General features: G+C 69.1%; 95 protein-coding genes, 1 tRNA gene and 7 pseudogenes (1 of these 103 cut by a window edge). 49 read left to right on the forward strand and 54 right to left on the reverse strand.

Annotated elements, in window-relative coordinates:
* Nucleotides 1–119: 119 nt before the first annotated feature.
* From ABS361_15070 to ABS361_15120, 11 genes and pseudogenes are all read left to right on the forward strand, one after another.
* A complete protein-coding gene (locus ABS361_15070) occupies nt 120–1,655 on the forward strand; it encodes a cellulose biosynthesis cyclic di-GMP-binding regulatory protein BcsB (protein ID XBY43408.1) in 1,536 nt (511 codons plus the stop codon).
* A 2-nt stretch (nt 1,656–1,657) separates the two neighbouring features.
* On the forward strand, nt 1,658–2,542 hold the full coding sequence (locus tag ABS361_15075) for a hypothetical protein (protein ID XBY43409.1): 885 nt from the start codon (nt 1,658–1,660) through the stop codon (nt 2,540–2,542).
* A gap of 664 nt (nt 2,543–3,206) precedes the next feature.
* The gene (locus tag ABS361_15080) at nt 3,207–3,671 is read left to right on the forward strand and encodes a hypothetical protein (protein ID XBY43410.1); all 465 of its coding nucleotides are present in this window, start codon (nt 3,207–3,209) and stop codon (nt 3,669–3,671) included.
* Between the two features lie 166 nt (nt 3,672–3,837).
* Nucleotides 3,838–4,413 carry a type 1 glutamine amidotransferase family protein gene (locus tag ABS361_15085; protein ID XBY43411.1) on the forward strand — a complete coding sequence of 192 codons (576 nt, stop codon included), beginning with the start codon at nt 3,838–3,840 and terminating at the stop codon, nt 4,411–4,413.
* A 133-nt stretch (nt 4,414–4,546) separates the two neighbouring features.
* On the forward strand, nt 4,547–6,826 hold the full coding sequence (locus tag ABS361_15090) for a 4Fe-4S binding protein (protein XBY43412.1): 2,280 nt from the start codon (nt 4,547–4,549) through the stop codon (nt 6,824–6,826).
* Between the two features lie 19 nt (nt 6,827–6,845).
* Nucleotides 6,846–8,765 carry a TAT-dependent nitrous-oxide reductase gene (gene nosZ, locus ABS361_15095; GenBank protein XBY43413.1) on the forward strand — a complete coding sequence of 640 codons (1,920 nt, stop codon included), beginning with the start codon at nt 6,846–6,848 and terminating at the stop codon, nt 8,763–8,765.
* Nucleotides 8,710–9,933: pseudogene (locus ABS361_15100) on the forward strand (nitrous oxide reductase family maturation protein NosD). Before nosZ ends, ABS361_15100 begins: the two are co-directional and overlap by 56 nt.
* A gap of 187 nt (nt 9,934–10,120) precedes the next feature.
* Complete coding sequence (locus ABS361_15105; protein XBY43414.1) at nt 10,121–11,047, forward strand: ABC transporter ATP-binding protein; 927 nt, start codon at nt 10,121–10,123, stop codon at nt 11,045–11,047.
* On the forward strand, nt 11,044–11,880 hold the full coding sequence (locus ABS361_15110) for an ABC transporter permease subunit (GenBank protein XBY43415.1): 837 nt from the start codon (nt 11,044–11,046) through the stop codon (nt 11,878–11,880). Before ABS361_15105 ends, ABS361_15110 begins: the two co-directional genes overlap by 4 nt.
* A 119-nt stretch (nt 11,881–11,999) precedes the next feature.
* Nucleotides 12,000–12,374 (forward strand): annotated as a pseudogene (locus tag ABS361_15115) (nitrous oxide reductase accessory protein NosL).
* Nucleotides 12,375–12,519: 145 nt separating this feature from the next.
* Nucleotides 12,520–13,482, forward strand: a complete 963-nt coding sequence (locus tag ABS361_15120) for an FAD:protein FMN transferase (GenBank protein ID XBY43416.1) — start codon at nt 12,520–12,522, stop codon at nt 13,480–13,482.
* Nucleotides 13,483–13,511: 29 nt separating this feature from the next.
* Here the strand turns inward: ABS361_15120 and ABS361_15125 are convergent, their stop codons facing one another.
* The 10 genes from ABS361_15125 to ABS361_15170 form a co-directional block, all read right to left on the reverse strand.
* Complete coding sequence (locus tag ABS361_15125; protein ID XBY43417.1) at nt 13,512–14,330, reverse strand: ATP-binding cassette domain-containing protein; 819 nt, start codon at nt 14,328–14,330, stop codon at nt 13,512–13,514.
* A gap of 11 nt (nt 14,331–14,341) precedes the next feature.
* Entirely contained in the window at nt 14,342–15,595 is a 1,254-nt protein-coding gene (locus tag ABS361_15130; GenBank protein ID XBY43418.1) for a sugar ABC transporter permease, read from the reverse strand.
* Nucleotides 15,596–15,742: 147 nt separating this feature from the next.
* A complete protein-coding gene (gene xylF, locus ABS361_15135; protein XBY43419.1) occupies nt 15,743–16,786 on the reverse strand; it encodes a D-xylose ABC transporter substrate-binding protein in 1,044 nt (347 codons plus the stop codon).
* A 133-nt stretch (nt 16,787–16,919) separates the two neighbouring features.
* Nucleotides 16,920–18,242: a xylose isomerase gene (gene xylA, locus ABS361_15140; GenBank protein ID XBY43420.1), complete on the reverse strand. Its 1,323-nt coding sequence runs from the start codon at nt 18,240–18,242 to the stop codon at nt 16,920–16,922.
* Nucleotides 18,243–18,513: 271 nt separating this feature from the next.
* Entirely contained in the window at nt 18,514–19,557 is a 1,044-nt protein-coding gene (locus tag ABS361_15145; GenBank protein ID XBY43421.1) for a LacI family DNA-binding transcriptional regulator, read from the reverse strand.
* A gap of 196 nt (nt 19,558–19,753) precedes the next feature.
* The gene (locus ABS361_15150) at nt 19,754–20,908 is read right to left on the reverse strand and encodes a fumarylacetoacetate hydrolase family protein (GenBank protein XBY43422.1); all 1,155 of its coding nucleotides are present in this window, start codon (nt 20,906–20,908) and stop codon (nt 19,754–19,756) included.
* A gap of 37 nt (nt 20,909–20,945) precedes the next feature.
* On the reverse strand, nt 20,946–21,929 hold the full coding sequence (locus ABS361_15155; GenBank protein XBY43423.1) for an ABC transporter permease: 984 nt from the start codon (nt 21,927–21,929) through the stop codon (nt 20,946–20,948).
* Entirely contained in the window at nt 21,926–22,936 is a 1,011-nt protein-coding gene (locus tag ABS361_15160) for an ABC transporter permease (GenBank protein XBY43424.1), read from the reverse strand. Before ABS361_15160 ends, ABS361_15155 begins: the two co-directional genes overlap by 4 nt.
* Nucleotides 22,933–24,441 (reverse strand): sugar ABC transporter ATP-binding protein, encoded by a 1,509-nt coding sequence (locus ABS361_15165; GenBank protein ID XBY46905.1) that lies wholly within the window; start codon nt 24,439–24,441, stop codon nt 22,933–22,935. The genes ABS361_15160 and ABS361_15165 overlap by 4 nt, the downstream gene beginning before the upstream one ends.
* A 220-nt stretch (nt 24,442–24,661) precedes the next feature.
* Nucleotides 24,662–25,756, reverse strand: a complete 1,095-nt coding sequence (locus ABS361_15170) for a sugar ABC transporter substrate-binding protein (protein XBY46906.1) — start codon at nt 25,754–25,756, stop codon at nt 24,662–24,664.
* 241 nt (nt 25,757–25,997) lie between these two features.
* On the opposite strand from ABS361_15170, the gene ABS361_15175 reads away from it, so the two are divergent.
* Nucleotides 25,998–26,990, forward strand: a complete 993-nt coding sequence (locus tag ABS361_15175) for a LacI family DNA-binding transcriptional regulator (protein XBY43425.1) — start codon at nt 25,998–26,000, stop codon at nt 26,988–26,990.
* A 28-nt stretch (nt 26,991–27,018) separates the two neighbouring features.
* On the opposite strand, the gene ABS361_15180 is transcribed toward ABS361_15175, so the two are convergent.
* A complete protein-coding gene (locus tag ABS361_15180; GenBank protein ID XBY43426.1) occupies nt 27,019–28,026 on the reverse strand; it encodes an AraC family transcriptional regulator in 1,008 nt (335 codons plus the stop codon).
* 167 nt (nt 28,027–28,193) lie between these two features.
* Between ABS361_15180 and ABS361_15185 the strand changes: the two genes are divergently transcribed.
* On the forward strand, nt 28,194–29,693 hold the full coding sequence (locus tag ABS361_15185) for an NAD(P)/FAD-dependent oxidoreductase (GenBank protein XBY43427.1): 1,500 nt from the start codon (nt 28,194–28,196) through the stop codon (nt 29,691–29,693).
* Between the two features lie 102 nt (nt 29,694–29,795).
* Nucleotides 29,796–30,245: a cupin domain-containing protein gene (locus ABS361_15190; GenBank protein XBY43428.1), complete on the forward strand. Its 450-nt coding sequence runs from the start codon at nt 29,796–29,798 to the stop codon at nt 30,243–30,245.
* A gap of 61 nt (nt 30,246–30,306) precedes the next feature.
* On the opposite strand, the pseudogene ABS361_15195 reads toward ABS361_15190, so the two are convergent.
* A pseudogene (locus tag ABS361_15195) lies at nt 30,307–31,205 on the reverse strand (LysR family transcriptional regulator).
* 261 nt (nt 31,206–31,466) lie between these two features.
* On the opposite strand from ABS361_15195, the gene ABS361_15200 reads away from it, so the two are divergent.
* Nucleotides 31,467–32,843: an MFS transporter gene (locus ABS361_15200; GenBank protein ID XBY43429.1), complete on the forward strand. Its 1,377-nt coding sequence runs from the start codon at nt 31,467–31,469 to the stop codon at nt 32,841–32,843.
* A gap of 22 nt (nt 32,844–32,865) precedes the next feature.
* The gene (locus ABS361_15205) at nt 32,866–33,633 is read left to right on the forward strand and encodes a siderophore-interacting protein (GenBank protein XBY43430.1); all 768 of its coding nucleotides are present in this window, start codon (nt 32,866–32,868) and stop codon (nt 33,631–33,633) included.
* Nucleotides 33,634–33,807: 174 nt separating this feature from the next.
* Here ABS361_15205 and ABS361_15210 read toward each other — a convergent pair whose 3' ends face one another.
* Complete coding sequence (locus ABS361_15210; protein ID XBY43431.1) at nt 33,808–34,350, reverse strand: MerR family transcriptional regulator; 543 nt, start codon at nt 34,348–34,350, stop codon at nt 33,808–33,810.
* Between ABS361_15210 and ABS361_15215 the strand changes: the two genes are divergently transcribed.
* Nucleotides 34,321–35,364 (forward strand): SDR family oxidoreductase, encoded by a 1,044-nt coding sequence (locus tag ABS361_15215; GenBank protein XBY43432.1) that lies wholly within the window; start codon nt 34,321–34,323, stop codon nt 35,362–35,364. The two genes, ABS361_15210 and ABS361_15215, sit on opposite strands and share 30 nt — an antisense overlap.
* 141 nt (nt 35,365–35,505) lie before the next feature.
* Here the strand turns inward: ABS361_15215 and ABS361_15220 are convergent.
* A tRNA-Arg gene (locus tag ABS361_15220) sits at nt 35,506–35,582 on the reverse strand.
* 190 nt (nt 35,583–35,772) lie between these two features.
* The gene (locus ABS361_15225) at nt 35,773–37,302 is read right to left on the reverse strand and encodes a HAMP domain-containing sensor histidine kinase (GenBank protein ID XBY43433.1); all 1,530 of its coding nucleotides are present in this window, start codon (nt 37,300–37,302) and stop codon (nt 35,773–35,775) included.
* A gap of 532 nt (nt 37,303–37,834) precedes the next feature.
* Here ABS361_15225 and rpmH point away from each other — a divergent pair.
* The 13 genes from rpmH (at nt 37,835) to ABS361_15290 (ending at nt 49,501) form a co-directional block, all read left to right on the forward strand.
* Entirely contained in the window at nt 37,835–37,969 is a 135-nt protein-coding gene (gene rpmH / locus ABS361_15230) for a 50S ribosomal protein L34 (protein XBY43434.1), read from the forward strand.
* 35 nt (nt 37,970–38,004) lie between these two features.
* Nucleotides 38,005–38,637, forward strand: coding sequence for a ribonuclease P protein component (gene rnpA / locus ABS361_15235; GenBank protein ID XBY43435.1), 633 nt, complete (start codon nt 38,005–38,007; stop codon nt 38,635–38,637).
* A 32-nt stretch (nt 38,638–38,669) separates the two neighbouring features.
* The gene (gene yidC / locus ABS361_15240) at nt 38,670–40,487 is read left to right on the forward strand and encodes a membrane protein insertase YidC (GenBank protein XBY43436.1); all 1,818 of its coding nucleotides are present in this window, start codon (nt 38,670–38,672) and stop codon (nt 40,485–40,487) included.
* Between the two features lie 103 nt (nt 40,488–40,590).
* Nucleotides 40,591–41,373, forward strand: coding sequence for a GTP-binding protein (locus tag ABS361_15245; protein XBY43437.1), 783 nt, complete (start codon nt 40,591–40,593; stop codon nt 41,371–41,373).
* A 153-nt stretch (nt 41,374–41,526) separates the two neighbouring features.
* Nucleotides 41,527–42,429 (forward strand): acetylglutamate kinase, encoded by a 903-nt coding sequence (gene argB, locus ABS361_15250; GenBank protein ID XBY43438.1) that lies wholly within the window; start codon nt 41,527–41,529, stop codon nt 42,427–42,429.
* A 142-nt stretch (nt 42,430–42,571) separates the two neighbouring features.
* Nucleotides 42,572–43,330, forward strand: coding sequence for a pyrimidine 5'-nucleotidase (locus tag ABS361_15255; protein XBY43439.1), 759 nt, complete (start codon nt 42,572–42,574; stop codon nt 43,328–43,330).
* 123 nt (nt 43,331–43,453) lie between these two features.
* The gene (locus ABS361_15260) at nt 43,454–44,257 is read left to right on the forward strand and encodes a hypothetical protein (protein XBY43440.1); all 804 of its coding nucleotides are present in this window, start codon (nt 43,454–43,456) and stop codon (nt 44,255–44,257) included.
* Nucleotides 44,258–44,605: 348 nt separating this feature from the next.
* Nucleotides 44,606–44,878 carry a (2Fe-2S)-binding protein gene (locus ABS361_15265; GenBank protein XBY43441.1) on the forward strand — a complete coding sequence of 91 codons (273 nt, stop codon included), beginning with the start codon at nt 44,606–44,608 and terminating at the stop codon, nt 44,876–44,878.
* Between the two features lie 234 nt (nt 44,879–45,112).
* Entirely contained in the window at nt 45,113–45,598 is a 486-nt protein-coding gene (gene bfr, locus ABS361_15270; GenBank protein ID XBY43442.1) for a bacterioferritin, read from the forward strand.
* A gap of 224 nt (nt 45,599–45,822) precedes the next feature.
* Nucleotides 45,823–46,674 (forward strand): 2,3,4,5-tetrahydropyridine-2,6-dicarboxylate N-succinyltransferase, encoded by an 852-nt coding sequence (gene dapD, locus ABS361_15275; protein XBY43443.1) that lies wholly within the window; start codon nt 45,823–45,825, stop codon nt 46,672–46,674.
* A gap of 87 nt (nt 46,675–46,761) precedes the next feature.
* Nucleotides 46,762–47,940, forward strand: a complete 1,179-nt coding sequence (dapE, locus tag ABS361_15280) for a succinyl-diaminopimelate desuccinylase (protein XBY43444.1) — start codon at nt 46,762–46,764, stop codon at nt 47,938–47,940.
* A 76-nt stretch (nt 47,941–48,016) separates the two neighbouring features.
* Complete coding sequence (locus ABS361_15285; GenBank protein XBY43445.1) at nt 48,017–48,607, forward strand: hypothetical protein; 591 nt, start codon at nt 48,017–48,019, stop codon at nt 48,605–48,607.
* Nucleotides 48,608–48,640: 33 nt separating this feature from the next.
* Nucleotides 48,641–49,501, forward strand: coding sequence for an NlpC/P60 family protein (locus tag ABS361_15290; protein XBY43446.1), 861 nt, complete (start codon nt 48,641–48,643; stop codon nt 49,499–49,501).
* Between the two features lie 36 nt (nt 49,502–49,537).
* Here the strand turns inward: ABS361_15290 and ABS361_15295 are convergent, their stop codons facing one another.
* Nucleotides 49,538–50,485, reverse strand: coding sequence for a glyoxylate/hydroxypyruvate reductase A (locus ABS361_15295; protein ID XBY43447.1), 948 nt, complete (start codon nt 50,483–50,485; stop codon nt 49,538–49,540).
* A 136-nt stretch (nt 50,486–50,621) separates the two neighbouring features.
* On the reverse strand, nt 50,622–51,809 hold the full coding sequence (gene rmuC / locus ABS361_15300) for a DNA recombination protein RmuC (GenBank protein XBY43448.1): 1,188 nt from the start codon (nt 51,807–51,809) through the stop codon (nt 50,622–50,624).
* Between the two features lie 110 nt (nt 51,810–51,919).
* On the opposite strand from rmuC, the gene def reads away from it, so the two are divergent.
* The 4 genes from def to truA all read left to right on the forward strand — a co-directional run bounded on the left by def (nt 51,920) and on the right by truA (nt 55,255).
* Nucleotides 51,920–52,465 (forward strand): peptide deformylase, encoded by a 546-nt coding sequence (def, locus tag ABS361_15305; GenBank protein XBY43449.1) that lies wholly within the window; start codon nt 51,920–51,922, stop codon nt 52,463–52,465.
* Nucleotides 52,466–52,775: 310 nt separating this feature from the next.
* Nucleotides 52,776–53,420, forward strand: a complete 645-nt coding sequence (locus ABS361_15310) for a pentapeptide repeat-containing protein (GenBank protein ID XBY43450.1) — start codon at nt 52,776–52,778, stop codon at nt 53,418–53,420.
* A 108-nt stretch (nt 53,421–53,528) separates the two neighbouring features.
* Nucleotides 53,529–54,476 carry a methionyl-tRNA formyltransferase gene (fmt, locus tag ABS361_15315; GenBank protein ID XBY43451.1) on the forward strand — a complete coding sequence of 316 codons (948 nt, stop codon included), beginning with the start codon at nt 53,529–53,531 and terminating at the stop codon, nt 54,474–54,476.
* Entirely contained in the window at nt 54,476–55,255 is a 780-nt protein-coding gene (gene truA / locus ABS361_15320; GenBank protein ID XBY43452.1) for a tRNA pseudouridine(38-40) synthase TruA, read from the forward strand. The genes fmt and truA overlap by 1 nt, the downstream gene beginning before the upstream one ends.
* Before the next feature lie 10 nt (nt 55,256–55,265).
* Here the strand turns inward: truA and ABS361_15325 are convergent, their stop codons facing one another.
* Nucleotides 55,266–55,616: a MarR family transcriptional regulator gene (locus ABS361_15325; protein XBY43453.1), complete on the reverse strand. Its 351-nt coding sequence runs from the start codon at nt 55,614–55,616 to the stop codon at nt 55,266–55,268.
* A 171-nt stretch (nt 55,617–55,787) separates the two neighbouring features.
* Nucleotides 55,788–57,179, reverse strand: coding sequence for a leucyl aminopeptidase family protein (locus tag ABS361_15330; protein XBY43454.1), 1,392 nt, complete (start codon nt 57,177–57,179; stop codon nt 55,788–55,790).
* Nucleotides 57,180–57,452: 273 nt separating this feature from the next.
* Here ABS361_15330 and ABS361_15335 point away from each other — a divergent pair, with 273 nt between their 5' ends.
* Nucleotides 57,453–58,232, forward strand: coding sequence for a tetratricopeptide repeat protein (locus tag ABS361_15335; protein XBY43455.1), 780 nt, complete (start codon nt 57,453–57,455; stop codon nt 58,230–58,232).
* 105 nt (nt 58,233–58,337) lie between these two features.
* Here ABS361_15335 and ABS361_15340 read toward each other — a convergent pair whose 3' ends face one another.
* The 9 genes from ABS361_15340 to ABS361_15380 form a co-directional block, all read right to left on the reverse strand.
* On the reverse strand, nt 58,338–59,303 hold the full coding sequence (locus ABS361_15340) for a type II secretion system F family protein (GenBank protein ID XBY46907.1): 966 nt from the start codon (nt 59,301–59,303) through the stop codon (nt 58,338–58,340).
* Nucleotides 59,304–59,342: 39 nt separating this feature from the next.
* On the reverse strand, nt 59,343–60,338 hold the full coding sequence (locus ABS361_15345) for a type II secretion system F family protein (protein ID XBY43456.1): 996 nt from the start codon (nt 60,336–60,338) through the stop codon (nt 59,343–59,345).
* Between the two features lie 41 nt (nt 60,339–60,379).
* On the reverse strand, nt 60,380–61,837 hold the full coding sequence (locus ABS361_15350; GenBank protein XBY43457.1) for a CpaF family protein: 1,458 nt from the start codon (nt 61,835–61,837) through the stop codon (nt 60,380–60,382).
* A 60-nt stretch (nt 61,838–61,897) separates the two neighbouring features.
* On the reverse strand, nt 61,898–63,154 hold the full coding sequence (locus ABS361_15355; protein XBY43458.1) for a CpaE family protein: 1,257 nt from the start codon (nt 63,152–63,154) through the stop codon (nt 61,898–61,900).
* Nucleotides 63,154–63,900: a CpaD family pilus assembly protein gene (locus tag ABS361_15360; GenBank protein ID XBY43459.1), complete on the reverse strand. Its 747-nt coding sequence runs from the start codon at nt 63,898–63,900 to the stop codon at nt 63,154–63,156. Before ABS361_15360 ends, ABS361_15355 begins: the two co-directional genes overlap by 1 nt.
* Before the next feature lie 14 nt (nt 63,901–63,914).
* The gene (locus ABS361_15365) at nt 63,915–65,420 is read right to left on the reverse strand and encodes a type II and III secretion system protein family protein (protein ID XBY43460.1); all 1,506 of its coding nucleotides are present in this window, start codon (nt 65,418–65,420) and stop codon (nt 63,915–63,917) included.
* Between the two features lie 78 nt (nt 65,421–65,498).
* Nucleotides 65,499–66,296 carry a Flp pilus assembly protein CpaB gene (gene cpaB, locus ABS361_15370; GenBank protein XBY43461.1) on the reverse strand — a complete coding sequence of 266 codons (798 nt, stop codon included), beginning with the start codon at nt 66,294–66,296 and terminating at the stop codon, nt 65,499–65,501.
* A 191-nt stretch (nt 66,297–66,487) separates the two neighbouring features.
* Entirely contained in the window at nt 66,488–66,985 is a 498-nt protein-coding gene (locus ABS361_15375; protein ID XBY43462.1) for a prepilin peptidase, read from the reverse strand.
* 171 nt (nt 66,986–67,156) lie between these two features.
* Nucleotides 67,157–67,321: a Flp family type IVb pilin gene (locus tag ABS361_15380; GenBank protein ID XBY46908.1), complete on the reverse strand. Its 165-nt coding sequence runs from the start codon at nt 67,319–67,321 to the stop codon at nt 67,157–67,159.
* 207 nt (nt 67,322–67,528) lie between these two features.
* Between ABS361_15380 and ABS361_15385 the strand changes: the two genes are divergently transcribed.
* The 4 genes from ABS361_15385 to ABS361_15400 all read left to right on the forward strand — a co-directional run bounded on the left by ABS361_15385 (nt 67,529) and on the right by ABS361_15400 (nt 71,169).
* Nucleotides 67,529–68,305 (forward strand): pilus assembly protein N-terminal domain-containing protein, encoded by a 777-nt coding sequence (locus ABS361_15385; protein ID XBY43463.1) that lies wholly within the window; start codon nt 67,529–67,531, stop codon nt 68,303–68,305.
* 206 nt (nt 68,306–68,511) lie between these two features.
* Nucleotides 68,512–69,024 (forward strand): TadE/TadG family type IV pilus assembly protein, encoded by a 513-nt coding sequence (locus tag ABS361_15390; protein ID XBY43464.1) that lies wholly within the window; start codon nt 68,512–68,514, stop codon nt 69,022–69,024.
* Nucleotides 69,018–69,635: a TadE/TadG family type IV pilus assembly protein gene (locus ABS361_15395; protein XBY43465.1), complete on the forward strand. Its 618-nt coding sequence runs from the start codon at nt 69,018–69,020 to the stop codon at nt 69,633–69,635. The genes ABS361_15390 and ABS361_15395 overlap by 7 nt, the downstream gene beginning before the upstream one ends.
* A gap of 121 nt (nt 69,636–69,756) precedes the next feature.
* Nucleotides 69,757–71,169 (forward strand): bifunctional enoyl-CoA hydratase/phosphate acetyltransferase, encoded by a 1,413-nt coding sequence (locus tag ABS361_15400; protein ID XBY43466.1) that lies wholly within the window; start codon nt 69,757–69,759, stop codon nt 71,167–71,169.
* Nucleotides 71,170–71,179: 10 nt separating this feature from the next.
* Here ABS361_15400 and ABS361_15405 read toward each other — a convergent pair.
* The 4 genes and pseudogenes from ABS361_15405 to upp form a co-directional block, all read right to left on the reverse strand.
* Nucleotides 71,180–71,890: pseudogene (locus tag ABS361_15405) on the reverse strand (PhnD/SsuA/transferrin family substrate-binding protein).
* Nucleotides 71,891–72,288: 398 nt separating this feature from the next.
* Nucleotides 72,289–72,840 carry a TIGR02281 family clan AA aspartic protease gene (locus tag ABS361_15410; GenBank protein ID XBY43467.1) on the reverse strand — a complete coding sequence of 184 codons (552 nt, stop codon included), beginning with the start codon at nt 72,838–72,840 and terminating at the stop codon, nt 72,289–72,291.
* 173 nt (nt 72,841–73,013) lie between these two features.
* A complete protein-coding gene (locus ABS361_15415; protein XBY43468.1) occupies nt 73,014–73,928 on the reverse strand; it encodes a ribokinase in 915 nt (304 codons plus the stop codon).
* Between the two features lie 41 nt (nt 73,929–73,969).
* Nucleotides 73,970–74,604 (reverse strand): annotated as a pseudogene (gene upp / locus ABS361_15420) (uracil phosphoribosyltransferase).
* A gap of 305 nt (nt 74,605–74,909) precedes the next feature.
* On the opposite strand from upp, the gene ABS361_15425 reads away from it, so the two are divergent.
* Nucleotides 74,910–76,160 carry a DUF1688 family protein gene (locus ABS361_15425; protein XBY43469.1) on the forward strand — a complete coding sequence of 417 codons (1,251 nt, stop codon included), beginning with the start codon at nt 74,910–74,912 and terminating at the stop codon, nt 76,158–76,160.
* A gap of 14 nt (nt 76,161–76,174) precedes the next feature.
* Here the strand turns inward: ABS361_15425 and ABS361_15430 are convergent, their stop codons facing one another.
* The 10 genes from ABS361_15430 to ABS361_15475 form a co-directional block, all read right to left on the reverse strand.
* Entirely contained in the window at nt 76,175–77,035 is an 861-nt protein-coding gene (locus tag ABS361_15430) for a DUF1989 domain-containing protein (protein XBY43470.1), read from the reverse strand.
* Nucleotides 77,036–77,093: 58 nt separating this feature from the next.
* A complete protein-coding gene (locus ABS361_15435; protein ID XBY43471.1) occupies nt 77,094–78,308 on the reverse strand; it encodes a phosphopentomutase in 1,215 nt (404 codons plus the stop codon).
* 25 nt (nt 78,309–78,333) lie between these two features.
* Nucleotides 78,334–79,644, reverse strand: a complete 1,311-nt coding sequence (gene deoA / locus ABS361_15440) for a thymidine phosphorylase (GenBank protein ID XBY43472.1) — start codon at nt 79,642–79,644, stop codon at nt 78,334–78,336.
* A gap of 10 nt (nt 79,645–79,654) precedes the next feature.
* Nucleotides 79,655–80,416, reverse strand: coding sequence for a deoxyribose-phosphate aldolase (gene deoC / locus ABS361_15445; GenBank protein ID XBY43473.1), 762 nt, complete (start codon nt 80,414–80,416; stop codon nt 79,655–79,657).
* Between the two features lie 59 nt (nt 80,417–80,475).
* Nucleotides 80,476–81,288 (reverse strand): purine-nucleoside phosphorylase, encoded by an 813-nt coding sequence (locus ABS361_15450; GenBank protein ID XBY43474.1) that lies wholly within the window; start codon nt 81,286–81,288, stop codon nt 80,476–80,478.
* Nucleotides 81,285–81,752, reverse strand: coding sequence for a cytidine deaminase (locus tag ABS361_15455; GenBank protein XBY43475.1), 468 nt, complete (start codon nt 81,750–81,752; stop codon nt 81,285–81,287). The genes ABS361_15450 and ABS361_15455 overlap by 4 nt, the downstream gene beginning before the upstream one ends.
* Nucleotides 81,752–82,726 carry an ABC transporter permease gene (locus ABS361_15460; GenBank protein XBY43476.1) on the reverse strand — a complete coding sequence of 325 codons (975 nt, stop codon included), beginning with the start codon at nt 82,724–82,726 and terminating at the stop codon, nt 81,752–81,754. The genes ABS361_15455 and ABS361_15460 overlap by 1 nt, the downstream gene beginning before the upstream one ends.
* Nucleotides 82,723–83,829: an ABC transporter permease gene (locus ABS361_15465; protein XBY43477.1), complete on the reverse strand. Its 1,107-nt coding sequence runs from the start codon at nt 83,827–83,829 to the stop codon at nt 82,723–82,725. The genes ABS361_15460 and ABS361_15465 overlap by 4 nt, the downstream gene beginning before the upstream one ends.
* The gene (locus tag ABS361_15470) at nt 83,826–85,388 is read right to left on the reverse strand and encodes an ABC transporter ATP-binding protein (GenBank protein XBY43478.1); all 1,563 of its coding nucleotides are present in this window, start codon (nt 85,386–85,388) and stop codon (nt 83,826–83,828) included. Before ABS361_15470 ends, ABS361_15465 begins: the two co-directional genes overlap by 4 nt.
* Before the next feature lie 177 nt (nt 85,389–85,565).
* A complete protein-coding gene (locus tag ABS361_15475; protein ID XBY43479.1) occupies nt 85,566–86,537 on the reverse strand; it encodes a BMP family ABC transporter substrate-binding protein in 972 nt (323 codons plus the stop codon).
* A gap of 576 nt (nt 86,538–87,113) precedes the next feature.
* Here ABS361_15475 and ABS361_15480 point away from each other — a divergent pair.
* The 3 genes from ABS361_15480 (at nt 87,114) to glk (ending at nt 90,136) form a co-directional block, all read left to right on the forward strand.
* Entirely contained in the window at nt 87,114–87,947 is an 834-nt protein-coding gene (locus tag ABS361_15480) for a DUF1194 domain-containing protein (protein ID XBY43480.1), read from the forward strand.
* A gap of 150 nt (nt 87,948–88,097) precedes the next feature.
* Nucleotides 88,098–88,934, forward strand: a complete 837-nt coding sequence (locus ABS361_15485; GenBank protein ID XBY43481.1) for a DUF1194 domain-containing protein — start codon at nt 88,098–88,100, stop codon at nt 88,932–88,934.
* A gap of 200 nt (nt 88,935–89,134) precedes the next feature.
* A complete protein-coding gene (gene glk, locus ABS361_15490) occupies nt 89,135–90,136 on the forward strand; it encodes a glucokinase (GenBank protein XBY43482.1) in 1,002 nt (333 codons plus the stop codon).
* Nucleotides 90,137–90,154: 18 nt separating this feature from the next.
* Here glk and hrpB read toward each other — a convergent pair.
* Nucleotides 90,155–92,649, reverse strand: a pseudogene (gene hrpB, locus ABS361_15495) (ATP-dependent helicase HrpB).
* Between the two features lie 62 nt (nt 92,650–92,711).
* Nucleotides 92,712–95,858: a bifunctional proline dehydrogenase/L-glutamate gamma-semialdehyde dehydrogenase PutA gene (gene putA / locus ABS361_15500; protein XBY43483.1), complete on the reverse strand. Its 3,147-nt coding sequence runs from the start codon at nt 95,856–95,858 to the stop codon at nt 92,712–92,714.
* Nucleotides 95,859–95,979: 121 nt separating this feature from the next.
* On the opposite strand from putA, the gene ABS361_15505 reads away from it, so the two are divergent.
* Both ABS361_15505 and ABS361_15510 read left to right on the forward strand, forming a co-directional pair.
* The gene (locus ABS361_15505; protein ID XBY43484.1) at nt 95,980–96,453 is read left to right on the forward strand and encodes an Lrp/AsnC ligand binding domain-containing protein; all 474 of its coding nucleotides are present in this window, start codon (nt 95,980–95,982) and stop codon (nt 96,451–96,453) included.
* A gap of 437 nt (nt 96,454–96,890) precedes the next feature.
* Nucleotides 96,891–97,655 carry an SDR family oxidoreductase gene (locus ABS361_15510; GenBank protein XBY43485.1) on the forward strand — a complete coding sequence of 255 codons (765 nt, stop codon included), beginning with the start codon at nt 96,891–96,893 and terminating at the stop codon, nt 97,653–97,655.
* Between the two features lie 121 nt (nt 97,656–97,776).
* On the opposite strand, the gene grpE is transcribed toward ABS361_15510, so the two are convergent.
* From grpE to ABS361_15540, 6 genes and pseudogenes are all read right to left on the reverse strand, one after another.
* Entirely contained in the window at nt 97,777–98,442 is a 666-nt protein-coding gene (gene grpE, locus ABS361_15515) for a nucleotide exchange factor GrpE (GenBank protein ID XBY43486.1), read from the reverse strand.
* 177 nt (nt 98,443–98,619) lie between these two features.
* The gene (trxA, locus tag ABS361_15520) at nt 98,620–98,940 is read right to left on the reverse strand and encodes a thioredoxin TrxA (protein ID XBY43487.1); all 321 of its coding nucleotides are present in this window, start codon (nt 98,938–98,940) and stop codon (nt 98,620–98,622) included.
* A 274-nt stretch (nt 98,941–99,214) separates the two neighbouring features.
* Nucleotides 99,215–102,733: a double-strand break repair helicase AddA gene (gene addA / locus ABS361_15525; GenBank protein ID XBY43488.1), complete on the reverse strand. Its 3,519-nt coding sequence runs from the start codon at nt 102,731–102,733 to the stop codon at nt 99,215–99,217.
* 82 nt (nt 102,734–102,815) lie between these two features.
* A pseudogene (gene addB / locus ABS361_15530) lies at nt 102,816–104,309 on the reverse strand (double-strand break repair protein AddB).
* Complete coding sequence (addB, locus tag ABS361_15535; protein XBY43489.1) at nt 104,228–105,913, reverse strand: double-strand break repair protein AddB; 1,686 nt, start codon at nt 105,911–105,913, stop codon at nt 104,228–104,230. The pseudogene addB (ABS361_15530) and the gene addB (ABS361_15535) overlap by 82 nt, the downstream one beginning before the upstream one ends.
* A 174-nt stretch (nt 105,914–106,087) precedes the next feature.
* Complete coding sequence (locus ABS361_15540) at nt 106,088–106,837, reverse strand: nucleotidyltransferase family protein (GenBank protein ID XBY43490.1); 750 nt, start codon at nt 106,835–106,837, stop codon at nt 106,088–106,090.
* Nucleotides 106,838–107,097: 260 nt separating this feature from the next.
* Between ABS361_15540 and ABS361_15545 the strand changes: the two genes are divergently transcribed.
* A complete protein-coding gene (locus ABS361_15545) occupies nt 107,098–107,436 on the forward strand; it encodes a hypothetical protein (GenBank protein XBY43491.1) in 339 nt (112 codons plus the stop codon).
* A gap of 60 nt (nt 107,437–107,496) precedes the next feature.
* Here ABS361_15545 and ABS361_15550 read toward each other — a convergent pair whose 3' ends face one another.
* The 4 genes from ABS361_15550 to ahcY form a co-directional block, all read right to left on the reverse strand.
* On the reverse strand, nt 107,497–108,456 hold the full coding sequence (locus ABS361_15550) for a phosphotransferase (GenBank protein XBY43492.1): 960 nt from the start codon (nt 108,454–108,456) through the stop codon (nt 107,497–107,499).
* On the reverse strand, nt 108,456–109,163 hold the full coding sequence (gene tsaE / locus ABS361_15555) for a tRNA (adenosine(37)-N6)-threonylcarbamoyltransferase complex ATPase subunit type 1 TsaE (protein XBY43493.1): 708 nt from the start codon (nt 109,161–109,163) through the stop codon (nt 108,456–108,458). The genes ABS361_15550 and tsaE overlap by 1 nt, the downstream gene beginning before the upstream one ends.
* 7 nt (nt 109,164–109,170) lie before the next feature.
* Nucleotides 109,171–111,567, reverse strand: coding sequence for an ATP-binding protein (locus ABS361_15560; protein XBY43494.1), 2,397 nt, complete (start codon nt 111,565–111,567; stop codon nt 109,171–109,173).
* A 503-nt stretch (nt 111,568–112,070) separates the two neighbouring features.
* Nucleotides 112,071–113,468, reverse strand: coding sequence for an adenosylhomocysteinase (gene ahcY, locus ABS361_15565; protein XBY43495.1), 1,398 nt, complete (start codon nt 113,466–113,468; stop codon nt 112,071–112,073).
* 291 nt (nt 113,469–113,759) lie between these two features.
* Between ahcY and ABS361_15570 the strand changes: the two genes are divergently transcribed.
* The 3 genes from ABS361_15570 to ABS361_15580 all read left to right on the forward strand — a co-directional run.
* Nucleotides 113,760–114,335, forward strand: a complete 576-nt coding sequence (locus tag ABS361_15570) for a DUF4337 domain-containing protein (GenBank protein XBY43496.1) — start codon at nt 113,760–113,762, stop codon at nt 114,333–114,335.
* A gap of 144 nt (nt 114,336–114,479) precedes the next feature.
* The gene (locus ABS361_15575; GenBank protein XBY43497.1) at nt 114,480–115,124 is read left to right on the forward strand and encodes an FMN-binding negative transcriptional regulator; all 645 of its coding nucleotides are present in this window, start codon (nt 114,480–114,482) and stop codon (nt 115,122–115,124) included.
* Nucleotides 115,121–115,343 carry the beginning of a DMT family transporter gene (locus tag ABS361_15580; GenBank protein XBY43498.1) on the forward strand. It continues 713 nt past the right edge of the window, so 223 of the gene's 936 nt are visible here — the first part of the coding sequence; its start codon is at nt 115,121–115,123; its stop codon lies off the right edge, out of view. The genes ABS361_15575 and ABS361_15580 overlap by 4 nt, the downstream gene beginning before the upstream one ends.

Here is a 115,343-nt window from a genome sequence, read left to right on the forward strand (position 1 = left end):
GGGACGGACCCGGCATCGACGTCCATGTCGGCACGCCGCTGCAACTGGCGCCCGCGGCTGGTGCCGCCGCGCCCGAACTCGGCACCGCCACGCTCTACAGCGGCACGGCCGAGGGGCGTTTGCGCCTGCTCGTCGCCGGGCGGACGCGCGCGGACTTCGAACGCGCCTTCGCCACGCTCGACCGGCTCGCCGAGACGGTCGCCGGGCGCGGGCAGCCGGCCGCGATCCCGGCCGCGGCGCGCGCCGGCGGCCTCAGGGTCGAACCGGAGCGCCGCTATCGGCTGAAGGACTTCGGCCTTCGCTCGACGGTCTTCGACGGTCGGCTCTACCGGGTGGCGTTCGACATGCAGCTGCCGGCCGACTTCTACCCGGCCGACACCGACAAGGTGCGGATCGGCCTCGAAGGCGGTTACGCGGCGGGCCTCTCGCCCGACGCCCGGATCGCCGTGCTGGTCAACGGCCTCACCGTCTCGGTGCTGCCGATGCCGGATCCACGCGGCCAGATCTTTGCCGATCGTCCGCTGCTCCTGCCACTCGGCGCGTTCCGGCCGGGGCTCAACCGCATCGAGATCACGGCCGCCGTGCCGGCGCCCGCCGACAAGACCTGCGACACGGTCGCCGATCGCGGCCGGGATCGGTTCCTGAGCCTCGCGGAAACCAGCATCACCATTCCGCCGTTGCCCCGGATCGGCCAGGTGCCCGAACTCGCCGGGCTGTCCGGCATTTCGGCGACCGGCACCGGCGCGACGATCCATGTCCCGCATCCGGACCTCGATACGCTCTCGGCGGCGGCGACGCTGGTCGCCCGCCTGACGGTCACGGCCGGCCGACCGGCGAGCTGGCCGCTCCGGTTCGGCAACCCGGACGAGGAGGCCGGAGCTTCGATCCTGATCGGGGCGGCGCCGGACATCGGCCCCGGCATCGCGGCACCCTATGGCGCCCTCGTCGGCGAGACGCTCGCCCGGTGGGCGAGCCAGCCGCCAGCGCCGGCGCCGAACGTCTCGGGCGGCACCATGCGACCGACGCCGCTCGATCGCCGCATCGCCGCGCTCGCCTCGGGCGGACGGGCCGGCACGGACCCGATGACGACCGGCAGCATCCTTTCGCGCGCGATCGGCACGGCCGGCAGCGACGATCCCGAACGCTCCTCCGAAAGCCTGCGCGAGCGCTGGCGCGCCACGGCGACCCGCTCCGGCCTCATCGATGGCTGGATCGCCTCGGCCGCGCGCCTGCTCGGCGGCATCGGCGCCAGCGACGGTCAGCGCGCCGCCGACGTCCGACCGCCCGCGACCGCGACCCTGATCGTGGCGCAGACCGCCGCGCCGGATCGGTCCGCCGGCTGGACGCTGGTGACGGCACCGACCGCCGCCGGACTGTTCGATGCCATCGCCGACGCGACGGCGCCGGACGCCTGGCTGCAATGGCACGGCGCGGCCCTCGTCGTCGACGGCGCGGACGCATCGCTGACCGCGGTGCCGGCCGCGCGCCCGACCCTGATCGCCTCCGGGCCGTGGAGTGCCGGTAACGCCCGGCTCGTGCTGGCGGCCTGGCTCTCCCGCAATCCGCTCGCCTACGCACTGGCCGGGCTCGTCGCCGCGATCGCGGCCGGGCTGGGCATCGCCGGCGCGCTCGCCCGCTCCGGACAAAGGGCCTGATCATGCGCGCTTCCCTCGCCACCACCGCTGCGACCCTTGCTCTCGTGGTCTTTGCCGCCCCGGCGCTCGCCGCGGGCGAGCGGGGCACGTCCCCGCCGCGCCGCATCGCCGGGCTCGACCCGGCCGCCGCCCCGGAGGCCGCGCGCGCCAGTGCGGCCGGCGGCGCGCCGACGATCGATACCAGCGCACTCGCCTATTACCTGCAGCAGAACAATCAGACCCGTGCGCAGGCGGAGATCCGCCGCCTGCGCCTGCTGCATCCCGGCTGGGAGCCACCGGCGGATCTCGCCTCGCTCGCCGATCCCTCGGGCGACGTACAGCCGCTCTGGCAGATGTACGGCGCCGGCCGCATCGACGAGTTGCGCGCCGAGATCGCGCGGCGCATCGAGCGGGGCTGGCAGCCGCCGCCGGAGCTCGTCGCCAAGCTCCGGCTGCGCGAGACGCGTCGCAGCCTGATCGAGGCCTCGGACGCGCGGGCCTGGGCCACCGTGATCGACCTCGCCGCGCGCAATCCGGACCTGGTGACGACCGACGATCTCGATCTCACATGGCGGGTCGCCGAGGCCGCGGCGCGCACCGGCGACAGCCGGCGCGCCGCCGAACTCTATCGTCTGATCCTGACCAACGAGACCCGCGCACCGGAGCGCCTCGCGACCGTGCAGAAGGCCGGCGAGGTGCTGTCGGACGCCGATCTCGAACCGCTGATCGCGCTCGGCAATCGCCGCGCCGACGGCAGCGGCGAGTTCGACGATATCCGCCTCGACCGCCTGCGGCGGCGTATCGGGGTGGCGCTCGGCGGGGAGCGGTCGAGCGGCCCTCCGAGACCGAGCTGGCGCCGCTCGAGGCGGCGACGCGCCGGCGCCGCAGCGCGGGCGATGCCGCGCTGATCGGCTGGTATCGGTTCGGACAACAGTCGTTCGATGCCGCGGAACGCTGGTTCGCGCTGGCACTCGACGTCGGCACCGCGCCGGATGCCGTGGTCGGCCGCATTCTCGCGCTCGGCCGTCTCGGTCGGCGGGAGGATGCTCGCGCACTCGCCGAGGCCCGGCAGGGCGACGACGATACGATCGCCGCCCTGTTCGTCGATCTCCTCGCCGGCGACATCACCGCGCGACCGCCGATCGCGCCGGCGCCGGCCCGGCTCGCCGCGCTCGGCGACACGGTGCGCCGGCTCCGCTCGGCCAATGGCGCTCAGGCGCTCGGCTGGTACGGCTACGGCACCGGCCGGTTCGACGAGGCGGCCGCGTGGTTCGACCTCGCCATGACCTGGAAGCCGGACGCGACCACGGCGCGCGGCCACCTGCTCGCGGCGGCACGCGGCACCGACAAGGGACTGCGGCGTACGCTCGAACAGCGCTATGCGGCGAGCTTTCCCGAGGCTGTCCGGGACGCCGGCAAGGGGGTGCCGAGACCGCCAAGGGCGCATCGGCACCACGCCGGGAGGCGGGTTTCGACCGTGCCATCGCCGCCCACAAGGCGAAGAACGCCGCGCTCTGCCTCGCCGAGCTGGCGGATATCAGGCGCGCCGCCCCGCTCGGGCAGCCGGCGCGGATGCTCGAGGGCTGGTGCCTGCTCGACGCCGATCGGCCGGCCGAGGCCGCCGGCGCCTTCGCGGCGCTGGCCGCCCAGCCGGGCAAGGCCGGCGAGGAGGCCGCCTACGGCCTCGCACTCGCTCGGCTTCGGACCGGAGAGCCGGCGCGCGCCTCCGAGGCGGCCGCCGCCCTCGGCGCCGATCGGCGCAAGGAGATCGACGCGGCCGTTCTGGCCCAGCAGGCGAGCGCCGCCTTCGACCGCGGCGATTACGCGGCGACGCTCGACAGCCTCGATCGCCGGTCGCGGCTCGTCACGCCCTCGCGCGATCTCGAAGTGCTCGGCGCCTGGGCGCTGCTCAAGGCAGGCCGCACGCGCGAGTCGATGGCCCTGTTCGGTCGGCTCGATCGCGAGCAGTCGACCCGGGACACGCGCATCGGCTTCGCCGAGGCATCGAAGCTGACCTACATGCCGCGCGAACGGTGACAGCCGGAGCGCGTGGTGTCGCGCAGCACCCAGACCGCACATCAAGGCATGGCGGCCACGCCATCGCCGGCCGGCTGATCCTGCCGGGGCCTGTGCTAGGGTCCGGCGCGAATGGATCCAGGCGGGTCCGGTCACGCGCGGGCCCCGCCGCTTCGGGAGATCGTCCATGCCCCGCATCGCCCTCGCGTTGACCCCTTCCTTCGCCGATTGGGAATGCGCGCTCGTCACCGCCGTGGCGCGGAGCTATCTCGGCGCCGAAGTGGTGACGGCCACGCCGGACGGCGCGCCCGTCGTCTCGATGGGGGGATTGAAGGTCATGCCCGACATCGGGTTCGAAGCGCTCGACCCCGGCGCCTTCGACGCGCTGCTGGTTCCCGGCGGGCTCGCCTGGGAACAGGATATCGCACCGGACATCGCGCCGATGGTGCGCGCCTTCCGGGCGCAAGGCCGTGTCGTCGGCGGCATCTGCGCGGCGGCGAGCGCGCTCGCCGGCACCGGCGCGCTCGACGCGGTCGCCCATACCGGCAATGCGCTCCAGGCGCACGCACAGCATGCCGGCTATCACGGCGCGGCCCGTTACATCGACCAGCCGCAGGCGGTCTCGGAGAACGGGGTCATCACCGCGCCGGGCTCCGCGCCTTTCACCTTCGCCGTCGAAGTGCTGAAAGCGCTCGGGCTCTGGACCCCGGAGGCCGAGGCCGAGCTTGCGGTCTTCGCCGCCGAGCACACACGAACCGCCTGACGCCATAGCCCACTCATCGGGACGGCCCGCACGCCGTCCCCGGGTTCCGGCAATCCGTTTGCTCCGCGACAAAGAGCCGAGCCCTCACCTCGCCTAGATCGAACCGCCAGCCTGTATTTGCCGGACGGTTCGCATGTCGCCGCTTTCTACGATCCCGCTCCGTCTCCGCCGCGCGGCCCGCGTGGCTCTGGCGCTCGTCGCTCTGGCCCTGCCCGCGATCGAGCATGCCGAAGCCGCGCCGCTCGTGCGCGAATTCCTCGGTGCGGTCGCTCCCGCCGATCTCGTGCCCGGCGCCGACGCCTTCGGCAGCGCCGACGAGAAACCCGGGGTCGTGCCGGCGCTCAAGGCCGGCCAGCCGATCGGCTGGGTGTTCCTGACCTCGGACTTCGTGCCGACCGCCGGCTATTCCGGCAAGCCGATCCACGTCCTTGCCGGCCTGTCGCCGGACGCGGTCGTCACCGGCGTGCGCCTGATCAAGCATTCCGAGCCGATCGTGCTGGTCGGCATCCCGGACGCCAAGATCAAGGCCGTGACCGAGAAATACGCCGGGCTCGACCTCAAGCGCCGCGAGGTGCAGGAGGGCGGCGGGCACGACCTCGACATCGTCTCGGGCGCGACCGTCACCATCATGGTGATCGACGACTCGATCCTGCATGCGAGCCTCAAGGTCGCACGCGTGCTCGGATTGAAGGGCGTCGGCACCGAGGCGGCCGCGACCGGGCCGACGAAGCTCCTCGATCCGGAGCGGCGCGCGCCGTCGGACTGGATCACGCTCGCCGGCGACGGTTCGCTCATCCGGTTCCGGCTCGACGTCGGGGCGATCAACAAGGCCTTCGCCGATCTCGGCGACCCGCGTGCGGCCGACAAGGCCGAGGCGGGCCCCGACGACGACGCCTATATCGACGTCTGGGCCGGGCTCGCCAGCCAGCCGGCAATAGGCCGGACTCTGGTCGGCGACGCCGAGTACGACAATCTTTCGAAGCTCCTGAAGGACGGCGACCAGGCGATCTTCATCGGCGGCAACGGGCGTTGGTCGTTCAAGGGGTCGGGCTATGTGCGCGGCGGCATCTTCGATCGCATCCAGCTGATCCAGGGCACCAGCTCCTACCGGTTCCACGACCGCGACCACCGCAAGATCGTGCGCCTCGCCGAGGGCGCGGTCGCGCCGGCACTGACCGAGACCGACCTATTCATCGTGCCGAAGTCGGCCGGCTTCGATCCGGCGGCGCCCTGGCGCCTGCAGCTTCTCGTGCACAGGCCGGTCGGGCCGATCGAAAAGCTCTTCCTCACCTACGAACTCGGCTACACGATCCCGGCCAAGTACCTGAAGGACGCCGCCCCGGCGCCGGCCGCGACGCCCGTCGCCGCGGCGGGCCCGGACGCCCCGCGCGCCGCCGCCGATACGTCCTCGCAGCGCGATCGGCTGTGGATGCGGATATGGGAGGCCAAGCGCGTCCAGGTCGTCGTGCTCGGCGCCGCGCTGATCGTGCTCACCGGCATCTTCTTCTTCCAGACCTTCGCGACCAAGAACGCCCGCGTCTTCGCGATCGTGCGCAACGCCTATCTCGTGTTCACGCTGGTCTTCGTCGGCTTCTACGCCAACGCGCAGCTCTCCGTCGTCAACGTCCTGGCGGTACTGCAATCCTTCGTCACCGGATTCCGCTGGGAAACTTTCCTGATGGATCCGCTGATCTTCGTGCTCTGGTTCGCGGTCGCCGCCGCGCTGCTGTTCTGGGCACGCGGAGCCTATTGCGGCTGGCTCTGCCCGTTCGGCGCCCTGCAAGAGCTCTCCAACAAGCTCGCCCGGCTGGCGCGCCTGCCGCAGATCACCCTGCCCTGGGGCCTGCACGAGCGCCTGTGGCCGGTGAAGTACATGATCTTCCTCGGCCTCGTCGGGCTCTCCTTCTACAGCCTCGACGTCGCCGAGCGCTATGCCGAGGTCGAGCCGTTCAAGACCGCGATCATCCTGAAGTTCGACCGGCCCTGGCCCTACGTGCTGTTCGCGCTCGGCATGCTCGCGCCCGGCCTGTTCGTCGAGCGGTTCTACTGCCGCTATGTCTGCCCGCTCGGCGGCGGCCTCGCGATCCCGGCGCGGCTGCACATGTTCCGCTGGCTGAAGCGCTATTCGGAATGCGGCTCGCCCTGCCAGGTCTGCGCCAAGGACTGTCCGGTGCAGGCGATCCACCCGACCGGCGAGATCAATCCGAACGAGTGCATCTCCTGCCTCAACTGCCAGGTCCTCTACCAGTCGAAGACCAAGTGCCCGGTCGTGATCGGCCGCGAGAAGAAGCGCCAGCGCTTCGAGGTCCAAAACGCGATCGCGACCGCCGGCGCCCCGAAATCAACCCATCCCGGCCGACCCTTCGTCACCCACACGACGACGAGCGGACCCGTGGTCACGCCCGAGGCGTGAATAAGAAGGAAGAACCACGATGTCTGAGAACGACAAGCTTTCGCGGCGTTCGATCCTGGGCGGATCGGTCAAGACCGCCTTCCTCGCCGGCGTCGCCGCCGCCGGCACGGGCGGGGCAACGGGTCTTCTGGCGAGCAGCAGCGCCAACGCCGCAACCGCCTCCGGCGGCCAGAAGCACGAGATCAAGCCCGGCGAACTCGACGAATATTACGGCATCTGGTCCTCGGGCCAGACCGGCGAGGTGCGCATCATGGGCGTGCCATCGATGCGCGAGCTGATGCGCATTCCGGTGTTCAACCGCTGCTCGGCGACCGGCTGGGGCATCACCAACGAGAGCCTGAAGGTCCTCACCGAGGGCCTGACGCCCGAGACCCGCGCCTTCCTCGCCAAGCGCGGCCAGAAGACCTACGAGAACGGCGACCTACACCATCCGCGCATGTCGTACACCGACGGCACCTATGACGGCCGCTACATCTACGTGAACGACAAGGCCAATACGCGCGTCGCCCGCATCCGCTGCGACGTGATGAAGGTCGACAAGATCGTCGAGGTGCCGAATGCCGCCGACCTGCACGGCATCCGGAACCAGAAGTATCCGCGCACCGGCTACGTCTTCGCCAACGGCGAGCACCGCGTGCCGATCCCGAACGACGGCGCGATTCTCGACGATCCGAAGAAGTATCGCTCGGTGTTCACCGCCATCGACGGCGACACGATGAAGGTCGCCTGGCAGGTGATGGTCGACGGCAACCTCGACAATTGCGACGCCGACTATCAGGGCAAGTACGCCTTCTCGACCTGCTACAATTCGGAGGAAGGCGTCACCGCCGCCGAGATGACCTCGGCCGCGCAGGACTGGGTCGTGGTGTTCAACATCGCCCGCATCGAGCAGGCGGTGAAGGACGGCAAGTTCACGATGATGAGCGGCGTGCCGGTCGTCGACGGCCGCCACGGCACGGGCGTCACCCGCTACATCCCGATCTCGCAGAACCCGCACGGCTGCAACACCGCGCCGGACAAGCGCCATCTCTGCATCGCCGGCAAGCTGTCGCCGACCGTGACCGTGATCGACGTCACCCTGCTCGACGCGCTGTTCGAGAAGAACGCCGATCCGCGTACGGCCGTCGTCGCAGAGCCGCAGCTCGGCCTCGGACCGCTGCACACGACCTTCGACGGCAAGGGCAACTGCTACACCACGCTGTTCCTCGACAGCCAGGTGGTGAAGTGGAACATCGATCTCGCCCGCCGCGCCTTCAAGGGCGAGAAGGTCGACCCGATCCTCGAGAAGGTCGACGTCGCCTATCAGCCCGGCCACGTGCAGGCGACCATGGGCGAAACGGCGGAAGCCGACGGCAAGTGGGTCGTCGCGCTGAACAAGTTCTCCAAGGACCGCTACCTCAACGTCGGCCCGCTGAAGCCGGAGAGCGAGCAGCTCATCGACATCTCGGGCAAGAAGATGGAGGTCGTGCACGACAGCCCGACCTTCGCCGAGCCGCACGACTGCATCATCGTGAAGGCCTCGAAGATCAACCCGCGTTCGATCTGGGATCCGAACGACAGCTACTGGCAGGAAGCCCGCGATCAGGCGGTGAAGGACGGCGTCAAGCTCGGCTCGGACGACAAGGTCATCCGCGACGGGACCAAGGTGCGCGTCTACCTGACCGCCGTCGCGCCGGCCTTCGGCATGGAGAAGTTCGAGGTCGTCGAGGGTGACGAGGTCACGCTGATCCTGACCAACAACGACGACGTGGACGACCTCACTCACGGCTTCACGCTGGCGAACTATGGCGTCGCGCTCGAACTGCCGCCGCAGGCGACGCAGTCGGTGACATTCAGGGCCGACCGGCCCGGCGTCTACGCCTACTACTGCAGCTGGTTCTGCCATGCGCTCCACATGGAGATGCAGGGCCGGATGCTCGTCAAGCCGAAGGCGGCCTGACCATGCGCGCCGCCGGACGTCTCGCCGCGCTCGCCGCGATCCTCCTCTCCGCGACCCGCCCCGGCTTCGCGGCGGAGATCGCGGTCGTGCCCGGACCGGACGCGCTGGCGGCCGCGATCCGCACCGCCGCGCCGGGGACGTCCTCCGGCTCGGCGACGGGGCCTATGCCGGGCCCGTCACCATCGACAAGCCGCTGACGCTCGCCGGCGGCCGCGACGCCAGGATCACGGGGCCGGGAAGGGGCTCCGTGATCACGGTCGCGGCCGACGACGTCACGCTCGAAGGCCTCGCCGTCTCCGGCTCCGGGCTCCGGCTCGACACGCTCGACAGCGGCATCGTCATCGCCAAGGACGCGATGCGGACGAAGGTGCTGCGCAACCGGATCGTCGGCAATCTGATCGGCATCGACGTGCAGGGCGGCCGCGACGCGCTCGTCGAGGGCAACACGATCGTCGGCCGTATCGATCTCCGCAAGAACGAGCGCGGCCCCGGCATCTACGTCTGGAACGCGCCGGGCCTCGTCGTCGCCGGCAACGATATCCGCCGCGGCCGCGACGGCGTGTTCATCTCTACCTCGGCCAAGGCGGTCTATCGCGGCAACCGGTTCCGCGAGCTGCGCTTCGCCTTTCACGCCATGTACGCCAACGACATCGAGGTCCGCGGCAATCTCTCCGAGGGCAACGATCTCGGCTTCGCCTTCATGTTCTCGCGCCGGGTGCGCGCCGAGGACAACCGCTCGATCGGCGATCGGTCGCACGGCCTGTTCCTCAACGCCGTCAACGACTCGGTGATCGCGCACAACACGGTCGCGCGCGCCGACGACAAGTGCCTGTTCTTCTACGACGCCAACAAGAACCGCATCGAGGCCAACCGCTTCGAGGGCTGCGGCATCGGCATCCACTTCACCGCGGGTTCGGAGAAGAACGTCTTCACCGGCAATGCCTTCGTCGGCAACCGCACGCAGGTGAAATATGTCGGCAGCCGTTGGCTCGAATGGAGCGACGGCAAGACCGGCAACTACTGGTCCGATCATGCCGCCTTCGACGTCAACGGCGACGGCATCGCCGATAGCCCCTACCGGCCGAACGACGTGATCGACCAGCTGACCTGGAGCCAGCCGATGGCGCGCCTGCTGCTCGGCGCGCCGGCGGTGCAGCTGATCCGCTGGTCGCAGTCGCGTTTTCCCGGCCTGATGCCCGGCGGCGTCGTCGACTCGCGGCCGCTGATGGGCCCCGGCACCGCCGGCGCGCGGCCGCAGGCGGCGCTCGTCCCTGCTGCAGCCCGGCCGGGGCCGCCCGGCACGGCGCCCCCCATGCCGACCCGATCAGCCCCCTCGTCCTGTCCCGGAGGTCGCCATGAGCGCGGATCCGATGTCTCCCGCCGCACCGGTGCTCGACGCACGCGGCGTCACCGTCCGCTTCGGCACGCTGGCCGCGCTGTCGGACGTGTCGCTCGCGGTCACGCCCGGCGAGCGCCTCGCGCTGCTCGGCCACAACGGCGCGGGCAAGTCGACGTTGTTCAAGAGCATTCTCGGCTTCGTGCGACCGGCCGCCGGCCGGATCACGGTCGCGGGCGCCGCGCCCGGCAGCGATGCGGCGCGGCGGGCGGTCAGCTATCTGCCCGAGCAGGTCGCGCTGCCGAAGACGCTGACCGGCCGCGAGATCCTCGCGCATTTCGCGCGGCTGAAGGGCGAGAGCCAGGCGATTGCGGCACCGCTGCTCGAGCGCGTCGGCATCGCCCGTGCCGCCGATCGCAGGGTCGGTACCTATTCGAAGGGCATGCGCCAGCGCCTCGGCCTCGCGCAGGCGCTGATCGGCCGGCCGCGGCTCCTGCTGCTCGACGAGCCGACCAGCGGGCTCGATCCGGTGTCGCGCGGCGATTTCTACGCGCTGCTCGCCGATGTCTCGGCGCAGGGCACGGCCGTGCTGCTCTCCTCGCATTCGCTCTCCGAGGTCGAGACGCGCACGGACCGGATCGCGATCCTCTCCTCCGGGCGGCTGGTCGTACAGGGCACGCTCGCGGAACTCTCGCGCGCCGCCGGCCTGCCGATCTCGATCCGGATCGAGGCCGGCGCCGCGGGCTTGGCACGGCTGCTCGACCGGCTCGACGGCGCGACGCCTGAGGCGGGCCGCGCGCTGATCACCTGCCGGGCGGACGAAAAGCTCGGCCTCATCGCCCGGCTCGCCGCGCTCGGCGACCTCGTCGCCGACATCGACATCGCCCCGCCCGGCCTCGACGACGTCTACGGCCATTTCTCGAAGCTCGGAGGCAAGGCCGCATGAGCGCGTTCGACCGCACCGCCTCGATCGTAGCGACCGAGCTTCGGCTCGCCTCGCGCAACAGCTGGATCCTGCTCGCGACAGGCGTGCTCGGCGCCTTCGCGCTGGCCCTCGCCTTTCTCGGTTCGGGCCCGAGCGGCGCACTCAAGGCCGATCCACTGGTGTTGACCGCCGCGTCGCTCGCGACGCTGTCGGTCTATCTGGTGCCGCTGATCGCGCTGCTGCTCACCTACGACACGGTCGCCGGCGAGATCGAACGCGGCACGCTGGCGCTCACGCTCGCGACCCCGGTGTCACGCGCGGAGCTGCTCGGTGCCAAGTTCATCGGCCAGCTGCTGGTCGTCACCTTCGCGATCGCGATCGGCTACGGCGTGGCCGCCGCGGCCGTCGTCGCGGTGCATGGCGTCTCGGATGCCGGGCTGACCGCCTGGGGCGTGCTCGGCGGCACGGCAATCCTGCTCGGCGCGGTGTTCATCGCGATCGGCACGGCGATCTCGGCCGCGAGCCGGCAGACCGGCACGGCGGCGGCGATCTCGGTCGCGGTTTGGCTCGTGGTCGTGGTGCTCTACGATCTCGGCCTGCTCGCCGGACTGATCCTCGACGGCGGCGGTACCTTCGCCAAGGTCGTGTTCCCCTATCTCGTACTCGCCAATCCCGGCGATGCGTTCCGGCTGTTCAATCTCGCGATGCTGTCGGGCGTGGCGCCGGTCGCCGGCATCGACGGGCTCGCCGCCACCCTGCCCTTCTCACCCTTCGCGGCGCTCGGCGCGCTCGGCCTCTGGCTCGCAGCCGCGCTCGGCCTCGCCCATCTCGTGTTCCGGAGGACCACGCCATGATCGCCCCGCGCAGCCTGCTTTATCCCCGCACTCTGCTCCAGGCCGCCACCCTCGCCGCACTCCTGGCGCTCGGCGCCTGCAACGAGGTCGCCAGCAGCGCCAAGCCGCCGGCGGTCGTCATGACCGACGACGCGCTCGGCTATTACTGCCAGATGTATCTCGCCGACCATCCGGGTCCGAAGGCGCAGATCCTGGTCAAGGGCGACGAGCATCCGCTCTGGTTCACGCAGGTGGTCGACGCAGTCGCCTATCTGAAGGGGCGCGAGCGGGTCGCCGACACCGCCGCGGTCTATGTCAGCGACATGGGCGCGGCCAAGAGCTGGTCCGAGCCCGGCCGCGCCAACTGGATCGATGCCGACAAGGCCGTGTTCGTGATCGGCAGCCGCCGGCTCGGCGGCATGGGCGTGCCGGAAGCGATCCCGTTCTCGACCGCGCTCGCGGCGGCCGAGTTCGTCGCGGCCCATGGCGGTCGCGCGATGGGCCTCGCCGACATTCCCGAGGCCTATTTGCGCCACGAGGGGGCCGCGTCGGCCGATGCGGGAACGACCGGCGGTTCCGGTGGGATGGGCGGCATGGGCGATCGCCCCCGGCCGCGACCGGCGGCGCCCCGGCGCCGTCGATGCATTGAGGAGAGCGATCATGCGACCGGCTGTCCTCCGCCCCGATCATCGCCTGTCCCGCCGCCGGTTCCTGGCGATCTCGGCCGTGCTGGCCGGTGCCGCCGTCGCACCGAAGCGCGCCGCGGCCGCCGCGCCCTTGCGCGTCTGGGAAGGTCAGGCACTCGGCGCCCATGCCACGATCCGGCTCGTCGGCGACAATGGGGCGGCCGATCAGGCTTTCGCGGCGGTGGAGGCCGAGATCCGGCGGCTGGAGGCCGTATTCAGCCTTTACGCGACCGGCAGCGAGATCGCCCGGCTCAATCGCGACGGCCGCCTCGACACGCCCTCGGCCGACCTCGTCGAAGTGCTGTCGCTGGCGCGCGCCGTCCATCACCGGACCGACGGCCTGTTCGATCCGACCGTGCAGCCGCTGTTCGCCCTCCATGCCGAGCATTTTGCCCGCCCCGACGCCGATCCGGCCGGGCCTCCCCCTGAAGCGATCGAGGCCGCACTCGCGCGCGTCGGCCTCGGGCATCTGACGATCGACGCCGGCCACATCGGCTTCGATCGCCCCGGCATGGCGCTGACGCTGAACGGCATCGCGCAGGGCCACATCACCGACCGCGTCGCCATGATCCTGCGCGGGCTCGGCTATCGCGACATGCTGCTCGACGTCGGCGAGATCCGCGCGCTCGGGCACGGGCCGGGCGGGGCCTGGTCGGTCGGCTATCCGGCGGGCAATGCCTCGGGCGTGCTGAGACGGCTACGGCTCACCGACCGCGCGGTCGCGACCTCGGCGCCGTTCGGAACCGTGTTCGATGCCGCCGGCCGCTTCGGGCATATCTTCGATCCGGCGCGCGGCTTCACCGGCGGTGCACGGTCGACCGTCACGGTCACCGCGCCGACCGCCGCGATTGCCGATGCACTGTCGACCGCCGTCGTGCTGATGCCGGATCGCGCGCTCGGCGCGATCGGTTTCGATGCCGAGGTGTGTCTCGGCTGACATGCGGACCGCAGTATGGGGCGCGCGGGTCAACCGCTCGCCGCCCCCGGTCCCGGGATGGCGCCGGGCGGGCACTTGCCGAGGATGATCATGCCCAGCACCTCGTCCTTGGTCACGTCCGCGACCTTGGCCGAGCCGACCAGCTTGCCGTTCTTCATCACATAGACGCGGTCGGCGAGGTCGAACACGTCGTGGATGTCGTGGCTGATCAGGAAGATGCCGAGGCCTTCGCGCTTCAGGGACAAGGTCAGGTCGCCGACCTGCTTGGTCTCCTGCGGCCCTAGCGCGGCGGTCGGCTCGTCCATGATCAGGATGCGCGCGTCGAACTGGATCGCGCGCGCGATCGCCACTGACTGGCGCTGGCCGCCGGAGAGCGCGCGAACCGGCTCCTTGAAGCGGCGGAAATGCGGGTTCAGCCGGGCCATCACCTTACGGGCGCGGCTCTCCATCTCGGCGTCGTCGAGCGTACCCCAGCGGGTCAGGATCTCGCGGCCGAGGAAGATGTTGGCGGCGGCATCGACGTTGTCGGCGAGCGCGAGCGTCTGGTAGATCGTCTCGATCCCGTAGGCTTTTGCGTCACGCGGGGTCGCGATCGTCGCCGGCGCGCCGTTGATGCGGATCTCGCCGGAGTCCGGCGCATAGGCGCCGGACAGGATCTTGATCAGCGTCGACTTGCCGGCGCCGTTGTGGCCGAGCAGGCCGACGACCTCGCCCCGGTAGAGGTCGATCGAGACATCGTCGACCGCCTTGATGCCGCCGAAGGCGATCGAGACGTGGCGCATCTCGACCAGCGGCGCGTCGGGGTTCTGGCCGGGGATTTCGGTCGGGGCGAGCGCGGGCGCGGTCATCGGAGCCTCCCTCATTTCACGTGGCGGCGATAGACGGTGTCGAGCCAGACGGCCGCGACCAGCACGATGCCGACGACGATGTTCTGCAAGGGCGCATCGACGCCGAGCAGCACCATGCCGGACTGCAGCGACTGCATGACCACCGCGCCGAGCATGGCGCCGTAGATCGTGCCGGTGCCGCCGGCGAGCGAGGTGCCGCCGATCACCGCGGCGGCGATCGTGTAGAGCTCGTCGAGCGTGCCGGTGGCGTTGGTCGCCGATTGCAGGCGGGCGGTCGCGATCGAGGCCGAAACGCCGGCGAGCAGGCCCATCAGCGCGAAGACCATCATCAGCACGCGGCGGGTGTTGATGCCGGAAAGCTCGGCCGCCTCCGGGTTGCCGCCGAGCGCGAAGACATAACGGCCGAAGCGCGTGCGATCGGCCAGGAAGGTCATGGCGATGCCGATGCCGATCGCGATCAGCACCGGGATCGCGTAGCCATGGGCGATGAACGGCAAGGGCGCATCTTCGGGCGCACCGGCCGCCGCCTGCATGCGGCGGACCACGCCGACGGGCAGCGGATAGGCGTTGACCACCCAGGTGGCGCCGAGGATCGCCAGCGCGATCAGCGCCGCGATGAACGCCTCGGCCCAGACCGGCCGCACCGTGAAGCCGAAGCCGATGCGGCGGCGGCGGATGGTGATCTGCACCGCGATCGCGACGAGCACCGCCGCAATGCCGAGCCCCCAACTGGCGGAGCCGCCGATCGCGCCCTCGATGCCGCCGCCGATCGGCAGGAACCGGCGATCGAGCGGCGCCACCGTCTGGCCGGTCGTGACCCACCAGGCCGCGCCGCGCCAGATCAGCAGGCCGCCGAGCGTGACGATGAAGGACGAGACGTTCAGATAGGCGACCACGAAGCCCTGGAGAGCGCCGATCGCCGTGCCGGTGACGAGGCCGACCACCACGGCGACGATCCAGGTCGCCGGATGTTCGAAACCCCAGAGCTGCGGCAAGATCTGCGCCTGGGTCACGCCGACGATCATGCCGATGAAGCCGAGCATGGAGCCGACCGAAAGGTCGATGTTGCGGGTGACGATCACCAGGACCATGCCGGTCGCCATCACGGCGATCGAGGCGGACTGGACCGAGAGGTTCCAGAGATTGCGCGGCGTCAGGAAGCCGCCGCCGGTCAACACGTCGAAGCCGACCCAGATCACGGCGAGCGCCGCGATCATGCCGATCAGGCGCAGGTCGAGTTCGAGCTTTCGGATCAGGTCACTCATCCGCTGGTCCTTGCGAGAACACGATGCCCCGCTCCCGGACGCCGCGATGCGGCTCGGGAGCGGGGAGAGGACGGGCCGCGATCGGGCCCGCAGCCGGCGAAGGCGCCCGCGGTCGCCGGCGCGCGCCTTCGCCGAAACCGCAAGGCCTCAGTTGCAGACCTTGACCGTGCCGGCCTTGACGCCCTGGCAGACCGCGTCCTTGGAGATCCAGCCGGCTTCGATCACGACATTGAGGTTGTCCTTGGTGATCGGGATCGGCTTCAGGAACACGGCGGTCATCTTCTGCTTCTTCGGACCTTCCGCGAAGGTCGTCGCGCCGGGGATGTCGCCGAGTTTCTTGCCGCCGGCGAGCGCGACCGCGATCTCGGCCGCGTTCTTGCCGAGCTCGCGGGCGTCCTTCCAGACCGAGACGGTCTGGGTGCCGAGCGCGACGCGGTTCAGCGCCGCCTTGTCGCCGTCCTGGCCGGACACCGGCACCTGGCCGGCGAGGCCCTGGGCGGAGAGCGCGGCGACCACGCCGCCGGCGGTACCGTCGTTGGAGGCGACGACCGCGTCGACCTTGTTGTTGTTCTTGGTCAGGATCTGCTCGAAGTTCTTCTGCGCGTTGGCGGGCAGCCACTGGTCGGTATAGGCCTCGCCGACGTTCTTGATGTCGCCCTTGTCGATCGCGGCCTTCAGGACTTCCATCTGGCCGGCGAACAGGAAGTCGGCGTTCGGGTCGGTCGAGGAGCCCTTGATGAAGGCGTAGTTGCCCTTCGGCTTCACGGCATAGACCGCGCGCGCCTGCATGCGGCCGACCTCCTTGTTGTCAAAGGTGATGTAGAAGGCCGAGGGGATCTCGATCAGGCGATCGTAGCCGACGACCGGGATGCCCTCGTTGGCGGCCTTCTCGACCGCCGGGCGGATCGCATCGGCGTCCTGCGCGAGCACGATCAGCGCGGTGGCGCCCTTGGTGATCAGGCTCTCGATGTCGGTCAGCTGCTTGGACGGCGAAGACTGCGCGTCGGCCGAGATATAGGTGCCGCCGGCCTTCTCGACCGCCGCCTTGATCGCGGCCTCGTCGGTCTTCCAGCGCTCCTCCTGGAAGTTCGACCAGGACACGCCGATCACCGGCTTGCCGGCGGCGAGCGCCGCCCCGGCGGAGATCACGGTCATCGCCGTCGCGGCGAGGAGAGTAGTCGCGAGCTTCATGGGTGGTTCCTCCTGGTGTTCGGCCGTTGCTCGGCCGTCTGGTTCAGTTCATCGGCGCGGATCCCGCGGGAGACCGCGCCGGTCATCGGTCGAGGCGCGCGGGAGACCGGGCACTCGCCCGGCCCCGCGCGGCTCAGACGAAGCGGTTGACCACGCTCTCCAGGAACTCCTGGCGTCCGGAGCGCGGGCACGGATCGAGGCCGGTTTCGAGCGCCCGGTCGGCGAGATCGGCGAGGGTACGTTCTCCGGCGAGGATCGCGCGGCCCTCTGGCCCGTCCCAACCGGCGTAGCGCTCGGCGACCGGCCCGGTCAGCGCATCCGCTTCGATCATCCCGGCGGCGGCGAGGAAGGCGCGCGCGCAGGCGTCCATCGAGCCGACATGGGCGTGGATCAGGTCGTCGGGGTCGATCGACTGGCGGCGGATCTTGGCGTCGAAGTTGAGGCCGCCAGTCGTGAAGCCGCCGCCCTTCAGAATCTCGTGGAAGGCGAGCGCCAGCTCGGGCGCGTTCATCGCGAACTGGTCGGTGTCCCAGCCGAGCAGTTCGTCGCCGCGGTTGATGTCGAGCGAGCCGAACACGCCGAGCGCCTGGGCGAGCGCGATCTCGTGCTGGAACGAGTGACCGGCGAGGATCGCGTGGTTCTGCTCGAGGTTGAGCTTCACGTCCTTGGTCAGGCCGTAGCGCTCGAGAAAGCCGTAACAGGTCGCGACATCGAAATCGTATTGGTGCTTGGTCGGTTCCTTCGGCTTCGGCTCGATCAGGATCGGGCCGTCGAAGCCGATCTTGTGCTTGTGCTCGACCACCATCGAGACGAAGCGGCCGAGCTGGTCGAGCTCGCGCTTCATGTCGGTGTTGAGCAGGGTCTCGTAGCCCTCGCGGCCGCCCCACAGCACATAGTTCCGACCGCCGAGCCGATGCGTGACCTCGAGCGCGGCGCGGACCTGCCCGGCGGCATAGGCGAACACGTCCGGGTCCGGGTTGGTCGCCGCGCCCGCCATGTAGCGGCGGTTGGAGAACAGGTTCGCCGTGCCCCACAGGAGACGGACGCGCGCGGTCTCTATCTTCTTCTCGAACACATCGGCGATGGCGTTGAGGTTGGCGACGGATTCCTTGAGCGATCGGCCCTCGGGGGCCGCATCGACGTCGTGGAAGGTGAAGAACGGCACGTCGAGCAGCCGGAACAGTTCGAAGGCGACGTCGGCCTTGGCTTTGGCGAGCGCCAGCGCGTCGTCGCCGTGGTGCCAGGGGCGCAGGAAGGTCTCGCCGCCGAACGGATCGCCGCCCGGCCAGCAGAACGAATGCCAGTAGCAGACCGCAAAGCGCAGGTGATCCTCGAGGCGCTTGCCGAGGACCACGCGGTCCTTGTCGTACCAGCGGAAGCCGAGCGGGCTCGGCGCGTTCGGGCCGCCATAGGCGATCGGCGCGGCGGTTTCGAAGAAGCGGGCGGGTGCGTTCACGGGGTCGGCTCCTCAGCAACGACGATGCAGGACGGCCGAGGGAGACGCCGCGATGCGGCCTCGGTCATGGCGTGCGCGATCGGCGCGGCGGATGAGGCGCCATCCGGTCCGAGATGCATCGTCTGTCCTCCCTCTCGAACCCGGTCGGATCCTCGCGATCTCTGTCGCTTTCGATCGTCCGACCGTGGTTCCCATTCCGATGCGCCCGCCCTTCGAGGCGGGCGAGAAGTCTTTTGTCCGGCCGGTGCGTCGGTGCACCGCCGGGTCCGGCTCAGGGCAGGTTGTCCCGCATCACGATGTCGATACGGATCTTCTCCTGCTCGCTGAGGATCGGCTCGCCGCGGGTCAGTGCGCGCAGCACGCGGACGGCGGCGCGGGCCTCGTGACCGGGGTTCTGCGAAATGACCGCGTCCATGACGCCGCGCAGCAGCAGACGGCGCGTGACCGCAGTCACGTCATGGCCGACGAAAACGATCCGCCCATCGCGACCGGCATCGGTCAGCGCCTTGGCGACACCGGCAGTGCCCGCGCCGACATTATAGAGGCCGACCACGTCAGGATGAGCGTCGAGCAACCTCATGGTGAGGTGCTCGGAGCGCTCGTCCTCGTCGCGACCTTCGACAACGGGCAGGATCTCGAGGCCGCCGAACTCCGCGCTCAGCACCTGGGTGAAGCCGAAAATGCGCTCGGCATGGTCGCGCAGATTCTGCGAGCCGGCGACGATGGCGATCTTGCCCGGCCGCGTGCCGACCAGACGGCCGACCAGCGCGCCGGCGGTGCGGCCGGCGGCGATGTTGTCGATGCCGACATAGTGGTGACGCCGGGCCGTCGGCACGTCGGAGACCAGCGTGACCACCTTGGCGCCGGCGTCGACCAGGTCGTCGAGCGCGGCCCGCACCGCCGGGTGGTCGAGCGCGACCACCGCGACGCCGTCGAAGGCGCCGTGCAGGCGTTCGAGCGTCGAGGCCAGGATTTCCGGGCTGAACACGTCGGTGGTGATGGTCTCGACCGACAGGCGACGCGCCGAGAGCCAGCTCGCCATCTCGCCGAGCTGGGCCTGGATCTGCTGCATGAACAGGTTGGGACCGGCCGGCATCACAAAGGCGAAGCGGCGCGCGCGGCCGCGCGCCAGCTCGGCTGCCGCGGCATGCGGCCGGAACGCGTGGCGCTCGATCGCCTCCTTGACCCGGCGCACCGTATCCGGCCGGACACCCGGCCGGCCATGCAGCACGCGATCGACCGTCGCGAGGCTGACGCCGGCTTCGCGGGCAATGTCGCGGAGGGTCATCGAGGTCTGGGAGAGCGCGTCCTTCATGCTGAAATTCGTGGCACATCAGGATGAGGTACGCAACTCATTTTGAGGCATCCAGCGTACCATCGCGATTCTTTCGCGTTCAAAGAACATATTGAAACATCGGGAGATTTCATGCCCCCGTGCCGGCACGGACGCACGGAAGCGCCTCCGGAGCCGATGCTCCGAAGGCGCCTCGAAACCGTCCGCGACCGACGGCCTAGAGCAGGTCCGCCGCCGCCAGATCGCGCATGAGGTGGCTCGTGCCGTAGGTCCAGGGCGAACATTCGGTCGACAGCCGAACCCGGTTCATCAGCATGCCGAGCGCCGGGGTCGAGATCTCGACGACGTCGCCCATCTTGTGGGTGAAGCCCTTGCCCGGCCCGTCGCGGTCGAGTGTCGGGGCAAACATGGTGCCGAGCATCAGGATCAGGCCATCCGGATACTGGTGATGCGGACCGATCGCGGCGGCGGCGAGCGCCGCCGGCTTGCGCGAGATCATCGCCATGTTCGAGGCACCGTCGAGCACGAAGCCGTCCTCGCCGGTGATACGCAGCGTGAGTTCCGCGCGTTCCACATCGGCGAGGCCGAAGTCGCCGTCGACCAGGCGCACGAACGGTCCGACCGCGGCGGAGGCGTTGTTGTCCTTGGCCTTGCCGAGCAGCAGAGCCGAGCGCCCCTCGACGTCGCGCAGGTTCACGTCATTGGCGAGCGTCGCGCCGACGATGACGCCGCGGCTCGAGATCACCAGCGCGATCTCCGGCTCCGGGTTGTTCCACTGTGAGATCGGATGCAGGCCGACATCGGCGCCGTAGCCGACCGAGGACATCGGCTGCGCCTTGGTGAAGATCTCGGCATCCGGGCCGATGCCGACCTCGAGATACTGGCTCCAGATGCCCTTGGCGATCAGCGTCGCCTTGAGCTCCATCGCCTTCGGCGACCCCGGCTCGATCTTCGACAGGTCCGAGCCGATCAGCGCGGTGACCTCGGCCCGGAGCGCCTCGGCCTTGCTCCGATCGCCGCGCGCGCCCTCCTCGATCACGCGTTCGAGCAGCGAGGCGACGAAGGTGACGCCGGCGGCCTTTACCGCCTGGAGATCGATCGGCGACAGGAGCCGAGGCAGCCGCGGATCGGGCGCCGTGGCGCGGCTGTTTTCGAGCAATGCCTCGACGCTGCCGATCGACGTGCCCGGCGCGGCACGGACATGCGCCGCCGGATCCGCCATCTCGGCGATGTCGCGCACGGTGGCGGCGCCCTTGGCCGTGATGTCGAAGACGGCGCCGGCGCGCACCGTCAGGATGCGCGGATGAGTGTGGCCGGGGACGAGCCCGCGGCCGATCAAAATACCTTCGCCTGGAACATGCGCCGTGGTCACCCGGCCCCTCCCCTGTTCGCTGTGCCGAGCCGGACCGTCAACGGCCGGACTGCCGGCCATAGAGCAGCAGCATCGCGACGATGACGCCGCCGTAGATCAATTGCCGCCCGGCTTCCTCGATCTGCATGACCGAGAGGATCGACTGCAAGAGCGTCACCAGGATCACGCCGGCGATGGTGCCGAAATACGAGCCCTTGCCGCCGAGCACATGCGTGCCGCCCAGCACCACCGCGGCGATCGACGGCAGCAGGTAGGCATCGCCCATCGACTGCGAGGCCTTGGCGGCATAGCCGGCGAGCAGGATGCCGCCGAGCGCGCTGAGCGTGCCCGAAGCAACGAAGGCGAGCAGCGTCACGCGCCGGGTCGGCAGACCCGACAGATAGGCGGCGCGCTCGCGATTGCCGATCGCGTAGAGCGCGCGGCCGAAGGTGGTGCGGCCGAGCAGGAACAGCGTCGCGAGGCCGACCAGCGCCCAGACCAGCACGCCGTTGGCGACATTGGGGATCAGCGTGCCGGTGGCGAGCCAGCGCATCAGCGGCGAGGCCGAATCCTGCGGCGCGAAGCCGCCCGTGTAGGCGACCATCAGCCCCTGCGCCACCGCGTTGACCGCCATGGTGACGATCATCGAGGGCACGCGCATGTAGCCGACGATGAAGCCGTTGAGGAGCCCGAAGGCGGCGCCGCAGAGGAGCCCGGCGGGGATCGCGAAGGCGGCGCCGACCGGCCCGTAGGACGACATGGCCGAGGCCATCATGGCGCCGGTCGTCAGCACCCAGGGCACCGACAAGTCGATATGGCCGATCAGGATCACCAGCATCATGCCCGAGGCGATCACGCCGAGGAACGCCGCCACCTTGAGCTGCTGCAGCAGATAGGCGGGCGCGAGGAAGTTCGGCGAGTAGAGCGCGCCGATCAGGATCATCGCGACGATGCAGCCGTAGGCGGTCGCGATCGCCGGATCGATCCGACGGCTGAGCGGCGGCCGGCCGGCGGCGGGAGCGGGGGTGGAGGCGGGCGTCACGGGAACCACTCCAGGCGATTGCGCACGCTGATCAACGGGATCGCGCCGAGGCTGACGGCGGCGAGCAGCACGAGGCCCTGGAACAGCGGCTGCCAGAGCGGGTCGAGATCGAAGACGAACAGGAGATCGCCGACGGTCCGGAACGCGATCGCGCCGAACACCGCGCCGACGACGCTGCCGCGGCCGCCGGCGAGCGAGACACCGCCGAGCACGACCGCGGCGATCGAATAGAGCGTGTAGGCGCTGCCCGAGGCGTAGGCCGCCTCGCCCGTGTAGGAGAAGAAGGTCAGATAGAGACCGGCAACGCCGGACAGGAGGCCCGAGAGCGCGTAGGTCGCGAGCTTGGCGCGTTGCAGCGGCAGGCCGGACATGTAGGCCGCGCTCTCGGCCGAGCCGATCGCATAGGCCGCGCGGCCATAAAGCGAGCGGCTGAACGGCACCCAGACGAGCGCGATCACCACCGCGAGAAAAACGAGGCTCGCCGGAAACACGTCGCCGATCTTCGAGGTCACCGCGTCGGCGAGATCCTCATCGACGCCGCCGCCCGGAAACGGCCGGAGCAGCAGCGCGAGGCCGTAATAGCAGGCGCTGGTCGCGATGGTGGCGACGATCGGCTGCAGCCGTCCGACGACCACGAGCAGGCCGTTGATCAGCCCGCAGCCGAGCGAGGCGAGGAGCACGAGGCCGGCGCCGCCGAGCGCCGGCACCACGCCGCCGACGACCAGCCAGGAGGCGAGGCAGTTCGAGAAGACCAGGATCATGCCGGCCGAGAGATCGATGCCGCCGGTGATCACCACCAGCGCCTGCGCCGCGGCGACGAAGGCGAGCAGCGTCGACTTGTTCGCCGCCGTCTGCACGACATTGAGCGAGAAGCCGGCCGGGTGGTTGGCGAGATAGAGCACGAACAGCGCGACCGCGAGGCCGATCGCCGCGAGCGTGCCGCGGTGGCGCTGGAAGGCGAAGCGCCAGGCGGCGCGATCCGGCGTGGCGAAGGTCCGATCGGTCATGACGCCACCCGCTCGGTGGTCGCGTCGCCGACGTCGAGCGCGCTCGCGATCAGATTGTGTTCGGTGATCCGGTCGCCGGTCAGTTCGGCGGTGACGCGGCCGTCGTACATGACCAGCACGCGGTTGCAGCAGCCGATCAGCTCGTCGTAGTCGGTCGAATAGTAGAGGATCGCCGCGCCCTCGTCGGCGAGGCGGCGGAGCAGGCGATAGATCTCCTGCTTGGTGCCGACGTCGATGCCTCGGGTCGGATCGTTGAGCAGGATGATGCGCGGCTCGGTCATCAGCCACTTGGCGATGACGACCTTCTGCTGGTTGCCGCCCGACAGCGCGCCGACCGGAATGTCTGGCGAGGCGGTCTTGATCTGGAGCTTGGCGGTCAGCGCGTCGATCGCGGCGCGTTCGGCCGCGCGGTCGACGACGCCGAAGGCGGAGATGCGGCCGAGGCCGGCCAGCGTCAGGTTCTCGCCGACCGTCATCGGCAGGAGCAGGCCCTCGGTCTTGCGATCCTCAGGGATCAGCGCCATGCCGACCTCCGACGCCTTGGCGTCGCGCGGGCTCGCCAGCCGCCGCGCCGCGCCGCCGACCGTGATCGAGCCGGACCAGTTGCGGAGCACGCCGAACAGCGCGAGCAGCAGTTCGCGCTGGCCCTGGCCGTCGAGCCCGCCGATACCGACGATCTCGCCGGGGCGCAGGTCGAGATCGACCTTGTCGAGCGACCGGCCCCAGGTCAGGCCCCGGCAGCTCAGCACGGGGGCGACCTGGGGCGGCGGGTCGACCTTGGGCGGGAAGGCGTGGCGATACTCGCGACCGATCATCATCTCGATCATGTCCTGGCGCGAGCGCGTGCCGGTCGCGAAGGACTGGATGTTGCGGCCGTTGCGGAACACCGTGCACTCGTCGGCGAGTTCGTCGATCTCGTCCATGCGATGGGAGATGTAGAGCAGCGCCATGCCCTCGGCGCGCAGGCGCTTCAGCACCTCGAACACGGTACGGACGTCGGCCTTGGTCAGCGCCGAGGTCGCCTCGTCGAGGATCAGGATGCGCGGCTCGCGCGCCAGCGCCTTGGCGATCTCGACCATCTGGCGCCGGGACAGCGGCAGGTCGCGGACCAGCATGTCGGGGTGGATGTCCGGCGCGCCGGCGCGCGCCAGCGCCTCGCCGGCGATCCGGCGCTGGGCGCGGCGGTCGATCAGGCCGAAGCGGCGCGGCGGATTGGAGACGAGGATGTTCTCGGCGACCGACAGGTCCGGGATCAGCGACAGTTCCTGGAACACGCAGACGATGCCGGCGCGATTGGCGGCGGTCGGCCCCGGGAACGTCACCTCGTGGCCGTCGAGCAGCATGCGGCCCTCGTTCGGCGTGACGACGCCGGACATGACCTTCATCAGCGTCGACTTGCCGGCGCCGTTCTCGCCGAGCACTGCGTGGATGGCCCCGGCGCGGATGGCGAGATCCGCCTCATGCAGCGCGACGACGCCGCCATAGCGCTTGGAGACCTTCTCCATGCGGAAGATCGTGTCGGACTGCTGCACTGCCTGCCACTCCGGACCGTCGCCGAGAAATCAACACGCCGAGGACTCGATACCAGGAGCCTCGTCGCCGAGACGACGCCGCAGCCCGCAGGCCGCGACGCCTCCGGCCGAAGCGCGGACCCGAGTTCCCGCGCATCGATCGAAGAAGCCGCAGAGCCCCGCATCGGCGCGGAGCCCTGCCTTCAGCCGAACCTCAGTCCTTGGTCTGGCTCATGATCTCCTGGGCGGTGAAGTTGATGCCGCAGGTCGGGAAGGCGTTGCCGACGAAGAAGTTGTCCGACTGGTCGGGATAGTAGTCGGCGTCCTTCTTGAAGTTCGGATCGGCGACGACGGCGGTCGGCAGCTTGATCGCCTGCGGCACCACCTCGCCCTCGAGCGCGGCGATGGCGACCTTGATCGCGACCGCGACCTGCGCCGGGCCCGTACCGGCGGAGATGCACTTGAGGCCGTCGCCGGCGTTCGCGGCGCAGAGCTTGCGGAAGCCGTTCTCGGTCTCGCCGCCGAAGGGCACGAACTTGTGCTTGGCGTCCATCAGGGCGCGGACGACGCCGGTGTCGCCGCCCTGCGCGGTGATGCCGTCGAACGGGCCGTTGGTGGTCAGCGCGTCGGCGGTCGCCTTCTGGGCGACGCCGTCGTCCCACTTGCCGACCACTTCGGTGACCTTGAACGGCTTGCCGGTCGCCTTCAGCGTCTCGGCGACGCCGTTGTGGCGGTCGGTATCGACCGAAGTACCGGCGACGCCACGCACTTCGAGGATCTTGCCGCCGTTCGGCAGATGGTCGGCGAGCCACTTCGCCCACAGGACGCCGAGGCCCTTCTGGTCGACGTTGACGTTGATCGCGTCGGTGGTGTTCAGCGTGTTGTCGAAGGCGACCAGCACGACGCCGGCATCCTTGGCGCGCTTGATCACCGGACCGAAGGCGGTCGGGTTCTGCGCGTTGACGACGATCGCGTCGTAACCGGAATCGATGAAGTTGTTGATCGCCGAGATCTGCGCCGGCACGTCCTCGCCGGTCGAGACGACCTTGAATTCCTTCAGCTTGGCCTTGACCTCCGGCTGGGCCGCATAGGCCTTGGCGGTCTGGACCATCTGGATGCGCCAGGTGTTGGCGATGTAGCCGTTGGCGAGCGCGATGCGATAGGGGCCGTTCTTCTTCGGGAACTGGAAGAACTTGGTGTCGCCGGCCCAGGGGACCATGCACTTGGCGTCGCTCGCCGGCCCGGAGACGACCTTCGGGGCCGCCATGGCACTTCCGCCGACCGCGAGAACCGCCGCGCCGGCCAGCATCAGGCGCACGGCGCCCCTGTTCCATTTCCGCTCGAACATCTCGTTCCTCCCTGGACTCACCGCGGGATCTTCTCGTCCCGTTTGCGATGATCGTCGGTGCTGGACTCTCCAATCTTCCGACGATTGGATGCTAGGACTCGAATGACAGCGCTGTCAAGCGGCCATGAAAGCGCTGTCATCAATGTTCGAATTGACAAGCTCCTGGCGGATCCTTAGCCTTTTTCGTAAAGGATCAGCTCCGATGCCAAGAGTTACTCTCAACGACGTGGCACGCGTTGCAAACGTCAGCGCGATCACAGTATCGCGCGTGTTACGGCATCCGGATCAGGTCTCGGAGGAGAAGCGGAAACGCGTCATGGCGGCCGTGCAGAAGCTCGGCTACGTGCCGGACCTGGCCGCCAGCCGCCTCGCCTCCTCGCGCACCCACATGGTCGGCGTGATCGTGCCGACGCTCTACAATGTGATCTTCGCCGATTACCTGCTCGGCCTGCACGAGATACTCGTCCCGGCCGGGTTGCAGGTGGTGGTCGTCAACAGCCGATACTCGCAGGACGAGGAAGAAGCCGCGGTCAAGACGCTGATCGGCCAGCGCGCCGAGGCGATCGTGGTCGCCGGCATCCATCACACCGCGCTCGCGCGCCGGCTGCTGGCGCGCTCGCACATGCCGGTGGTCGAGACCCTCGAACTCACCGACCGGCCGCTCGGGCTCAACGTCGGTTTCTCGCAGCAGAGCGCCGCCGCGGAGGCGACGCGGCGGCTGATCGCGGGCGGGCGGCGGCGCATCGCCTTCTTCCTCGGCCAGCTCGACGACCGGGCGATGGCGCGCCAGGCCGGTTACCGGCAGGCGATGGCCGAGGCCGGGCTCGACGAGACGATCGTGCAGATCACCGGCCTCAGCTCGGTCCGCCTCGGCTCGGCGCTGCTGTCCCGGTTGCTCGAAGATGCGGCCTTGCCCGAGGCGATCTTCTGCATCGACGACAACGTCGCGCTCGGCGTGCTGCAGGAGTGCCGGAAACGGCAGATCCGCGTGCCGGACGATGTCGCCGTGGTCGGCTTCCACGATCTGGAATTCGCCGCCTGCCTGTCGCCGTCGCTGACGACGGTGGCGACGCGGCGCTACGAGACCGGCCGGGTGGTGGCGGAAAAGCTGGTCGACGCCATTCTCGGCGGCACCGCGCTGAAGCCGGCGCAGATCGATCTCGGCTTCGAGATCGTCGCTCGGGAAAGCGGCTGACGAGACCTCTCGCGTATCACGCGCCCGATCAGGCAACACCGCCCAGCGCCGCGCTGCGCGTCGCGCTCGGCAGGGTGCCGAAGGCCGCCTTGTAGTCGCGCGAGAAGCGGCCGAGATGGCCATAGCCGACCGCATGGGCGACATCGCCGACGGTCGTGCCGCTCGCGGCACTCTCGAGCGCATAGCGCGCCATGCGCAGGCGCTGGCCTTGCAGATATTGCAGCGGCGAGCAGCCGAAATGCTGCTTGAAGCCGATCTGCAGGGACCGGAGCGAACAGCCGGCGACGTCCGCGACATCGGCGATGCTGATCGGCTCGGCGAGATTGGCGTGCATGTAGGCCTGCGCGCGCTTGACCTGCCGCGAGCTCGGCCCGTGGCGCCGATCCGCGACGAGAGGGCTGATGTTGCTCGGCTGGGCAGCGACGAGACCGGCGATCAGGTCTTCTTCCAGCAGCATCTGGCAGGGATCGCCGGTCCGCCCGAAGGCGCGGCCGGCATCGGCGGCGGCGAAGCAGGCCGCAGCCGCCTGCGCCCAACGCCGCATCGGCGCCCGGTCGAGCGCCAGTTCCGGCTCGAACACGATCGGATAGGCGAGTTCGTGGCCGCTCGCGGCCTCGGCGATACGATGCAGCGCGGCGCGATCGATCTGGATCAGCAGCTTGGCGCAGTCGGCCGACCACGTCATGCGCGTCGCGAGCGTCGGATTGAGAATGGTCGCCGCGCCCTCGCCCACCATGACCTCACGCCGGCCGTTGCGCACCTCGGCCGCGCCGCGGAGCACGATCTGGACCAGGTAGAAGCGCCCCAGTTCGCCCGGATCGATCGACACCGCCGCGCCATAGCGCAGGTAGTTGAGCGAAAGAGATCGGCCGGCGGCGTGATTGTGCAGCGTATCGAGCCGATCGCGAGCGCTGGCCAGATGCAAGCGATGCGGACAGAAGGTGCGCCCGACGAAGGCGCGCGCCTCGTCGAGATCGCGCGACAGGAACAGCCTGTGCGCGGAGAGCGGTTCACCGTCCACCAGCCAACGGGCCATGATCCCCTGCCCATGATCCAACCGACCGTCGCCGGCCAAAATGGTACGCCGGCTTCGCCGGACGGCAAGCGGATATTTTAAGCTTCGAATTTTTCGCTTTCCGGATAAGGGAAACCGCGTGTCCGCTCCTAGACTGCACCCGTTGCAGCGGCCTTGAGGAGGCGGAGATGGTGAAGCGCAAGACGGTCGCCGTCATCGGCGGCGGGGTGAGCGGCCTGGCGGCGGCCAAGGCTTTCGCCGAACGCGGGCATATCGTGGTCGGCTTCGAGCGGACGCATGATCTCGGCGGCGTCTGGGAACCGTCGCGGTCCTATCCGGACGTGCAGACGCAGTCGCCGAAGGACCTCTACCGCTACACCGATCTCGCTATGCCGGACGACTATCCGGAATGGCCGAAGGGGCCGCAGGTCCACGCCTATCTGCACGCCTACGCGGCCAAGCACGGGCTCGCGCGGCTGTTCCGGCTCGACACCAACATCGTCTCGATGGATCGCCGCGCCGACGGCAAGCCCGGCTGGACGCTCACGGTCGAGACGCGCGGCGAGAGCGGCAGCGAGACCCGGACCGAGGATTTCGACTTCGTCGCGGTCTGCACCGGCCAGTTCTCCGACAAGAACATCATCTCGCACCCCGGCCAGGACGCCTTCGTCGCGAATGGCGGCCGGGTGATCCACTCGTCCGAATACACCGACCCCGCCATGGCGCGCGGCCGGCGCGTGGTCGTGCTCGGGGCGTCGAAATCGGCGACCGACATCGCCGTCAACGCGGCGAAGAACGGCGCGGCCGCCGTCACCATGGTCTATCGCGAGAACATGTGGCGGGTGCCCTATTTTGTCGGCGGCATCAACTTCAAGCGCCTGCTCTACACCCGCGCGCAGGAGATGCAGTTCAATTCGTGGGGTCGCACGCGCGCGCAGAAGCTCGTCGCGGCGCTGACCAAGCCGCTCGTCTGGGCGAATTTCCGCGGGCTCGAAACGCTGCTCAAGCTGCAGCTCGGGCTCAAGAAATGGAACATGGTTCCGGATGTGCCGATCGAGAAGGACGTCTCCTGCTCGGTGCCGATCGTCACGCCGGGCCTGTTCGAGAGTTTCAAGACCGGCAAGGTTCGGCCGATCCGTGGCACGTTCGAGCGCTACGAGCCGGGCGGCATCAAGCTCACCACCGGCGAGACGGTCGGCTGCGATCTCGCGGTGCTGGCGGTCGGCTGGAAGCTCGGCGTGCCCTACCTCGCCGACGCCCACAAGGCGAAGCTGATCGAGCCGGACGGCCAGTATCGCGTCTACCGGCTCGCCGTGAACCCCGACCTGCCCGACATGGGCTTCGTCGGGTTCAATTCGAGCTTCTGCACGATCCTATCGGCGGAGATGATCGCCAACTGGCTGGTGCGCTATGCCGACGGCATGCTGGCGCGGCAGCCGAGCGCGGCGGAGATGAACGCCGACATCGAGCGGATGCTGCACTGGAAGCGGCACGAGCGCCCGGCCGCGCAGATCTACGGCGGCCTGTGCTCGGCGCCGTTTCATTTCAAGCATTTCGACGAGCTGCTCGCCGACATGGGCGCCACCGTGCGCAAGCGCGCGAACCCGCTCGCGGAGTATCTCTCCTATCCCAACGCCGACGCCTACGGACGCTTCCTTGCGTCGACGCCGCAATACGTGGCGCAATAGCGGCGCGAAGACATCGAAGGCGGCGGTGCACCGCACGCATCAGCCGACGCGGAACTTGGAAACACGACAAGGCCCGAGGTGGGCCATGCGGAGGAGGACGACATGAGTGAACTGGAGAAGGGCATTACCCGCAACGGCGAGGGCTTTGCCGGCACAACCTGGAACATCCTCGGCCAAGTCTATTTCCCGAAGGCCACCTGCGACTCGACCTTCGCCTTCGAGACCAACAGCGACCCCGGCCAGTTCGTGCCGGTGCACATCCATCCGACCCAGGACGAGTTCATCTTGGTGCAGGAGGGCGAGCTCGACCTGAAGCTCGACGGCGTCTGGACCAAGGCCAAGGCGGGCGACCTCGTGCGCATGCCGAAGGGCATCCCGCACGGCTATTTCAACAAGTCGGACAAGCCGGCGCGCGCGCTGTTCTGGGTCTCGCCGGCCGGCAAGCTCGAGGATCTGTTCGTGGCGCTGCACGATCTGACCGACGTCGCCGAGGTGGTGCGCGTCTCGGCCCTGCACGACGTCGACTTCCTGCCGCCCGACGCCAACGCCTGAGCGGCCGCCGCGACTGCGAGACACCGAAGCCGGGCCGCTGCCGCGTTCCGGCTTTTCGGCGTTAGAAACTCGGCGATGCGGCGCAGGTCTCGCGCATGAGGGCGCGCAGCCAGCGATGGGCAGGGTCGGCGTCGAGGCGCGGGTGCCAGGCGAGCGAGATGGCCAGCGCGTCGGTCTTCACCGGCAATTCGAAACTGTATAGACCGGCCCGTGCCGGTTCGGTCAGTCGGGCCGGCACCGCCGCAATATGATCGGACGTACGGACGATCGCCAGCGCATCGGCGAAATTGGCGACCGCGATGGCGACGAAGCGCGTGAGGCCCGCCACGGCAAGCGCATCGTCGATCGGCCCGGCGAAGCGCCCGCGCCGCGACACCGAGACATGCGGAAACGACGCGAAGCGCTCCGGCGTCACGGCTGCGGCGGCCAGAGGATGGTCCGCCCGCGCGACGCCCACGAAGCGGTCGTGAAACAGGGCCTGCAAGCGGATCTCCGGCCCCATCGCCCCGATGACGCCGACATCGGCGTCGATCCGGCCCTCGCGCAAGGCTTCGACGTCCTCCTTGTCCGGATGCGCGAAACGCAGCCGGACCCGCGGCGCCTGTCGCGCGGCCAGCGACGCCAGTCCGGCTCCGAAGGTGCCGACGAAGCCGTCGTTGGCGCGGATGACGAAGGTCCGTTCCAGTTGGGCGAGATCGAGCTCGCCCTCCCCCGCACCAGGGCCTCGGCTTCCATGACGAGACGGCGCAACCGCTCGCGGAGTGCCTCCGCACGCGGCGTCGGCACCAGCCCGCGGCCGGCGCGCACCAGGACCGGATCGCCGATCAGATGCCGGATGCGGGCGAGCTGACGGCTCATCGCCGGCGGCGAGAGGTTCAGCCGCTGTGCGGCACCGACGACGCTGCCCTCCGACAGCAACGCGTCGAGTGTCACCAGGAGGTTCATGTCGAGCGGCGGCACGAGGCGTCTGGCCGAGGCGGCGGTGGGCATGGGCACGTCCTTATCAGTGCACCTGACGCAACTATATAATAGAAACATTGCACTATATGCAAAATGTGCCGGCCGCTATCGAAAGGCGAACCTCCCCGCTCCCGAACGGGGGCACTTTCGATAGGGCTTCCGATGAATCATCCCTCTCCTCCTCCGGCTTCTCAGTCCCACCCTGCGGCGCACGGGGCCGTGCATGCCGCGGCTCCCCATCACCGCCCGATCCACGCGGGCATGGTGCTGACCGGCCTGTCGCTCGCCATCCTGCTGTCGCAACTCGGCACCAACATCATCAATGTCGCCCTGCCGACGCTGGTGAACGATCTCGGCGTCGACTTCGGCTCGGTCCAATGGGTGGTGGTGAGCTATCTGCTCGTCGTCACCGCGCTGATCGTCGGCGTCGGCCGCTTCGGCGACCAGCTCGGCAAGAAGCGGCTCTACCTCTGGGGTCTCGCCGTCTTCATGGCGGCTTCGGTGCTCTGCGCACTTTCGGGCAATCTGCCGCTCCTGATCGCCGGCCGCGCGGCCCAGGGCCTCGGCGGCGCGATCCTGATGGCGCTGTCCTTCGCCTTCGTCGGCGAGGTCTTCCCGAAGGCGCGCACCGGCTTCGCCATGGGCGTGCTGTCGACCATGGTCTCGTTCGGCATCGCGCTCGGCCCTTCGCTCGGCTCGCTGGCCCTGGCCGCCTTCGGTTGGCAGGCCGTGTTCTGGGTCAATCTGCCGTTCGGCCTGCTCGCCTTCCTGCTGGTCGGCCGCTACCTGCCGAATGCCGTCGACGCGCCGAAACACCCGGTCCCGGCGGGGCACTTCGACTGGCTCGGCACGATCCTGCTGGCGCTGACCCTCGGTGCCTATTCGCTCGCGATGACCTTCTCGGGCAAGCAGGGCTTCGGTTCGCCGCTCGTGCTTCAGCTCGGGCTCGGCGCCGTGGTCGGCCTCGTCCTGTTCCTCGCCGTTCAGGTCAAGGCGCGCGCGCCGCTCCTGAAACTCTCCATGTTCGGCAATGCACTGCTCTCCTCCAGCATGGCGATGAGCGTGCTGGTCTATGCGGTGATGATGGCGACGCTGGTGCTCGGGCCGTTCTATCTGTCGAAGGCGCTCGGCCTCGACACCCGTATGGTCGGCCTCGTCATGACGGTCGGCCCGCTCGCCGCCGCGATCATGGGCGTGCCGGCGGGCACGGTCGCCGACCGGATCGGCGCCAAGCTCGCCATGGTCATCGGTCTGGCACTGTTCACGGTCGGCGCCTTCGTGATGTCCTGGGTGTCGCATGACGGCGGCGTCGCGACCTATATCGTCGCCATCCTGTTCATCAGCGTCGGCCTCGCCTTCTTCCAGACGCCGAACAACACCGCCGTCATGGCCGATGCCCGGCCCGAACAGCGCGGCCTCGTCTCTGGCCTGCTGGCGCTCGCCCGCAATCTCGGCCTGATCACCGGCGCCTCGCTGATGGGCGCGCTGTTCGCCAGCGTCGCGGGAGACACCGCGACCAGCACGCCCGAGATGGTCACGGACGGCATGCGCTTCGCCTTCCGCATCGCGGCGGCGATGGCGGCGGCGGCCTTCCTCCTGTCCCTCACCACGCTGCGTCCGCGTCGGCGCCACGCCTGACCGGCAGCCAAGGATGTTTCCCATGCAACGACACGTGTCACCGGGCGCCGCGCGTCCGATCCCTCCCGAACGCCGCCTTCGCGTCGCCGAGGTGCGCAGGGCCTTCGAGGTCAGTTCGCACATGCGGCGCCTCACGCTCGCCTCGACCGCCCTGATGGATTTTCCCGTCCGCCGTCCGGCGCAGTGGGTCAAGGTCTTCGTGCCGACTTCGGAGAGCGACAAGCCGAGCGGCCGCGCCTACACCATCCGCCACTTCCGCGAAGACCTCTGCGAGATCGACGTCGACTTCGTCCTGCACGGCGAGGGTCCTTGTTCGACCTGGGCGGCGGCGGCCAATCCGGGCGACGTCGTCCAGATTGCCGGTCCACGTGCCGGCTTCCAGCGCGACCCGGACGTCTCCCATCTGCTGATCGGCGGCGACGAGACGGCCCTGCCGGCCATCGGCTCGATCCTCGAAGCGCTGCCGCCCGGCCTGTCGGTCGAGGCCTTCGTGGAGATCCCCGACGACGGCGACGTCCAGGTCATCCGGTCGAAGGCCGATGTCCACCTGACCTGGCTCTCCCGCAACGGCGCCGAGGCCGGCACGGCGACCGCGCTCGCCGAGGCGATGATGCGGGCCGAGACCTCCGCGGAGAGGAGTGCGGTCTGGTTCGCCGCCGAGGCGGCGACCGTCCGGGCCGTTCGTCGCCATTTCCAGAACGATCGCGCCCTGCCGCGGAGCCGGATCTCCATGTCCGGCTACTGGAAGAAGGGCGAAACCGACTTTCGTGACAGCGAGGGGGATCAGTGACGGCCGGCGGCCGGCCCCTCGCTTGCCACGCCCCTCGCTTGCCACGCCCCTCTGCGGCGAACCCAGATGCCGACGATCGGTGCGCGCTCTGCCGGAGGGCGGGTTCCGGAATCATCGGGCGATCCGTTGGCCCGGCCACCTGCCGGCGCGGATCGGGACGCGGTCCGCTCGCGATCAGCGCCGGCCGTCCCCGGAGGGCGGCGCCGTGATCGCGGCCAGACAGGGCGCGGCCTCGGCGAAACGCGGCTCGGCATCCGGCTTGCCTCGCGCCATCCAGTCACGCTTCACCCGCAGATAGCCGAGCAGCGCCGCGAGGTCGGCCGCCTTCTGCTCGAGCCGCGAAACCTGCAGATCGATGATCTCGATCTCGCGTTCGGCCGACAGCCCGTCGTCGAGCAGCTCGCTCGCGATCTCGGCGATCTCTTTCAGCGGCATGCCGAGCGACTGCGCGAAGCGGATCATCATGGCGATGGAGACATCGCGCTCGCTAAAGATCTGGTACGGATTGCGCCCGCCCCGCGCCCCGGTTTGCGGCCGCAGAAGGCCCTTGCGCACGTAAAAGCGCACCGTGTCCTGGCTGAGCCCGGCCCGCTCGGCGAATTCTCCGATCAGCATCGGCAGATCCCTTGACCATGGACCATGGTCCAGCCTTATAGGACAGGCTCCCTCGATTGTGGAGCCGCATTCATGACAGATCAGCCGGACCGGACGCAGCACGCTCGCCTCGCCTTCGTGACGGGGGCGACGGGGCTTCTCGGCAACAATCTGGTGCGCGCGCTGATCGCGGCCGGATGGCGGGTGCGGGCGCTGGTGCGCTCGCCCGACAAGGCGCTGCACCAGTTCGCCGGGCTCGACGTCGACGTGGTGCGCGGCGACATGCTCGACGTGCCCGGCTTCGCGGCGTCGCTCGCCGGCGTCGACACGGTGTTCCACACCGCGGCCTACTTCCGCGATTCCTACAAGGGCGGACGCCATTGGGACGCGCTCTACGCGGCCAATGTCGCGGGTACGCGGGCTCTTCTCGATCACGCCCACCGCGCCGGCGTGCGGCGCTTCGTCCACACCAGTTCGGTCGCGGTGCTGCACGGCGCCCGCGGCGCGATGATCGACGAGACGATGTTGCGCGATGAGCGGGACGCCGACGACTACTATCGCAGCAAGATCCTGTCGGACCGCGTGGTGCTCGATTTTCTCGACGCGCATCCGGCGTTCTGGGCGGTGATGGTCCTTCCGGGGTGGATGCACGGGCCGGGCGACGTCGGGCCGACGTCGGCGGGGCAGACGGTCATCGACGTGGCGCTCGAACGACTACCGGGCGTACCGCCGGGCTCCTTCTCGGTGGTCGATGCCCGCGATGTCGCCGGCGCGATGATCCTGGCCGCCGACAGGGGCCGACGCGGCGAACGCTATCTGGCGGCCGGGCGACACATGACCATGGCCGACCTCCTGCCGCTGATCGCCGAGGCGACCGGCGCCAAACCGCCGCGCCGCCGTATCCCGCTGTGGCTGATGCACGTGCTCGCCGCCGGCTACGAGGTCTATGCCCGCGCGACGGGACGGCCGGTCCTGCTGAGCTGGGCGATGGCGCGCACCGTCGCCGCCGAGAACGACCGCTCCCGCTACGACCCTGCCAAGAGCGAACGCGAACTCGGACTGCGCTTCCGCCCCGTCGAGGAAACGCTGCGCGACGAAGTCGCCTGGTTCCGCGCCAAGGGGCTGATTCCGGGCTAGGCTATTAAGGCCGGCCGGCCGGGATCGACGCCGCAAGGATGCCGTGGCGCTACGCGCCCACGGCCGAAGACGCAGTCGGAACGGTCAGACAGCACCAAGCCGACGGCCTGACGAACGGTCTCAACAGCGATGGAAAAGGAATGGCGCGCCCGAAAGGATTCGAACCTCTGACCCCCAGATTCGTAGTCTGGTGCTCTATCCAGCTGAGCTACGGGCGCCTGCCGAAGACGGGCCGGACTGGCCGGCCGCGTCGGATGGCGGTCTAACTAGCGACATTCGTTCCGCGATGCAAGCCGGTTCCGATGCATTTGTGGATAGTCGGAACGGAAGACGGCAAAAGATCCGCGGCGCCGCGCGGGATTTCGTCCTGCCGCACCTGGGGATATCGAGGCCCAGCGTGCGGCCCGATCAGGCCCGGCCGTTGCCCCGGCGGGGCACGCGGGCGAGATCGATCACGCGGTCGGGAATCTGGATCTCGAAGGTCGCGCCCGGCCCCGCATCCATGAGCTCGATCGTGCCGCCATGGGCCCGGACCAGCTCGGCGCAGATCGCCAGGCCGAGGCCGTTGCCGCCGCGGCGGACACCGCCCTGGAACGGCCGGAACAGGTTTTCGCGCGCCCTCGGCGGCACGCCCGGACCGGTGTCGGCGACGCGCAGCGTCACCACCGTGCCGCTGCGCGCGGCACTGACCGCGATGCGGCGCACGACCGCCGGATTGGTGTCGCCCTCGAGCGCCTGCGCGGCGTTGCGGCAGATGTTCATCAGCACGCGGAACAGCTGATCCGGATCGGCGTCGATCTCCAGATCCGCCGCGACGGCGATCTCGAACTCGACGGTGGCGTGATTCGTCAGACCGAGCACTTCGGCGACATCGTCGACCACGCGGCGCACCGCAACCAGACGCCGCTCGGGCGGCGCCTCGCCGGCCTTGCCGTAGTTCATCACCGCCTGGCTGTAGCCGATCGCCCGGTCGAGCGTCGCCATCAGCTTCGGCACGAAGCGCTGGACGCTGGTGTCCGGCACCGCCGACAGCCGGTCGGTGATCAACTGTGCCGAGGCGAGCATGTTGCGCAGGTCGTGATTGATCTTGGAGACAGCGAGGCCGAGATCGGCGAGATGTTTCTTCTGGCCGAGCGTCTCGGCGAGTTCGCGCTGCATCGCCGACAGACGTTGCTCGGCGACGCCGATCTCGTCGTCGCGCTGGCGCGGCACGATGATGCGCGAGGGGTCTTCGGGATTGGCGCTGAAATCGACCATTGCGCCAGTCAGCCGGGCGAGCGGCGCCAGGAACAGGTTGCGCAGGGTGAAATAGAGCGCCGCAGCGGTGATCACCGAGATGAACAGCGACAGGCCGACGACATTGCGCGAATAGCGCAGCATCGCCGCGCGGATCGGCGTCTCGGAGACGACGGCCTCGATCACCTCGCCGCCGTCGTCGGGGGCGCCCAGAATGCGCAACACCCGGCCGTCGGAGGCGAACAGCGCATCGAAAGCCTCGACGATCGAGGTCCAGGCGTCGCGCTGCGCCAGATCGGAGGTCCGGTCGACCGGCGGCGGCATCTCGCTCATGGCAACCAGCCGGCGCATGGCGCCGGCATGGACCGCGATCGTCATCGCCCCCATGTTGCCGAGCAGCCGGTCCTGCAGCACGCGCGGCACATCGGCGGAATCGGACAGCGCGATCGCGATCAGCTCGGCCGAGCGGATGCGCTCGGAGAGCCGGTTGTTGCGGAAGTTCGCGATCGAGGGAACGTAGACCAGCACCTCCGCGATCAGCACGAACAGCACCGTCAGCAGCAGCAGCTTCGAGGAGAGCCCGAGCGAGCGTCGGCGACCCGCGGCCGCCCCGGCGCTGCGCGACGCGTCGGCGCGGCCCGGCGGTGCGGCGGCACGCGCAGGATCGAGGGTCTCCGAGGTCGCGAGGCGACCGTCTGGCATCGGTTGGCTCCTCGAAGCCGGTCTTCTCCGCAGCGCCTGCCCGTCAGGAGACGGTCGGCGCTCGAAGAGAATGATGAGCCGCGACGCGGGGGTACGTCAAACCGGCGCGCAGGATAACACCGCGCGTGGCGCAAATGAGTCGAAACCCGATCGCGAGACGATCGGCAGGACTTTGCTCAGATAGGCCGCCCGGCGGGTCTGCCAAGGGGAAGGACGCAACGGCTGCTTGCCGGTCGGTCCGCGGGTGCAGCGCGATGCCGACGTCGCGGCTCGGGGGCGGCGTTTGCGTTGACTTCGCGACGGGCTCCCCCTATAAGCGCCGCGACCGGGACGGGTCTCCTTCCGGGCGTGCGGTTTCGCATGCTCGGAGCGATCGTTCGGGCCGCGCGATCACCCGGGTCCTTGCCCTGGATCGCGGCAGGCCGGACGGCGGGAGGATCCCAGCGAGATCCCTACGAGAGATCCCTCCCCAGAGAGATCACTTCGACCACTCCAGACGAGGAGGCCGCTCTCGGGGCGGCTTCGTGAAGCCATGAAGCGTACCTATCAGCCGTCCAAGCTCGTCCGCAAGCGCCGCCACGGGTTCCGCGCCCGCATGGCGACCGTGGGCGGTCGCCTGGTTCTCGCCCGCCGCCGCGCTCGCGGCCGCAAGCGCCTTTCGGCGTGATCGCCGGCGCGGCTCTCACCGAGTCCGCGTCCGCGATGGAACGCCTGACCAAACGCGCCGAGTTCCTGGCCGTGGCCCGCGGGTCGCGGTCGGCTCGGCGCGCGTTCGTTCTCCAGGCTCTCGGCCGGTCCGAGGCGGATACCCCGCCCCGGGCCGGTTTTACCGTGACCAAGAAGGTCGGCAACGCCGTCGAGCGCAACCGCATCCGTCGCCGGTTGCGGGAAGTGGTCCGTCTCCACGGAATGGCGCTCGCCGATCCCGGAACGGACTATGTGCTGGTCGGCCGCCGCGAGGCGCTGTCGCTGCCGTTCGCGGCGCTCGTCGAGGATTTCGCGAGCGCGATCCGGCAGGCGCGCAAGCAGCGCCGCAAGGCCGAGGCGCGAGCCGGCGCGCGCGCCGGGCATCGAGGGCACGGCCGGTTCGGATCCGGCGGGTACGGCCGGGCAAAATTCCTAGTGGCTCGGTCGAAGCGGACGGGGCCCGTCCGCTTCGATCGCGCCATTGGCTCGTCGAATGCGTGGTCTGGACGGTCGGAGGCATGCACAACGCATGGACCGGCCGCCGACCGCCGGAGCGGCATCCGATCCGATCGGATTCCGCTCCCTTCATGCTGTGACGCAGGCCTGTTTCCGATCGGTGTTCCTCGCCCCGGTCGGGCCTTGCTCTAGAGGCGGGTGGCATCACCCTCGGACGGATCCGAATGTTCGCAAACAAGAACTACATCGTCGCGATCGCCCTCTCGATCGCCGTGCTCCTGGGGTGGCAGTACTTCGTCGCCGGGCCGCGGCTGGAGGCGGAGCGGCTGCGCCGTCTCGCCGAACAGGCCCAGGTCCAGGCGACCCAGCCGACGCCGCCGGGCGCGCCGAGCGCCGGTCAGGCGCCGGCTCCGACCGCCCCCGGCACGCCGGGCACGCCGACGACCGCGCTTCCGGGCGCGCCCGTGTCGCGCGAGGCCGCCATCGCCCGCTCGCCGCGCCTCGCCATCGACACGCCGGCGCTCGCCGGCTCGATCAATCTCGCCGGCGGCCGCATCGACGACCTGAAGCTCAAGGGCTATCGCGAGACCGTCGACCGCTCGAGCCCGAACATCGTGCTCCTGTCGCCGGCCGGTGCGGCGGACGCCTATTTCGCCGAGTTCGGCTGGGTGTCGGACGCCGGCACGCCGGTCAAGGTGCCGGGCCAGGATACGGTCTGGACCCAGGAAGGCACCGGCGCGCTGTCGCCGTCGAACCCGGTCACGATCGCCTTCGACAATGGCGAGGGATACGTCTTCAAGCGCACCTTCGCGGTCGACGCGAAGTACATGTTCACGATCAAGGACGAGGTCACGTCGGCGGCCGGCCGGCAGACGACGCTCTATCCCTATTCGGTCGTGTCGCGCCACGGCACGCCGCACACCTCGGGCTACTATATCCTGCACGAGGGGCCGATCGGCGTGTTCGGCGACGAGGGCCTGCAGGAGCCGTCGTACAAGGACCTCAAGGACAAGATCAAGATCGAGCCGCCGAAGACCTCCGGCGCCTGGATCGGCTTCGTCGACAAGTACTGGGCGACCGCGCTGATCCCGGATGCGGCCAAGCCCGTGCAGCCGCGCTTCGCCTCGACCCCGGTCGGCTCGACCGAGACCTACCAGACCTTCATGCTCGGCGACGGCGCCCCGCTCGCCGCCGGCGGCACCGTCTCGCAGACCACGCGCCTGTTCGCCGGCGCCAAGGAGGTCGCGACCGTCGACGGCTACGCGGCCGCGCTCAACATCAACAAGTTCGATCGCGTGATCGACTGGGGCTGGTTCTATTTCATCACCAAGCCGCTGTTCTTCCTGATCGACTGGCTGAACCACCTGCTCGGCAACTTCGGCCTCGCCATCCTGGCGGTGACCGTCATCGTCAAGGCGCTCTTCTTCCCGCTCGCCAACAAGTCCTACGACTCGATGAGCAAGATGAAGAAGATCCAGCCGGAGATGAAGGAGCTCCAGGAGCGCTTCAAGGAGGATCGCGCCAAGCAGCAGCAGGCGATGATGGAGCTCTACCGGCGCGAGAAGATCAATCCGCTGGCGGGTTGCGTGCCGATCCTGCTGCAGATCCCGGTGTTCTTCTCGCTCTACAAGGTGCTGTTCATCACCATCGAGATGCGGCAGGCGCCGTTCTACGGCTGGATCCACGACCTCGCGTCGCACGACCCGACCTCGCTGTTCAACCTGTTCGGCCTGATCCCGTGGCAGCCGCCGGCGATGCTGATGATCGGCGTGTGGCCGCTGATCATGGGCGTCACGATGTTCGTCCAGATGAAGATGAACCCGACCCCGCCGGATCCGACCCAGAAGATCATGTTCGACTGGATGCCGGTGCTGTTCACCTTCATGCTGGCCAACATGCCGGCCGGTCTGGTGATCTACTGGGCCTGGAACAACTCGCTGTCGATCCTCCAGCAGGGCATCATCATGCGCAAGAACGGCGTGAAGATCGAACTCTGGGACAACATCAAGGGCATGTTCGGCGGCGCCAAGGCGAGCGGCTGATCCGAGCGGCGAGACCTCTGGCGGCGGCGGCGCGGAGCGGACGGCTCGCGCCGCCGTCGCCGTTCAGGGCCCGCGCGCGGCGCTGGAACGACGGGAGACGGTGATGAGCGAAGAGAACGCGAACGATCAGGCTGCGCTGGAAGCCGCGCGGCTCCTGTTCGCGCGGCCGTGGAGCTTCCGCACCGGCGTCGCCCGGCTCGCGCAACTGCCGCCACCGGAAGGCGTCGAGGTCGCCTTCGCCGGGCGTTCGAACGTGGGGAAATCGAGCCTGATCAACGGCGTGGTCGGCCAGCAGGGCCTCGCCCGCACCTCCAACACGCCGGGGCGGACCCAGGAGCTCAACTATTTCATCCCCGCGACGCTCGACGAGCGCAGCCGCAAGACCGAGCGCATGACCTCGGGCGCGCCGCGCGACGCCGACGACCTCCCCGACGTCTCGCTGGTCGACATGCCCGGCTACGGCTTCGCGGACGCGCCGAAAACCCAGGTCGATGCCTGGACGCGGCTGGTGTTCGACTACCTGCGCGGCCGGGTGAACCTGCGCCGCGTCTATCTGCTGATCGACAGCCGGCACGGCATCAAGAAGAACGACACGGAAGTGCTCGAGCTGCTCGACAAGGCGGCCGTGTCCTATCAGGTGATCCTGACCAAGGCCGACAAGATCGGCCGGGAGATCGATTCGCTGCCCGTGACGCGCCTCGTCGCGGCCACGGCGGAGGCGATCCGCAAGCGGCCGGCGGCGCATCCGGAGATCATCGTCACATCTTCGGAAAAGGGTTGGGGTATCGAGACGATCCGGACGGAGATCGCCGCGCTCGCCCTCGGCGTCGCGCCGACCCGGCTGGCGCCCCTCCCCTCGTCCGAGGGACCGGGCGCCTCCGCCTGATCCCCCGCGCCGGCAGCGCCGGCGCACCGCCTCCCGCGCCGACCTCGCCAAGGCGCGTCGCCGATTGCCCATGACGGTCCGGTCCGATAAGAGACCGGCGCTTTCGCCCGCCCGCATGCCGCGCCGCCCGCGCGTGCCCAGGAGACCTCCACGATGTCCGAGACCGTGAAGTCCGAAGCCGAACTGATCGCCGAGGCCGAAATCCTGTCGAAGGCGCTGCCCTACATGCTGCGCTACGACGACAAGACGGTGGTCGTGAAGTTCGGCGGCCATGCCATGGGCGACGAAGCGCTGGGCAAGGCCTTCGCAGAGGACATCACGCTGCTGAAGCTCGCCGGCCTCAATCCGGTGGTCGTCCACGGCGGCGGACCGCAGATCAACGCCATGCTGGCCAAGCTCGACATCAAGTCGGAGTTCGCCGGCGGCATGCGCATCACCGACAAGAAGACCGTCGAAGTCGTCGAGATGGTGCTGGCGGGCTCGATCAACAAGGAGATCGTCCAGACGATCGGCGAGGCCGGCGGCCGCGCGATCGGCCTGACCGGCAAGGACGGCAACATGGTCACGGTCGAGCGCCTGAAGCGCAAGATCTACGACCCCGCCACCCAGACCGAGACCGAGGTCGACCTCGGCTTCGTCGGCAATCCGAAGGTCGTCCGGACCGAGGTGCTCGAAGTCCTCAAGAAGTCCGAGATCATCCCGGTGCTGGCGCCGGTCTGCCCGGGCGAGGACGGCGAGACCTACAACGTCAACGCCGACACTTTCGCCGGCGCCATCGCCGGCGCGCTCGGCGCGACGCGCCTCCTGTTTCTCACCGACGTGCCGGGCGTGCTCGACAAGGACAAGCAGCTGATCCGTGAGCTGTCGCGCGCCGAGGCGCAGCGGCTGATCGAGGACGGCACCATTTCCGGCGGCATGATCCCGAAGGTCGAGACCTGCCTCGAAGCGCTCGACCGCGGCGTCGAGGCGGTGGTCATCCTCAACGGCAAGGTGCCGCACGCGGTGCTGCTCGAGCTCTTCACCGAGCACGGTGCCGGCACGCTGATCACGCGCTGAGGCGACATTCCCTTGCAGGGCGCCTGATCGGCGGCCGATACGGAACGCGACCTTGCCGATCCGGGCACGGCCAAAGGCGGCGCCGCGTTTCCGCCGCGCCGCCATCATGATTCCTCAACAGATATCGTGCTATGGTGCGGCGATGACAGAGTTCACGCCGTCATCCGCGGCCGAAGTGCCGCCTCCACCCGTCTCCCGCGAGGAGAGCCCGGCCGCGCTCGCGCCGTTCGCGCATGTCGACACCTGGGTGTTCGACCTCGACAACACGCTGTACCCGGCCCATTCGAACCTGTTCGGCCAGATCGACGTGCGCATTCGCGACTATGTCGCGAAGCTGTTGTCGCTCGATCACGACGTCGCCCAGACGATTCAGAAGGACTACTATCACCGCTACGGCACCTCGCTGCGCGGCCTGATGGTCGAGCACGGCGTCTCGCCGGACGCGTTCCTCGAATATGTCCACGACATCGACCATTCGGCGATCGACCCGGATCCGGCGCTCGGCCGCGCCATCGAGCGGCTGCCGGGGCGCAAGTTCATCATGACCAACGGCACGCGCCGGCATGCCGAGAAGACCGCCGAGCGGCTCGGCATTACGCACCATTTCGACGACATCTTCGACATCGTCGCCATGGACCTGCTGCCGAAGCCGCACCGGGATTCCTACGACAAGTTCCTGGCGCTGCACGCGATCGTCGGCGGCCGCGCCGCCATGTTCGAGGATCTCGCGCGCAACCTCGCCGTGCCGCACGCGCTCGGCATGCGCACCGTTCTGGTCGTGCCGCAGGGCACGCGCGAGGTATTCCGCGATGCCTGGGAGCTCGACGGCGCCAGCCAGCCGCATGTGGAATTCGTGACCGACGACCTGACGGCCTTCCTCGATCGCATCGAGACGCTGTGACCGGCCGGCCGCGAAACCGGACCGACACAGTCATGGGCTTGAAATCGCCATCCGAATAATGCTTCTCGGCAGCGCCCGCGTTCGGCGGGCGCCTTCAATCGTCATCGAATTTCAGAGCCTGTCATGAAGATCTCGGCCTTTGCCGCCCTCACCGCCCTCCTCGTCGCCGCGCCGGCGTTCGCCGCCTCGCCGGAAGAGGACTACATCGCTGCCCGCAAGGCCTATGTGAAGCAGCTCAACACGCCGGAAGCCGCCAACAAGCCGCTCGAAGAGCTCGAGAAGGTCGAGAAGCCCGCGATCGCCGATTTGCAGGCGCGACTCGTCTCGATCGTCGGCAAGAACACCTTCAAGGGCGTCGCGCCCGAACCGGCGTTCAACCCGGCGACGCTGCTCGACGGCAACATCGAGACCGGCGACGCCGATGGCCTGCGCTACGCTTCCGAGGATGGCGAGACCGCGTTCTTCGTTACGTCGGAGAAGATCCTGCTCGATTGGGCCAAGGGTCGGGCGAGCGACATGAAGGCCTTCGCGCAGGCGGCCAAGGGCGGGGTCAAGACGCTGTTCGCCACCGACGACCTCTACACCTTCACGCTCCAGAGCGGTGCGGGCTTCACGAGCTTCGCCGCCTTGCCGGTCACGAGCCCCGACGGCACCGTCACGCGCGCGGCGCTCGGCGTCTTTGCGCAGGACATCGTGCTGGCCATGCCGTCGACGATCGTCGTGGCGACGGCCAAGGACGGACGCGTCGTGCTGGCGATGACGACCGCGAAAACGAAGCTGCCGGTGCCGAAGGAATGCGTGGCCGCGCAGAAGAAGCAGACCGCGGCGTTCACCGACTGCATCACGAAGAGAATCAAGGATCTGCCGCAGATCCCGGCACTGGCCAAGGAAGCCGAGGCGCTTCTGGCAACCGCGCGCGGCAACTGACGGGGCCTCGACTTCTTCCAACGCGACACCGCGAGCCCGCCGGTCCGTCATGGATCCGGCGGGCTTCGTCTTTGATGGTTCGCACATGATCGGTCGGGGCCGGGCGCGGCCGCCCGACCCGGGCGACCTAGGCGCCCGGTGGGGACGTCTGCGCCGTTACGCTCACGCCGACAATATCGCCAAGACTTAGTCGATCGTCTTCGTCATTTTCCCGACAGCAATGTCACGACCCCGACATTGAAAACATTCCAGATTAGAATTATTCCTATTTTTAACTTGGCCTATAGATTGCAACACTGATTGACGCGGCAAATCTGCTCCCCTACATCATTGCTATCGGAGCATCACATGATCGTCTGCAGCTGCAACGTCCTGACCGACCGACAGGTCCGCTCGGCGCTCGCCGATGGCGGCGCAAGATCGCCGGGATCCGTCTATCGATGTCTCGGCTGCAAGGCCCAGTGCGGCCGGTGTGCCCCGACGATCCGCAAGCTGATCGATGCCGCAGCGCGCGCGTGCTCGCAGGCCTGCCATGGCTGCCCGGTCGGCGATGCCATCGCCGAGGTCGCGGCCGAGCTCGAGCAGATCGAGACCGCGGCCTATGCCGTTGCGGCGGAATGACAATCCAAGTCCGACATGCCCTCGCGAAGTTTTATTTCGAACAATTTCAGTCTCCCGTCTTCATTCCTTCGAAATTCATGGCATATTCATTGCTGGGTTCAATGAGGTGACAATGTTCCGTTCGCCCATGACGACGGAATTGGCTGCCTTTGATGCCCGAGCGGGAATTCCCGGGTCGTGATCCGGAATTTCGCTCGCGCAGACCTCGGAACTACTTTTCAAGGAGAGAGACACATGAAGGGCGACACCAAGGTCCTCGAATATCTCAATCGCGGACTGCGGAGCGAGCTGACCGCGGTCAGCCAGTACTGGCTGCACTACCGGATGCTCGACAATTGGGGTTTCCTGGATCTCGCCAAGGTCTGGAAGAAGGAGTCGATCGAGGAGATGGTCCACGCCGACCGCTTCATCGAGCGAATCCTGTTCCTCGAGGGCCTTCCGAACCTGCAGGTGCTCGATCCGCTGCGCATCGGCGAGGACATCAAGGAAGTGATCGAGTCGGATCTCGCCGCCGAGATCGAGGCCCGCGCGCTCTACCAGGAAGCCGCGACCTATTGCGAGACCGTCCGTGACTATCCGTCGCGCGATCTGTTCGTCGCCCTGATGACCGACGAGGAAGGCCACATCGACTTCCTGGAGACCCAGCGCGACCTGATCAAGACGATCGGCGTCGAGCTCTACATCCAGAAGCACATCGGCGAGCTCGGCGAAGGCCACTGATCCGCCTCGTCCTTCCCGCTTCGCGGCGGCGTCTTCGGGCGCCGCCGTTTCGCTTTCACGGGGACCCCGCGCCAAGACGACTCGCGGGATGCGCTCCCCCGCGAACGCCGAGGTGCCCGGCTCGGCCGCACCGTTGACTCGGCCCACCGCGCCGGTATGGTCCCGCCGCCCCCGACGCGCCATGTCGCGACATACCGTGGGGGTCAACAGAGCCGGAGACGCCGATGCCCGCCCATGATCTCGCCGCCCTCGCCCGTGTGATCGAAGCCGCCTTCGAGGCGCGCGCCGACATCGACACGTCGACCCGCGGCGAGGTGCGCGAGGCGGTCGACACCGCGCTCGACCTGCTCGACAAGGGCACCGTGCGCGTCGCCGAGAAGGGCGCCGAGGGCTGGACCGTCAACCAGTGGCTCAAGAAGGCCGTGCTGCTGTCGTTCCGCCTCAACCCGATGGGCCTCATCGGCGGCGGTCCGGGCGGCTCGTCCTGGTGGGACAAGGTGCCGTCGAAGTTCGACGGCTGGGGCGCGCTCGACTTCGAGAAGGCCGGCTTCCGCGCCGTGCCGAACTGCGTCGTCCGCCGCTCGGCCTATATCGCGCCGGGCGCGATCCTGATGCCGTCCTTCGTCAATCTCGGCGCCTATGTCGACACGGGTACCATGGTCGACACCTGGGTCACGGTCGGTTCCTGTGCGCAGATCGGCAAGAACGTCCACCTGTCGGGCGGCGTCGGCATCGGCGGCGTGCTCGAGCCGCTGCAGGCCGGCCCGACCATCATCGAGGACAACTGCTTCATCGGCGCCCGTTCGGAGATCGTCGAGGGCGTCGTCGTCGGCGAGGGCTCGGTGATCTCGATGGGCGTGTTCATCAGCGCCTCGACCAAGATCATCGATCGCGACACCGGCGAAGTGTTCGTCGGCCGCGTGCCGCCGTATTCGGTGGTCGTCTCCGGCTCGATGCCGGGCAAGCCGCTGCCGAACGGCGAACCGGGTCCGAACCTCTACTGTGCGGTCATCGTCAAGCGCGTCGACGAGAAGACCCGCTCGAAGACCTCGATCAACGAGCTGCTGCGCGACTGACCCCATGCGGAGGGCAGCCGTCGGCCGCCCTCCGAACCACCGCCGACACGCATTGACCGCGCTCGGACGGCGAGGCTACATCGGTCCATGGCCTCCGCTTCGATTTGCCCCGCGACCGACCCGGTCGCCGTCGCCCGCGACCTCCTGACCTGCCCGTCCGTGACCCCGGATGCCGATGCCGCCATCGAGCGGCTGGCGGTGATCCTGCGTGGTCTCGGCTTCACGACCGAGACGGTCGTGTTCGAGGACGACGGCACGCCGCAGGTCGCCAATCTGTTCGCCAAGCGCGGCACCGGCGCGCCGCATTTCACCTTCGGCGGCCATGTCGACGTGGTGCCGACCGGCGATCCGGCGCAATGGACGCACGGGCCGTTCGCGGGTGCGATCGATCAGGGCCTCCTCTATGGGCGCGGCGCGGCCGACATGAAGGGCGGCGTCGCCGCCTTCGTCGCCGCGGTCGCCCGGCATCTGGAGCAGCACGGCGAACCGGCCGGCACGATCTCGTTCCTGATCACCGGCGACGAGGAAGGCCCGTCGATCAATGGCACCGTGAAACTGCTCGCCTGGGCGCAAGCGCGCGGCGAGCGTTTCGATGCATCGATCGTCGGCGAGCCGACCAACCCGAACGCCATCGGCGACATGATCAAGGTCGGGCGGCGCGGCAGCCTGTCGGGCACGCTGACCGTCGTCGGCCGGCAGGGCCACGTCGCCTACCCGCACCTCTCGGACAACCCGATCCCGAAGCTCGCGACGCTGATCGGCGCGTTCACCGCCGAGCCGCTCGACCGGGGCAACGCGCGGTTCGACCCGTCGAACCTCGAATTCGTCTCGGTCGATGTCGGCAATCCGGCCTGGAACGTCATCCCGGCGGAGGCGAAGGCGCGGTTCAACATCCGCTTCAACGACATCTGGACGCGTGCGGCGCTCGAGGCCCATCTCGCCCAAGTCGCCGGCGCGGCCGCCGGCAATGCGATCACCTGGCGGCTCGACTTCGAGCCGGTGTCGAGCGACTCGTTCCTGACCGAGAGCCCGGCGCTCGTCGGCACGCTCGCCGAGGCGATCGAGGCCGTCACCGGCCGCCGGCCGGCGTTGTCGACGACCGGCGGCACCTCGGATGCACGGTTCATCAAGAACTATTGCCCCGTGGTCGAGTTCGGTCTGGTCGGCCAGACCATGCATCAGGTCGACGAGCGCGTTCCGGTCGCCGATCTGGAGACGCTGACGCGGATCTACGAGGCGTTCCTCGCGCGCTATTTCGCGCGCTGAGACGGTCGCGGTCCGGATCAACGGAAGCACATGCCTCGAAGGCACAGGCCACAGAGGCACAGGGAGGACGGTGTCGATGTTCACCCCCGGCGAGATCCGTGCGGGATTGATCGGATCCTGGCAGCTCCTCAAGGGCGATCCCCGGGGCATGACCTATTTCGACACCTCGATCGAAGGCTTCTTCCGCTCGTTCTGGGTGTTCGTGCTGCTGCTCGTGCCCTTCGCGATCTCGATCGGCGGCGAATACAAGATGGAGATCGCCAAATTCGCCGATCCGCGCGGATTTCCGACCATCTTCTATATCGTCATGCAGGCGATCGCCTATCTGGTCATGTGGTTCGCCTTCCCGGCCGTGCTCGCCCTGCTAGCCCGCCCGCTCGGCATCGCCGAGCGCTACGTGCCCTATATCGTCGCGCGCAACTGGACGTCGACGATCGGCACGCTGGTCTATCTGGTACCGACGCTGCTCTTCCTCGCCGACCTCCTGTCGATGAAGGCGCTGAGCGGCCACCTGCTGTTCGCGCTCCTGTTCAATCTCTATTACAGTTTCGTCGTCACGCGGATCGCGGCGGGGACGCCGATCGGCTTCTCGATCGGACTCGTCATGCTGGACTTCGTGCTCACGCTGTTGGTCAACACGGTGGTCGAGCGCCTGATCGGCATCTGATCCTCGGCTGTCGGTCGCCCGGAGACCTGTTGCATGCCCTTCGATCCCCGCGTCACGCCGGCCCGGCCGGACCTCGCCGCCGCCCATCTCGCTGATCGCGTGACGGCGCCGCGTTATGCCGAGGGCGTGGCGGCGCGCGTCATCGAAGGGCTGGCGCCGCTGCGCCGGCAGCCGCGCCCCGATGCCGGCCTCGACACCGAGGCGCTGCACGGCGAGGCGATCACGGTCTACGACGAGGATGAGGAGGGCTGGGCCTGGGTGCAGCTCGCCGAGGATGGCTATGTCGGCTACATGCCGGTCTCGGCGATCCTCAAAGGCGTTCGGCCAGAGCGCACGCATCGGGTGGCGGCGCTCAGAACCTTCGTCTACCCCGGCCCGTCGATCAAGGAACCGCCGCTCGCCTGGCTGAGCTTCGGCACGCAGGTCCGGATCGAGCGCGAGATCGAGGAGCGCGGCCGGCGCTTCGGCGTGCTCGATACCGGCGCGGCGATCGTGATGACCCATCTCGGCGCGATCGACGATCTCGCGGAGGATCCGGTCGCGGTCGCGGAGCGGTTTCTCGGCGTGCCCTATCTATGGGGCGGCAAGACCAGCCTCGGCATCGACTGCTCGGGCCTGGTGCAGACCGCGCTCGCGGCCTGCGGCATCGGCGCGCCGCGCGACAGCGATCAGCAGGAGGCCGCGCTCGGCGTGGCCGTCGGCCTCGATCCGGAGGACTGGCGCCGCGGCGATCTCCTGTTCTGGCCCGGCCATGTCGCCTTCGTCCGCGACGAGGCGACGATGCTGCACGCCAACGCCCATACGATGGCGGTCGCCATCGAGCCGACCGCCGCCGCGCTCGATCGCATCGAGGCGGCCGGCACGGCGCTGCGGGCGGTCAAGCGGATCGCCTGACCGCCGCCCTTTCGCACCAGCCCGATCGTCGCGCGGTCAGTAGCCGACCGCGCGATCGATGACGTTGCGCAGCGGCTGGCCGGCTTCGAAATCGTCGATCTGGTTCAGGATGTAGGCGCCGGTCGCCTGCGGATCGGAGTCCGCGGCATTGTGTGGCGTGATCGTCACGCGCGGGTGCGACCAGAGCGGGCTCGTCGCGGGAAGCGGCTCGACCTCGAAGACGTCGAGCGCGGCGGCGCCGAGCGTACCGTCGTCGAGCGCCGCGAGGATATCCGCCTCGACCTGCAGGCCGCCGCGACCGGCGTTGATCAGCGTCGGCGCGCCGTTGACGCCGTCGCGGGCGAGCCGGCCGAACAGGTCGCGGTTCAGGATGCCGCGCGTGTCGGGGGTCAGCGGCAGCAGCACGACCAGGATGTCGGTGCGGCCGAGAAAGGCGTCGAGGCCGTCGGCGCCGTAGATCTCGACGCCGGCGACCGGCTTGCCCGAGCGGCTCCAGCCGGCGACCTGGAAGCCGAGCCGGATCAGCACCTCGGCGGCGTCCTTGCCCAGTTCACCCATGCCCATGATGCCGACGCGCAGATCCTTGGCGGCGTGCTGGTAGGGGCTCTTCCAGCTCTTCCCGGCCTGGAAATCGCGGAACATGGCGACGCGGCGATGGTGCATCAGCACGTTCAGCGTCACGTATTCGGTCATGCGCGCGGTCAGATCCGGGTCGACGACGCGGACGACCGGCACGTCGGGCAGCGCCGGATCGGCGAGCACGGCATCGGCCCCGGCACCGAGGTTGAAGATCGCCTTCAGCTTCGGGTGGCCGGCCAGCGAGCCGGGCGCCGGCTTCCAGACCGCGGCATAGTCGATCGTGGCGGGATCGTAGGGCTCGCGCGCGTCGACGACCTCGCGGCCCTTGCCCATGTCCCGGAACCGCTCGACCCAGCCCTCGGCCTCCCAGCCGGCGATCGAAACCAGAAGCCTACCCTTCGCCACGTGCTCGCCCCTCATAGCAATGGCCGGAATGCTGACGCATCCGGCCCTCGATCAAACGCACATTTCTCATTCGCGCCAGAGGCATGAGAAATGTGCGTACGGAATACCGGGCGCCATTTTGAAATGCCGCCCGGTATCATTCCCCTGCCCGGCGATAGTTCCCGATCGGCGCCGGCAGGACCGCCTCCTCGGGACCGGGCTCCGCCGGCACGCGCGCGGCCTCCGGCGGATCGAGATCGACGGTCTCGATGCGGCGGCCACGCTTGACGATCTTGTCGGCGGAAACGGCGATTTCGCCAAGGTCTTTCGTGGTCTGGGAGAAATGCGTCTCGAGCTTGGCGACGCGCTCGGCGAGCCGGCCGACGTCGTCGAGCAGCAACCCGACCTCGGCCTGGATCACATGCGCCTGCTCGCGCATGCGCTGATCGCGCAACAGCGCTTGCACGACCTGGATCGACAAGACGAGCAGGGCCGGCGACACGATCACGACGCGGGCGCGGTGCGCCTTCTGCACGATGTCGGCGAAGCGCTCGTTGAGATCGGCGAAGATCGTCTCCGAGGGCACGAACATGAAGGCCGTGTCCTGCGTCTCGCCGGCCACGAGATATTTGTCGCGAATGTCGAGCACGTGGCGGATCACGTCGCGCCGGAACAGCTGCCCGGCATGCTTCTCCTCGGCCTCGCCGACGGCCTCCTTCAGGGCGAGCCAGCCCTCGAGCGGGAACTTCGCGTCGATGGCGATCGGCGCCGCGCCGTTCGGCAGGAAGACGAGGCAGTCCGGCCGGACCCCGGACTTCAGCGTCGCCTGGAACGAATAGGCGTTCGGCGGCAGCGCGTCGGCGACGATCGCCTCCATGCGCCCCTGGCCGAAGGCACCGCGCGCCTGCTTGTCGGAGAGGATGGTGCGCAGTTCGCCGACCTGGCCGGCGAGTTCGGCGATGGTCGCCTGCGCGCGGTCGATCACGGCGATGCGTTCGTGCAGCCGGCTCAGGCTCTCGCCGGTCGCGCGCGTGGTCTCGACCATGGAATGGCCGAGCCGGTCGGACAGGCCGTCTAGCCGATCGGACAGCACGCGGGCGAGATCGGACTGCCGCGAGCCGAAGATCTCGGCCATGGTCTGCATGCGCCCGGCCATCTCGGCCTGCAGCCGGTTGAGATCGGCGAGGCGCATCTCCAGTTCGCGCGCCTCCGCCGCCGCCTCGCGCCGGCCGGCGCTACGCGCGAAACGCAGCAGCGCATAGAGCAGCGCGATCCCGGTCGCGCCGGCGAGCGCGACGGGTGTGGTGACCGCCAATCCGCCGATCTGGAACAGCACCTCGTTCATGGCTCGACAGTAGACCGATTCGGGGTTTATTTTCCCTTTTTGTTCCCCGACGATGCCCCGGCTGTCGCTACGAATTGACCGCGGGCCGCTTCTCTCCTATCTGACGTGCCATGGCCATTCTCGACATCATCACCCTGCCCGATCCGCGACTGAAGCTCGTCTCCGAGCCGGTCGAGCGCGTGGACGATCAGATCCGCAAGCTCATGGACGACATGCTGGAGACCATGTACGCGGCGCCCGGCATCGGGCTCGCGGCGATCCAGGTCGCCGTGCCGAAGCGCGTGGTGACGATCGATGTCTCCAAGGACGAGGCGAAGAAGGAACCGCTGTTCCTCGCCAATCCCGAGATCGTCTGGTCGTCGGAGGAGGTCTCGGCCTATCAGGAAGGCTGCCTGTCGATCCCGGACTATTACGAGGACGTCGAGCGCCCGACCAAGGTGCGCGTGCGCTATCTCGACCGCGACGGCGTGCAGCGCGAGATCGAGGCCGACGGCCTGCTCGCGACCTGCCTGCAGCACGAGATCGACCATCTGAACGGTGTGCTGTTCATCGATCACCTGTCGCGGCTGAAGCGCGAGCGGGTGCAGAAGAAGTTCGTCAAGCAGGCGAAGCGCGACGCGCCGCCGGTCCCTAGCGCGCCGCGCATGGGCGCCTGAGCGCGAACGCTCCGACCATCGACATTCTTGCGAGGGCGCGCCGGCGACGGGGCGCCTTTTTCATTTTCAGGACACCACAACGGCGGCTCGGCTGCGCCCTCCGTGCCAGACGATTCTCCTTTCTTCGCGCGGGGTTGAACGCGCCGTTCATCCGCCGTTCGAAATCCATCCGGCATTCTGCCCTCAGCATCACGGGATCGGCGGGACGCCGGCCCCGAGCTCGATGCGGCCAATCCAGGACATGCGAAGGGGTGCTCGCCACGGGCGCCGCCGATCGGCGGCGCGCGACGGCGCGCAGGTGGGTAGACCGATGGTCAGCGAAGCACGGCAAATCGAAATCCGCGACTGCTATGGCGACACGCTCGTCGTCTGCTTTGCGCCGCAGCGGATGGCGCCGGCGGCCGCCCTCGTCAGCGGTCTCGCCCTCGCGGGCATCGATCTGGAAGGCGCGCGGCTGCATGCGGCCGATCTCTACTGGGCCGATCTCGACCAGGCGATCCTGCGAGGCGCCGTGCTGACGCGCGCCGACATGCGCGGCGTGCGCGCCACCGCGGCCGATTTCACCGATGCGGAACTGAACCTCGTTTCGCTGTCGCCGGACAATATCGGCGGCCCGGCCGACTGCACCCGCGCGCGCTTCGTCCGCGCCAACCTGCGCGGCGCCAAGATGCAGGGTGCGGTGTTGCGCAAGGCGGATCTCTCCGGCGCCGATCTGCGCGAGGCCGATCTGGGTCCGAGCCGCTTCGGCGGCACCGCGGATCTGTCGGGCGCGATCCTGACCGGTGCGCGGCTCCAGAACACGCGGCTCAAGGGCGCGATCTACGACGACCAGACCGTGTTCCCGCGCGGGTTCCAGCCGCGCGCGGCCGGCATGATCATGAACCGGCGCGGCACGATCCTGCGCGGCGCCGAGCCGCGTGACGCCGAGCCGTGGGTGCACCGGATCTCGGGTTGAGATGGCCCTCCGGTCGCGCCGACAAGCCGACGAGACTTGACCCGCCGGGCGCGGGGCGTCATGCGGTGGCGGAGAACTCCGAACCCGCAGCCGAGGCCCCGCCCCGCCATGTCCCTCCGCGTCGTCTTCATGGGCACGCCCGATTTCGCCGTCCCGCCGCTCGCCGAGATCGTCGGCCAGGGCCACGAGGTGGTCGCGGTCTATACGCAGCCACCGCGACCGGCCGGGCGCGGCTACGAGTTGACCAAGTCGCCCGTGCATCGGCAGGCCGAGGCTTTCGGATTGCCGGTCCTCACCCCGACCAAGCTGAAGACCGAGGAAGCGGCCGACGCTTTCCGCGCGCATGAGGCCGACGTTGCGGTCGTGGTCGCCTACGGGCTGCTGCTGCCGAAGCCGATCCTGGACGCGCCGCGCGAGGGCTGCCTCAACCTGCATGCCTCGCTCTTGCCGCGCTGGCGCGGCGCGGCACCGATCCACCGGGCGATCATGAGCGGCGACGCCGAGACCGGCGTCATGGTCATGCGCATGGAAGAGGGCCTCGACACCGGCCCCGTCTGCATGGCCGAGCGCACCGCGATTGCGCCCGACGAAACCACCAAGGAGCTGCACGATCGCCTGTCGCGCATCGGCGCCGACCTGATCGGCCGCGCGCTCGCCGCCCTGTCGCGCGGCTCGCTCGGCTGCCGGGCACAGGCGGACGAAGGCGTCACCTACGCCAAGAAGATCGACAAGGCCGAGGCGCGCATCGACTGGTCGAAGCCGGCGCAGGCCGTGCACGACCAGATCCGTGGCCTGTCGCCCTTCCCCGGCGCCTGGTGCGAGATGACCATCGCCGGCAAGACGGAGCGGGTGAAGATCCTTCGCTCGGCACGGGCCGAGGGCGCGGGCGAGCCGGGCCTTGGCGAGCCTGGAACGGTGCTCGACGACCGGCTCGCGATCGCCTGCGGCACGGGCGCGGTGCGTCTCGTCGAACTCCAGCGCGCCGGCGCAAAGCCGCTCGACGCGGAGACGTTCCTGCGCGGGGCGGGCGTCGGCGCGGGCGCGAGGCTCGGCTGATGCCCCGCTACAAGCTGATCCTCGAATATGACGGCACGCCCTTCGTCGGCTGGCAGCGGCAGGAGAACGGGCTCTCGGTGCAGGGCGCGCTCGAAGGCGCTTTCGAGGGACTGACCGGCCGGCTGATCACGGTCAAGGGTGCCGGGCGCACCGATGCCGGCGTTCACGCGACCGCGCAGGTCGCGCATGTCGATCTCGACAAGGTCTGGCGACCGGACAAGCTGCGCGATGCGCTCAACGCCCATATCCGGCCGCATCCGGTCTCGGTGCTGCAGGTCGAGGCCGCGGCCGACGACTTCGACGCGCGCTTCTCGGCGATCGGTCGGCGCTATCTCTACCGGATCATCGATCGTCGCGCGCCGCCGACGCTGGAACGCGACCGGGTCTGGCACGTGCCGCGCCGGCTCGACGTCGCCGCCATGGACGCGGCCGCAAAGCTGCTGGTCGGCCACCACGACTTTACGACCTTCCGCTCGACCGAGTGCCAGGCGCATTCGCCGGTGAAGACGCTGGAGACGCTCGACGTGGTCCGCAAAGGCGACGCCGTCGAGGTGCACACGACCGCGCGGTCGTTCCTGCACAATCAGGTCCGCTCGATGGTCGGCTCGCTGAAGCACGTCGGCGAGGGCAAATGGACCGCGGACGATCTGAAAGCCGCGCTCGATGCCCGCGACCGCAAGGCCTGCGGCGTGGTCGCACCGCCGGGCGGGCTTTATCTGGCGGGGGTGGCCTATGGCGAGGCCGCTCGGGCCGAGCCGGCGTCCGACGACGCGGATTGAGACCTCGTCCCTACCGCGGCAGGCCCTTGGCGCGCGCCACGACGATGTCGCCGAGCTTCTCGACCCAGAGTGCGCCGTCGACGGTGCGCTGGATCAGCACGTTGCGGCGGTCGAGGTCATCGCGCTTGCGATCGACGAGACCGCGCTCGCCCATCGTGTCGAGCGCGCGCGTGATCGCCGGCTTGGTCACCTTGAGCTTGGCGGCGAGGCCGCGCACCGTGTGCGGCGGCGGCTCGAGGTAGACGGTCAGCAGGATGGTCAGCTGGCGCGCGGACAGGTCGCTCTCGCCGTCGCGGACGAGATCGAGCGTCACGTCGTGCCAGAGTTTCAGCGCCTGGCTCGGGCGCAATTCGACCGGCATTCCTGCATCCGGGGTCGTTTCGGATGCGGAATAGTAGGAGGGTGACGTGACGGGTTCAACCCGGCGCGATCGTCAATCGCGCCGGTTGGTTAGCGAAACGAGCGGACCCGCGCCGGCTCAGCGATCCGGGTGGCTGGCGGCCCGTCACAGCGCAGGCGCCGGCGCAGCGCCTCACGCCGCCGCGTAGCGCTTCTCGATCAGCGCATAGAGCGCACGGATCGCCTGCGCCTCGCCGCCGTCGGGGCGGCCGGGCTTGGCCGAGGGGTTCCAGGCGTAGATGTCGAGATGGACCCAGGACGGGCAGTTCTCGACGAATTTCGACAGGAACAGCGCGGCCGTGACCGAGCCGGCGAAGCCGCCGCTGGTGACGTTGTTGGTGTCGGCGATCTTGCTGTCGAGCAGACCCATGTAGGGCTTCCAGAGCGGCATGCGCCAGACGGGATCGGCGAGCGCCATGGCGGTCGCCTGCAGGTCGGCGGCGAGCGCATCGTCGCGGGTGTAGAACGGCGGCAGTTCCGGACCGAGCGCGACCCGGGCTGCGCCGGTCAGCGTCGCCATGTCGACGATCAGGTCCGGCTTCTCCTCGTCGGCGAGCGCGAGCGCATCGGCGAGGACCAAGCGCCCTTCCGCATCGGTATTGCCGATCTCGACGGTCAGGCCCTTGCGGCTCGGGAACACGTCGGAGGGCCGGAAGGCACGGCCGGAAATGGCGTTCTCGACCGCCGGGATCAGCACGCGCAGGCGCACCGGCAGCTTGGCGTCGATGATCATGGTGGCGAGGCCGAGCACATTGGCCGCGCCGCCCATGTCCTTCTTCATCAGGAGCATGCCGGTATCGGGCTTGATGTCGAGACCGCCGGTATCGAAGCACACGCCCTTGCCGACCAGCGTTACCTTCGGGTGCGCGGCATCGCCCCAGGTGGCGTCGACGAGGCGCGGGGTCCGGTCCGAACCATGACCGACCGCATGGATCAGCGGCAGGTTCTGGGCGAGGAGGTCGTCGCCGATGATTTCGGTGACGGTCGCGCCGCGCGGCTCCAGCGCCGCGCGGATGGCGGCCGCCAGTTCGACCGGGCCGAGATCGTTCGGCGCGGTGTTGACCAGATCGCGGGCCAGCGTCACGGCAACGGCGGTGCGCTGCACGCTCGCATAATCGACACCCTGCGGCACGACGAGACGTGCGGTCTTGCCCGTCGGCTTGCGGTAGCGCCGGAACCGATAGGCCTCGAGCGCCCAGCCGAGCGCGGCGAGCGCGGCGTCGTCGAGCGGGCCGTCGAAGCGCCAGTCGCCCTCGGGGAGCACGCTCGCGAGCTTGCCCGGCAGGAACGGATGGCGCGCCGCATCGCCCGGCTTGCCAAGCCCGAACAGCACACCGGCGATACCGCCGGCCGGTTCCATCACCATGAGATGCGATCCCGCCGATGCCTCGAAACCGTTGGCGCGGGCGAAGGTGGCGATCGCGGAACCGAGCGAATCGAGCCGGGCGGCGAGGCCGTCCGGGGCGACGGTCCAGATGGGCAGCGACGGGCCGGTCCAGTCGGGGGCGAGCAGGCGGTCGGACAAGGCGGATCTCCGAAATCGACGTCGAGGGGCGACACAGTAGCCGGCACACCGGCGACGTCCAACCCCGGACCGGGCCGGGTCGCCGCACGGACCAGGGCCGGCAAGCGGGCGGGGGATGTCGCCGTGCGGATGTCGGCGCGTGGCACGGCACGGGAGCCGGACCGCAGAGCCGAAGCCACTTAACCCTCTATTAGGGTTAACAGGATATTGCTCTGAGCGGGGCGGATGCGTCCGCCCGACCGGTTTCAGTTTCGAAGTCCACCGGAGCGTCCCATGGGCACCCGCAGGTTCGGCCTCCGCCGCACGGCCCGCATTCTCCTCCTCACCGTCGCGGCCGGCGTCGTGCTCGGCGGCTGCCAGGCGCGCCGCTCGGCCCCCTCGCCGGAGCTGACCACCGGGTCGGTGCCGCGCCAGAACGCGGAAGCCTGGGGACGCCGGTTCGAGAGCAATCCGAGCGATCGCGAGGCCGCGATCGGCTATGCGCAGGCGCTGCGCGCCAACGGCCAGACCGCGCAGGCGGTCGCCGTGCTGCAGCGCGCCGTGTTGCAGAACCCGCGCGACGGCATGGTCGCCTCGGCCTACGGCAAGGCACTCGCCGCCAATGGCGACTTCCAGGAGGCGCTGAAGGTGATCCGCCGGTCGACCGATCCGACGGCGCCGGACTGGCGACTGCTCTCGGCCGAGGCCGCGATCCAGGATCAGCTCGGCAATCCGGCCGAAGCGCGCCGGATCTATTTCGAGGCACTCAAGATCGCGCCGAACGAGCCGACCATCCTCAACAACCTCGGCCTCTCCTACGTGCTGACCAACGAGCTGCCGGCGGCCGAGAAGGTGCTGCGGCAGGCGGTGGCGAGCCCGCAGGCCGATGCGCGCGTCCGCCAGAACCTCGCGCTGGCGCTCGGGCTGCAGGGCAAGTTCGCCGAGGCCGAGAAGGTCGCGACCGCCGCCCTGCCCCCGGCCGAGGCGGCCGAGAACATGGCCTATCTGAAGACGATGATGAGCCAGCAGAACACCTGGAAGCAGATCAAGGCCGCCGACCGGCCGAAGAGCTGAAGCGCCCGAGCGAAACCCGGATCGGAAATGCGACGAGACCCGCGAAGCCATGCCTCGCGGGTCTCGTCGTATGCGGGCCAGTGTGTGAAGACCGCTTTCGGTCGGTCAGTCCATCTTGAAGAGCTGGATCATCGCCGGCCCCATGATCACGGCGAACAGCACCGGCAGGAAGAACACGATCATCGGCACGGTCAGCTTCGGCGGCAGCGCGGCCGCCTTCTTCTCGGCCTCGGCCATGCGGGCGTCGCGGTTCTCCTGCGCCAGCACGCGCAGCGCCTGGCCGAGCGGCGTGCCATAGCGCTCGGCCTGGATCAGCGCGGTCACCACCGATTTCACGCCTTCGAGGCCGGTGCGGTTGGCGAGGTTCTCGTAGGCCTTGCGGCGCTCCTGCAAGAAGCTCAGCTCGGCGGTGGTCAGCGACATCTCCTCGGCGAGCGGGATCGACTGCGTGCCGATCTCCTCGGCGACGCGCCGGAACGCGGCCTCGATCGACATGCCGGATTCCACGCAGATCAGCGCCAGATCGAGCGCATCCGGCCAAGCCCGCCGGATCGACTGCTGGCGCTTGGTGATCAGGTTCTGGATGTAGATGTTCGGCACGTAGAGGCCGAGCGCGGCGGCGCCGAGGCAGACCGCGAACTTCATGCCGCCGGCGAGTTCCAGCACGTTCAGAACGTAGAGATAGAACGCGGCGAGCAGGAACAGGCCGAACGGCCCGACGAAACGGGCGAACAGGAACACCGTCATCGGCGCCTGGCCGCGGAAGCCGGCCATGCGCAGCCGGTTGAGCGTGTTCTCGTCGGCGAGCGCGCTCTTGAGGTTGAAGCGCTCGACGAGGCTCTTCATGTAGGCCTTCGGCTCGGTGCGCAGGGTGATCGGCTTCTCGGCCGCCAGACGCGCGCGCTCGCGGGCCTTGATCTTGTCGCGCTCGAGCGCGACCGCCTTCATGCGGCCACCGAGGCGGTCCTTCTCGATCAGCGGCAGCGCCACGGTCACGATCGTGGCCGACACACCGAGCGCCGTGAACACGGCGAGCATGAACTGCTTGTCGAGCAGCAGGTTCATGAGCATCTGGAGCACGGTGTTCCTCCACGGCCGTCCGGACGGCGGTCAGAAATCGAAGTTGATCATCTTCCGCATCACGAGGATGCCGATCAGCATGTAGAAGCCGCTGCCACAAATGATCAGCAGGCCGAGATTGGTCGTGAACAGCGTCATGATGTAGCTCGGGCTCGTCAGGTAGACGAGACCGCCAACGATGATCGGCAGCGAGCCGATGATCGAGGCGGAGGCCTTGGCCTCCTGCGACATGGCGTTGATCTTGGCTTTCATCTTCTTGCGTTCGCGCAGGACCTTCGAGAGGTTGCCGAGCGCTTCGGATAGATTGCCGCCCGCCTTCTGCTGGATCTGGATCACGATGCCGAAGAAGTTGGCTTCCTGCACCGGCACGCGCTCATAGAGCTTCATGCAGGCGTCGCCGAGCGGGATGCCGAGCGCCTGGGTCTCGATGATGGCGCGGAACTCGGTGCGCACCGGTTCGCGCGCCTCGACCGAGATGATGCGCAGGCAGTCGCCGAGCGGCAGGCCGGAGCGGATGCCGCGCACGATCACATCGACGGCGTTCGGCAATTCGTCGAGGAACTTCTTCATGCGCCGCTTGCGCATGAAGCTGATCGCCCAACGCGGCAGACCGAGGAAGCCGATCACGCCGGCGCCCCCGGCAACCAGCGGATTGCCGGACAGGAACATGACGACGGCGGCCGCGCCGACGCCGGACAGGGCCGAGACCAGGAAGAACTTCTTCTTGGTCCAATCGAGCCCGGCCTGCTCGATCATGACGGCGAGCGGCGGCGAATTGGTCTGCTTGGCGCGGGCGAGCTGTCGGGCCTCGAGCTCCTTCAGCGCTTCCTGGATGTTGCGGCGCTTGCTCTGCGCCACGTCGGCTTCCTTGGCCGCGGCCTTGGCGGTTCCTGCGATCGCACCCATGCGCTTGGACGCGAGATCCTCCCGCTTGACCCGGTCGAACAGCAACGCATAGGCGAGGCCGCCCGCGCAGAACATGGCGAGGGCGATGACGGCCAGAAACACGATCGGGTTGCCGAGCATGCGGTCACGCTCCTCCGATCCGGCGGGGCGGGGCGGCGCGATCAGGCATCGGCGACCTCGGCCTTGTCGAGCGCCTCGGCGAGGCGCTTGTCCTCGTTGTAGTAGCGGGCGCGATCCCAGAACCGCGGCCGGCCGATGCCGGTCGAGCGGTGCCGGCCGATGATGCGGCCGTGTTCGTCCTCGCCGAGGATGTCGTAGACGAACAGATCTTGGGTGATGATCACGTCGCCTTCCATGCCCATCACCTCGGTGACGTGGGTGATGCGGCGCGAGCCGTCGCGCAGGCGGGCGGCCTGCACGATCACGTCGACCGAGCTCACGATCATCTCGCGGATGGTTCGCGACGGCAGCGAGAAGCCGCCCATCGTGATCATCGATTCCATACGGGACAGCGCCTCGCGCGGCGAGTTGGCGTGCAGCGTGCCCATCGAACCGTCGTGACCGGTGTTCATCGCCTGCAACAGGTCGAATGCCTCCGGGCCGCGCACCTCGCCGACGATGATCCGCTCGGGACGCATACGCAGGCAGTTCTTGACCAGGTCGCGCATGGTGATCTGGCCCTCACCCTCCAGGTTGGGCGGGCGGGTTTCCAGGCGCACCACATGCGGCTGCTGTAGCTGCAGTTCGGCCGCGTCTTCGCAGGTGATGATGCGCTCGGTCGTGTCGATGTAGCGCGTCAGACAGTTGAGCAGCGTCGTCTTGCCCGAGCCGGTGCCGCCCGAGACGATCACGTTGCAGCGGACCCGACCGACGATCTGGAGCAGCGTCGAGCCTTCCGGCGAGATCGAGCCGAACTTGACCAGATTGTCGAGGGTCAGCTTGTCCTTCTTGAACTTACGAATGGTGAGCGCCGGGCCGTCGATGGCGAGCGGCGGCGCGATGACGTTGACGCGGCTGCCGTCGGGGAGGCGCGCGTCGCAGATCGGGCTCGATTCATCGACGCGGCGGCCGACCTGGCTCACGATCCGCTGACAGATGTTCATGAGCTGCTGGTTGTCGCGGAAGCGGATGCCGGTCAGCTGCACCTTGCCGGCGACTTCGATGAAGGTGCGCTCCGCGCCGTTGACCATGATGTCGGCGATGTCGTCGCGCGCGAGCAGCGGCTCGAGCGGACCGTAGCCGAGCACGTCGTTGACGATGTCCTCGAGCAGTTCCTCCTGCTCGGCGATCGACATCACGACGTTCTTGAGCTGGATGATCTCGTTGACGACGTCGCGGATTTCCTCGCGCGCCGACTCGAGATCCAGGCGCGCGAGCTGGCTCAGGTCGATCGTGTCGATCAGCGCCGAGAAGATCGACGACTTGACGTCGTAGTACTCCTCCGAGCGCGGCTTCGGATCGCCGCGCCCCGGCGGGATCGGCTGATCGAGGTTCGCAGGCGCGCTCGACGGCGGCGGGGGCGGCGGGGCCTCCGCGCGCACCGCGGCCGACGATGCGACCGCCGCCGGCCTCACCGCCTGCGCCGCACCGGAACCGAAGGAACCGCGTTTGCCGAACATGCTTCCCAAGCCTCCGAAGCCCGCCGCTCAGGGGCGACGGACACCAGGCGGCGCCAGGCCTCAGGAGGCCTTGCGTCCGCGCAACTTCTCCAGGAACGGCGCGAGGGCCGACTTCTTCTTCGCCTTGACCTCGGCGCGGCCGGTCATGGCGACCGCGATCGAACGAAAAATTTCACCGACAGGGTGTTTAGGATCCGTTTCCGCGATCATCTGGCCATTGTTGGCGGCCGTGCCGAACAGATGCGCCTCGAAGGGGACCGTCGCCAGCACCGGCATCTCCAGCGCCTTGGCGAATTCCTCCGGCTTGATCTCCGGCCGCTTCGGGACGCCGACCATGTTCAGCACCAGCCGCGCCGGCTGATCGTTCGGGCGGGCGTGGCGCAGACTGTCCATGATGTTCTTGGCATTGCGCAGATTGCCGAGGTCGGGCGCGGCGACCAGCACGACCTCGTCGACCGCACGCAGGGTGCGTCGCGACCAGGCGGTCCAGACGTGCGGCACGTCGAGCACGACCAGCGGGACGTTCGTGCGAACGACGTCGAGCACGCCCTCAAAGGCGCTTTCCTCGAAATCGTAACTGCGCTCGAGCGACGCGGGCGCGGCGAGCAGGCTCAGGTGGTCCGTGCACTTGGCGAGCAGGCGATCGAGATAGACCTCGTCGAGACGCTCCGGCTGGTAGACCGCCTCGGCGATACCCATCGCCGGGTCCTGATTGAAGTCGAGCCCGGCGGTGCCCCACGCGAGGTCGAGGTCGGCGATCACGACGTCGCTCGTGAAGATGCGCGCCGCGGTCCAGGCGACGTTGTGGCAGATCGTCGAGGCGCCGCAGCCGCCCTTGGCGCCGATGAAGGCGACCGTGCGGCCGACCGGCGCTGCCTCCGGGCCGGCATAGAGATCGGAGACCGTCTTCAGGAAGTCGAACAGGTCGACCGGCGCGACCATGTATTCGCTGACACCGCGGCGCAGCAGGTCGCGATAGAGAATGATATCGTTGACATGGCCGATCACGATCACCTTGGACCCGGGATCGCAGACCTCGGCCAGGCGATCGAGATGCGTCAGGATCTCGTCGCGCCCCTCGCGCGATTCCAGGACGACCAGGTTCGGCGTCGGCGCGGACTGATAGAACTCGACCGCCGCCGCCAGACCGCCCATGTGGACCTTGGTGTGCGTGCGCATCATGCGGCGGTCGCTCGACGCTGCGTCGATCAGGGCCGCGGTCTCGCGCGTCTCGCAGAAGGCCTGAACGGCGATGCGCGGGATCGGGTTGATGTCGATCTGACCGCGCGATTCCGGCCCCGGACCGTGCTCGCTCATCACTTGCCCCCGCTCACGTTGGAGGCCTGCGCCGCCGAGATGCCGGTATCGGACTTGGTCTGCTTGGCCTGACGGTAGCTCTGGATGACCGCGGTGCGCCGGGTTCCGTCGGCCGGATCCTCGCCGCGCGGCGTTATGAAGTCGTTCGGCTCGGCGACCATCGCGGCCATGTTGGCCTGATAGGCGCAGCCGAAGTTCCAGTAATGGTCGTTCTTCTCGCTGTTCAGGATCTGGTCCGGCCAGTGGCCGCAGCGATGCGGCACCGCGGCGACGATGCGCGGATAGGCGAGCCGGATCGGCGCCTCGGTGCTGTCGACGTTGGCCCGATAGGGCTGGCGCACGACGGAGGCGGCGGGGAAGCCGCCGCGGGCGAGCGCCGCGGTGACCTGCGAGGCGACGCGGAACGCCGCCGCCTCGTTGGCCGAACCGCTCGGCAGCATCACCGTTACGTAGCCGGCGCCGCGGGCGCGCGCATCGGCACCGAAGCGCTCGATCGTGTAGAGCGACGCCTCGTTGAGCCGCGCGGCCTGACTGCCGATCGGAATGTCGATGGTCTCGGCACCCTCGCTGAGCACGATCGGGTGGCGCGAGGTGATCGGGTCACGCTCGGTCGAACCGGTGATCAGCGGCTCGGTCTTGGTGCCGGCGCAGCCGCCGAGCAGACCGGCGAGCAGGAGAAGACCGCTCGCGACGGCGCGCGACGACCGGCGCGCGGGGCGAATGGCGGGGGAGACATCACGAACCATGAGAGACCGTCTCCTCACTCGTAGATGAAGCCGTACTGGCCGCGATAGGTGCCGTTCGGCTCGCCGCCGACCCGGTACATCTTGTTGACCCGGCCAAGGAAATTCGCGGCCGCATCGGTCGAGGGCTGGAAGTTCTGGTCCGGGCGCTGCAGCTTGGAGGCGGCGGTCGGCCGGACGATGTAGGGCTGGACGAAGATCGCCAGCTCGCTCTCGGCGCGCTGGAAGTCGCGCGAGCGGAACAGCGTGCCGAGCACCGGGATCTTCATGAGACCCGGCGTTCCGGACAGCGCCTGGCGGACGTCGTCGCGGATCAGGCCGCCGAGCACCATCATGCCGCCCGACGGGATCTCGAGCGTGGTCGCCGCGCGGCGCACGTGCAGCGCCGGGATCGTCAGCGTGCCGATCGTCACCGCGCCCTCCGAGGTCAGCTCGGAGACCTCGGTGTTGACGGTCAGGCTGATCCGGCCTTCGGACAGCACGACAGGGATGAAGTTAAGCGCGACGCCGTAGGTCTTGAATTCGACCGTGTTGGTGGTCTGGCCGTTGCTCGTCGACTGCGATACCGGCACGGGGTACTCGCCGCCGACCAGGAACTTCGCCTCTTCGCCCGAGATCGCCGAGAGGTTCGGCTCGGCGAGGGTGCGCAGCACGCCGAGCTGCTCCAGCGCCTGGACCTTGCCGTTGATCGTCGCCGATCCGATCTTGTAGGAGCCCGACAGCACCGCAGCGGGATCGTTCGACGTGATCGGGAAGGCATTCGAGGTGAGAAGGCTGGTCGTCTGACCGCCGTTGTTGATCACCACGCCCGAGGTGCCGTTCGACAGGTCGACACCGAGCTTCTTGACCGCATTGCGCTGAATCTCGGCAATGGTGACCTTCAGCATCACCTGATCCTTGCCGCGGATCTTCAGCGCGTTGACCACCTGCACCGATTCACCCGTCGTTCGCCCGGATGCGCTCGGCGTCGAAGAAGCGCCGCCGGCGGCGCCGCCGGAGCCCGACCCCTGGTCGACCGGCGCGCCGATGAACTTCGCCGCCACCTCATAGGCCTGCATCGCCTCGGCCGAACTCGCGACCGAGCCGGACAGCACCACGGTGCCGGCGACCGCCTCGACATGGATGTCGGATTCCGGCATCAGCCGCCGGATCAGCGCCTGGAGCGTCGCGATATCGGGCTGCACCTGCAGCTCGTAGGCCGCGAGCTGCCGGCCGTTGGCCCCGAAGACGAAGATGTTGGTGGTGCCGAGCTTGTTGCCCATGACGTAGAGGCGGCGATTGGTGCGCACCACCGCGTCGGCGACCGCCGGGTTCGAGACCAGCACGTCGCGGATGTCCTCGTCGAAATCGAGGATCGTGGATTTCGAGGCGGCGATGTTCAACGGGCGGCTGGCCACGCCGCGTGCGGACGGGGCGCCGTAGCCGGGATCGATCGCGGCCGCGGGCGTCGCGCCGTCGACGGCGAGCGCGAGGCCGATCACGAGACCGACCGAGAGCGGGACCTTGGCCCAAGTGACGAACATCGACTTCTTCCCCGTCCGATATCCTGGCGGGCATCCGCCATCCGGCTCCCGGACCGGCATGGCCGGCCCGAAAGCGTCTCAGCGTTTGGTCGTGATCCGGGTCACGACGCCGTAGCGCACGAATTTCACCGTTCCGCCGTCGTCCTCGTTCGCCGCGAGCGGCGTCTCCGCGTCGCGGATCGAGCGCAGGGCGAGCGAGATCGTGCCGAGCTGCTGGGCCTGGGCCAGCGTCTCGGCCTGATGCGGCGTCAGCTCGAGGGTGGCGGTATCCTTGGCGACCATCGTCGGCTCGCCGCGCTGGTCGCTCGTGTTCTGATCGACCGCGAGAATCTTGATGTTCTGGAGCAGCGTCTCGGAGACGTAAGGGTCGCCGGACCCCGCGCCCTTCGGGGCCGCGCGGGTCAAGAGCACGTCGACGCGGTCGTTCGGCAGCACAAAGCCGCCGGCCGTCGACACGGCCTTGACCTCGACCGCGACCGCCCGCATGCCGGGCGACAGCAGGACCGACATGAAGCCGCGATCGGCCTTGGTCAGACGCTCCTCGCGCACGGGATCGCCGGCGAGCATGGTCTGGCGCGCGATCATGCCGACGAGCTCGGCATCGGCGGCCGGTCGCACCGACCGGACCAGATAGCGCTCGGTCGTGGTGGCGCGCGGCCACTTGTCCCAGATCAGGTCGCCGGCCTGGATGCGCGTGCCGATCGGCAGCTCACGCGAGGCGACCAGCACGTCCACCGTGTCGATCGAGGGCGCCTGCACGACAGGCGCGGGCGCAGGCGCCGGCGGGGCCGGCTGCCCGGTCATCTGCATGGCCAGGAAGGCCGCGACCAGACCGGCACCGACCGCCACTACGAGAACCAGGACGCGAGCGTTCATGACCACCGAACCCGAATACACCGAGGGTCTGCCCCGGAAACCGAGCGTCGGACGGCGCCATCGCGGAGCGACGAACGGCCGAGGAAACCGACACCCTAGCTGCAGAGTGTCGGGGACAAAGGTTCAGGTATGGTTAATGGGGTGTGTGCGCGCAGGGTTAACCGAGCGTATCCGTCGATTACAGCCGCCTGTCAGACGAGCGGCTTGAGCCAGAGCGTCGAGGGGTAGATCTGGAGGGCGGCGGCCGCCAGGGCCAGACCGTATGGGACATGACGGTGCCGCGAGAACTCGGACAGAAAACCCACCTTGAGTAGCGGGACCGGCGCCAAGACCTTGTCGGCGCCAAGTACGAGCAGCGTCAGAATGCCGCCATAGAGCGAAAACAGCGTCGTAAACTCGAGGACGTGCGACCAGCCGAGCCACAAGGCCACGGCCGCGGCGAACTTCACGTCGCCGCCGCCCATCCATCCGGCCGCGAAGCAGCCGAGGCCGACGGCGAACACGATCGACGCGGCGGCGAGATGCCAGGCGAGATCCTCCCAGCCGAGCCCGGCGAAGGGGGCGAGGATCGCGAAGGCCGCGATCAGCAGGATCGAGACCCGGTTGGCGATCGTCATGGTCAGAAAGTCGGTGGCCGCGGCATAGGCGACCAGCAGGGGAAACAAGACCATCACCGCGGCTTCGTACATGATCCGCTCCCGTCAGAACGTGCCGGCGCAGTATCATCGCCAAGACTTGAAGGGCGCCTTAACCGCGGCGCGGTAGAACGGCGCCCGGGCGCCGTCTCCAAATGCGAAGGGCGGAGCCTTAGCTCCGCCCTGTTCCCCTGTCGCGATCGAGATCGATCGGTCGGGGCGTCGTCACTTCATGTTGGACGACAGGTTCTGGAAGGTCGAGTTCAGCTTGGTGCCGAGCGTGGTCGCGCCAGAGATGATCGCAACGGCGATCAACGAAGCGATCAGGCCGTACTCGATGGCGGTGGCGCCGGACTCGTCCTTGAGGAAGCGGGCGAACATGGTCATCACGATACTCCTAGTCACACGGTTCACGACTGTTCGGGCGGTTCGTTCGGTGCGCCCCGAAGTCGAGAACCAACTTAGCCCCGCCGATCTAAAGACGAGTAAATCTTCTTGGTTTAAAATGCCCTACCCTGAACGTTATAATTCAGCGAATCCATGGTTTTTCATTTGATAAAATAGCGTATAGATATAAATGATCCAGATCACCTAGGTATGTCTCCGCGAAATTTCCGATATATTGATATCGAACTTCATGGAAACTTTCGTATTGCCACTCGAGACGACGGACATTTTCCCGTCGAGGCACCGCGGAGCCTACGTCTTTCGCGCAAGCCTTTCCGCTTCGCAAAGGCGGAGATCCGTCGATCGACCATCCGCGCCCGCCGGTTCGGCCCGAAACTCTTGGGCGCCGGACGTTCGCCGCGCCGGCCTGCCGGGAAGGGGGCGGTCGGCGCCGAAAGGGGCGTTAGGCAATCCTTCACCAAGATCGATGAGAATTTATCCGTTTCCTCGATCGGATCTCGCGCCATGAAGCGTACTTTCGCCGCCCTCGCCTTCCTCATCCTCTCGGCCGTGCCGGCTGCGCAGGCGAAGGAGCCCATCAATGTGGTGATGGACCGCGCGAAGGTGATGCGCATCGCCGGACAGGCCGCGACCGTGATCATCGGCAATCCGGGCATCGCCGATGCGACGATGCACGACCGCCAGACCATCGTGATCACCGGGCGCGCCGTGGGCATGACCAATCTGGTGATCCTCGACCCGAAAGGCGAGCCGATCGCCGACGAGGTGGTGTCGGTCGAGAAGGCGCAGACCGGCCTCGTCACTATCCAACGTGCGGGCGCGCGCGCGAGCTATTCGTGCACGCCGCACTGCAACGCCATGTTCGAGCCGGGCGACGACGACACGGCGTTCACGAAGAGCATGTCGCAGATTCAGCAGCGCAACGACTTCGGCGCCAAGGCGTCGAACGGCGCCGCGCCGCAGTGACGCGGCAGGAAAACGGTCACGAACCAAAAGTTTACGGTGATAGGGCGACCTTTCCCCATACGTAACAACCGTTCCTCAACCGGTCATGCCCTAAGAAGCAAGCCATGCGACACGCATGACCGCTTGAGGTGATCATGGGACAGTTTCCCCCGAACGGCGAGACGGCAGTCGAAACGGCGCGGAGCGTCGCACCGCGACGGCGTCTGTTGCCCGTCCGTCTGCTGCGCGACGAGCGCGGCGCGACCGCCGTCGAGTTCGGCATCATCGCGCTGCCGTTCTTCGCCATCATCGCCGCGATCCTCGAGACGGCGTTCTGCTTCTTCGCCGGGCAGATCCTCGACAGCGCCGTCACCGATGCCGGTCGCTTGATCCGCACCGGACAGGCCCAGCAGCAGAACATGGATCTCGCCGCGTTCAAGACGCAGGTGTGCAATCGGCTCTATGCGTTCTTCTCGTGCTCGGGCCTCTCCCTGGACGTCAAGACGTCGACCAGCTTCGGCGCGGCCGACCTGTCGACGCCGAAGGACAAGGACGGCAACTTCGATCCGTCGAAATTCGCCTATCAGAACACGCACGGCAGCGAGATCGTGGTCGTCCGCGCCTACTATCTCTATCCGCTGATCTTCACCGGCTTCGGCCTCAACATGGCGGACCAGAGCGGCAACAAGCGGCTCATGAGCGGCATCGCCGTGTTCCGCAACGAGCCGTTCCCATGGTGAGCCCGATGCGAGAGATCCTCAGCGCCGCCGCCCGGCCGCTCCACTCCTTTGCTCACAGTCGCCTCCGCTCCTTCGCCCGCGATCGGCGCGGCGTCTCGGCGGTCGAATTCGCCATTCTGCTGCCGCTGATGCTGACGCTGCTGATTGTGGGCAACGAGGTCGGGCAGGCCGTCACCATCTACCGGAAGGTCAGCCACACCGCCTCGACGCTCGGCGATCTGGTGGCACAGGTCGCCACCGTCAACTCGAGCGACATGAGCAACATCTTCGACGCGTCGACGGCGATCTTCTCGCCCTACCCCGCCTCCGGCGCCATCATGGTCGTCTCGGCGGTCAACTACACGACCGCGAACGGCTTCAAGGTGGCCTGGAGCCAGGCGCGCAACGGCAGCGCCTGGACCAAGGGTTCCACGCCGCCGGTCACGATGCCGGCATCGCTGGCCGTCGACGGCCAGCAGATGATCGTCGCCCGGGTGACCTTCACCTACACGTCGGTGTTCTCGAAGATGATGACGGACATCTGGGGATCGCCATCGATCACGCTCAACGACATCGCCTACCTGCGCCCGCGCGTTTCTCAGACCGTGACCTGCACGGCGAGCGGCTGCTGACATCCGGAAAGGGTCTGTCGATCCGGATGAATCGGGACGGCAGGCCGCACGCATCGTGCTAAGGCCCGGCTGCACCGCCGCGCCGATGGACCGCGGCCCAATCCCCGATCCGGAGCGGACCATGGTCGAGAACCGTACCTACGATCAGATCGCCGTCGGCGACAGCGACAGCGTCACCCGCAAGGTCACGCCCGACGATCTGTTCCTGTTCGCCCGCGCGACCGGCGCGACCAATCCGCTGCATCTGCCTGGCATCGACTGGAACGGCGACGGCCGCATCGACGAGCCGTCGTCGCCGGCCCTGCTTGTGGCCGCGATCGTCTCCGCCGTGGTCGGCAACCACCTGCCCGGCCCCGGCGCGGCCTGGAAGCGGCTGTCGCTCGCCTTCGTCCGACCGGTGCAGCTCGGCGAGACGCTGACCGGGACCGCGACCGTGACCGCCAAGAACGGTGACGGCTCGATCGACATGGCTCTCGCCGTGATCGACGCGACAGGCACCGCCGTCCTGACCGGCGAGGGGTGCGTGCTCGCGCCGACGCAGCGCATTTCGATGCCGCATATCGAGGTGCCGGGTGTCATGATCGATCGGCATCCGAGTTTCGACCGCCTGATCGAGGCGACCCGCGGCCTGCCGCCGCTGGTCACGGCCGTGGTGCAGCCCGACGATGCCGCCTCGATCGCCGGCGCGATCGAAGCCAAGGCGGCCGGTCTGATCGAGCCGCTGATGGTCGGCACCACGTCGCGCATGACCGCCGCGGCCAAGGCCGCCGGGCTCGACCTCTCGTCCCTGACCCTGATCGAGGCCGCCGACGACGAGGCCGCGGCGGCCAAGGCCGTGGCGCTGGTCGGCGAAGGCCGCGCCAAGGCGCTGATGAAGGGCCATCTCCACACCGACGTGCTGCTTCATCACGTGGTCAAGCGCGACGGCGGGCTCCGGACCGCGCGCCGCATCAGCCACGTCTTCGTCATCGACGTCCTCGGCCGCGCGGCGCCGCTGCTGATCTCGGACGCCGCCATCAACATCGCGCCCGACCTGACGACCAAGGTCGACATCGTCCAGAACGCGATCGATCTCGCCATCGCGCTCGGCATCACCACCCCGCGGGTCGGCGTGCTGTCGGCGGTCGAGACGGTCAATCCGGCGATCCCCTCGACGATCGACGCCGCCGTGCTGTCGAAGATGGCCGAGCGCGGCCAGATCCGCGGCGGCATCGTCGACGGTCCGCTGGCGATGGACAATGCCATCGACGTCGCCGCAGCGCGGACCAAGGGCATCACCTCGCTGGTCGCCGGACGCGCCGAAGTGCTGATCGTGCCGAACCTCGAGGCCGGCAACATGCTGGCCAAGGAACTGACCTTCCTCGCCTCGGCGGAGGCGGCGGGGCTCGTCATCGGGGCGCGCGTGCCGATCATGCTGACGAGCCGCGCCGACAGCGACAAGGCGCGGCTGGTCTCCGCCGCACTCGCCGTGCTCAAGCAGCATTACGACGAGACCGGCACCAGCGCGGTCGCGCCGGTCGATCCGCAGGCGTGACGAAGGCGGTTCAGGTCTTCGGCTTGACCGGCTCGGCCGGGGTCGGCTCGGCGGCCTCGGGCGGCGTGACCAGCGGCAGCAGGTTCACGTAGGCCGCGTGGCCGACCGGCACGAAGCCGCCGCCGAAGCTGCCTGCGACCGCGTCATAGGCGTCCGGATCCCGCTCGGGCAGATCGTCGAGCACGTCGCGCAGCCGCGCCTTGACCGGCTCCGCGAGGCTCGACCGGATCACATGCGGCGGATGGGCGATCAGGCTCGACGACCAGACGATCCGATAGTCGCTCATCGCCAGTCGCCCCTTGGCGACGGCATCGGCGAGCGTGCCGCGGCTGTAGCCCCCGGCCTCGCTGCCCTCGAGCGTCGACCAGACGACGGCCGCGTCGACCTTGCCTTCGATCAGCAGCGCGAGCGCGGCGGCCGGACCGGCGGTCGGCACCAGCTTGGCGAGATCGGTGCTCGGCACGCCCGCGCTCGCGAGTTCGGCGAGCGGCAACATCCGGCCGGCGACAGACGTCTCGTCGGCAACCGCCAAGGTGCGGCTCTTCAGGTCCTTCGCGGTCGCGATGCTCGAGGAGGCACGGACGACCACCGCGGCGTGATAGCCGGCCGTGCCGTCGACCGAGCGCGGCACCGCGATCGGCGCGACGCAGCCGCAGAGCCGCCAGGCGGTCGCATAGGCCGTGCCCGACAGCATGGCATAATCGACCTTGGCCTCGGCGAGGCGCGCGCGAGCGCCAGGCCCGAGCCGGTCGAGACGATCTCGACGTTGCGATCGAGCGCGATCTCCAGCCGGCGCCGGAACGGCTCGATCCGGTCGGCCGCGCGCCGGTCAGTCGCGACGATGCCGAGCCGGAACGGCGCGCCGCCGAGGACCGGCAGGGCGCTCTCCTCCGCGCGGGCGACATCGGCAACGCCAAGGGCGCCGACGGTGACGGCGGCCGACAGAAGGGATCTCAGCGCAGCGAAGCTCATCGGAGCGAAACCATGAAGCCGGGAATCGGAGCCGCACGCACGGCCTCGGCGCATCAAGGCGGCGGCAGGCTGCGCCAAGTCAAGCCCGGCGCTCGGACCGGCCGCTTCGGCCGTCGGCTTCGAAGCCTCGCTCGCCCCTCCACGCGATCACTCGCGCAGCACGAGGCGTCCGCCGGCCATCTCGACCTTCGACAGGCGACGCATGAAGCTCATGCCGAGCAGGTTGGTGCCGAGCGTGCGCTCGGGCACGACCAGCGCCTCGACGCCCTTGACCCGCACATCGCCGATGCGAACCTCGGCGAGGGTCACGCGCGCGGCCTTGGTGGTGCCGTTGGCGGTGGCGATCGGGACGGTGAAATCGGCCGGCATCGGTCGGAGACCGAGCGAGGCGGCATCCTCGGCGCGCAGCGCGACGCTGGTCGCGCCGGTGTCGACCATCACGCCGACCGAGCGGCCGTTGACCGTCGCGTCGGTGAGAAAGTGCCCACGGGGATCGGCGGTCAGCACGGTCGAGCGGCCGCGCTGCTCGAGGCTGTTGCCGGAGGTGGCGGTCGCGGAGGCGGCGACATGGGGTGCGCGGCCGCGATCCGGCCGGTCCGCGACCCAGGTCGCGGCCTGCACCAGATAGGGCAGCCAAACCGGCGAGAGCATCACGCCGAAGGCCGCCACCAGGACGAAACGCAGCAAGTTCCTGACCATCGAGCCCGATCCGAAATGCGAACCCGATGGTACGTCGGCGGCCTTACCAAGTGCTTTAGCCGACCGTTCGAACGCACGGATCGGCTCCGCCACTCTGGTGCGCCGGGCGGTCGCCTGGCCGGGCGCGCTCTTCCCTTGCGCGCGGCGGCGGCCGTTTTCGGGCGGTGGCATGGTCACGCCGGCACCAGAACGAGCCCGTCGGCGAGCGCGGCGATCTCGGCGAGATCACGAAAACTCGTCTGGGCGCCCGATTCCCGGCAGGCGAGCGACCCGGCCGCGAGCCCTTCCTTCAGCGCGCGCTCGAACGGCGCACCGCGATCGAGCGCCGCCGCCAGCGCGCCGCAGAAGGCATCGCCTGCGCCAGTCGAATCGACCGCCGCGATCGGCGGCGGCGCGCCGGCGATCATCCGGCCGCCGGCCTCGGCGGCGACGATGCCGCGGGGCCCGAGCGTCACGACGACATTGGTCGACAGCTCGCGGGCGAGCGCGCGGGCGAAGCTCGCAGGCTCGCCGTCGATGCCGAGCAGCGCGCCGTAGCGGCGCTGCTCGTGCTCGTTGACGATCACGATATCGGCGGCGGCAAAGGTCTCGCGCCCGACCGGCTCGGCCGGCGCGGCATTGTAGACGACGCGCGATCCGGCGCGACGCGCCATGGCGATGGCAACCTCGACATCCGTCGTCCCGAGCGAATTCTGGGTGACGAAGGTCACGCCCGGACCGAAGCGGCCTTCGAGCCAGGCGGCGCGTGCGGCATCATTGGCCGCGTTCGCGCCGATCATCAGGTTCTCGCCGGTCGGATCGATGGCGATCATGAACAGGCCGGTCGGCTGATCGGCCCGGCGCACGCCGGAGAGATCGACCCCGGCCTTGCGCAGGTTGGCGAGCGCCATGTCGGCGAAGGGATCGTTGCCGACCGCGCCGACCAGCGCCACCTTGGCCCCCGAGCGCGCCGCCGAGAGCGCCTGATTGGCCCCTTTGCCGCCCGGAAAGATCTGGTAGTCGCGGCCCTTCACCGTCTCTCCCGGCACGGGAAAGCGCTCCATGACCGTGACCATGTCGATGTTAATGGTGCCGAACACCACGATCATGGGCGCGATCCGGTCGGTTGGAGGCGGGAGGGAGACCGCGCTTACTTCGTGCCGTACATCCGGTCGCCGGCGTCGCCGAGGCCGGGCACGATGTAGCCGTGATCGTTGAGCTTCTCGTCGATCGCGGCGCAGTAGACGTGCACGTCCGGATGCGCCTTGCGCAGGCGCTCGATACCCTCGGGGGCGGCGAGCAGGCAGACGAAGCGCAGCGTCTTGGCACCGCGCTGCTTCAGCCGCTCGATCGCCGCAACGGCGGAATTGGCGGTCGCCAGCATCGGGTCGAGCACGATGACCAAGCGGTCGCCGAGATCCTCGGGCGCCTTGAAGTAGTACTCGACCGCGACCAGCGTCTCCGGATCGCGGTAGAGGCCGATATGGGCGACGCGCGCGGAGGGCACGAGGTCGAGCATGCCTTCGAGCAGGCCCATGCCGGCGCGCAGGATCGGCGCGAAGACGAGCTTCTTGCCCGCGATCGCCGGCGCCATGATCGTGGTGAGCGGCGTCTCGATCTCGACCTCGGCCATCTCGAGATCGCGGTCGCCTCGTAGCAGAGCAAGAGCGAGATCTCGCGGAGCAGCTGGCGGAAGCTCTTGGTGGAAGTATCCTTCTTCCGCATGATCGTCAGCTTGTGACGGACCAGCGGGTGATGGATGACGGTCACGCCGTCGACAGACATGGCTTCCCCCGGGATTCGATACAGATGCGGAATTCTTAGCCGACCCGACCGTCGCCGCAAGACGACGGGCCGGTTTCGGCACAGCTTACTGGCCGTATTCGTTGCCTCGATCGACCGCGCCCGCATGGCGATGTACCGATTGCGCACGGTTCGGCGGGCGAAAATCGAAAATGCCCGTTTCTCAAAGGGCTGCCGTGGAGATACAGTCTCCGCGGCGCGCGGATGCCGATTCGATCGACGACATCGGCATCTTGCGCCGCGGTGTGCCGCACCGCCGAGTTCCCGCCGACGACGAGTGCCCGCGCATGAGCGCCGCCCCAGATCCCGCTGTCGCGCGCCTCGCCCGCTCGCTGTTCGCCGCGAGCGCGATCCGGGCGCGCGCCAACCGGATCTACGATCTCGGCCTCAACGGCGCCCTGCCGCATTTCACCATCGACACCACGCGGATCGACGGTACCGCCGACTATGTCGTGCGCGTGATCCGGTCGAACTTTCCGACCCTGCAGGTGCCGCCGCATTCGCGCTGGCGGCATTTCGAGGTCGGAGAGGTCGATCGCTGGGGCATGCTCGCCGGTGCCCGCGACTGGACCGACCCGATGGAGCTCGGCCGGGCGGCCTTCGACCTCGCCTTCGTCAGCACGCTGATCGATGCCAATGCCGGATCGCGCTGGTCCTACGCCGAGTCCGTGACGGGCGAGACCTTCTCGCGCTCGGAAGGGCTCGCGATCGCCAGTCTTGTCATGTTCGCCGGCGGCGCGTTCTCGTCCGAGCCGTTCGACCCGCTGCGCGCCGACGCGGGCGCGCTGGCGCGGCTGACCCGCGAGGAGCTCGCCGACGCCTTCCAGGTCTCGACCGGCAATCCGTTGCCTGGCCTCGACACCCGTCTCGACCTGATCAACCGGCTCGGCCGCGCGATGGAGGCCCGGCCGGACCTGTTCGCCACAGGCAACGGCATCCGGCCCGGCGGCCTGCTCGACCATCTGCTGCGCCGGTTTCCGGACGGCAGCATTCCGGCGCCGGAGATCCAGGACACGCTCATGGAGGCGCTCGGATCGGTGTTCCCGAGCACCTTCACGATCGGCGGCATCCCGCTCGGCGATACCTGGGCGCATTCGCTGCTGGCGCGGTCCGACGATCCGGAAGGGCTGGTGCCGCTGCACAAGCCCACGCTCTGGCTCGCCTATTCGCTGATCGAACCGATCGTCTGGGCCGGCCACGACGTCCGCGATCTCGACGGCCTGCCGAGCCTCGCCGATTACCGCAACGGCGGCCTGCTGATCGACAACGGCATCCTGCGGCCGCGCGATCCGAACGTGCTCAGGCAGGTTCATACGGTCGGCTCGGAGGTCATCGTCGAATGGCGCGCGCTGACCGTGGCGCTGATCGACCGGCTGGCGGCGGCGATCCGCCAGCGGCTGGCACGCAACGCCATGAACTTCCCGCTCGCCTGCATCATCGAGGGCGGCACCTGGGCCGCCGGTCGGCGGCTGGCGCGCGAGCGTCGCGCCGACGGCTCGCCGCCGCTGATGGTCGAGAGCGACGGCGTGATCTTCTGAATGTCGTACGCCGCTCAGCGGCCGTGCGTCCGCGGATAGGCGTTCGGCGCCGGCGAGACCCATCCGGCCGGCGGGGCCTTCGGCCGGTAGATCTCGATCCGCAGCGGATGGCAGGCGACCGCGTCGCTCGAATGCGCCGATCCGCAGTCGCCGCCCGGGCAGGCCGACAGCGCACCGAGCAGATCGATCTCGGCGAAGAACTCCAGATGATCGCCCGGCCGCACCGGCGTCGCCTTCATGAAGTACTGGCCGGTATCACGCGTGAAGCCCGTGCACATGAACACGTTGAGGACATCGTGGACGTGGGGCTCGGCCTCGGCGAGCGCCACGCCACGGGCGTCGGCGAAGGCGCGGGTCAGGTTCGAATGGCAACAGTGGTGATAGTCACCGCCCGACAGCAGCCGATTCGTGTACGGGTCGCAGCGCGTCCCGATCACATCATGGACCGAGCCGCCGTATTGGTCGAAGCCGTACCAGTCGAGCGTATCCTCGGTGATGGTCGCCATCGGCCGCATATGGGGCAGGTTCGACCAGAGCCGGTCGCCGGTCGAGACGTGGGTTCCATGCAGGGCGCGCGTCTTGCCGGAGAAGAAGCGCTCCGCGACATCGTCGGCGTTCCAGAGATTGAGGTCGCCGACCTGCGGGCCGTCGACGCTGACGATCCGGAAGAAGTGCCCGGCAGGCACCCGGAAATGCGCCGCATCGCGGGGCGCGGCGATCACGATTTCGACCAGGATCCAGCCGTCGCGGGCGGCGCGGTAGGCGGCGAGATCCGGCGGCGCGAGGCCATCGACGGGATAGCAGATCACCGGGACGACCGCACGGCGGGCATCCGCATCGGCGGGAGCGGCGAATTCCGGGTTGGTCGGCTTCATGGGTTCGCGGTCTCGCTCGAGGATGAATGACGGCCCGGCGGAGGCGACGCCGTCGGTGTCAGATCAGGCTCTTGCCATGCCGGCCGGGCGCGAGGCCGAGATGGGCGGCGATGGTCTCGCCGACATCGGCAAAGCGGCAGCCGCCAGCGTCGCGGGCGGGAACGCCGGGGCCGAACGCCAGCACCGGCACCTGCTCGCGCGTGTGATCGGTGCCGGGCCAGGTCGGGTCGCAGCCGTGATCGGCGGTGATGACCGCCAGATCGCCGGGCCGCATCGCCCGGACGAACTCCGGCAAGCGCCGATCGAAGGCCTCGAGCGCGGCCGCATAGCCCGGCACGTCGCGGCGGTGGCCGTAGAGCATGTCGAAATCGACGAAGTTGGTGATCACCAGATCGCCATCGGCGGCCTCGCGCTGCGCCGCCAGCGTCGCCTCGAACAGCGCCTGGTTCCCCGACGCCGGGATCTTCCGGGTCACGCCCTGGGCGGCGAAGATGTCGGAGATCTTGCCGATCGCATGAACACCACGGCCCGCGGCCTTGGTCCGGTCGAGCAACGTCGGTTCCGGCGGCGGCACGGCGTAGTCGCGGCGGTTGCCGGTGCGCTCGAAGGTCGCCGCGGTCTCGCCGACGAAGGGGCGCGCGATGACGCGGCCGATACCGAGCGGATCGACCAGCTTCCGCGCGATCAGGCAGAGCGCGTAGAGCCGCTCGAGGCCGAAATGGGCTTCGTGGGCGGCGATCTGCAGCACGCTGTCGGCCGAGGTGTAGCAGATCGGCTTGCCCGAGCGGATGTGCTCTTCACCGAGCTCTGCGATGATCTCGGTGCCGGAGGCATGCTTGTCGCCGAGGATGCCGGGCAGCTTGGCCTCGTGGATCAGCGCCTCGGTCAGTTCACGAGGGAAGGTCGGCACGGTGTGCGGGAAATAACCCCAGTCGAACGGCACCGGCACGCCGGCGAGTTCCCAATGACCGGACGGCGTGTCCTTGCCCTTGGAGACCTCGCTCGCATGGGCCCAGAGCCCGCTCGGCTCGCCGCCGGCGAGGCCCTTCGGCAGGGCACCCGAGGCGGCCTCGGCGGCGCGGCCGAGACCGAGGCCGTCGAGGGTCGGCAGGCTGAGCGGACCAGCGCGCAGGCCCGGCCTGTCGCCCGCGCCCGTCGCGCAGGCTTCGGCGATATGGCCGAGCGTCGTCGAGCCGGCATCGCCATAGGCGGCCGCGTCGGCCGCGCCGCCGATGCCGAAGGAGTCCATGATCAGGAAGAAGGCGCGTGCCATCGGATGTTCCGTTCAACTGGCCGGTTCAGGTCCCGATCCGCAGCGCGATCGCCGCGCGCATCGCCGGAGCCTCGGTGCCGATCATATAGGCACGCCGGAGCGCCGCCGCAGCCCGGTCGGCGGCGGCTTCGGAGGCGGCGTGGACCAGACCCAGCGGCCGATGCGGGCCGATGTCGTCGCCGCTGCCGACGAGTTCGGTGAAGCCGACCGCATGATCGATCGTGTCGGCGGCCTTGGCCCGGCCGCCGCCGAGCTCGACCACCGCGACGCCGATCGCCCGCGTGTCGATCGCCTCGACGAGACCGGACGCCGCCGCGAACACAGGCTTGGTCACCGGCGCGGCCTTCAGATGCGCCTGCGGGCGGTCGAGCAGATCGGCCGGACCGCCGAGCGCTGAGACCATGCGGGCGAAGACCTCGGCCGCGCTACCGTCGTCGAGGCTGCGGATCAGCTTGGCCTCGGCTTCTTCGAGCGTGGTGACGAGGCCGCCGATCAGCAGCATCTCGGCACCGAGCGCCACCGTGACCGCCTCGACGCGCGGGCTGCGGACGCGGCGGGTCAGGAAGTCGATCGCATGGGCGACCTCGACCGCATTGCCGGCGGCATCCGCCAGCGGCTCGTTCATGTCGGTGATCAGAGCGTGGGTCTTCAGGCCGGCGCCATTGGCGACCGCGTGCAGGCTCTCGGCCAGCGCCTTGGCCTCCTCGAAGGTCGCCATGAAGGCGCCCGTGCCCCATTTCACGTCGAGCACGAGGCCCTCGAGACCGGCGGCGAGCTTCTTGGACAGGATCGAGGCGGTGATCAGGTCGATACTCTCGACCGTCGCGGTCACGTCGCGGATCGCATAGAAGCGCTTGTCGGCCGGGGCGAGATCGGCCGTCTGGCCGATGATCGCGCAGCCGACCTCGCGCACGACCGTTGCGAACAGCGCATTGTCCGGCTGGGTGCGATAGCCGGGGATCGCATCGAGCTTGTCCAGCGTTCCGCCGGTGTGGCCGAGGCCGCGGCCGGAGATCATCGGCACGTAGCCGCCGCAGGCCGCGACCATCGGGGCGAGCATCAGCGAGACGTTGTCGCCGACACCGCCCGAGGAATGCTTGTCGAGCACCGGGCCGGGCAGATCCCAGGCGAGCACCGTGCCGGAATCGCGCATGGCCCTGGTCAGCGCGACGCGCTCCGACAGCGCCATGCCGCGGAAGAACACTGCCATCGCGAAGGCCGCGACCTGGCCCTCGGTGACGGTGCCCTTGGTCAGGCCCTCGACCATGAAGGCGATCTCGGCCTCGTCGAGGGTGCCGCCCTCGCGCTTCTTGCGGATGATTTCCTGCGGCAGCATGAGCGGTCTCTCAGTAGGCGGAGGGTTTCGCGGCAGCGCCGTGACCGAGCTGCGCGAGGAGATCGTCGAGCAGGCCGCTCGCGCCGAAGCGGAACGTGCGGGCCGAGGCCCAATCGGGTCCGAGGATCCGATCGGCGAGATCGAGATAGACGGCCGCGTCCGCCGCGGTGCGAATGCCGCCCGCGGCCTTGAAGCCAGCCGGCCGGCCGCTGTCGCGGATCGCGGTCAGCATGATCTCGGCGGCGGCCGGCGTGGCATTGACGTCGACCTTGCCCGTCGATGTCTTGATGAAGTCGGCGCCGGCGCCGAGCGCGAGGTCGGACGCGGCACGGATCGCGGCGGGCTCGACGAGGCGGCCGGTCTCCAGGATGACCTTCAGCTTGTGCGCGGCGCCGAGGCGGCGCTTGACGCGGACGATCTGGGTCTCGGCGAAGCCCGGCCGGCCGGCGAGAAAGGCGCGGTAGGGCATCACGAGGTCGATCTCGTCGGCGCCGTCGGCGAGCGCCTTGTCGGTCTCGGCCTCGACCGCGACGGTGTCGTCGCCGCCGGCCGGAAAGTTGACCACCGTGGCGACGGCGATGCCCGTGCCGGCGAGGGTCTTCTTGGCGCGGGCCACGAAAGCCGGAAAGACGCACACCGCCGCGACATTGCCGACCGGCGTCTCGGCCCGGGCGCAGAGCGCATCGATGGCGGCATCGGTGCAGCCGTCGGAGAGGTCGGTCAGATCGAGCAGCGGCAGCGCCCGGCGGGCGACGGAGGAGAGATCGGTCATGGCTCTTGCGGGTCGCTTCTGTTTGTTCTTGGAATTCGATTATACGCGTTCAGCCACCATCACGCCCCTGCCCCGATCCGGGCGACGAGCCGCGTCACCATCAGGCGCATGCGCTCGGAACCTTCGGCGGCGACCGCCTTGGTCTCGTCGTGCGACAACGGCAGGCCGGTCATGCCGGCGCCGAGGTTGGTGATCATCGACAGGGCGGCGACGCGCAGGCCGACGTGGCGGGCGAGGATCACCTCGGGCACCGTCGACATGCCGACCGCGTCGGCGCCGATGAGGCGCGCCATGCGGATCTCGGCCGGCGTCTCGAAGGACGGGCCGGAGAACCACATGTAGACGCCCTCGGCGAGCGGCACGCCGGTGTCGATCGCCACCGCGCGCGCCGCATCCTGCAGCCCGCGGTCGTAGGCCGTGACCATGTCGAGGAAGCGGCTGTCGTCCTCGACGCCGATCAGCGGGTTCATGCCGGACCAGGCGATGTGGTCGGTGATCAGCATCACGGAGCCGGGGCCGACGTCCTCCCTGAGCGAGCCGGCGGCGTTGGTCAGCACCAGCGTATCGGCGCCCAGCGCCTTCAAGGTCGCGATCGCGACCGCCATCTCGCGCGGATTGCCGCGCTCGTAGTAATGCGCGCGGCCGGCAAAGACCGCGACCGGCACCTCGCCGATGTGGCCGAGCACCAGCTCGCCGCGGTGTGACGAGACGCCGGAGCGCGGGAAGCCGGGCAGGTCGGCATAGGGGAGCCGCACGGCGCCCGCGACATCGTCGGCGAGTGCGCCGAGGCCGGAGCCGAGCACGATGCCGAGCTTCGGCGTCAGGCCCGGCGCCCATTCGCGCACGATGGCGGCGGTCTGGTTGGCATTCAAGGCGCGTCTCCGAGGTTGTCGGGACCGAAGGAATGCGGCAGCAGGGCCTCGCGGGAGAGCGTCTGCACCGAACCATCGGTGGCCAAGAGATGGATCCGTGCATCAGGGCCGGCGAACTCACGGATCTTCTGCCGGCAACCGCCGCAGGGCGGGCAGAGTTCGAGCGGGCGCCCCTCCCGACCACCGACGATCGCGATCTCGGCGATCTCGCGGGCGCCGGCGATGATCATCGCCGCGATCGCGCCGGCCTCGGCGCAGGTACCCTCGGGATAGGCGGCGTTCTCGACGTTGCAGCCGACATGGACGCCGCCCTGCCCGTCTAGGATCGCCGCTCCGACCAGGAAGCGCGAATAGGGCGCGTAGGCTTTTTCGCGCGCCGTCTTCGCTGCCTCGAACAGGGCGGCGAGCGATGTATCGACCGACGCGAGGGCCGGAACAGGGGTGGCGGTAGCCGACATGGGCATCACCGATCCTTCGTATAGGGGATGCCGGAGGCCTTCGGCGGCACGGCGCGACCGATCAGGCCGACCAGCAGCACGACCGTCAAGGCATAGGGCAGCGCCTGGAACACCTGGACCGAGACGACGCCGATGCCGGGCAGCGGCGTGCCCTGCAGCCGGCTCGCCAGCGCATCGAGGAAGCCGAACAGCAGGCAGGTGAACATGGCCGGCACCGGCCGCCACTTGGAGAACACCAGCGCGGCGAGCGCGATGAAGCCCTTGCCGGCGGTCATGTCGCGGATGAAGCCGGCCGATTGCGCGACCGCCAGATAGGTGCCGGCACAGCCGCACAGCACGCCGCAGACGACGACTGCCGCATAGCGCAGGCCCGCGACCGAGACGCCGGCCGTGTCGACCGCGTGCGGATTGTCGCCGACGGCCCGGAGCCTGAGCCCGAACCGGGTGCGGAACAGAACCCAGGCGGTCAGCGGCACGCAGACGAAGGCGAGGTAGACCAGGATGTTGTGGCCCGAGATCACCTCGGCGTAGACGTGGCCGAGCGCGGTGTCGCGGAACGCCCCGGCGCCGGGCAGTTCGATCGACAGGAAGCGCTCGGTGTTGGCGAGCTGCGGCGTGCGGCCGCCCTCGTGGAACCAGGCCTGACCGAGCAGCACGGTCATGCCGGCGGCGAGGAAGTTGATCGCCACGCCCGAGACGATCTGGTTGCCGCGCTGGGTGATCGCGGCGAAGCCGTGCACCAGCGACAGGGCGATCGCGACCAGGATGCCGGCGCCGAGCCCGGCCCAGGGCGAGTGCAGGAGTGAGGCCGCGGTTCCCGCCGCGAAGGCCGCGAACAGCATCTTGCCCTCGAGGCCGATGTCGACCACGCCCGAGCGTTCGGACCACAGGCCGGCGAGGCAGGCGAACAGCAGCGGCACGGCGAGCCTAATCGAGGAGCCGAGCACCGAGATCAGCGCATCGAGGAATTCGGCGCTCATCGTCCCCCCTCCCCGCTTCTCGCGAAGATCCGTTCCAGCGCCGGGCGGAACATGTGTTCGAGCGCCCCCATGAACAGGATCACCAAGGCCTGGATCACCACGATCATGTCGCGGGTGATCTTGGGCTTCTCGAAGGCGAGTTCGGCGCCGCCCTGATAGAGCACCCCGAACAGCAGGCTCGCCAGCACGACGCCGAACGGGTGCGAGCGCCCCATCAGCGCGACCGCGATGCCGACGAAGCCGGCACCGCCGACGAACTCGAGCACCAGCCGGCTCTGCACGCCCATCACCTCGTTGACCGCGACCAGACCGGCGAGCGCGCCGGAGATCAGCATGGCGGCGATCACGACATGGCCGGCGTCGATGCCGGCATAGGCCGCGGCGGTCGGGTTGAAGCCGACGGTGCGGATCTCGTAGCCGAGGCGCGTGTGCCAGATCAGCACCCAGACCACCGCGACCGCGACGATCGCCACGAAGATCATCGGATTGAGCGGCGACTGGCCGAGATCCCAGCCGAGCGGCGCGACGAGGTCGCGCAAGAGCGGCAGGCGGGTCGCCTCGGCGAAGGTGCGCGTCTCCGGCGACATGGCGCCGGGTTTGCCCATCACGTTGACGAGCAGATAGACGATCAGCGTCGCGGCGAGGAAATTGAACATGATCGTCGTGATGACGATGTGGCTGCCGCGCCGGGCCTGCGCCCAGGCGGGCACGAAGGCCCAGGCCGCGCCGCCGAGCATGCCGCCGGCAAGCGCGAACGGGAACACTAGCCACCACGGCGCGCCGTCGAAGGTCAGGCACAGCGCCGCGACCACGATGCCCGCGACCGTCGCCTGTCCCTCGGCGCCGATGTTGAACAGGCCGGCATGGAAGGCGACTGCGACCGCAAGGCCGGTGAAGATGAAGTTGGTCGTGTAGTAGAGCGTGAAGCCGATGCCCTCGGCATAGCCGAGGCTGCCGGAGAGCATGATCTTCACGGTGCCGATCGGATCCTCGCCGATCACCAGCACGACGAGGCCGGCGACCAGAAACGCAGCGGTCAGGTTCAAAAGCGGCAGCAGGCCATAGTCGACCAGCGGCGGCAGGGCGCGGCGCGGTGTGCTCATCGCGCACCTCCGGCCGCGACGATCCGTTCGTCGGCGACGCCGGCCATCATCAGACCGATCTCTCTCTCGTCGGTGTCGGGCCGGCACTCGCCGGTGATCCGGCCGCCGCACATGCACAACACGCGGTCGGACAGGCCGCGGATCTCGTCGAGTTCGGCCGAGACGAGCAGGATCGCCTTGCCGCGGTCGCGCAGTTCGATGATGCGACGATGGATGAATTCGATCGCGCCGATGTCGACACCGCGGGTCGGCTGTCCCACCAGCAGCACGGCGGGGTCGCGCTCGATCTCGCGGGCGACGACGATTTTCTGCTGGTTGCCGCCCGAGAACAGCGCCGAACGGAGTTCCGGATCGCGCGGACGGATGTCGTAGCGCTCGAAGCGCTCGGCCGCGACGGGCAGGATGCGCGAGCGCTCGAGCAGCGGCCCGCGGCCCCAGACCGGGTCATCCTGGTAGCCGAGCACCATGTTCTCCCAGGCCGCGAAGGCGAGCACCAGGCCCATGCGGTGCCGGTCCTCTGGGATATGGGCAAGGCCGAGACGGCGCGTCTCGGCTGCGTCCGCCATGGTCACGTCGGTACCGGCGAGACGGATCGCGCCGGACGACGCGCGCCGGATGCCGGCGAGTGCTTCCAGAAGCTCAGATTGGCCGTTGCCGGCGACCCCGGCGATGCCGACGATCTCGCCGGCGCGCACGTCGAAGGACACGCCGTCGACCAGCGCGACCCCACGGCGGTCGCGCACGGCCAGATCGGCGACCTCCAGGAGCTTCGTGCCCGGCATCGACGGGCCCTTCTCGACCCGGAGCAGCACGCGGCGACCGACCATGGCCTCGGCGAGCTTTTCCACCGTCGTGTCGGCGGTCGGCCAGGTCGCGATCAGCTCACCCTTGCGCATGACCGAGACGACGTCGGTCACCGCCTTGATCTCTTTCAGCTTATGCGTGATCACGACGACGGTCTTGCCCTCGCCGCGCAGCCGCCGCAGCACCCTGAACAGGTGCTCGACCTCGGCTGGCGTCAGCACGGCGGTCGGCTCGTCGAGGATCAGGAGTTCGGCGCCGCGGTAGAGCGCCTTCAGGATCTCGACGCGCTGCTGTTCGCCGACCGAGAGGTCGCCGACGATCGCGTCCGGATCGACCTTGAGGTCGTATTCCTGCTCGAGGCGCTTCAGGCTCGCCCGCGCCTTGCGGCGGCCCTCGTTGAGCAGTGCGCCGCCCTCGGCGCCGAGCATGACGTTGTCGAGCACGGTCATGGTCTCGACCAGCATGAACTGCTGGTGGACCATGCCGATGCCGAGCCGGATCGCGTCCGCCGAGGAGCGGATCTGCACCGACCGGCCCTCGACGCGGATCTCGCCGCGATCGGCCTGATAGAAGCCGTAGAGGATCGACATCAGCGTCGACTTGCCGGCGCCGTTCTCGCCGATGATGCCGTGGATCGTGCCGGGCGCGAAGGCGAGATGGATGTCGCGGTTGGCATGGACAGGGCCGAAGCGCTTGTCGATGCCGACCAGTTCGACGCGCGGGGTCCGATCGGGTTCGACCAGCGTCACCACCATGAAACGATCCGAATGGCCTTTTGCGGCGGGTTGGGCGAGCGGGTCCCGCGAAACCGCCCGATCTAGCGGCTCGACGGCGCGGGGTCGAGCGGGAGCGGCGCCGCGGGCGAACGAAGCTTCGGATACGAAGAGCCCCGGCGACCGTCCGAGACGGCGCGCCGGGGCTCGATCACGCGATCAGAACGGGCACTTCTGATCCGACATGTAGTCGTGGATCTTGACGGTGCCGGCGATGATGTCCTTCTCGGCCTTGTCGGCCGCGGCCTTCATCTCGGGGGTGATCAGCGCCTTGTTGTTGTCGTCGAGCGCCCAGCCGATGCCGCCCTCGGCGAGGCCGAGCACCTTCACGCCATTCGACCACTTGCCGTCCTTGGCGTCCTTGAACGCATCGTAGACCGCGACGTCGACGCGCTTCAGCATCGAGGTCAGCACCTTGCCCGGGTGCAGGTGGTTCTGGTTGGAATCGACGCCGATGCCGAGCTTGCCGGCGTCGGCGGCGGCCTGCAGCACGCCGAGGCCGGTGCCGCCGGCGGCGTGATAGACCACGTCCGCGCCGCGCTCGATCTGCGAACGGGCGAGCTCGCCGCCCTTGACCGGGTCGTTCCAGGCGGCACCGGTGGTGCCGGTCATGTTCTGGAACACCTCGACCTTCGGGTTGGCGGCCTTGGCGCCCTGCACGTAGCCGCAGGCGAACTTGCGGATCAGCGGGATGTCCATGCCGCCGACGAAGCCGAGCTTGCCGGACTTCGAGGCCATCGCGCCGAGCAGGCCGACCAGATAGGAGCCTTCCTGCTCCTTGAACACGATCGAGCGGACGTTCGGCAGATCGACGACCATGTCGATGATCGCGAACTTGATGTTCGGGAACTCCTTGGCGACCTTCTCGATCGCGGTCGCCTGGCTGAAGCCGATCGCGACGATCGGCGAGTTGCCGCGGCGGGCGAAGTTGCGCAGCGCCTGTTCGCGCTGAGCGTCGTTCTGGATCTCGAAGTCGCGGTACTCGACACCCGCGTCCTTCTTGAACTTCTCGGCGCCGGCATAGCCCGCCTCGTTGAACGACTTGTCGAACTTGCCGCCCAGGTCATAGAGCACCGCGGGCTGGATGTCCTCACCGAAGGCCGGTACGACCAGCGCACCCACCATTGCCATCGCACAAAGCAACCGCGACTTCATCCTGGACTCCCCTCGATAACTCTCTTGCCGGCCGCGCTCGCGTCGGGAACGACATCGCGGCCGAGAGGCAGTTTGGCAGGACGAATGACTTCCCGAAAGGGCGATCTGGAAATTTTTAACGCTTGGTCAAAATCTGTTCACAGAGCGGCGCAGGCTGCACGGGCATACGGCGCAATGCGCATGGCACCGCGCGTTAACCAAACCGTCACACGACCGGGCGGAACAATATCCGCAGACGAGACATGCGAAATAGGCTTTGCCTCTTTTCGCATCATGCGTAATCATGAGGCATCTGTAGCGTCAACGACGTGAGTCGAGCGACGTTCGCCGATGGGATCGACGACGGCACGCACGACTCGAAACGAGGGGAGGATCGGCCAGGAGCCCGCTGCCTGAAAGGAGGCACGCATGCCCGAAGCCATCTCTTCCGCAGCCATTTCTTCAGACGACCCGGAGCCACGGCCGAGCGGTCGCACGGTTCACCGATCGCACGGCCGGGCCAAGGCTCAGGCCATCGCCCTCCCTGATCCGGATCGCGATCCGCTCGCCCGAATGCTCATCTGGCGGCATGCGATCGTCCTGCTCATCGCGATTGCCGCGCTGTTCGTAGCCGGACGACCGGCACGATCGTCGGACCTCGGAGCAGCCGCGACGATCCTCGCCGCGACGAAACCCAATGCGGTCGACGTCGCGCTCGTGCTCGCCGTCGACGCCTCCCAGAGCATGGACGAGGGCGAACAGAAGCTGCAGCGCGAGGGCTATGTCGCCGCGCTGACCTCGCCGGAGGTCATGAAGGCGATCAGCATCGGCCGGGCGGGCCGGATCGCGGTCACCTATTTCGAATGGGGCAGCGCCGATCAGCAGGTCGTCGTGGCGCCCTGGACCGTGATCGACGGCCCCGACGCCGCCAAGGCCTTCGCGGGCCGCATCGCGGCCGCGCCCTACAACAACCTGCAACGCACCTCGATCAGCGCCGCGCTCGCCTTCGGCGCCAAGCTGATCGACCAGGGCGGCTTCTCGACCGAACGCCAGGTGATCGACGTCTCGGGCGACGGACCGAACAACGAGGGCCTGGTGGTCTCCGAGGTGCGCGACCGGCTGGTCGACCTCGGCATCACCATCAACGGCCTGCCGATCGTCACCAAGCAGGGCACGGCCGACTGGATCGAGTACCCGCCACTCGACCAGTATTACGAGACCTGCGTCGTCGGCGGCGTCGGCTCGTTCTCGATTCCCGTGCGCGGCATGAACAACTTCGGCGCGGCGCTAAAGATGAAGCTGGTGATCGAGATCGCCGGTCTCAACGATCCGGTGCAGCAACCGGGCATCGGCCGGGTCATCCCCGCCGCCGGCGCGCCGCTCACCAACTGCCGCTACTTCGAGTGACGGACCAGCCGGGCGGCGCGGTCCGTCCGGCGTCGGCTCTGCGAAGACGATCCGCCCGATCGCAATGCCGTGAAGCCGCCGTGCTTCGGCTTCCGCCGCCCCGCGCCCCGTGTCACTCTTTCACGGAGGCAAACGATCGGAGCGGCGGCCATGGTGCAGCGACGTCCGGTTTTCGCATCCGGCGGGCTCGCGCTCGCGCTTCTCGCCGGCCTGATGCTCGCAGCCCTCCTTCCCGCCCGGCCCGCGCGGGCCGAGGCCCCGGTCGACGTCGCGCTGATCCTCGCGGTCGACGTCTCCTATTCCATGGACGAGGAGGAGCAGAAGCTCCAGCGCGAGGGCTACGCGGTCGGCATCACGTCGAGGGACGTTCTGCAGGCGATCGCGCGCGGCCGCTACGGTCGCATCGCCGTCGCCTATGTCGAATGGGCGGGCGCACTCGAGCAGCAGGTGCTGATCGACTGGCGGATCGTCGACGGCGAGGCCTCGGCGAAGGCCTTCGCGGCGGAACTGCTCGGCAAACCCTATCGCCGGATCTCTCGCACCTCGATCTCCGGCGCGCTGATCTTTGCCGCGCCGCTGTTCGACAAGCTCGGGCTGCCGGCGACCCGGCGGGTGATCGATGTCTCGGGCGATGGTCCCAACAATCAGGGCCTGCCGGTCGAGCAGGCCCGCGACGACATCGTCGGCCGCGGCATCACGGTGAACGGGCTGCCGATTGTCTTGAAGCGGCCGTACCGCTCGATGTTCGACATCGACGACCTCGACATCTACTACCGCGACTGTGTGATCGGCGGCGAGGGCGCGTTCATGATCCCGGTCCGCGACCTCAAGGCCTTCGGCGACGCGGTCCGGACCAAGCTGCTCCTGGAGGTCGCGGGTCTGATGCCGGCCGCCGATCCCGCGCCGCGCGCGCTGCCCGCGGCCGCCGGCCCGACGGTCTCCTGCATGATCGGCGAGCGGCAATGGCGCGAGCGCTGGGGCAACTGACGTCGGCCGGCAAGGAAACCGTCGCGCCGGTGCCATGGTCTTGCGCGAAAGCTTCGCAGCCGGCGGCCTCTTCGGTTATAGGCTTGAGGCCCCAAACCGCCGCGCCTCGCGGCGCCTGAAGTCCGACCGCCAAGGACCGTCGCCCTCCGATGACGTCGCACCCACAAGCCGAGCCCCGTCCCGCCGAGCCCCGCGCCGCCGTGCCCCATCTCGACTTCCCCGTGCTCGTCGCCGACATCGGCGGCACCAACGCGCGTTTCGCGATCCTGACCGCGCCGGACGGCGAGGTCGTCGAATTCCCGACCGCCCCGACCGCCGAACACCCCGATCCGGCCGATGCGATCGAAAGGACCGTGTTCGCGACCTCCGCGCTCAGGCCGAAGACCGCCATCATGGCGCTCGCCGGCCCGATCACCGGCGAGCGCGTGCCACTGACCAACTGCCCGTGGGTGGTCGAGCCGCGCGTGCTGATCGAGCGACTCGGGCTCAGCCAAGTCCTTCTCGTCAACGATTTCGAGGCGCTGGCGCTGGCGCTGCCCTCGCTCGGCGAGGCGGACCTGCTCCAGATCGGCGGCGGCGCGATGAAGCCGAACGCCGCCAAGGCGGTGGTCGGCCCCGGCACGGGCCTCGGCGTGGCGATCCTGCTCCACGCGGTCGGCATGTGGATCCCGGTGCCGGGCGAAGGCGGCCACGTCGCGTTCAATCCCGAGACCGAGCGCGACATCGCGATCTGGCGCAACCTGACCCGGCTGGACGGGCACGTCTCCGCCGAGTGGGTGCTGTGCGGCTCCGGCATCGTCCGACTCTACCAGGCGATCGCCAGGACCGACGGCAAGCCGGCGCCGCTCGACCGGCCCGGCGCCATCGGCGACGCCGCTGCGGCCGGCGACCCGGTCGCGGTCGAGACGTTGACGCTGTTCGCAACCTATCTCGGTCGCCTCGCCGGCGACCTGGCGCTGACGAGCCTCGCGCGCGGCGGCGTGTTCCTCGGCGGCGGCGTCGCGCAGAAGATCCAGGCTTTCCTGACCTCGGGCGAGTTCCGAGCCGCGTTCGAGGCGAAGCCGCCGCACCAGAAGCTGGTCGGCGGCATTCCGACCTACCTGATCACCCATCCGCGCCCGGCCGTGATCGGCCTCGTCGCCTATGCCCGCGACCCCGGCCATTTCGGCATCGAGCTCGATGGGCGGCACTGGCGGGCGTGACGCCCCGTCGGTGCCCGATCAGGTGCCGCGCGGCTTCGCCCGCGTGGTCGGCGCGGCGGTCGCCGGATCCTCGGGCCAGAGGTGGCGCGGATAGCGGCCCTTCATGTCGACGCGGACGTCCTTCCACGAGCCCTTCCAGAAGCCCGGCAGATCGCGGGTGATCTGGATCGGCCGATGGGCCGGCGACAGGAGTTCGACGACGAGCGGGATCCGCCCCTCGCCAATGGTCGGGTGCCGGTCGAGGCCGTAGAGTTCCTGCACGCGGATCGCCAGCACGGGACCGTTCTCGGCCTCGTAGTCGATCGGCACGTGGCTGCCGGTCGGCGCGGCGAAATGGGTCGGGGCGAGCTTGTCCAGGCGCTGCTTGGCGCCCCAGTCGATCAGGGTTTCGAGCGCGTTGGACAGATCCTCGGCCCGGATATCGGCGAGAGAGCGCCGGCCGGCGATGGCCGGGGCGAGCCAGTCGTCGAGCGTCTCGAGCAGGTGCTCGTCCGACAGATCGGCCCAGCCCTCCGGATCGGCCCGGCGCGCGAAGGCCATGCGGGTCCGGAGCGCCTCGGCGTTCTTCGACCAGGGCAGCAGGCCGAGACCGCGCTTGCGGATCGCCTCGACGAGCGCGGCCGTGACCAGCGTGGGGTCGGGCTTCTCGATCGGCTTTTCCGACAGGACCAGACGGCCGTAGCGTCGGATGCGCCGGCCGCGCACGCTGCCGGTGTTGTCGTCGAAGCGGACCTCGTCCTCCTCGACGACATGCGCGGCGAAATCCGCTTCGATATCCTCGCGCGCGATCGGGGCGGCCAGCAGGATGCGGGCGTTCTGCGCCGCGCCCTGCATCTCGGCGATGGCGAGATATTTGTGCCGCGCGAGCCCGTCGTGCGGCTCGACCAGCGCGCCGCGACCATTGGCGAGCCGGAACGCGCCCGGCGCGCCGCGCGCCTCGGCAATGCGGTCGGGATAGGCGAGCGCGAGCAGGCGACCGGGATCGTCGAGCGGCTCGCCGGGGTTCTCATGGCCGCCCAACGCCTTGGCGATCGCCAGCCAACGGCCGGCGAGCCGGCGCGCATCCTCGGCGCGCGGCGAACGGTCCTGCCGGAATCGGCGCAGCCGCTCGTCGAGATCGGTCGTGGTGCCGCCGAGGCCACGCTCGGTCAGCAGCACGGCGATATCGGCGGCGAGCCGGCCCGCGCCTTCGGCCGCGCCGCGCGCGACCATATGCGCGAGGCGCGGGTGCAGCGGCAGGCGCTGCAGCGCCCGGCCCTCGGCGGTCAGTCGGCCGTCGCCGTCGAGCGCGTCGAGCTCCTTCAGCAGTGCGACCGCCTCGTCCCAGGCGGCCTTCGGCGGCGGGTCGAGGAAGCCGAGACCGGAGGGATCCGCGACGCCCCAGGCGGCGAGATCGAGCACCAGCGCGGCGAGATCGGCCTCCAGGATCTCCGGTCGACCGAAGGGGCGAGCGCAGTCGTCTGCGGTTCGTCCCAGAGCCGATAGCAGACGCCCGGCTCGGTGCGGCCGGCGCGGCCGCGGCGCTGATCGGCCGAGGCGCGGCTGACGCGCACGGTCTCCAGCCGGGTCAGGCCCGTCGCCGGCTCGTAGACCGGCACGCGCGACAGGCCGGCATCGATCACCACGCGGACGCCCTCGATGGTCAGCGAGGTCTCGGCGATCGAGGTGGCGATCGCGACCTTGCGGCGCCCGGCCGGCGCCGGTCTGATCGCGCGATCCTGCTCACGCATGTCGAGCGCACCATAGAGCGGCGCGAGATCGACGTTGGCCGGGACGCGACCTTCCAGCCGCTCGACCGTGCGCCGGATCTCCGCCTGGCCCGGCAGGAAGGCCAGCACCGAGCCGGCCTCCTCGTCGAGCGCGCGGCGCACGGCGGTCGCGACATCGTCCTCGATCCGCCCGCTCGGGGAACGGCCGAGATAGCGGGTCTCGACGGGATACGCGCGGCCGGCGCTCTGGACGAGCGGCGCGTCGCCGAGCAGGCGGCCGACACGGGCGCCGTCGATGGTCGCCGACATGACCAAGATGCGCAGATCCTCGCGCAAGCCGGCTTGTGCGTCGAGCGCGAGCGCGAGGCCGAGATCACCGTCGAGGCTGCGCTCGTGGAACTCGTCGAACAGCACGGCCGCGACGCCGGTGAGTTCCGGATCGTCGAGGATCTGCCGCGTGAACACGCCCTCGGTGACGATCTCGATCGCAGTCTTCTTCGAGACGCGCGCCTCCATGCGGACCCGATAGCCGACCGTCTCGCCAACCGCCTCGCCGAGCGTCGCCGCCATGCGCTCGGCGGCCGCACGGGCGGCGAGCCGGCGCGGCTCGAGCACCAGGATCTTGCCTGTCCTCCGCCACGCCGCATCGAGCAGCGCGAGCGGCACCCGCGTGGTCTTGCCGGCCCCGGGCTCGGCGACGAGCACGGCATTCGGCGAGCGATCGAGCGCGCCGAGAATCTCGGGCAGGACGGCGTCGATGGGGAGCGCGTCGGTGCGGAGCGCTGTGGGCGAGCGGGAGGTCATGGTCGGGGAATAGCGCCGACCAGCCTGCCGCGCAAATGACCCGGCAGCACTGTCCGCCCGGTTCAATCCTCTCCCATCGCGATCAGGCTGGCGTTGCCGCCGGCGGCCGCCGTGTTGGTCGAGATCGTCTGCTCGAGGCAGAAGCGGGCTAGGTAATCCGGGCCGCCGGCCTTCGGGCCGGTGCCGGAGAGGCCGGAGCCGCCGAAGGGCTGCACGCCGACCACGGCGCCGATCATATTCCTGTTGATATATATATTGCCGACCGGCAGACGCGCGCAGACCTTGGCGATGGTGGCGTCGATGCGGGTATGGACGCCGAGGGTCAGGCCGTAGCCGGTCGCGGCGACGCGATCGAGGACCGCGTCGAGGTCGGCCGCCTTGTAACGCACCACATGCAGCACCGGGCCGAACACCTCGCGGGTCAGATCCTCGGCGCGGTCGAGCCGGACGATGGTCGGCGCGACCCAGTGGCCGTCGCTGAAACGGCCGCCCGGCGCCCGGCCCTCGAACACGACGCGCTTGTCCGCGGCCATGGCGCCGATATGCGCCTTGAGGCCCGCCGCCGCGTCGCGGTCGATGACCGGACCGACGTCGGTCTCGGCGCGGCGCGGGTCGCCAAGACGCAGTTCGCGCGCCGCACCCGCGATCATCTCGACCATGCGGTCGGCGACGTCCTCCTGCACGAACAGGAGCCGCAGCGCCGAGCAACGCTGGCCGGCGGAGCGGAACGCCGACATGACGACATCGTCGGTCACCTGCTCGGGCAGCGCGGTCGCATCGACGATCATGGCGTTGATGCCGCCGGTCTCGGCGATCAGCGGCACGATCGGGCCGTCCTTGGCGGCCAGCGTGCGGTTGATGATGCGCGCGACCTCGGTCGAACCGGTGAAGGCGACGCCGTCGATCGCCGGATGGCCGGTCAGCACGGCGCCGATCCGGCCGTCGCCGGGCACCAGATGCAGCGCCGTGCCCGGCACGCCGGCCTCGTGCAGCAGCTTGACGGCGAGCGCCGCGGTCAGCGGCGTCTGCTCGGCCGGCTTGGCGACCACGGCATTGCCGGCGACCAGCGCCGCCACCGTCTGGCCGATGAAGATCGCCAGCGGGAAGTTCCAGGGCGAGATGGTCACGATCACGCCGCGGCCGCGATGGCGATAGCGGTTCTCCTCGCCGGTCGGGCCGGTCAGGACACGGCCCGCGCCGAGCGTCCGCCGCGCCTCGGCCGCGTAGTAGCGGCAGAAGTCGGCCGCCTCGCGCACTTCGGCGACGCCGTCAGCGAGCGTCTTGCCGGCCTCGTCGGCGAGCAGGGCGAGGAAGCGCTCCCGGTTCTCCTCGATGAGGTCGGCAGCGCGATCGAGCGCGGCGGCGCGGGTCTCGACCGGGCTCGCGTCCCAGGCCGGGAAGCCGCGTCGGGCGGCCGCGACCGCGGCGATCGCCTGCTCGGCGCTCGCCTCGATCACCGTGCCGACGACCGTGCGGCCATCGACCGGCGAGACGACATCGCGCGCCGCGCCGGCGAGCCCGCTGCCGTCGACGACCGGCGCGGCCTCGTAGGTCACGCCGCGATGGACTTCGACCTTGGCGAGGCAGGCTTCGCGCTCGGCGGCGTGGCCGAACTCGATGCCGCGCGAGTTGGCACGCGCCTCGCCGTAGAGCGCGAGCGGCCGTGGGATGCGCGGATGGCGCGGGCCGCCCTCGGCGAGCCAGTCGGCCGGCCGGGTCAGGAGCGTGCGGATCGGCACCTTGTCGTCGCCGACCTTCGACACGAAGGAGGAATTGGCACCGTTCTCGAGCAGGCGGCGCACCAGATAGGCGAGCAGGTCGCGATGGCCGCCGACCGGCGCATAAATGCGGCAGGGATGGCCGTCCTCCTCGGTCACGGTCCGGTAGAGCGCCTCGCCCATGCCATGCAGGCGCTGGAACTCGAAGCCATCGACGGGGCCGCGCCGGGCACCGCCGCCGGCGAGTTCGATGATCTGGGCGACCGTCAGCGCATTGTGGGTGGCGAACTGCGGATAGATCCGGTCCCGGCGCGCCAGCATGCGGCCGGCCGCGGCCACATAGGAGAGATCGGTCGCGGCCTTGCGGGTGAAGACCGGATAGTCGGCAAGGCCGCGCTCCTGCGCGCGCTTCACTTCGGTGTCCCAGTAGGCGCCCTTGACCAGCCGCACCATCATGCGCCGATTGAGGCCGGCGGCTAGGTCGCCGATCCAGTCGACCACCTCGACCGCTCGCTTCTGATAGGCCTGGATGGCGAGGCCGAAGCCGTCCCAGCCGGCGAGCGAGGGATCAGAGAAAACAGCGGCGAGCACGTCGAGCGACAGCTCGAGCCGGTCGGCCTCCTCGGCATCGACGGTCAGGTTCAGGTCGTGGGCCTTGGCGGCGCGGGCGAGATCGAGCAGGCGAGGGCCGAGCTCGGCGAGCACGCGCTCGGCATCGACCGCCTCGTAGCGCGGGTGCAGCGCGGAAAGCTTGACCGAGATGCCCGGCCGGGCCGGCAGCGGCTTGTTGCCGGCGGCGCGGCCGATGCGCTCGATCGCGGCGGCATAGGAGGCGAAATAGGCGTCCGCGTCGGCGGCGGTGCGCGCGCCCTCGCCGAGCATGTCGTAGGAGTGCCGGTAGCCCTTGCTCTCCAGCGCGCGGGCGCGGGAGAGCGCGTCGTCGATCGTCTCGCCGAGCACGAACTGGTGCCCCATCACGCGCATGGCCTGACGCGCCGCGGTGCGCACCGCGGGCTGGCCGAGCCGCTTGACCAGACCGGCGAGGATGCCCTCCGGCGTCTCGCCAGGTTGGATGATCCGGGCGGTCAGGCCCATGGCCCAGGTCGAGGCCGAGACGAGCCAGCCGTCGGAGCGGCGCTCGTGGGTCTCGAAATGCGCCTGGGCGAGCTTGTCCTCGATCAGCTTGTCGGTGGTGGCGCTGTCCGGCACGCGGAGCAGCGCCTCGGCCAGCACCATCAGCGCGAGCCCCTCCTTGGTCGACAGCGAATATTCGCGCAGGAACTCCTCGACGCCGAAGCCGCCGCCCGCGGCGCGGATCTTCTCGATCAGCCGGGTCGCCTCGGCATCGATGCGCGCCTCGGCCGATTGCGCGAGCCGCGTATCGGCCAGCAGGCGGGCGATCAGCGCGCCGTCGTCGGGCGCGTAGGGGGCGCGAAACGGCCGGTTCGGCTGCGTGGCGGAAGCGATCGGCGAAGTGGGGGCGAGGGACATGGTCGGGGATCTCCGGTCGGCCGTGCATCTCGGCGTGGATGATCCATCCTATCGCGGCATCGACTTTTGTTTTCACCAAAGATAGGCTCTCGGTCCAGTGACTTCCAAAACGGATCAACACATGGATAGCGATATCGACGGGTTGGATCGGATCGATCGCAAGATCCTCACCATCCTCCAGGCCGACGGACGCATCACCACGACCGAACTCGCCGAACGCATCGGTCTGTCGGCGACCGCGGCGGCCGAGCGGGTCAAGCGATTGACGCGCGACGGCTTCATCGTCGGCTATCGTGCCGAGCTCGATCCGGCGCGGATCGGGCGTGGGCTCCTGGTGTTCGTCGAGGTGCTGCTCGACCGCACCAGCCCGGACGTCTTCGACGCCTTCGCGACCGCCGTGCGCCGCGCGCCCGAGGTCATGGAATGCCACATGGTGGCGGGCGGGTTCGACTATCTGATCAAGTCGCGCGTGCGTGACATGGCGGCCTACCGCCGCTTTCTCGCCGATGTGATCCTGGCGCTTCCGGGCGTGCGCGAGACGCGGACCTACGCGGTGATGGAAGAGGTCAAGACCTTCGATCGCCTGCCGCTTTGACAAGCGAGCACCGCCCCCCCCGATGTGGATCGGCGCGCGACCAAGAAAAAACCGGCCATGCGGCCGGTTCAGGTGCTCGGGCGGGTGCCATTCGCAGCAGGTGGGTTGACCCGAACAGGACGTTGACTTGGGGGTCATCCTGTCGGCCTGCGCTCGGCACCGTCGTTGTCGTTTCGGCCGCCGCCGAGGTCGGATGAATTCGATCCGAAGGCGGCGTACCAGATAAGAAATCTTCTAACGTGAGCATCGCTAACAGGGATTGCCGGAGCTGACAAGCTGAACATTCGTCAAACATACCGTCCACGAACGGCATACAACAAGGAATTCTCAGACCTTTGACTCGGCGATACCTGTTCTGCGCCCGGCTCAAAATGCTTGCGACGCTGTCGCACGCGTCGACGAGATCGACTACATAGACGTCCGACCAAGGAGTTCCGATGCCGACGACCGCGCCGACCAGCAATGACGACCGCAAGACGATCATCCTGACCGGCGCCAGCCGGGGGATCGGGCACGCGACCGTGAAGCGGTTCTCCGCCGCCGGTTGGCGGGTGATCACCTGCTCGCGGCAGCCGTTTTCCGACAAGTGCCCGTGGCCGATGGGCCCCGAGGATCATATCCAGGTCGACCTGTCCGACCCCGTCGATGTCGGCATCGCCATCGCCGAGATGCGCCGGCGGCTGGAGCCGCACGGCTCGAAGCTGCACGCGCTCGTCAACAACGCCGCGATCAGCCCGAAGGACAAGGCCGGTGGCCGGCTCGACTCGCTCAGCATGCCGATGGACCTCTGGCACCGGGTGTTCCACGTCAATTTCTACGCGCCGATCCTGCTGGCCCGCGGCCTGTTCAAGGAGCTGCAGGCCGCGAACGGTTCGGTGGTCAATGTCTCGTCGATCGCCGGCACGCGGGTGCATCCCTTCGCCGGCACCGCCTACGCGACCTCGAAAGCCGCGCTCGCCGGCCTGACCCGCGAGATGGCACACGATTTCGGCCCGCATGGCGTGCGCGTCAATGCGATCGCGCCGGGCGAGATCGACACCGCGATCCTGTCGCCGGGCACCGAGAAGATCGTCGAGCAGATCCCGATGCGCCGGCTCGGCCGGCCCGACGAGGTCGCCGACATCATCTACTACCTGTGCTCGGACTCGAGCTCCTACGTCACCGGCGCCGAGATCCACATCAACGGCGGCCAGCACGTCTGACGTCCCGGCGCAGCCGCGGAGGTCCCGCGCGCGTAGGGGGAAAGGTCACGACCGAACAAACGAAAAGGGCGGGAGCGTTCGGCGCTCCCGCCCTTCGTTGTTTCGATCGGACCCGCCGGCGTCAAACCGTCCGGTCGACACCCGCGCCCGGCTCGGGCTGCGCGGCCTCCGCCGGTGCCTGCTTCGGGCCGCCCTTGGCGACGCCGACCAGCGCCGGGCGCAGCACGCGCTCGCCGATCGCGTAGCCGTCCTGCAGCACCTGCACCACTGTGCCGGAAACCACATCGGCATTGGGGATTTCGAACATGGCCTGATGCATGTTCGGGTCGAACTTCTGGCCGAGCGGCTCGAGCTTCTTGACGCCGTGGCGCTCGAGCGACTTCAGGAGCTCGCGGCCGGTCATCTCGACGCCGTCGACCAGCGCCTTGATGCCGGCGTCGGCCGAGGTGCGCAGCTCCGCCGGCAGCGCGCCGAGGGCGCGGCTGAAGTTGTCGGACACCGAGAGCAGGTCGCGCGCGAAGGCCGTGACGGCATAGTCGCGCGCGTCCTTGACTTCCTTCTCGGTGCGCCGGCGCAGATTTTCCATCTCCGCCAGCGTGCGCAGCACGCGGTCCTTCAGTTCGGCGTTCTCACTGGCGAGCGCCTGGGCCGCCGCGATCGGGTCGGGCGTGCCGGCGCCGGCCGCAGCTTCGTTCGCCGGAGCCTCGGCGCCGATGGTCGTCGCCGCGTCGGCCGTCTCGGCGCCGCTCTCCGCGCCGGCCGGGCCGTGCTTCGTCTCGTCGGTCATGGGAATCCTCGAACAGGGTTCAACAGTCGCCCCGGATTTGAGGTCTTTGCGCGCGGAAATCAAGCGGGGTGATCACGGTCCTGCATCAGGCGGGCAGGCAAGGACGTCCCCCCGACAGGCAAAAGCCCCGGCGCGGGCGACGCGCCGGGGCTTTCGACCAGAAACGGGACGCGGTGATCAGGCGATCGAGCCGTTGATCCACTCGACCAGCTTGCCCTTCGGCCAGGCGCCGACCTGGGTGGCGGCCGGCTTGCCGTCCTTGAACAGGATCAGCGTCGGGATCGAGCGGACGCCGTACTTGACGGCGATGTTCGGGTTCTCGTCGATGTTGAGCTTGGCGATGGTCACCTTGCCCTTCATCTCGGTCGAGATCTCGTCGAGCGACGGCGCGATCATCTTGCACGGGCCGCACCATTCGGCCCAGAAATCGACCAGAACGGGCTCGCCGGACTGGATCACGTCCTTGTCGAAGGACGCCTCGGTCACTTTCACGGTCATGGAAAACCTCTTCGATCCGGTGCGACAGCGTCGACCGCGTCGGCGCGGGCGTCGCTTCGTCTTGGTTGTCTCGCAAACCCTCGCCTGCGATGCGGGTCGACCCCGGATCTCATCATGGCGGACCCTCGTTCTAGTTCGAAGGAACCGGCCACCCGCTAGGGATTGTGTCGACTGTCAAGGTAAGAATGCCGACCGGCAGCGTCAAGGCCGGGCAGACCGGGACGAAACGCCCGGCTCCGTGACTTGTCCGTGATCGGCGATGCCGAAATCCCGCTCAGAGCGCGAGTTTCGCCTCCGCGGCGTCGAGCCGCGCCGCCGGCACGGGCACGAGCGCCGGCACGGTCGTCCACAGGATCGCGGCCTCGATCGCGCGGCCGGGGAAGGTCTCGCGCAGCAGACGGCGATAGAGCGCCATCTGGACCACATAGGTCTCCGGCACGTTGTCGCCGCCGAGCTTCGGATCCCGGTTGGTCTTGTAGTCGACGATCTGGATGCGGCCGTCGACGAGGCCGAGCCGGTCGATCTGGCCCGACACGGCATAGCGCCGGCCGCCGGCGCGCAGGAGCGTGCCGACGATCGGCACCTCCGCGCGGCTGTCCGGCCCGAAGGCCGCCGCGAAGGCCGGATCGTCGAGAATGGCGAGAACCTCGGCGAGAATCGCCGTCCGCTCGGTCTCGTCGAGCCGCGCCCCGGCCCGCGCGAGATAGCGTCCGGCCGCCGCGCGCCGCGTCTCGGACGCCATGCCCGGCAGCGTCTCGAGCAGCTTATGGACGAGCTTGCCGCGCAGCAGCTCGACGCTCTCCGGCGCGAGCGCAGCGTCGAGCGCGCTCCTCGGCGGATAGGTCGGCAGCGCCTCCTTGGTGGCGATCTCCGCGAGCGCGGTCGACGGCGTCAGCCGGTCGAGGCCGTCGATCCCCGGTGCGGGCCGATCGAGCCAATCCGGCCGGCCGTGATCGCGCGCCGCCGCCGCATCCTTGGCAAGCGTCGGCGCGACCGGCTCGAAATCGGTCCGGCGCCAGCGCCAGGCGACGACCTCGCCGTCGCGCTCGATCGGCGTCCAGTCCGGCTCGAGCGCGCGGGCGACGACCTGATACCAACAGTCGTCGTCCGGCTTCTTCGTCGTGTGGCCGCAGACATAGAGCCGATCGGCGGCGCGGGTCATGCCGACGTAGAGCAGCCGCGCATATTCGGCGCGGCCGACCTCGCGGCGCGCCTCGATCACGTCGCGGACAGGAGCCGGCGCTCCGTCCTTGCCGAGGTTCAGGACCAGCACTTCGGGCGCGCCGGGCACCGCGCTCGACGGCAGGCCGACCAGCTTCGGATCGTGCTTGGCCTCGTGCGGCGGCCGGGTGTTGTCGACCAGGAACACGACCGGCGCTTCGAGCCCCTTGGCGCCATGGACGGTCATGACCCGGACCTCGTCGCGGGTCTCGTCCATCTCGCGCTTCACCTCCGGCGAGGCGGCGACGAGATTTTCCAGGAAGGCGATCAGGCTCGGCGCGCCGGTCGCCTCGTGGGCGAGTGCCAGCGCGACGAACTCGTCGATCACATCCTCCGCCTCGCCGCCGAGCCGGGCGAGGATGCGGCGCCGGCCGCCATCGGCCGACAGCACGCGCATGTAGAACTCGTAAGGCCGTGCGCCGACCGCGAGCGCGCGCCACGCCTCCAGCCGCTCGTGCGCGGCGGCTGCGAGCGGATCGGTGTCGGCGGCCTTGGCGAGCGCATCGGCGAGGCTGTCGCGATCCTTGTCGCGCTCGGCGGCGACCCGATAGAGCGCGTCCTCGCTCCAGCCGAACAGCGGGCTCTTCAGCACCACCGCCAGCGACAGGTCGTCCTCCGGCAGCAGCATCACGCGGCCGAGCGCGATCAGGTCCTTGACCGCGATGTGGCTGACCAGATCGAGCCGGTCCTGGCCGGCGACCGGCAGGCGCTTTTCCTTCAGGATGCGGTTCATCGCATCGACGAAGGGGCCGCGGCTGCGCACCAGGATCAGGATGTCGCCGAAGCGGATCGGCTTGCCGGTGCCTTCGAGCCGGACGCCCGGCGCGGTCATCGCGGCGATCTCGTCGGCGATGCGGCGGGCGAGCCGGACATGCGGCGAGGCGTCGGTCGCGCGGTCGACCGGCGAGATCCAGTCCTGCGGCTCCTCGATGCCCGACTTCTCGATCAGCGGCCAGACTTCGACGTAGCCCGGCGCGGCGGCGCGGTTGGCCGTGTGGTCGGCGTAGTCCTTGGGGTCTGACAGCAGGCGCGCGACCAGACCGGAGCGCGCGAACACCGTGTCGACCGCCGACAGCACGTCCTGGTTCGAGCGGAAGGAGACGAACAGCTGCACGTTCTCGAACACGAGGCCGGCGGCCTCGGTGTTTGCTCGGAACCGGCTGCGGTTCGCCGCGAACTCTTCCGGCGCCGCGCCCTGGAACGAATAGATCGACTGTTTCTCGTCACCGACAGCGAAGACCGTGCGGACGCCCTCGCGGGCGCCGCGACCGGCGAAGAACTCCTGCGTCAGCGCATGCACGATCTCCCATTGCGCCGGGCTCGTGTCCTGCGCCTCGTCGACCAGGATGTGGTCGATGCCCTGATCGAGCTTGTACTGCACCCAGGCCGCACCGTCGGAGCGGCTCATCAGGTCCGCCGTGCGGCCGATCAGGTCGTCGAAGTCGAGCGCGCCGCGCGCGCTCTTGGCGGCCTCGTAGTGGGTGACGACGGCGTCGCCGAGCCGGATCAGCGCGCCCGTCACGTCGGCCGTGTCGAGCGCGGCGAGGCGATCACACAGGGGCGCAAGCCGCGCGATCTCGGCGTCGCAGCGCGCCCCGAGATCGGCGAAGGTCTCGCGGATCTTCTTGGTGCCCAGCGAGGTCGCGGCATAGGCGCCGCCATCCGCCTTGTGGAACACCGCCCGCCACAGCGCCGCCTTCAGGGCCGGTTGCGCGGCATCGCGGGCAGCGATCAGGCGTTCGGCGAACTTCTGGTCGTTGGTGCCGCTGGCCGTGAGGGCATCAACGAGCCGGCTCAGGAACGCCGGATCGAAATGCGGCGACGCCGCGATCTCGGCCTCGACCGCGGCGCGCGTCGTGCCCTTCGGTAGACCGAGGGCATCCGGCACCAGCGCGAGCGCGGCGTCGAGATTGTCGCCGAACCGGATCCAGGCGCGCAACGCGTGTCGCTTGAGGACCACCGCGCCGAGCGCGTCATGGAAGCCGAATTCGCCGAGCCGATCGATCAGCAGGCCGAAGGCGGCGCCGAGCGGCGTGTCCGGCCCGCTCGCCGCGGCGGCGACGATCACGGCCTCGGTGGCGCGACGGACCAGATCGCGCGAGACGGCCTCCTCGAGAATTTCGAAGTTCGCGCCGAGATCGGCCTCGAGCGGAAACTGCTGCAGGATGCGTTCGCAGAAGGCGTGAATGGTCTGGATCTTCAGGCCGCCCGGCGTCTCGATCGCACGGGCGAACAGTCGGCGCGCCACCGCCAGCTTGTCGCGGCTCGGCGCCAGGCCGTCGATGTCGGTCAGCGCGGCCGCGAGGCGCGTCTCGTCGAGCGTCGTGAACCGCGCCAGTTCGGCGAAGACGCGGTTCGACATGGTCGCCGCCGCCGCCTTGGTGAAGGTCAGGCACAGGAGCCGCGAGGGATCGGCGCCGGCGAGCAGCAGGCGGATCACCCGGCGCGACAGGACATAGGTCTTTCCCGAGCCGGCATTGGCCGAGACCCAGGCCGAAGCGGTCGGGTCGCCGGCGCGGTGCTGGGCGGTCGGGCCAGACGGCGAGGCGGAAGGCGGCATCGCGACGTTCATTCCTCGCCCCCTCCCCGGCGGCCCACTCGTCGACGCGGGCCAGATGGTCGTAAGGACCGTCGCGCCGGCTCTCGAACTGGATGCGCGGCCGCGACACATAGGCCTGCTCGGGCCGGGCATAGGCGGCGATCAGGCCGTGCAGTTTTCGCAGCGCCTCGTCGGCCAGCACCTCGGGCGTCTTGCCGTCCTTGTCGGCCGGGTCGGCGCGGCTCTCCCAGGAGCCGCCGCCGCGGCCGCCGAGCTTGACATAGGCGAGCTCGGAAATCGGCTTGCCCTTCAGCGGCTCGCCGAAGCCGCCGAGGCGGACCATGGCGGCCTCCAACGGCAGCTGCGGGGCGAGCACGGCGCGAACCTGCTTCTTCGACGGCGGCGCGCCGGTCTTGTAGTCGACGATGGCGATCGTGCCGTCGGCCATGCGGTCGATCCGGTCGGCGCGGCCGGTGAGCAGGAACGGCTCCGGGCGGCCGGAGACAAACTCCGAGCGCCCCTGAACCTCGGTGATGCGTTCGGCGACCGCGGCGGTGCGCCCCGCCTCATGCTGGAGCACGAAGTCGGCGATGCGGGCGAACTTCGGCCGCCACAGCGCGACCACCTCGGGGAAGGCCTCGAAATCGACCAGCCGCTCCTCGGCGAGCGCGATCAGGCGCCGTCGTGCCTCCGGGCTCGCACGACCGTTCCAGTCGGCGACGAAGGTCGCCAGGATGTTGTGGACGAAGTTGCCCCAGTCGGCGGCTTCGAGTTCGCCGCCGATCGGGTCGACCTCGTCGAGGCCGAGCACCGCCTCGGCATAGATCGCATAGGGGTCGCGGATCCAGGTCTCGACCCGCGTCACCGACAGGCCGGTCGGCCGGCGCTCGACCGGCGGGCGCGGCTCGGGGCGCGTCGCGGGCACGACCACCGCCGGCCGGTCGATCAGACGGGCCCAGGCCAGATACTTCTCGGAGACCGCGCGCATCCGGTCGACACCGGGCTCGCCGATCACGGTCTTCAGCCGCTGCACCCAGCGCGAGGCGACCGTCGGCGTGCCGCCGCGCTTCTGCGCGCGACTGAGCATCACCTTGCGAGCCGCCGCGCCGAGCACGAAGTCATGGGCGGAGAGGCCGATGCGGCGCTCGGGCGGGTCGATCAGCATCTTGTGCTTCATCGGCCGCGACAGCCACGGATCGCTGCGCGTCGTCTGCGGCCACAGGCCCTCGTCGAGACCGGCGAGCACGACGAGATCGACCGATTGCAGCCGCGCCTCGAGCGGGCCCCAGATGTGCAGGCGCGCACCCGGCGGCGTCGGCCGGCGCACCGGCACGTCGCCGATCAGCGCATCGAACAGGCCGGAATAATGAATGGGCTTCAGGCTCAGGCCGAGATCGGGCGCGGCGGCGGCCTCGAGCACGCTGACGAAGGCGGTCGCCAGCGCCTCGCCCATCTCGCCGTCGAACAGGCTCGCATCCGACCCGTCCGCATCGGTGCCGACGGCGCGGGTCGCCGCCAGGTGCACCTTCACGAGGTCGACGAAAGCCATGTCGAGCGCGTCGAGCGCCACGCGTTCGAGCGGGGCGAGCGCGGCGCAGAGCCGATCCAGAAGATCGCGGGCGCGCTCCCAGCCCCAGGTGCCGAGACGGCGACGCGGCCGCGAGGTGCGATAGCCGCGCTCCTGCGAGCGTTCCCAGGCCGCCTCGAAGGCCTCGCGCAGCCCCTTCGAGCCGGCGGCGGGCCGGGGCCACGCAGCACGGCGAGTTCGAGCGCGCGGGCGGCCCGGCGCGCCTCCTTGGGCGCGAGGCCGAACAGCGCCTGCGGATGCGACAGGAGGGCAGCGACCGACAGCGGCTCGAAGCCGCCAAGCGCCACTTCCGCCACGAGGCGGGCGAGCCGTACCGGCGGCGTCAGGCCGAGCGGCGTGCCGGCGGAATCGTCGACCGCGATGCCCCACCGCGCCAGCTCGGCCGAGACACGGCGGGCGAGCGCGCGATCCGGCGAGATCAGCGCGGCGGAGGCGTTCGGATCCTCGATCGCCTCACGCAGCGCCAAGGCGACCGCCAGCGCCTCCTCGCCGTCGCTGGCCGCCTCGATCAGCGAAAAGCCGTCGAGCGCGGCGTCCATCGGGAAACTGCCGTCGGCGATGGCGGCTGCGAAGGCCGGCCAGGTGTCGGTGGTCGGCGCGGGGCGCAGCGCCTCGGACAGGAGCTTTCCGCGCGCCTTGCCGGCCGGAGTCTCGGTCCCGAGTGCCTCGACCGCTTCGCGGGGCACGCGCAGCCGCTCGAGCATCAGCTTCAGGCCATATTGCGGATGGCCGAAGATGTTGTCGTGGACGTTCTCGCCGGCGGAGCCGATCGCGTCCCAGGCGGCATCGTCGAGATCGAGATCGAGCCCCGGCAGCACGACGACCCCGTTCGGGAGCCGGCTCACCACCTCGATCAGCTCGGCCGCGGCCGGGATCGAGCCGGTCGAGCCGGCGGCGATCACCGGCGCGGTCGGCGCGAGGCGCCGCAGCCGCTCGGCCTCGCGGCGCATCACGGCATTGCGCCGGCGAGCGGGATCCTCGAGGCCGCGTTCGGCGAGATAGGCCGGCCAATGCTCGGTCACGATCGACAGGAAGGCGAGCGTGATCTGCCAGAAGTCGGCATAGTCCTCCGGTACCAGCGTCTTCAGCGCCGACCAGTCGGCGCCCTCGGTTTCGACCTGATCCATCAGGGTCAGCAGCGCGGTCGCTAGGTGCGCCGCTTCCGCCGGCGTCGAGGGCAGCGTCGGGGCGAGCCCGGTGACCGGGTTCTTCAGGCTCTCGGCGAGGGTCCGCTTCCAGCCGAGCACGAGGCGCGTCATCGCGAGCCGGCGTTCGAGCGGCGCGATCGCCGGCCCGAGGCTCGGATCGGGGTCGTCGCCGGCGGCCTCCAGCGTCAGGCCGTCCTCGTCGACGTCGCCGAGCGGCCGGATCTTCGGCAGGATCGCGGCGCGGCCGCCGAGTTCTTCGAGAAAGATCTCGCGCAGCGAGCGCGCGGCACGGCGGGTCGGCACCAGAATGGTCGCATCGGCGAAGGCGAGCGGATCGGCGGCGTTCCACTGGAAGCCCGGCACGAGGTCGCCGTCGCGCAGGCGGATCGCCAGCTCGCGCAGAAACGGCACCGAGGGCGGGATGGTGAATACGCGCGGGCGCGACCGCATCGCGCCGCTCGCCTGCTGCCCCTCCATCGCCCCTCGCCTCCGCTCGACCGGCCGAACAGATCCCGGCACCGCGCTAGCGCCGGGATCTCGGCGCGCGAGTCTAGCCGAGCGTGCGGCGATTGCGAGACGGCCGGCGCTTCGACCTGTGGATGACCGTCGATCGCTCGGGCGGCGCGTCCGATCCTCAGACCGGGATGATCCTCAGACCGAACTGTCGCGGATCGCCTCTTCGGCCTCGCGGATGGCGGCCGGTGTGCCGACGTGCAGCCAGACGCCGCCCATGCGCGCGCCGTGCAGTCGCCCGGCTTCGATGGCGCGATCGAACAGGAGATTGAGCGAGAACGGCCCGGCCGGCACGTCGGCGAACAGGCGCGGATGGATGATCGCCGCGCCGGCATAGGCGAAGGGCGCGACATGGCCTTCGGGCCGGCGGCTCAGCCGGCCGACGGTATCCATCAGGAAGTCGCCCTTGCCGGAATAGCCGATCGCGCCGACCGTTGGCGACAGGAGCAGCAGCGCGTCCATGGCGTCGGCGTCCCAAGTCTCGGCCAGGATATCGAGATTGCGCCGATAGCCCTCGATCCAGAAACTGTCCGAGTTCCAGAGATAGAACGGCTCGCTACCCAACTCGGGTAGCGCCTTGGCGATGCCGCCGCCGGTATCGAGCAGTTTGGCACGCTCGTCGGAGACCAGGATGGCCGGCGCGGCGCGCTTCTTCACATGCACTTCGACCAGGTCGGCGAGGTAATGCACGTTGACGACCGCGCGTTCGACGCCCGCGGCGGCCAGCCGGTCGAGCCCGTGATCGACCAGCGCGCGGCCGGCGACCTCGACGAGCGGCTTCGGCGTCGTCGCCGTGATCGGGCGCATGCGCTTGCCGAGACCGGCGGCAAGGACCATCGCCGAGCGCGGGCGGCTGGCGGTCGAGACGGGAGCGGACTGGAAGGACATGGGACAGCGCCGGAACGTCGACTGATGAACGAGGCCGACCTCGGCGGCCGGTCGGCGATGTATATCCGATTGTCCGCGCCGGGGAATAGGCCGGAGCGGCCATCGGGCGATCGGGACGATCATGGCTGCTCCGACCAATGCTATCTCTACGTAAGATAGTTTTCAGAAAAAATACAACCCAATGAAAAATGATTGAAATGCCAGCATTGGATTTTCAGCTCCGCCAGCCGATCACGGCTGGATTTCAAAGGAGCCATTCGATGTCCAAAATCAGTTTCATCGACACCCAGACCACGCTGGAACTCGGCCCGAACGAGACCAAGACCTGGCACTGGAACAACGCCGCGCCGGCCAACGCTGTCTGGTCGGCCGCCGCCATTCCGTTCGCGACCGGCGACAGCACCAAGGGCTTCACCCAGGACACGCGTCTGGAGGTCACCGACGTCTGGCATCGCCTGCTCGTCACCGAGCACAAGCCGTTCCCGCAGTCGCAGACGGTGGAGACCAAGGTCGAGACCGAGATCTACTACACGATCCGCAACCTGAGCCCGTCCGACCACGCGAAGTTCAAGGTCGTGCTCTCGGCCGTTTCGGCCTGATCGGCGGCACACACACCCGGAAGCCCGTCGTCCCCACGGACGGCGGGCTTTTCCGTGATTCTAAGGCCGCGTGGAACCGTTGCGGGTGGTCGTCCCGTCGAGAACGTCCGGGATATGGGCGCAGAACCACGCCTTGAGATCCGCCAGGACCGGCGCGTCGATGACGCGCGCGAGGTAGTCGCGCAGGCGCGGGATGTGGCGGCGATAGTGCGGGCGGCCGTCGCGCCGGTCGAGGCGGACGAACTGACCGAGGAGGCGGGTGTTGCGCTCGGCGGCGAGGATCGCATAGGCGCGGCGGAAGCCGGCCGCGTCGAAGTCCGGCGAGGCCGCGCGGGCCGCGATGTAGCGCGCGATCAAGTCCGCCTCGAGTGCCCGCGGCACGGTCACGCGCGCATCCTGGGCGAGCGAGACGACGTCATAGGCCGGCGAGCCCATGATCAGATCCTGGAAATCGAGCACGCCGATGCGGCGCGTGCCGGACCGCTCGGCGAGCCAGAGCAGGTTCGGCGAGTGGTAGTCGCGCAGGCACCAGGCGACCGGACCGGCGAGCAGTTCGGTGAACAGCGGCGCCCAAGCCGCGAGGAACGACGCCCGCTCGACCTCGTTCGGCGGCCGGCCGGCATAATCCTCGAACCCCCAATCGAGGAAGACCGTCACCTCTGCCGCGTAGTTGCCGCGGTCGTAGGCCCATACGGCGCGCAGGCCGCCGTCGCCGTCGGGGATGCGATCCGGCATCGGCCCGGCGTGAAGCTCGGCAAGCAGATCGACGGCAACGCCGTAGCGCTCCGGGATCGGCGCGGGCGGATCGCCGGCGACGCAGAATTCGGCGCCGAGGTCTTCGAGCAGCACCAGCCCCTGCGCCACGTCACGGGCGAAGATCGCCGGCACCGAGACGCCGCGCTCGGCGAGCGCGAGGTCGACGGCGACGAAGGCATCGGCGTTCTCGGTGATCTTGGCCGCCGCGCGGGCATCCACGCGGGCACGCCCGGCCGCATCGTCGGCCTCGGGCGGGTGGTTCATCAGGACGGCGATGCCGGGCGAGATGCCGTTGGCAGGCGCCGCTGAAGAGGCCCCGCCGGGTTTATCGGCCCCGCATCCGGTTCCAGCTCGCGCACTGCGCCGCCGCGCGCGACCCGCTCGTAACTGCGCCGGGAAGCATCGCCGGGGATCGGGCGCCGGCGCGCCTCCGGCCAACCGGCGGCGGCGAGAAAGTCGCGGATCGCCAGCGTGCGCTCGATCCGCGCCCGCCATCCGGCCGCGCCGGCCGCGGCATCGGCCATCAGCCGGACGTGGCGCTCGTCCGCCTCCTCCCCTTGTTCGAAATGCAGGTGTAACGCATTTCGGGGAAGCATTTCCTCGGCGCGATCGGGCCACTCGACGAGCGCGACGCCGGTGCGGATCGCCTCGTCGAAGCCGATCTCCTCCAATTCGTCCGGGCCGCTGGCGCGATAGAGATCGAAATGGGCGAGCGCGAAGCGCGGCAGGTCGTAGGTCTGGACCAGCGTGAAGGTCGGGCTCGGCACTTCGAGCCGGTCGTCTTCGCCGAGCGTGCGGATCAGGGCACGGGCGAAGGTGGTCTTACCGGCGCCGAGGTCGCCTTCGAGGGCGACGACGTCACCCGGCGCGAGGATGGCGGCGATATCCTCGGCGAGGTGACGGGTCGCGGCCTCGTCGGCGCAGACGACCGTCGCGAGCGTCACGCGGCCATCGACCGAAGCGGCGACCATCGGCGGATCAGTGCGCCAGCCGACCGCCGACCGAAGGGTCGGCAAGCGACGGCTGGAGGTTGATCACCCGCTCGTCGGGACGCGCGGGGAAGCGGCAGATCACCGTGGTGCCGACGCCTTCGGTGGAGTCGATCACCACCGAGCCGCCGTGCAGTTCGACGAAGCTCTTGACGATCGACAGGCCGAGGCCGGCGCCACCGCGGTTCGGGCCCTGGCGGCGGGCGTAGAAGCGGTCGAACACCGAGCGGAGCTGGTCCTGCGGGATGCCGGCGCCCTCGTCGATCACCATCAGCAGCACGCGATCGGCCTCGCGCCGGGCCGAGATCGTCACCGCGCCGCCGTCATTGGAGAAGCGGATCGCGTTCGAGAGCAGGTTGAAAAGGATCTGCCGGACGCGCTTCTCATCAGCGACAAAGGCGCCGACATCGGCCGGCACGTCGGTCAGGATGCGCAGGTGCGCGCCCGAGATCCGGTCTTCGAGGCCGCGCACGGCCGCGTCGACCGTGCCGGCGATGTCGACGTCGCCGAGCTGCAATTGCATGATGCCTGCATCAAAGGTCGCGAGGTCGAGAATGTCGTCGACGATCGCCATCAGCGCCTGGCTCGACGACATGATGTGACCGGCGTAGTCGCGCTGCTTGTCGTTCAGCGTGCCGATGCGCGGGTCGGAGAGCAGGTGAGCGAAGCCGATGATGTTGGTCAGCGGCGAGCGCAGCTCGTAGGAGACGAGGCCGACGAAGTCGGTCTTGATCGTATCCGCCTCCTGCAGGGCGTCGTTGCGCTCCATCAGCGCGCGCTCGACGTTCACCGTGTCGGTGACGTTGACAAAGGTGATCAGCGTCGCACCGTCCGGCAGCGGGACGGCGGTATAGTCGATCACGGTACCGTCGATCCGCTCCATGCGGCCGCCGAGGCGGACGCGGTTGTCGGCGAGACCGGTGACGCAGAGCTTCAGGCCGTTCCAGGTCTCCGGATCGCGGTGCGAGGCCTCGCACATCCGCACGACCTCGGCGATATGGGCGCGCTCGCCGAGCCCGCCCGTCGGGATCCGCCACAGCGACAGGAACGCCGGATTGAACAGGCGCAGGCGGCCGTCGGAACCGAACACCGCGACGCCTTCGGACAGGTGGTCGAGCGTCTCGCCCTGCACGCGCACCAGCGCGTTGTGGCGCTTCTCGAGCTCCAGCCGCTCGGTGACGTTCTCGTAGACGTAGGTGACGCCGCCTTGGGGATGCGGATTGGCGATGACGCGCAGCGTCTGGCCGTCCGGCAGGTGCCACCAATGCTCCTTGGCCTCGATCGATGTGTATGCGGACAGCATGTCGCGCTTCCAGCCGCGCCAGTCGGCCTGTTCCGGCAGCTTGCGCTGGGCACGGAGCTGGTCGAGCACGGCGCCATCGTCCGGCGCGCCTTCGAGGAACACGGCTTCGAGACCGAACAGGCCCCGATACGCCGCATTGTAGAACTGCAGCCGCTTGTCCGGCCCGAAGATCGCGACCGCGGTCGCGAGCTGATCGAGGGTGCGGGCGTGGAAATCGTTGGTGCGGCGGAGCTCCGCCTGCGCGCGCTCGAGCGCGGTGACGTCGATCGCGATGCCGGCCTGGCCGTCGTCGGCGGCGACGTCGATCACGTCATAGGTGCGCCGCTCGCCGGCGACGACGACCGGAAGGCGGGTCGCGGCTTCGGACGATTGCTCGCGCAGCTTGGCGATGCTCTGCCGGCCGGCCTTGTCGAGCAGCTCGAGCTGGCCGGCCACCACGGCGGCATCGCCGGCCGCATCGACCGCGCGGGCATAGGCGCGGTTCACCCAGATCAGCGCGCCCTCCTCGTTGCGCAGCCAGGCCGGGTTCGGCATGGCATCGAACAGCGAGCGCAGCGTCGAGAGGATGCCCTCGAGCCGGCGGTGCCGGTCCTTGAGATCGGCGAAGGCGACGCGCTCGGCGGTCAGATCGCGGAACCGGACGTAGGGCCGGCCGCCGGCGACCTGGCCGATCGCCTCGACATAGGTGCCGCTGCGGGCGGCGAGTTCGAGATGGAACGTCGTGCCGCGCTCGCGCAGATGGGTCAGTCGATTGTCGAGCCGGCTGGCGCTCTCCGGCTCGAGCCAGGTGCCGAAGGCGAGGAATTCCGCGCGCGATTTCGGCGCGCCCGAGCGGTTGCCGAGGCCGCCGAACACGACGGGCGGTTCACCGGCCTTGGACCAGCAGACGGTCAGCTGGTCCTCGGCATCGATCAGCGCCTCGGCGCGATCGGCCTGCGCCTTGAGGTCGGCGTTCTCGAGCTGGAGCCGGGCGATCGTCTCCTCGGCGCGCACGCGCTGGCGCATCATGCCGATGGCACTCGCGGCGGCGACGGCGATCACACCGATCATCGATGCGGTCAGCACGATCTGGTGCGAGGCCACGCCGCCATCTTCGGCGAACGCCGGCAGCGCTCCGAAGGGCGTCGCTGCGACCGCGACCGCAAGGGTCGACGTCGAGCCCGCGATCGCCCGAAGCGATGACAGAATCCGTCTACGCCTCCGCCCCCACATGCGAAGGTCCCTTTCCGCTCGATGATGTCCTGATACGCGCGCCTGCCTCGTCCCGAGCCCGAGGGCGCGAGAGGAACGCAGCTTGACGAACACTAACGCTACAGGTCAGCGGCGACACGTGGACAGACGAACATAGTCGCCCATCACGACCGCGCCAGCAACGCAGCGCGGAAAACGAGAACATTCATCGAACAAAAGCCCGTCGAACCGATCTTCGCCCCCGCGATCCGGCCGTTTCACTCACGCGAAGCACCCGAATCACTTCGACCATACCGCTTCGCGGAATCGCTGGGGAGAGTCCGCGTGGACAAAAAGTAAAGGCCACGCCATTTTCTGGCGCGGCCTCCATATTTTGTATGCCGAACGCTATCGGATCAATAGCGGTAGTGTTCGGGCTTGAACGGACCCTCCGAGGTCACGCCGATATAGGCGGCCTGCTCGGTGGAGAGCTTGGTCAGCTTCACGCCCAGCTTCTCGAGGTGGAACGCCGCCACCATCTCGTCGAGCTTCTTCGGCAGGGTGTAGACCTTGCGCTCGTAGTTCGCGTGGTTCTTCCAGAGCTCGATCTGGGCGAGCGTCTGGTTGGTGAACGACGCCGACATCACGAAGCTCGGATGGCCGGTGGCATTGCCGAGGTTCACGAGGCGACCTTCCGACAGCACGATGATGCGCTTGCCGTCCGGGAAGACCACGTGGTCGACCTGCGGCTTGATGTTCTCCCACTTGTAGTTCTTCAGCGCGCCAATCTGGATCTCGGCGTCGAAGTGGCCGATGTTGCAGACGATCGCATTGTTCTTCATCGCCCGCATGTGGTCGATGGTGATCACGTCCTTGTTGCCGGTCGCGGTGACGAAGATGTCGCCCTTGTCGGCGACGTCGTCCATGGTCTGGACCTCGTAGCCTTCCATCGCGGCCTGCAGGGCGCAGATCGGGTCGATCTCGGTGACGATGACACGAGCGCCGCCGTTGCGCAGCGAGGCGGCCGAGCCCTTGCCGACGTCGCCGTAGCCGGCGACGACCGCGACCTTGCCGGCCAGCATGACGTCGGTGGCGCGGCGGATGCCGTCGACCAGCGATTCACGGCAGCCGTAGAGGTTGTCGAACTTCGACTTGGTGACGCTGTCGTTGACGTTGATCGCCGGGAACGGCAGGCGACCGGCCTCGGCCAGCTGGTAGAGACGATGCACGCCGGTGGTGGTCTCCTCCGAGACGCCCTTGATGGCGGCGCGGATCTTGGTGAACCAGCCCGGGCTCGACTTCAGGCGCTTCTTGATGGTCTCGAAGAAGACGGTCTCTTCCTCGTTGCCCGGCTTGTCGAGCACCGAGACGTCCTTCTCGGCCTCGGCGCCGAGGATCACGTACATGGTCGCGTCGCCGCCGTCGTCGAGGATCATGTTCGGCACGCCGCCGTCATGCCACTCGAAGGTCTTGGCGACGAACTCCCAATACTCCTCCAGGCTCTCGCCCTTGTGGGCGAAGACCGGGGTGCCGGCGGCCGCGATCGCGGCGGCGGCGTGGTCCTGGGTCGAGAAGATGTTGCAGGACGACCAGCGCACCTCGGCGCCGAGCGCCTGCAGCGTCTCGATCAGCACCGCGGTCTGGATGGTCATGTGCAGGCAGCCGGCGACGCGGGCGCCCTTCAGCGGCTGCGCGGCGCCGTATTCGCGACGCACCGCCATCAGACCCGGCATCTCGGTCTCGGCGATGTCGATCTCCTTGCGGCCCCAGGCGGCGAGACCGATGTCCCGAACGGCGTAATCCTGCTTCGTCATTGAGCGTCTCCGCTTGCGGCCGGCCACCCGGTCAGAGGTCGGGCCCGGCCCGAAATCAGTTGCCGGCCCGGGACGGACGTCCCCAGCCGAGCGCAGGACAGCCTTCTAGCAGAGACGGCGCGACCCGGCAATAATCATATAAAGATTTCTTTATGTCGCGGACGAATATGGTTTCCGTTTGGTCAGCATCCAGTCAGGAAACATCGGGTATGGGTGTGCGTCGCGATCGAACCGGCGCGGCGGCGGCCAGAGCCTTCGGCCGCAAACGACATTTTCGAGTGTGGGGTTTTCATGACCGAGATCGAGAGCGTGGGCGAATCGCAGGCCGATCGCGATCGCTTCAACAACGGCATCGCCATCGCGGTGGCGCTCATTTCGGCCTTCATGGCCGTATCGAAGATCAAGGACGACAACGTCGTCCAGTCGATGCAGGCGGCGCAGGCCGACAAGATCGACTATTGGGGCGAGTATCAGGCGCGCCGCCAGCGCCAGTACATCGCCGAAACCACCGTCGCGCAGATCAAGGCGACGATGCCGGCGACGCCGACGCCCGAGATCCTGAAGTCGGTCGAGGACTTCACCAAGCAGGCCGAATACTACAAGGGCCGCGCGGACGAATCGTCGGTCAAGGCCAAGAAGGCGACGGCGGACTACGACGCGCTGAATCAGAAGGACGATCTGTTCGACCTGTCGGACGCGTTCCTGTCGGTGGCGCTGGCGCTGTTCGCGGTCACGGCCCTGGTGCGCGTCCGCTGGCTGTTCGGCGTGGCGGCGGCGCTCGGCGCGGCCGGCGGCTTCTTCGGCGTCGCCGCCTTCGCCGGCTGGGTGAATTTCCATCCGGACTTCCTGATCAGCTTCCTCAACTGAGGCGGCGCGCTGCGACCCGGGCGACGATGCCCACGCGGCCGGCATAGGACCTAGTCCGTCGGCCGAAGGCGACGACGGAAACGGCCGTGCTATAAGGCCGGGCGCATGCGGATCGCGTGCGCCCGAGCCCGCGAGAGCCGTTTCATGTACCAGCCGCCGCATTTCCGCGAGGAGCGCCTCAATGTGCTCCATGCGCTGATCGACAGTCACCCGCTCGGGCTCCTGGTGACCTTGGCCGGCGGCGATCTCGTGGCCAATCCGCTCCCGTTTCTCATCGACCGCGACGCCGGACCGAACGGCACGCTGCTGGCGCATCTCGCCCGGGCCAACGGCCAGTGGCGCGACATCGATCCGAGCCTGCCGGCGCTCGTTGCGTTCCAGGGCCCGCAGCACTACGTCACGCCGTCCTGGTACGAGACCAAGCGCGAGACCGGCAAGGTCGTGCCGACCTGGAACTATGCCACCGTGCAGGTGCGCGGGCCGGTCATCGTGCACGACGATCCGGTCTGGCTGCGCACGCAGGTCGGCCGGCTGACCGCGCGCCACGAGGACGGCCGCGCGGCGCCCTGGGCCGTCGACGACGCCCCGGAGAGCTTCGTCGCCGCGCAGCTCAAGGGCATCGTCGGCATCGAGATCCCGATCGCCGCGATCGAGGGCAAGTGGAAAGTCAGCCAGAACCGGCCGGCCGCCGACCGGGCCGGCGTCGTCGGCGGGCTCGGCGCCGAACCCGGCGACGCGGCCGCAGCCATGGCCGGGCTCGTCGCGGCGCGCGCGAGCGACGCCCGATGACGCCGCCCGAACTCGCCGCACCGGGCGCCGCCGGCGCCGCGCTGCCCATCGCCGCCGGCCCCCGCGAACTTAGAACCCGCGAACTGAAGGGCGTCGCGCTCGTGTTCGGCGCAGTAATCGCCTGGGCGCTGACCGGCTTCTTCACCCGCGCCATCACGACCGATCTCTGGACGACCATGGCGATCCGCTCCTTCGCGGGCATGATCGTGCTGATCGTGA

It is taken from the genome of Ancalomicrobiaceae bacterium S20, assembly GCA_040269895.1.
Lineage (GTDB): Bacteria > Pseudomonadota > Alphaproteobacteria > Rhizobiales > Ancalomicrobiaceae > Methyloraptor > Methyloraptor flagellatus.

What these genes read in the sequence shown, in the direction of transcription:
- ABS361_15075 (XBY43409.1), top strand. Translation starts at nt 1,658, where the DNA reads ATGCGCGCTTCCCTCGCCACCACCGCTGCGACCCTTGCTCTCGTGGTC.
- ABS361_15080 (XBY43410.1), top strand. Translation starts at nt 3,207, where the DNA reads ATGCTCGAGGGCTGGTGCCTGCTCGACGCCGATCGGCCGGCCGAGGCC.
- ABS361_15085 (XBY43411.1), top strand. Translation starts at nt 3,838, where the DNA reads ATGCCCCGCATCGCCCTCGCGTTGACCCCTTCCTTCGCCGATTGGGAA.
- ABS361_15090 (XBY43412.1), top strand. Translation starts at nt 4,547, where the DNA reads ATGTCGCCGCTTTCTACGATCCCGCTCCGTCTCCGCCGCGCGGCCCGC.
- nosZ (XBY43413.1), top strand. Translation starts at nt 6,846, where the DNA reads ATGTCTGAGAACGACAAGCTTTCGCGGCGTTCGATCCTGGGCGGATCG.
- ABS361_15105 (XBY43414.1), top strand. Translation starts at nt 10,121, where the DNA reads ATGAGCGCGGATCCGATGTCTCCCGCCGCACCGGTGCTCGACGCACGC.
- ABS361_15110 (XBY43415.1), top strand. Translation starts at nt 11,044, where the DNA reads ATGAGCGCGTTCGACCGCACCGCCTCGATCGTAGCGACCGAGCTTCGG.
- ABS361_15120 (XBY43416.1), top strand. Translation starts at nt 12,520, where the DNA reads ATGCGACCGGCTGTCCTCCGCCCCGATCATCGCCTGTCCCGCCGCCGG.
- ABS361_15125 (XBY43417.1), bottom strand. Translation starts at nt 14,330, where the DNA reads ATGACCGCGCCCGCGCTCGCCCCGACCGAAATCCCCGGCCAGAACCCC.
- ABS361_15130 (XBY43418.1), bottom strand. Translation starts at nt 15,595, where the DNA reads ATGAGTGACCTGATCCGAAAGCTCGAACTCGACCTGCGCCTGATCGGC.
- xylF (XBY43419.1), bottom strand. Translation starts at nt 16,786, where the DNA reads ATGAAGCTCGCGACTACTCTCCTCGCCGCGACGGCGATGACCGTGATC.
- ABS361_15145 (XBY43421.1), bottom strand. Translation starts at nt 19,557, where the DNA reads ATGAAGGACGCGCTCTCCCAGACCTCGATGACCCTCCGCGACATTGCC.
- ABS361_15160 (XBY43424.1), bottom strand. Translation starts at nt 22,936, where the DNA reads ATGACCGATCGGACCTTCGCCACGCCGGATCGCGCCGCCTGGCGCTTC.
- ABS361_15165 (XBY46905.1), bottom strand. Translation starts at nt 24,441, where the DNA reads ATGGAGAAGGTCTCCAAGCGCTATGGCGGCGTCGTCGCGCTGCATGAG.
- ABS361_15170 (XBY46906.1), bottom strand. Translation starts at nt 25,756, where the DNA reads ATGCTGGCCGGCGCGGCGGTTCTCGCGGTCGGCGGAAGTGCCATGGCG.
- ABS361_15175 (XBY43425.1), top strand. Translation starts at nt 25,998, where the DNA reads ATGCCAAGAGTTACTCTCAACGACGTGGCACGCGTTGCAAACGTCAGC.
- ABS361_15180 (XBY43426.1), bottom strand. Translation starts at nt 28,026, where the DNA reads ATGGCCCGTTGGCTGGTGGACGGTGAACCGCTCTCCGCGCACAGGCTG.
- ABS361_15185 (XBY43427.1), top strand. Translation starts at nt 28,194, where the DNA reads ATGGTGAAGCGCAAGACGGTCGCCGTCATCGGCGGCGGGGTGAGCGGC.
- ABS361_15190 (XBY43428.1), top strand. Translation starts at nt 29,796, where the DNA reads ATGAGTGAACTGGAGAAGGGCATTACCCGCAACGGCGAGGGCTTTGCC.
- ABS361_15200 (XBY43429.1), top strand. Translation starts at nt 31,467, where the DNA reads ATGGTGCTGACCGGCCTGTCGCTCGCCATCCTGCTGTCGCAACTCGGC.
- ABS361_15205 (XBY43430.1), top strand. Translation starts at nt 32,866, where the DNA reads ATGCAACGACACGTGTCACCGGGCGCCGCGCGTCCGATCCCTCCCGAA.
- ABS361_15215 (XBY43432.1), top strand. Translation starts at nt 34,321, where the DNA reads ATGACAGATCAGCCGGACCGGACGCAGCACGCTCGCCTCGCCTTCGTG.
- ABS361_15225 (XBY43433.1), bottom strand. Translation starts at nt 37,302, where the DNA reads ATGCCAGACGGTCGCCTCGCGACCTCGGAGACCCTCGATCCTGCGCGT.
- rpmH (XBY43434.1), top strand. Translation starts at nt 37,835, where the DNA reads ATGAAGCGTACCTATCAGCCGTCCAAGCTCGTCCGCAAGCGCCGCCAC.
- rnpA (XBY43435.1), top strand. Translation starts at nt 38,005, where the DNA reads ATGGAACGCCTGACCAAACGCGCCGAGTTCCTGGCCGTGGCCCGCGGG.
- yidC (XBY43436.1), top strand. Translation starts at nt 38,670, where the DNA reads ATGTTCGCAAACAAGAACTACATCGTCGCGATCGCCCTCTCGATCGCC.
- ABS361_15245 (XBY43437.1), top strand. Translation starts at nt 40,591, where the DNA reads ATGAGCGAAGAGAACGCGAACGATCAGGCTGCGCTGGAAGCCGCGCGG.
- argB (XBY43438.1), top strand. Translation starts at nt 41,527, where the DNA reads ATGTCCGAGACCGTGAAGTCCGAAGCCGAACTGATCGCCGAGGCCGAA.
- ABS361_15255 (XBY43439.1), top strand. Translation starts at nt 42,572, where the DNA reads ATGACAGAGTTCACGCCGTCATCCGCGGCCGAAGTGCCGCCTCCACCC.
- ABS361_15260 (XBY43440.1), top strand. Translation starts at nt 43,454, where the DNA reads ATGAAGATCTCGGCCTTTGCCGCCCTCACCGCCCTCCTCGTCGCCGCG.
- ABS361_15265 (XBY43441.1), top strand. Translation starts at nt 44,606, where the DNA reads ATGATCGTCTGCAGCTGCAACGTCCTGACCGACCGACAGGTCCGCTCG.
- bfr (XBY43442.1), top strand. Translation starts at nt 45,113, where the DNA reads ATGAAGGGCGACACCAAGGTCCTCGAATATCTCAATCGCGGACTGCGG.
- dapD (XBY43443.1), top strand. Translation starts at nt 45,823, where the DNA reads ATGCCCGCCCATGATCTCGCCGCCCTCGCCCGTGTGATCGAAGCCGCC.
- dapE (XBY43444.1), top strand. Translation starts at nt 46,762, where the DNA reads ATGGCCTCCGCTTCGATTTGCCCCGCGACCGACCCGGTCGCCGTCGCC.
- ABS361_15285 (XBY43445.1), top strand. Translation starts at nt 48,017, where the DNA reads ATGTTCACCCCCGGCGAGATCCGTGCGGGATTGATCGGATCCTGGCAG.
- ABS361_15290 (XBY43446.1), top strand. Translation starts at nt 48,641, where the DNA reads ATGCCCTTCGATCCCCGCGTCACGCCGGCCCGGCCGGACCTCGCCGCC.
- rmuC (XBY43448.1), bottom strand. Translation starts at nt 51,809, where the DNA reads ATGAACGAGGTGCTGTTCCAGATCGGCGGATTGGCGGTCACCACACCC.
- def (XBY43449.1), top strand. Translation starts at nt 51,920, where the DNA reads ATGGCCATTCTCGACATCATCACCCTGCCCGATCCGCGACTGAAGCTC.
- ABS361_15310 (XBY43450.1), top strand. Translation starts at nt 52,776, where the DNA reads ATGGTCAGCGAAGCACGGCAAATCGAAATCCGCGACTGCTATGGCGAC.
- fmt (XBY43451.1), top strand. Translation starts at nt 53,529, where the DNA reads ATGTCCCTCCGCGTCGTCTTCATGGGCACGCCCGATTTCGCCGTCCCG.
- truA (XBY43452.1), top strand. Translation starts at nt 54,476, where the DNA reads ATGCCCCGCTACAAGCTGATCCTCGAATATGACGGCACGCCCTTCGTC.
- ABS361_15325 (XBY43453.1), bottom strand. Translation starts at nt 55,616, where the DNA reads ATGCCGGTCGAATTGCGCCCGAGCCAGGCGCTGAAACTCTGGCACGAC.
- ABS361_15335 (XBY43455.1), top strand. Translation starts at nt 57,453, where the DNA reads ATGGGCACCCGCAGGTTCGGCCTCCGCCGCACGGCCCGCATTCTCCTC.
- ABS361_15340 (XBY46907.1), bottom strand. Translation starts at nt 59,303, where the DNA reads ATGCTCATGAACCTGCTGCTCGACAAGCAGTTCATGCTCGCCGTGTTC.
- ABS361_15345 (XBY43456.1), bottom strand. Translation starts at nt 60,338, where the DNA reads ATGCTCGGCAACCCGATCGTGTTTCTGGCCGTCATCGCCCTCGCCATG.
- ABS361_15350 (XBY43457.1), bottom strand. Translation starts at nt 61,837, where the DNA reads ATGTTCGGCAAACGCGGTTCCTTCGGTTCCGGTGCGGCGCAGGCGGTG.
- ABS361_15355 (XBY43458.1), bottom strand. Translation starts at nt 63,154, where the DNA reads ATGAGCGAGCACGGTCCGGGGCCGGAATCGCGCGGTCAGATCGACATC.
- ABS361_15360 (XBY43459.1), bottom strand. Translation starts at nt 63,900, where the DNA reads ATGGTTCGTGATGTCTCCCCCGCCATTCGCCCCGCGCGCCGGTCGTCG.
- ABS361_15365 (XBY43460.1), bottom strand. Translation starts at nt 65,420, where the DNA reads ATGTTCGTCACTTGGGCCAAGGTCCCGCTCTCGGTCGGTCTCGTGATC.
- cpaB (XBY43461.1), bottom strand. Translation starts at nt 66,296, where the DNA reads ATGAACGCTCGCGTCCTGGTTCTCGTAGTGGCGGTCGGTGCCGGTCTG.
- ABS361_15375 (XBY43462.1), bottom strand. Translation starts at nt 66,985, where the DNA reads ATGTACGAAGCCGCGGTGATGGTCTTGTTTCCCCTGCTGGTCGCCTAT.
- ABS361_15385 (XBY43463.1), top strand. Translation starts at nt 67,529, where the DNA reads ATGTCTCCGCGAAATTTCCGATATATTGATATCGAACTTCATGGAAAC.
- ABS361_15395 (XBY43465.1), top strand. Translation starts at nt 69,018, where the DNA reads ATGGTGAGCCCGATGCGAGAGATCCTCAGCGCCGCCGCCCGGCCGCTC.
- ABS361_15400 (XBY43466.1), top strand. Translation starts at nt 69,757, where the DNA reads ATGGTCGAGAACCGTACCTACGATCAGATCGCCGTCGGCGACAGCGAC.
- ABS361_15410 (XBY43467.1), bottom strand. Translation starts at nt 72,840, where the DNA reads ATGGTCAGGAACTTGCTGCGTTTCGTCCTGGTGGCGGCCTTCGGCGTG.
- ABS361_15415 (XBY43468.1), bottom strand. Translation starts at nt 73,928, where the DNA reads ATGATCGTGGTGTTCGGCACCATTAACATCGACATGGTCACGGTCATG.
- ABS361_15425 (XBY43469.1), top strand. Translation starts at nt 74,910, where the DNA reads ATGAGCGCCGCCCCAGATCCCGCTGTCGCGCGCCTCGCCCGCTCGCTG.
- ABS361_15430 (XBY43470.1), bottom strand. Translation starts at nt 77,035, where the DNA reads ATGAAGCCGACCAACCCGGAATTCGCCGCTCCCGCCGATGCGGATGCC.
- ABS361_15435 (XBY43471.1), bottom strand. Translation starts at nt 78,308, where the DNA reads ATGGCACGCGCCTTCTTCCTGATCATGGACTCCTTCGGCATCGGCGGC.
- deoA (XBY43472.1), bottom strand. Translation starts at nt 79,644, where the DNA reads ATGCTGCCGCAGGAAATCATCCGCAAGAAGCGCGAGGGCGGCACCCTC.
- deoC (XBY43473.1), bottom strand. Translation starts at nt 80,416, where the DNA reads ATGACCGATCTCTCCTCCGTCGCCCGCCGGGCGCTGCCGCTGCTCGAT.
- ABS361_15455 (XBY43475.1), bottom strand. Translation starts at nt 81,752, where the DNA reads ATGCCCATGTCGGCTACCGCCACCCCTGTTCCGGCCCTCGCGTCGGTC.
- ABS361_15460 (XBY43476.1), bottom strand. Translation starts at nt 82,726, where the DNA reads ATGAGCGCCGAATTCCTCGATGCGCTGATCTCGGTGCTCGGCTCCTCG.
- ABS361_15465 (XBY43477.1), bottom strand. Translation starts at nt 83,829, where the DNA reads ATGAGCACACCGCGCCGCGCCCTGCCGCCGCTGGTCGACTATGGCCTG.
- ABS361_15470 (XBY43478.1), bottom strand. Translation starts at nt 85,388, where the DNA reads ATGGTGGTGACGCTGGTCGAACCCGATCGGACCCCGCGCGTCGAACTG.
- ABS361_15475 (XBY43479.1), bottom strand. Translation starts at nt 86,537, where the DNA reads ATGGCAATGGTGGGTGCGCTGGTCGTACCGGCCTTCGGTGAGGACATC.
- ABS361_15480 (XBY43480.1), top strand. Translation starts at nt 87,114, where the DNA reads ATGCTCATCTGGCGGCATGCGATCGTCCTGCTCATCGCGATTGCCGCG.
- ABS361_15485 (XBY43481.1), top strand. Translation starts at nt 88,098, where the DNA reads ATGGTGCAGCGACGTCCGGTTTTCGCATCCGGCGGGCTCGCGCTCGCG.
- putA (XBY43483.1), bottom strand. Translation starts at nt 95,858, where the DNA reads ATGTCCCTCGCCCCCACTTCGCCGATCGCTTCCGCCACGCAGCCGAAC.
- ABS361_15505 (XBY43484.1), top strand. Translation starts at nt 95,980, where the DNA reads ATGGATAGCGATATCGACGGGTTGGATCGGATCGATCGCAAGATCCTC.
- ABS361_15510 (XBY43485.1), top strand. Translation starts at nt 96,891, where the DNA reads ATGCCGACGACCGCGCCGACCAGCAATGACGACCGCAAGACGATCATC.
- grpE (XBY43486.1), bottom strand. Translation starts at nt 98,442, where the DNA reads ATGACCGACGAGACGAAGCACGGCCCGGCCGGCGCGGAGAGCGGCGCC.
- trxA (XBY43487.1), bottom strand. Translation starts at nt 98,940, where the DNA reads ATGACCGTGAAAGTGACCGAGGCGTCCTTCGACAAGGACGTGATCCAG.
- addA (XBY43488.1), bottom strand. Translation starts at nt 102,733, where the DNA reads ATGAACGTCGCGATGCCGCCTTCCGCCTCGCCGTCTGGCCCGACCGCC.
- addB (XBY43489.1), bottom strand. Translation starts at nt 105,913, where the DNA reads ATGGAGGGGCAGCAGGCGAGCGGCGCGATGCGGTCGCGCCCGCGCGTA.
- ABS361_15540 (XBY43490.1), bottom strand. Translation starts at nt 106,837, where the DNA reads ATGTCCTTCCAGTCCGCTCCCGTCTCGACCGCCAGCCGCCCGCGCTCG.
- ABS361_15545 (XBY43491.1), top strand. Translation starts at nt 107,098, where the DNA reads ATGTCCAAAATCAGTTTCATCGACACCCAGACCACGCTGGAACTCGGC.
- ABS361_15550 (XBY43492.1), bottom strand. Translation starts at nt 108,456, where the DNA reads ATGAACCACCCGCCCGAGGCCGACGATGCGGCCGGGCGTGCCCGCGTG.
- tsaE (XBY43493.1), bottom strand. Translation starts at nt 109,163, where the DNA reads ATGGTCGCCGCTTCGGTCGATGGCCGCGTGACGCTCGCGACGGTCGTC.
- ahcY (XBY43495.1), bottom strand. Translation starts at nt 113,468, where the DNA reads ATGACGAAGCAGGATTACGCCGTTCGGGACATCGGTCTCGCCGCCTGG.
- ABS361_15570 (XBY43496.1), top strand. Translation starts at nt 113,760, where the DNA reads ATGACCGAGATCGAGAGCGTGGGCGAATCGCAGGCCGATCGCGATCGC.
- ABS361_15575 (XBY43497.1), top strand. Translation starts at nt 114,480, where the DNA reads ATGTACCAGCCGCCGCATTTCCGCGAGGAGCGCCTCAATGTGCTCCAT.